The 114694-nt window shown below is 72.3% G+C and carries 104 protein-coding genes and 2 tRNA genes (2 of these 106 only partly in view); 62 read left to right on the top strand and 44 right to left on the bottom strand.

What is annotated here, in order from left to right; genetic code table 11:
- From ACIBFB_RS01970 to ACIBFB_RS01925, 10 genes are all read left to right on the top strand, one after another.
- Positions 1-569 carry the 3' portion of an ABC transporter permease gene (locus ACIBFB_RS01970; protein ID WP_397225436.1) on the top strand. Its footprint begins 280 nt before the window's first position, so 569 of the gene's 849 nt are visible here — the last part of the coding sequence; its start codon lies off the left edge, out of view; it ends in the stop codon at positions 567-569.
- A complete protein-coding gene (locus ACIBFB_RS01965; protein ID WP_397225122.1) occupies positions 569-1447 on the top strand; it encodes an ABC transporter ATP-binding protein in 879 nt (292 codons plus the stop codon). The genes ACIBFB_RS01970 and ACIBFB_RS01965 overlap by 1 nt, the downstream gene beginning before the upstream one ends.
- A 207-nt stretch (positions 1448-1654) precedes the next feature.
- Positions 1655-2626 carry a hypothetical protein gene (locus ACIBFB_RS01960; protein ID WP_397225120.1) on the top strand — a complete coding sequence of 324 codons (972 nt, stop codon included), beginning with the start codon at positions 1655-1657 and terminating at the stop codon, positions 2624-2626.
- A 44-nt stretch (positions 2627-2670) separates the two neighbouring features.
- Positions 2671-3366 (top strand): DUF5941 domain-containing protein, encoded by a 696-nt coding sequence (locus ACIBFB_RS01955; protein WP_397225434.1) that lies wholly within the window; start codon positions 2671-2673, stop codon positions 3364-3366.
- A 34-nt stretch (positions 3367-3400) separates the two neighbouring features.
- On the top strand, positions 3401-4132 hold the full coding sequence (locus ACIBFB_RS01950; RefSeq protein ID WP_397225118.1) for a sugar phosphate nucleotidyltransferase: 732 nt from the start codon (positions 3401-3403) through the stop codon (positions 4130-4132).
- 5 nt (positions 4133-4137) lie between these two features.
- Positions 4138-5187 (top strand): iron-containing alcohol dehydrogenase family protein, encoded by a 1050-nt coding sequence (locus ACIBFB_RS01945; protein WP_397225116.1) that lies wholly within the window; start codon positions 4138-4140, stop codon positions 5185-5187.
- Positions 5165-5935 carry a CDP-alcohol phosphatidyltransferase family protein gene (locus tag ACIBFB_RS01940; protein WP_397225114.1) on the top strand — a complete coding sequence of 257 codons (771 nt, stop codon included), beginning with the start codon at positions 5165-5167 and terminating at the stop codon, positions 5933-5935. The genes ACIBFB_RS01945 and ACIBFB_RS01940 overlap by 23 nt, the downstream gene beginning before the upstream one ends.
- Positions 5936-6228: 293 nt before the next feature.
- Positions 6229-7059 (top strand): glycosyltransferase family 2 protein, encoded by an 831-nt coding sequence (locus ACIBFB_RS01935; protein ID WP_397225432.1) that lies wholly within the window; start codon positions 6229-6231, stop codon positions 7057-7059.
- Positions 7060-7154: 95 nt separating this feature from the next.
- Complete coding sequence (locus tag ACIBFB_RS01930) at positions 7155-7439, top strand: hypothetical protein (protein WP_397225112.1); 285 nt, start codon at positions 7155-7157, stop codon at positions 7437-7439.
- Positions 7421-7627 (top strand): hypothetical protein, encoded by a 207-nt coding sequence (locus tag ACIBFB_RS01925; protein WP_397225110.1) that lies wholly within the window; start codon positions 7421-7423, stop codon positions 7625-7627. The genes ACIBFB_RS01930 and ACIBFB_RS01925 overlap by 19 nt, the downstream gene beginning before the upstream one ends.
- A gap of 54 nt (positions 7628-7681) precedes the next feature.
- Here ACIBFB_RS01925 and ACIBFB_RS01920 read toward each other — a convergent pair whose 3' ends face one another.
- The 5 genes from ACIBFB_RS01920 to ACIBFB_RS01900 all read right to left on the bottom strand — a co-directional run bounded on the left by ACIBFB_RS01920 (position 7682) and on the right by ACIBFB_RS01900 (position 13759).
- A complete protein-coding gene (locus ACIBFB_RS01920) occupies positions 7682-8029 on the bottom strand; it encodes a hypothetical protein (protein ID WP_397225108.1) in 348 nt (115 codons plus the stop codon).
- A 395-nt stretch (positions 8030-8424) separates the two neighbouring features.
- The gene (locus ACIBFB_RS01915; RefSeq protein ID WP_397225106.1) at positions 8425-9027 is read right to left on the bottom strand and encodes a malonic semialdehyde reductase; all 603 of its coding nucleotides are present in this window, start codon (positions 9025-9027) and stop codon (positions 8425-8427) included.
- A gap of 118 nt (positions 9028-9145) precedes the next feature.
- Positions 9146-10297 carry a glycosyltransferase gene (locus ACIBFB_RS01910; protein ID WP_397225104.1) on the bottom strand — a complete coding sequence of 384 codons (1152 nt, stop codon included), beginning with the start codon at positions 10295-10297 and terminating at the stop codon, positions 9146-9148.
- Positions 10298-10541: 244 nt separating this feature from the next.
- Positions 10542-11906, bottom strand: a complete 1365-nt coding sequence (locus tag ACIBFB_RS01905; RefSeq protein ID WP_397225102.1) for a nucleotide sugar dehydrogenase — start codon at positions 11904-11906, stop codon at positions 10542-10544.
- A 104-nt stretch (positions 11907-12010) separates the two neighbouring features.
- Positions 12011-13759, bottom strand: a complete 1749-nt coding sequence (locus ACIBFB_RS01900) for a glycosyltransferase family 4 protein (protein ID WP_397225100.1) — start codon at positions 13757-13759, stop codon at positions 12011-12013.
- A 253-nt stretch (positions 13760-14012) separates the two neighbouring features.
- On the opposite strand from ACIBFB_RS01900, the gene wecB reads away from it, so the two are divergent.
- The 3 genes from wecB (at position 14013) to ACIBFB_RS01885 (ending at position 19350) form a co-directional block, all read left to right on the top strand.
- A complete protein-coding gene (wecB, locus tag ACIBFB_RS01895) occupies positions 14013-15125 on the top strand; it encodes a non-hydrolyzing UDP-N-acetylglucosamine 2-epimerase (protein ID WP_397225098.1) in 1113 nt (370 codons plus the stop codon).
- 186 nt (positions 15126-15311) lie between these two features.
- Positions 15312-17084, top strand: coding sequence for a hypothetical protein (locus ACIBFB_RS01890; protein ID WP_397225096.1), 1773 nt, complete (start codon positions 15312-15314; stop codon positions 17082-17084).
- Positions 17085-17142: 58 nt separating this feature from the next.
- Complete coding sequence (locus ACIBFB_RS01885; protein WP_397225094.1) at positions 17143-19350, top strand: glycosyltransferase; 2208 nt, start codon at positions 17143-17145, stop codon at positions 19348-19350.
- A gap of 183 nt (positions 19351-19533) precedes the next feature.
- Here the strand turns inward: ACIBFB_RS01885 and ACIBFB_RS01880 are convergent, their stop codons facing one another.
- Both ACIBFB_RS01880 and ACIBFB_RS01875 read right to left on the bottom strand, forming a co-directional pair.
- The gene (locus ACIBFB_RS01880; RefSeq protein ID WP_397225092.1) at positions 19534-20820 is read right to left on the bottom strand and encodes a sensor histidine kinase; all 1287 of its coding nucleotides are present in this window, start codon (positions 20818-20820) and stop codon (positions 19534-19536) included.
- Between the two features lie 56 nt (positions 20821-20876).
- Positions 20877-21545, bottom strand: coding sequence for a response regulator transcription factor (locus ACIBFB_RS01875; RefSeq protein ID WP_013154850.1), 669 nt, complete (start codon positions 21543-21545; stop codon positions 20877-20879).
- Positions 21546-21909: 364 nt separating this feature from the next.
- On the opposite strand from ACIBFB_RS01875, the gene ACIBFB_RS01870 reads away from it, so the two are divergent.
- Positions 21910-22806 (top strand): hypothetical protein, encoded by an 897-nt coding sequence (locus ACIBFB_RS01870; protein ID WP_397225089.1) that lies wholly within the window; start codon positions 21910-21912, stop codon positions 22804-22806.
- A 244-nt stretch (positions 22807-23050) separates the two neighbouring features.
- Positions 23051-23461, top strand: a complete 411-nt coding sequence (locus ACIBFB_RS01865) for a hypothetical protein (RefSeq protein WP_397225087.1) — start codon at positions 23051-23053, stop codon at positions 23459-23461.
- 96 nt (positions 23462-23557) lie between these two features.
- Here ACIBFB_RS01865 and ACIBFB_RS01860 read toward each other — a convergent pair whose 3' ends face one another.
- Positions 23558-25708: a bifunctional metallophosphatase/5'-nucleotidase gene (locus ACIBFB_RS01860; protein WP_397225085.1), complete on the bottom strand. Its 2151-nt coding sequence runs from the start codon at positions 25706-25708 to the stop codon at positions 23558-23560.
- A 240-nt stretch (positions 25709-25948) separates the two neighbouring features.
- On the opposite strand from ACIBFB_RS01860, the gene ACIBFB_RS01855 reads away from it, so the two are divergent.
- Entirely contained in the window at positions 25949-26512 is a 564-nt protein-coding gene (locus tag ACIBFB_RS01855) for a hypothetical protein (RefSeq protein WP_397225083.1), read from the top strand.
- 25 nt (positions 26513-26537) lie between these two features.
- Here the strand turns inward: ACIBFB_RS01855 and ACIBFB_RS01850 are convergent, their stop codons facing one another.
- On the bottom strand, positions 26538-27626 hold the full coding sequence (locus tag ACIBFB_RS01850) for a serine/threonine-protein kinase (RefSeq protein ID WP_397225081.1): 1089 nt from the start codon (positions 27624-27626) through the stop codon (positions 26538-26540).
- 213 nt (positions 27627-27839) lie between these two features.
- Here ACIBFB_RS01850 and ACIBFB_RS01845 point away from each other — a divergent pair, with 213 nt between their 5' ends.
- The 8 genes from ACIBFB_RS01845 (at position 27840) to ACIBFB_RS01810 (ending at position 36970) form a co-directional block, all read left to right on the top strand.
- The gene (locus ACIBFB_RS01845; protein WP_397225079.1) at positions 27840-29063 is read left to right on the top strand and encodes a hypothetical protein; all 1224 of its coding nucleotides are present in this window, start codon (positions 27840-27842) and stop codon (positions 29061-29063) included.
- 79 nt (positions 29064-29142) lie between these two features.
- A complete protein-coding gene (locus ACIBFB_RS01840) occupies positions 29143-29547 on the top strand; it encodes an MmcQ/YjbR family DNA-binding protein (RefSeq protein ID WP_397225077.1) in 405 nt (134 codons plus the stop codon).
- Between the two features lie 35 nt (positions 29548-29582).
- Complete coding sequence (locus ACIBFB_RS01835; RefSeq protein WP_397225075.1) at positions 29583-31799, top strand: ATP-dependent RecD-like DNA helicase; 2217 nt, start codon at positions 29583-29585, stop codon at positions 31797-31799.
- Between the two features lie 79 nt (positions 31800-31878).
- Complete coding sequence (locus ACIBFB_RS01830) at positions 31879-32298, top strand: (deoxy)nucleoside triphosphate pyrophosphohydrolase (protein WP_397225073.1); 420 nt, start codon at positions 31879-31881, stop codon at positions 32296-32298.
- A gap of 109 nt (positions 32299-32407) precedes the next feature.
- A complete protein-coding gene (gene typA, locus ACIBFB_RS01825; protein WP_397225071.1) occupies positions 32408-34300 on the top strand; it encodes a translational GTPase TypA in 1893 nt (630 codons plus the stop codon).
- Positions 34301-34387: 87 nt separating this feature from the next.
- Positions 34388-35044 (top strand): DUF6758 family protein, encoded by a 657-nt coding sequence (locus tag ACIBFB_RS01820; protein WP_397225069.1) that lies wholly within the window; start codon positions 34388-34390, stop codon positions 35042-35044.
- Positions 35045-35077: 33 nt separating this feature from the next.
- Positions 35078-35953, top strand: coding sequence for a PHP domain-containing protein (locus ACIBFB_RS01815; RefSeq protein ID WP_397225067.1), 876 nt, complete (start codon positions 35078-35080; stop codon positions 35951-35953).
- A gap of 108 nt (positions 35954-36061) precedes the next feature.
- Positions 36062-36970 (top strand): MBL fold metallo-hydrolase, encoded by a 909-nt coding sequence (locus ACIBFB_RS01810; RefSeq protein WP_397225065.1) that lies wholly within the window; start codon positions 36062-36064, stop codon positions 36968-36970.
- Between the two features lie 64 nt (positions 36971-37034).
- Here ACIBFB_RS01810 and ACIBFB_RS01805 read toward each other — a convergent pair whose 3' ends face one another.
- Entirely contained in the window at positions 37035-37943 is a 909-nt protein-coding gene (locus ACIBFB_RS01805) for an alpha/beta fold hydrolase (protein ID WP_397225063.1), read from the bottom strand.
- 68 nt (positions 37944-38011) lie between these two features.
- Positions 38012-39541 (bottom strand): DEAD/DEAH box helicase, encoded by a 1530-nt coding sequence (locus ACIBFB_RS01800; RefSeq protein ID WP_397225430.1) that lies wholly within the window; start codon positions 39539-39541, stop codon positions 38012-38014.
- A 589-nt stretch (positions 39542-40130) separates the two neighbouring features.
- On the opposite strand from ACIBFB_RS01800, the gene ACIBFB_RS01795 reads away from it, so the two are divergent.
- The 3 genes from ACIBFB_RS01795 (at position 40131) to ACIBFB_RS01785 (ending at position 41807) form a co-directional block, all read left to right on the top strand.
- A complete protein-coding gene (locus tag ACIBFB_RS01795) occupies positions 40131-40826 on the top strand; it encodes a ferritin-like fold-containing protein (RefSeq protein WP_397225061.1) in 696 nt (231 codons plus the stop codon).
- Between the two features lie 173 nt (positions 40827-40999).
- Complete coding sequence (locus ACIBFB_RS01790; protein ID WP_397225059.1) at positions 41000-41311, top strand: DUF6401 family natural product biosynthesis protein; 312 nt, start codon at positions 41000-41002, stop codon at positions 41309-41311.
- Between the two features lie 253 nt (positions 41312-41564).
- A complete protein-coding gene (locus ACIBFB_RS01785) occupies positions 41565-41807 on the top strand; it encodes a hypothetical protein (RefSeq protein ID WP_397225057.1) in 243 nt (80 codons plus the stop codon).
- A gap of 120 nt (positions 41808-41927) precedes the next feature.
- Here ACIBFB_RS01785 and ACIBFB_RS01780 read toward each other — a convergent pair whose 3' ends face one another.
- The 3 genes from ACIBFB_RS01780 to ACIBFB_RS01770 all read right to left on the bottom strand — a co-directional run bounded on the left by ACIBFB_RS01780 (position 41928) and on the right by ACIBFB_RS01770 (position 44052).
- Positions 41928-42713 (bottom strand): hypothetical protein, encoded by a 786-nt coding sequence (locus tag ACIBFB_RS01780; protein WP_397225055.1) that lies wholly within the window; start codon positions 42711-42713, stop codon positions 41928-41930.
- Positions 42714-43021: 308 nt separating this feature from the next.
- Positions 43022-43669 (bottom strand): TetR/AcrR family transcriptional regulator, encoded by a 648-nt coding sequence (locus ACIBFB_RS01775; protein WP_397225053.1) that lies wholly within the window; start codon positions 43667-43669, stop codon positions 43022-43024.
- A 155-nt stretch (positions 43670-43824) separates the two neighbouring features.
- The gene (locus ACIBFB_RS01770) at positions 43825-44052 is read right to left on the bottom strand and encodes a hypothetical protein (protein ID WP_397225051.1); all 228 of its coding nucleotides are present in this window, start codon (positions 44050-44052) and stop codon (positions 43825-43827) included.
- 284 nt (positions 44053-44336) lie between these two features.
- Between ACIBFB_RS01770 and moeZ the strand changes: the two genes are divergently transcribed.
- From moeZ to ACIBFB_RS01745, 5 genes are all read left to right on the top strand, one after another.
- A complete protein-coding gene (moeZ, locus tag ACIBFB_RS01765; RefSeq protein ID WP_397225049.1) occupies positions 44337-45497 on the top strand; it encodes an adenylyltransferase/sulfurtransferase MoeZ in 1161 nt (386 codons plus the stop codon).
- A 169-nt stretch (positions 45498-45666) separates the two neighbouring features.
- A complete protein-coding gene (locus tag ACIBFB_RS01760) occupies positions 45667-46077 on the top strand; it encodes an SPW repeat protein (protein WP_397225047.1) in 411 nt (136 codons plus the stop codon).
- A gap of 100 nt (positions 46078-46177) precedes the next feature.
- On the top strand, positions 46178-46504 hold the full coding sequence (locus ACIBFB_RS01755) for an MGMT family protein (RefSeq protein ID WP_397225045.1): 327 nt from the start codon (positions 46178-46180) through the stop codon (positions 46502-46504).
- Positions 46505-46597: 93 nt separating this feature from the next.
- Positions 46598-49765 (top strand): ATP-dependent helicase, encoded by a 3168-nt coding sequence (locus ACIBFB_RS01750; RefSeq protein ID WP_397225428.1) that lies wholly within the window; start codon positions 46598-46600, stop codon positions 49763-49765.
- Complete coding sequence (locus ACIBFB_RS01745) at positions 49758-53255, top strand: ATP-dependent helicase (protein ID WP_397225043.1); 3498 nt, start codon at positions 49758-49760, stop codon at positions 53253-53255. The genes ACIBFB_RS01750 and ACIBFB_RS01745 overlap by 8 nt, the downstream gene beginning before the upstream one ends.
- A 48-nt stretch (positions 53256-53303) precedes the next feature.
- Here the strand turns inward: ACIBFB_RS01745 and ACIBFB_RS01740 are convergent, their stop codons facing one another.
- Positions 53304-53849, bottom strand: a complete 546-nt coding sequence (locus ACIBFB_RS01740) for an EF-hand domain-containing protein (RefSeq protein WP_397225041.1) — start codon at positions 53847-53849, stop codon at positions 53304-53306.
- A gap of 190 nt (positions 53850-54039) precedes the next feature.
- Here ACIBFB_RS01740 and ACIBFB_RS01735 point away from each other — a divergent pair, with 190 nt between their 5' ends.
- The 3 genes from ACIBFB_RS01735 (at position 54040) to ACIBFB_RS01725 (ending at position 57184) form a co-directional block, all read left to right on the top strand.
- Entirely contained in the window at positions 54040-55422 is a 1383-nt protein-coding gene (locus ACIBFB_RS01735; protein WP_397225039.1) for a dipeptidase, read from the top strand.
- A gap of 101 nt (positions 55423-55523) precedes the next feature.
- Complete coding sequence (nudC, locus tag ACIBFB_RS01730) at positions 55524-56474, top strand: NAD(+) diphosphatase (protein ID WP_397225037.1); 951 nt, start codon at positions 55524-55526, stop codon at positions 56472-56474.
- A 98-nt stretch (positions 56475-56572) separates the two neighbouring features.
- The gene (locus tag ACIBFB_RS01725; protein WP_397225035.1) at positions 56573-57184 is read left to right on the top strand and encodes a hypothetical protein; all 612 of its coding nucleotides are present in this window, start codon (positions 56573-56575) and stop codon (positions 57182-57184) included.
- Between the two features lie 152 nt (positions 57185-57336).
- Here ACIBFB_RS01725 and ACIBFB_RS01720 read toward each other — a convergent pair whose 3' ends face one another.
- Positions 57337-57792 carry an ANTAR domain-containing protein gene (locus ACIBFB_RS01720; RefSeq protein ID WP_397225033.1) on the bottom strand — a complete coding sequence of 152 codons (456 nt, stop codon included), beginning with the start codon at positions 57790-57792 and terminating at the stop codon, positions 57337-57339.
- Between the two features lie 156 nt (positions 57793-57948).
- Positions 57949-58209, bottom strand: a complete 261-nt coding sequence (locus ACIBFB_RS01715; RefSeq protein ID WP_397225426.1) for a mycoredoxin — start codon at positions 58207-58209, stop codon at positions 57949-57951.
- A 255-nt stretch (positions 58210-58464) separates the two neighbouring features.
- Here ACIBFB_RS01715 and ACIBFB_RS01710 point away from each other — a divergent pair, with 255 nt between their 5' ends.
- Together ACIBFB_RS01710 and tesB are read left to right on the top strand one after the other, a co-directional pair.
- The gene (locus ACIBFB_RS01710; protein WP_397225031.1) at positions 58465-60600 is read left to right on the top strand and encodes an ATP-dependent DNA helicase UvrD2; all 2136 of its coding nucleotides are present in this window, start codon (positions 58465-58467) and stop codon (positions 60598-60600) included.
- Between the two features lie 26 nt (positions 60601-60626).
- Entirely contained in the window at positions 60627-61517 is an 891-nt protein-coding gene (tesB, locus tag ACIBFB_RS01705; protein ID WP_397225029.1) for an acyl-CoA thioesterase II, read from the top strand.
- A gap of 30 nt (positions 61518-61547) precedes the next feature.
- On the opposite strand, the gene ACIBFB_RS01700 is transcribed toward tesB, so the two are convergent.
- Positions 61548-61883 carry a hypothetical protein gene (locus ACIBFB_RS01700; RefSeq protein ID WP_397225027.1) on the bottom strand — a complete coding sequence of 112 codons (336 nt, stop codon included), beginning with the start codon at positions 61881-61883 and terminating at the stop codon, positions 61548-61550.
- 88 nt (positions 61884-61971) lie between these two features.
- Positions 61972-62346: a hypothetical protein gene (locus ACIBFB_RS01695; protein ID WP_397225025.1), complete on the bottom strand. Its 375-nt coding sequence runs from the start codon at positions 62344-62346 to the stop codon at positions 61972-61974.
- Positions 62347-62647: 301 nt separating this feature from the next.
- Between ACIBFB_RS01695 and ACIBFB_RS01690 the strand changes: the two genes are divergently transcribed.
- From ACIBFB_RS01690 to ACIBFB_RS01675, 4 genes are all read left to right on the top strand, one after another.
- Positions 62648-63025, top strand: coding sequence for a hypothetical protein (locus ACIBFB_RS01690; RefSeq protein ID WP_397225023.1), 378 nt, complete (start codon positions 62648-62650; stop codon positions 63023-63025).
- A 208-nt stretch (positions 63026-63233) separates the two neighbouring features.
- A complete protein-coding gene (locus tag ACIBFB_RS01685) occupies positions 63234-63512 on the top strand; it encodes a WhiB family transcriptional regulator (protein WP_397225021.1) in 279 nt (92 codons plus the stop codon).
- A 47-nt stretch (positions 63513-63559) separates the two neighbouring features.
- Positions 63560-63724 (top strand): hypothetical protein, encoded by a 165-nt coding sequence (locus ACIBFB_RS01680; RefSeq protein WP_397225454.1) that lies wholly within the window; start codon positions 63560-63562, stop codon positions 63722-63724.
- Positions 63725-64042: 318 nt separating this feature from the next.
- A complete protein-coding gene (locus ACIBFB_RS01675; protein ID WP_397225019.1) occupies positions 64043-64615 on the top strand; it encodes a M48 family metallopeptidase in 573 nt (190 codons plus the stop codon).
- 15 nt (positions 64616-64630) lie between these two features.
- Here ACIBFB_RS01675 and ACIBFB_RS01670 read toward each other — a convergent pair whose 3' ends face one another.
- From ACIBFB_RS01670 to ACIBFB_RS01660, 3 genes are all read right to left on the bottom strand, one after another.
- Positions 64631-65068, bottom strand: a complete 438-nt coding sequence (locus tag ACIBFB_RS01670; RefSeq protein ID WP_397225017.1) for a hypothetical protein — start codon at positions 65066-65068, stop codon at positions 64631-64633.
- A gap of 164 nt (positions 65069-65232) precedes the next feature.
- On the bottom strand, positions 65233-65403 hold the full coding sequence (locus ACIBFB_RS01665) for a DUF397 domain-containing protein (protein WP_397225015.1): 171 nt from the start codon (positions 65401-65403) through the stop codon (positions 65233-65235).
- Positions 65400-66170 carry a Scr1 family TA system antitoxin-like transcriptional regulator gene (locus ACIBFB_RS01660; protein ID WP_397225013.1) on the bottom strand — a complete coding sequence of 257 codons (771 nt, stop codon included), beginning with the start codon at positions 66168-66170 and terminating at the stop codon, positions 65400-65402. The genes ACIBFB_RS01665 and ACIBFB_RS01660 overlap by 4 nt, the downstream gene beginning before the upstream one ends.
- A gap of 168 nt (positions 66171-66338) precedes the next feature.
- Here ACIBFB_RS01660 and ACIBFB_RS01655 point away from each other — a divergent pair, with 168 nt between their 5' ends.
- The 3 genes from ACIBFB_RS01655 to ACIBFB_RS01645 all read left to right on the top strand — a co-directional run bounded on the left by ACIBFB_RS01655 (position 66339) and on the right by ACIBFB_RS01645 (position 68251).
- Positions 66339-66638, top strand: coding sequence for a hypothetical protein (locus tag ACIBFB_RS01655; RefSeq protein WP_397225011.1), 300 nt, complete (start codon positions 66339-66341; stop codon positions 66636-66638).
- A gap of 201 nt (positions 66639-66839) precedes the next feature.
- Positions 66840-67316: a hypothetical protein gene (locus ACIBFB_RS01650; protein WP_397225009.1), complete on the top strand. Its 477-nt coding sequence runs from the start codon at positions 66840-66842 to the stop codon at positions 67314-67316.
- Positions 67317-67375: 59 nt separating this feature from the next.
- A complete protein-coding gene (locus ACIBFB_RS01645; RefSeq protein WP_397225007.1) occupies positions 67376-68251 on the top strand; it encodes a hypothetical protein in 876 nt (291 codons plus the stop codon).
- A gap of 56 nt (positions 68252-68307) precedes the next feature.
- On the opposite strand, the gene ACIBFB_RS01640 is transcribed toward ACIBFB_RS01645, so the two are convergent.
- Together ACIBFB_RS01640 and ACIBFB_RS01635 are read right to left on the bottom strand one after the other, a co-directional pair.
- Positions 68308-68952: a LysE family translocator gene (locus ACIBFB_RS01640; RefSeq protein ID WP_397225005.1), complete on the bottom strand. Its 645-nt coding sequence runs from the start codon at positions 68950-68952 to the stop codon at positions 68308-68310.
- A gap of 189 nt (positions 68953-69141) precedes the next feature.
- Positions 69142-70089, bottom strand: coding sequence for a helix-turn-helix transcriptional regulator (locus tag ACIBFB_RS01635; protein WP_397225003.1), 948 nt, complete (start codon positions 70087-70089; stop codon positions 69142-69144).
- A 189-nt stretch (positions 70090-70278) separates the two neighbouring features.
- Here ACIBFB_RS01635 and ACIBFB_RS01630 point away from each other — a divergent pair, with 189 nt between their 5' ends.
- Positions 70279-71229: an alpha/beta fold hydrolase gene (locus ACIBFB_RS01630; protein ID WP_397225001.1), complete on the top strand. Its 951-nt coding sequence runs from the start codon at positions 70279-70281 to the stop codon at positions 71227-71229.
- Between the two features lie 206 nt (positions 71230-71435).
- Here the strand turns inward: ACIBFB_RS01630 and ACIBFB_RS01625 are convergent, their stop codons facing one another.
- The 3 genes from ACIBFB_RS01625 to ACIBFB_RS01615 form a co-directional block, all read right to left on the bottom strand.
- Positions 71436-71780, bottom strand: coding sequence for a hypothetical protein (locus tag ACIBFB_RS01625; protein WP_397224999.1), 345 nt, complete (start codon positions 71778-71780; stop codon positions 71436-71438).
- 518 nt (positions 71781-72298) lie between these two features.
- A complete protein-coding gene (locus ACIBFB_RS01620; RefSeq protein ID WP_397224997.1) occupies positions 72299-72871 on the bottom strand; it encodes an NUDIX domain-containing protein in 573 nt (190 codons plus the stop codon).
- 3 nt (positions 72872-72874) lie between these two features.
- Entirely contained in the window at positions 72875-74290 is a 1416-nt protein-coding gene (locus tag ACIBFB_RS01615) for a zinc-dependent metalloprotease (RefSeq protein ID WP_397224995.1), read from the bottom strand.
- Between the two features lie 123 nt (positions 74291-74413).
- Here ACIBFB_RS01615 and ACIBFB_RS01610 point away from each other — a divergent pair, with 123 nt between their 5' ends.
- From ACIBFB_RS01610 to ACIBFB_RS01600, 3 genes are all read left to right on the top strand, one after another.
- Positions 74414-75481 carry an NAD-dependent epimerase/dehydratase family protein gene (locus ACIBFB_RS01610; protein ID WP_397224993.1) on the top strand — a complete coding sequence of 356 codons (1068 nt, stop codon included), beginning with the start codon at positions 74414-74416 and terminating at the stop codon, positions 75479-75481.
- Positions 75482-75597: 116 nt separating this feature from the next.
- A complete protein-coding gene (locus ACIBFB_RS01605) occupies positions 75598-76035 on the top strand; it encodes a molybdenum cofactor biosynthesis protein MoaE (protein WP_397224991.1) in 438 nt (145 codons plus the stop codon).
- A 55-nt stretch (positions 76036-76090) separates the two neighbouring features.
- Positions 76091-77179, top strand: coding sequence for a PDZ domain-containing protein (locus ACIBFB_RS01600; RefSeq protein ID WP_397224989.1), 1089 nt, complete (start codon positions 76091-76093; stop codon positions 77177-77179).
- A gap of 136 nt (positions 77180-77315) precedes the next feature.
- Here the strand turns inward: ACIBFB_RS01600 and ACIBFB_RS01595 are convergent, their stop codons facing one another.
- Positions 77316-77852: a PPA1309 family protein gene (locus ACIBFB_RS01595; RefSeq protein WP_397224987.1), complete on the bottom strand. Its 537-nt coding sequence runs from the start codon at positions 77850-77852 to the stop codon at positions 77316-77318.
- A 293-nt stretch (positions 77853-78145) separates the two neighbouring features.
- Here ACIBFB_RS01595 and ACIBFB_RS01590 point away from each other — a divergent pair, with 293 nt between their 5' ends.
- From ACIBFB_RS01590 to ACIBFB_RS01580, 3 genes are all read left to right on the top strand, one after another.
- Positions 78146-81127, top strand: a complete 2982-nt coding sequence (locus tag ACIBFB_RS01590) for a UPF0182 family protein (RefSeq protein ID WP_397225424.1) — start codon at positions 78146-78148, stop codon at positions 81125-81127.
- A gap of 203 nt (positions 81128-81330) precedes the next feature.
- Positions 81331-81407 (top strand) — tRNA-Met (locus ACIBFB_RS01585).
- A gap of 333 nt (positions 81408-81740) precedes the next feature.
- Positions 81741-81817 (top strand) — tRNA-Met (locus ACIBFB_RS01580).
- Positions 81818-82058: 241 nt separating this feature from the next.
- Here the strand turns inward: ACIBFB_RS01580 and ACIBFB_RS01575 are convergent.
- From ACIBFB_RS01575 to hisN, 5 genes are all read right to left on the bottom strand, one after another.
- Positions 82059-82778: an ABC transporter ATP-binding protein gene (locus ACIBFB_RS01575; RefSeq protein ID WP_397224985.1), complete on the bottom strand. Its 720-nt coding sequence runs from the start codon at positions 82776-82778 to the stop codon at positions 82059-82061.
- On the bottom strand, positions 82779-83822 hold the full coding sequence (locus tag ACIBFB_RS01570; protein WP_397224983.1) for a peptidase M23: 1044 nt from the start codon (positions 83820-83822) through the stop codon (positions 82779-82781).
- A gap of 10 nt (positions 83823-83832) precedes the next feature.
- Positions 83833-85077: an ABC transporter permease gene (locus ACIBFB_RS01565; RefSeq protein ID WP_397224981.1), complete on the bottom strand. Its 1245-nt coding sequence runs from the start codon at positions 85075-85077 to the stop codon at positions 83833-83835.
- 135 nt (positions 85078-85212) lie between these two features.
- Positions 85213-85737, bottom strand: a complete 525-nt coding sequence (locus tag ACIBFB_RS01560; protein WP_397224979.1) for a hypothetical protein — start codon at positions 85735-85737, stop codon at positions 85213-85215.
- Between the two features lie 65 nt (positions 85738-85802).
- Entirely contained in the window at positions 85803-86603 is an 801-nt protein-coding gene (hisN, locus tag ACIBFB_RS01555; protein ID WP_397224977.1) for a histidinol-phosphatase, read from the bottom strand.
- A gap of 102 nt (positions 86604-86705) precedes the next feature.
- Here hisN and ACIBFB_RS01550 point away from each other — a divergent pair, with 102 nt between their 5' ends.
- Both ACIBFB_RS01550 and ACIBFB_RS01545 read left to right on the top strand, forming a co-directional pair.
- On the top strand, positions 86706-87272 hold the full coding sequence (locus ACIBFB_RS01550) for a TetR family transcriptional regulator (protein WP_397224975.1): 567 nt from the start codon (positions 86706-86708) through the stop codon (positions 87270-87272).
- Positions 87273-87341: 69 nt separating this feature from the next.
- Positions 87342-87584: a DUF2087 domain-containing protein gene (locus ACIBFB_RS01545; protein WP_397225422.1), complete on the top strand. Its 243-nt coding sequence runs from the start codon at positions 87342-87344 to the stop codon at positions 87582-87584.
- 1085 nt (positions 87585-88669) lie between these two features.
- Here the strand turns inward: ACIBFB_RS01545 and ACIBFB_RS01540 are convergent.
- The 3 genes from ACIBFB_RS01540 to aroA form a co-directional block, all read right to left on the bottom strand.
- Positions 88670-89593 carry a hypothetical protein gene (locus tag ACIBFB_RS01540; protein WP_397224973.1) on the bottom strand — a complete coding sequence of 308 codons (924 nt, stop codon included), beginning with the start codon at positions 89591-89593 and terminating at the stop codon, positions 88670-88672.
- A gap of 1143 nt (positions 89594-90736) precedes the next feature.
- Positions 90737-91741 (bottom strand): ribosome small subunit-dependent GTPase A, encoded by a 1005-nt coding sequence (gene rsgA, locus ACIBFB_RS01535; RefSeq protein WP_397224971.1) that lies wholly within the window; start codon positions 91739-91741, stop codon positions 90737-90739.
- Positions 91738-93024, bottom strand: coding sequence for a 3-phosphoshikimate 1-carboxyvinyltransferase (gene aroA / locus ACIBFB_RS01530; RefSeq protein WP_397224969.1), 1287 nt, complete (start codon positions 93022-93024; stop codon positions 91738-91740). Before aroA ends, rsgA begins: the two co-directional genes overlap by 4 nt.
- A gap of 85 nt (positions 93025-93109) precedes the next feature.
- On the opposite strand from aroA, the gene ACIBFB_RS01525 reads away from it, so the two are divergent.
- Entirely contained in the window at positions 93110-94282 is a 1173-nt protein-coding gene (locus ACIBFB_RS01525) for a cysteine desulfurase family protein (RefSeq protein ID WP_397224967.1), read from the top strand.
- A gap of 4 nt (positions 94283-94286) precedes the next feature.
- Here ACIBFB_RS01525 and ACIBFB_RS01520 read toward each other — a convergent pair whose 3' ends face one another.
- Positions 94287-94982 (bottom strand): peptidylprolyl isomerase, encoded by a 696-nt coding sequence (locus ACIBFB_RS01520; protein WP_397224965.1) that lies wholly within the window; start codon positions 94980-94982, stop codon positions 94287-94289.
- Positions 94983-95261: 279 nt separating this feature from the next.
- On the opposite strand from ACIBFB_RS01520, the gene ACIBFB_RS01515 reads away from it, so the two are divergent.
- The gene (locus tag ACIBFB_RS01515) at positions 95262-96074 is read left to right on the top strand and encodes a Scr1 family TA system antitoxin-like transcriptional regulator (RefSeq protein ID WP_397224963.1); all 813 of its coding nucleotides are present in this window, start codon (positions 95262-95264) and stop codon (positions 96072-96074) included.
- A gap of 58 nt (positions 96075-96132) precedes the next feature.
- On the top strand, positions 96133-97347 hold the full coding sequence (locus ACIBFB_RS01510) for an amidohydrolase (RefSeq protein ID WP_397224961.1): 1215 nt from the start codon (positions 96133-96135) through the stop codon (positions 97345-97347).
- 489 nt (positions 97348-97836) lie between these two features.
- Here ACIBFB_RS01510 and ACIBFB_RS01505 read toward each other — a convergent pair whose 3' ends face one another.
- Positions 97837-98643 (bottom strand): TIGR03089 family protein, encoded by an 807-nt coding sequence (locus tag ACIBFB_RS01505; protein WP_397224959.1) that lies wholly within the window; start codon positions 98641-98643, stop codon positions 97837-97839.
- Positions 98644-98859: 216 nt separating this feature from the next.
- Between ACIBFB_RS01505 and ACIBFB_RS01500 the strand changes: the two genes are divergently transcribed.
- Genes ACIBFB_RS01500 through ACIBFB_RS01490 form a run of 3 tightly spaced genes read left to right on the top strand, consistent with a single transcriptional unit; the run spans position 98860 to position 102978 of the window.
- Positions 98860-100899 (top strand): hypothetical protein, encoded by a 2040-nt coding sequence (locus ACIBFB_RS01500; protein WP_397224957.1) that lies wholly within the window; start codon positions 98860-98862, stop codon positions 100897-100899.
- A 31-nt stretch (positions 100900-100930) separates the two neighbouring features.
- Entirely contained in the window at positions 100931-101866 is a 936-nt protein-coding gene (locus tag ACIBFB_RS01495; protein WP_397224955.1) for a glycosyltransferase family 2 protein, read from the top strand.
- Positions 101863-102978 (top strand): glycosyltransferase family 4 protein, encoded by a 1116-nt coding sequence (locus tag ACIBFB_RS01490; RefSeq protein WP_397224953.1) that lies wholly within the window; start codon positions 101863-101865, stop codon positions 102976-102978. The genes ACIBFB_RS01495 and ACIBFB_RS01490 overlap by 4 nt, the downstream gene beginning before the upstream one ends.
- Positions 102979-103020: 42 nt before the next feature.
- Here the strand turns inward: ACIBFB_RS01490 and ACIBFB_RS01485 are convergent, their stop codons facing one another.
- The 3 genes from ACIBFB_RS01485 to ACIBFB_RS01475 all read right to left on the bottom strand — a co-directional run bounded on the left by ACIBFB_RS01485 (position 103021) and on the right by ACIBFB_RS01475 (position 105887).
- Complete coding sequence (locus ACIBFB_RS01485) at positions 103021-104166, bottom strand: CU044_5270 family protein (protein WP_397224951.1); 1146 nt, start codon at positions 104164-104166, stop codon at positions 103021-103023.
- Positions 104163-104762 (bottom strand): RNA polymerase sigma factor, encoded by a 600-nt coding sequence (locus ACIBFB_RS01480; RefSeq protein WP_397225421.1) that lies wholly within the window; start codon positions 104760-104762, stop codon positions 104163-104165. The genes ACIBFB_RS01485 and ACIBFB_RS01480 overlap by 4 nt, the downstream gene beginning before the upstream one ends.
- 123 nt (positions 104763-104885) lie before the next feature.
- Positions 104886-105887 carry a lysylphosphatidylglycerol synthase domain-containing protein gene (locus ACIBFB_RS01475; RefSeq protein WP_397224949.1) on the bottom strand — a complete coding sequence of 334 codons (1002 nt, stop codon included), beginning with the start codon at positions 105885-105887 and terminating at the stop codon, positions 104886-104888.
- 140 nt (positions 105888-106027) lie between these two features.
- On the opposite strand from ACIBFB_RS01475, the gene ACIBFB_RS01470 reads away from it, so the two are divergent.
- Genes ACIBFB_RS01470 through ACIBFB_RS01460 form a run of 3 tightly spaced genes read left to right on the top strand, consistent with a single transcriptional unit; the run spans position 106028 to position 109375 of the window.
- Complete coding sequence (locus ACIBFB_RS01470) at positions 106028-108655, top strand: bifunctional FO biosynthesis protein CofGH (RefSeq protein WP_397224947.1); 2628 nt, start codon at positions 106028-106030, stop codon at positions 108653-108655.
- A gap of 53 nt (positions 108656-108708) precedes the next feature.
- Positions 108709-108987, top strand: a complete 279-nt coding sequence (locus tag ACIBFB_RS01465; RefSeq protein ID WP_397224945.1) for a hypothetical protein — start codon at positions 108709-108711, stop codon at positions 108985-108987.
- 10 nt (positions 108988-108997) lie between these two features.
- Positions 108998-109375, top strand: coding sequence for a PIN domain-containing protein (locus ACIBFB_RS01460; protein WP_397224943.1), 378 nt, complete (start codon positions 108998-109000; stop codon positions 109373-109375).
- A 144-nt stretch (positions 109376-109519) separates the two neighbouring features.
- Here ACIBFB_RS01460 and ACIBFB_RS01455 read toward each other — a convergent pair whose 3' ends face one another.
- The 3 genes from ACIBFB_RS01455 to ACIBFB_RS01445 form a co-directional block, all read right to left on the bottom strand.
- Positions 109520-111892: a chitinase C-terminal domain-containing protein gene (locus ACIBFB_RS01455; protein WP_397224941.1), complete on the bottom strand. Its 2373-nt coding sequence runs from the start codon at positions 111890-111892 to the stop codon at positions 109520-109522.
- Between the two features lie 228 nt (positions 111893-112120).
- A complete protein-coding gene (locus ACIBFB_RS01450) occupies positions 112121-113386 on the bottom strand; it encodes a glycosyl hydrolase family 18 protein (protein ID WP_397224939.1) in 1266 nt (421 codons plus the stop codon).
- Between the two features lie 260 nt (positions 113387-113646).
- A protein-coding gene (locus ACIBFB_RS01445; protein ID WP_397224937.1) for a coenzyme F420-0:L-glutamate ligase crosses the window boundary here: on the bottom strand, positions 113647-114694 show its 3' portion. 248 nt of this gene lie beyond the right edge of the window; the window shows 1048 of its 1296 coding nt (coding positions 249-1296); the start codon falls outside the window, past its right edge; the stop codon is at positions 113647-113649.

Below are 114694 nucleotides of genomic sequence, written 5' to 3'. Positions count from 1 at the left end.
TCGGCGAGGCGCCCCGGGCGATGATCACGCACTCCAAGCTGATCACGACGATGAAGGTGCCCAGGGAGATCTTCCCCCTGGCGACCGTGGGCACGAAGTTCGTCGAGTACCTGCTGACCTGGCCGGTCCTGCTCGTCTTCGTGTTCGCGCTCGGCGGTCGCCCCTCCGTCGCGGGCCTGCTCCTGTGGCTGCCGCTGGCGGTCGTGCTGACCTTCATGTTCGGCCTGGGCGTCACCCTGTTCCTGTCCTCGGTCAACGTCCTGCTGCGCGACGTGGAGCGCCTGACGCGCATCGTCACGCGTGTGCTGTTCTACGGTTCGGCGATCCTGTTCCCGGCCTCGATGGTCCTGGACGCGGACGCGGTCCCGGGCTGGGCGGCGACGCTCTTCCAGCTCAACCCCCTGATGGGGATCTTCCAGATGCACCGTACGGTGTGGTTCGCTGGGTTCGGGGAACTAACGCCGACGACCTTGGCGTTGTCCGCTTCGGTGGTGGGTTCCGTCCTGATGCTGGTCATCGGATACTGGACGTTCCGCCGCCTGGAGATGTCCGTCCTGAAGGAGTTGTGATGGCGCAGACCACCTACGGCGCCGAGGGCACCGGCGGGCCGGTCATCGAGGCCAAGGGGCTCGGCGTCAAGTTCGCCGTGAACCGCCGCCGCAAGCGCAGCCTGCGCGAGATGTTCATCCACGGGTCCAAGCGCGACCCCAACGCCGAGGGCGACGAGTTCTGGCCCCTGCGCGACGTCTCCTTCGAGATCGCCCGCGGCGACTGCGTGGGCATCGTCGGCAAGAACGGCACCGGTAAGTCGACGCTGCTCAAGCTCATCGCGGGCGTGCTCATGCCCGACGAGGGCGAGGTCCACGTGCGCGGCAAGGTCGCCCCGCTGCTGGAGCTGCGGGCGGGCTTCAACGACAACCTCACCGGCCGCGAGAACGTGTACCTGGTCGGCTCGCTGCACGGCATGTCCGAGAAACAGATCGACGAGCGCTTCGAGGAGATCGTGGACTTCGCCGAGATCGAGTCGAAGTTCATCGACTCCCCGGTGCGCCACTACTCCAGCGGCATGAAGGTCCGGCTCGGCTTCGCGCTGATCTCCCAGCTGGAGCACCCGATCATGCTGGTCGACGAGGTCCTCGCGGTCGGGGACAAGGCGTTCAAGCGCAAGTGCTACGACGCGATCGACCGGATGCTGGCCAACCAGCGCACGATGGTCCTGGTCTCCCACAGCGAGAGGGACCTGCGCCGGTTCTGCAACCGGGGTCTGTACGTCAAGGGCGGCGGACTCGCCCTGGACACCGACATCGAGGCGGCTCTGGACGCCTACAACGAGGACACCCAGGCCAAGATCGCCGAACGCAAGAAGCGCGAGGAGGAGAAGAAGCGCAAGGCCGAGGCCGAGCGCGAGAACGGCGGGGGTCCCACGGGCGGCGGCAAGGCGGCCTGACGGGCTCCGGTCCGGTCCCTCCCCTGGACGGCTGACGGCGAGCGCACCTCCGACCCCGGAGGTGCGCTCGCGTCTGTCCGGGCATGCCCGAAACGCGGTCGCTCGGCCCTCACCACGTCTTACCAGGCGCTATGTGCGTGTCAGTGGTTGAATGGTCACTCAGTGTAGGTAACGGTGGCTCCCAGCACGGCTGGAGGAGGCACGACCATGGCCAAGGACTCGGTGGCACGGGCCACCGCGCGCATGTTGGAACGCAGGTGCGTCACCCGCTCGGGGGTGACACGGATCAGCGTCGTGGCGGCGATCGCGGCGGCGGTCTGGTTCTCCCAGGCCGACACGGTCGGCTGCCTCGTCGGCTCGGCCCTCCTCGGGGTCGTGCTGTTCTGCGACTCCGTGCGGGCGCGCATCCGCACCGACCGCCGCGACGCGCTCACCATGTGGCTCGCGGCCATGCTCGGCCAACTGCGCGAGTACGCCGTCTACGTCGGGCTCGCCCTCGGGGCGGTCGCGGCGGGCATCCAGGGCGCGTGGGGTTGGGCGGCGGGAGCGCTCATCGCGCTGGCCCTGCGGGACACGTTCCTGGTCGTGCGCTCCGCGCCGTCCGGGGCGGGCACGGGCGGCGGAGCCGCCTCTGGGGGCGGGGCCGCCGCGCGCCGCGACGGCGGTGTCCAGGGCGGGCCCAGGAGGCAGGGGGAGCGCGGCGCTCACGCCGACGCCCATGGCGACGGAGGGCCCCACGGCCCCACGGCCCCCCACGGCCGCCGCGGCCCCAACCGGCTCCTGACCGGGCTCGTGCCACCGCCCCCCAGGGGAACCCAGGAGAACGACCCCAGGCTCACCGACCGCCTCCTCGGCGGCCCCGACGGGCGCCCAGCCGCCTCGCGCAACGGCGTCGCCCCCGGTTCCTCCACGGGAACCGCCGTCCGCGACGCCGCGGAGACCACCGCCGAAGCGGCCGACGCCGGCACCCACGGCGAGCCCGACCGGGCCGGGGGAGCGCCCCTGCCCGCCGCGATCCGGCGCGTCATGGTCTTCAGCCAGCCCACGCGCTTCCTGACCATCGCGGTCACCACGACGGTCTGGGACGCGCGGGTCGCCTTCCTCACCCTCGTCGTCGGGTGCGCGCTCGCCGTGACCGGGGAACTCGTCGACCCCACCGCCAGGGAGACGCGTCGGTGACCGGACACGATCCCGACGGCAGCGCCCGGCCGCCGCGTGAGCGTCTGTGCGCCACCGTCCCCGACCTGCGGACTCTGCGTGACGACAGTCACGTCTGCGCGCTGCTCGGCCGGGTCGCCCCGGGGGCCGTGGCGCCCCTGCTGCCGGCGCTCACCGGCCTGCTGGTGGTCGGGACGCTCCTCGTGGCGGTTCGGGGACAGCTGGCAGGCATTACCCTGTTCGCACCGGTCGCTGCCCTGCTACTGTCCGGTCTGGCCTCGGGGCACCCGCACGACGGGCGCCTCGACCGGATCGTGCCACCCGTCCTGCGCTTCACCGAGTACGGGTACCTGGCGGTCCTGGGGTCGGCGTCCGGTGTACCCGGTCCCTTGGTGTTCGTACTCTTGATGGTGGTCGTCAGCCACCACCGCGACGACGTCGCGCGTCCCTCGGTCGGTGTCGCCCGCCCCGCCTGGGTGCGCAGGGCGGCGCTCGGATGGGACGGGCGCATGCTCGTCATCGCGGTCGGCGGTGCGTTCGACGTACTCGCGCCCGTCTACGGGGCACTCGCCGGATACCTGGCGGTGCTCCTGGTCCGCGAGGCGGTGCGCTCCTGGTGCGCGACGCCCGTGACCGAGGTGTGCACGACCGTCACCGCGTCCCCCCGCGGAGGCGGCACGGACCGGGGAGGTCCCCGGACGACCCCACCTGGACACGAGGACGGGGGCCGACCGGCCGCCGGAACGAACGGGGAGGCGTGAGGCGTCTCCCCGACCTAAGGAGGAACACGCCCTCATGCTCGGAATGGTTCTCGCCGCAGGCGCGGGACGGCGTCTGCGCCCCTACACCGACACCCTGCCCAAGGCCCTGGTGCCCGTCGACGGCGAGACGACCATCATGGACATCTCGCTGCGCAACCTCGCCGCCGCCGGGCTCACCGACGTGGTCGTGGTGGTCGGTTACCGCGCGGAGGCCGTCGAGGCCCGCAAGGAGGCGCTCGAGGAGCGTCACGGCGTCAAGATCACCCTCAGCTACAACGACAAGGCCGAGGAGTGGAACAACGCCTACTCCCTGTGGACCGCACGCGAGTTCTTCTCCGAGGGCGTCCTCCTCGTCAACGGTGACACGGTTCACCCCGTGAGCGTCGAGGAAACGCTACTCGCCGCGCGGGGTCCGGAACTCCTCCTCGCGGTGGACGACGTGAAAAATCTGGCCGACGAGGAGATGAAGGTGACCCTCGACGAGGGCGGCCACCTCAGGACCATCACCAAGCTGATGGACCCGGCCACCGCCGCGGGAGAGTACATCGGCGCCACCCTCCTGGAGGGCTCGCTCGACGCCCGCCTGGCCGACGCGCTCAAGGCCACCTGGGAGCGCGACCCGCAGCTGTACTACGAGGACGGCTACCAGGAGCTGGTCAACCGCGGCGAGAAGGTCTCCGTGGCCCCGATCGGCGACGTCCAGTGGGTCGAGGTCGACAACCACGACGACCTGGCCAAGGCGAGGGAGATCGCGTGCCGCTACTAGCGCGAATGCTCCCCTCCCCCCTGGCGATCGACGTGCGCCGGGGGGCCATCGCCTCCCTCGGGACCGTGCTCGCCGACCGCCGGATCGCCACCGAGGGCCGCATCGCGGTCGCGGTCGGCCCCGGCCAGGGCGCGCAGATCGCCGCTGACCTGGACCTGCCCCAGTGCGAGGTCTTCCAGGTCGACGAGGGCACCGTGGACGCCGCCACCGACCTGGGCAAAAAGCTCCGGTCGGGCGCCTACGAGGCGGTCGCCGGCATCGGCGGCGGCAAGACCATCGACGTGACCAAGTTCGCCGCGACCATGGCGGGCATCCCCATGGTCGCCGTCGCGACCAACCTGGCGCACGACGGCATCGCCTCGCCGGTCAGCTCCCTGGAGCACGAGGGCGGCAAGCCGTCGATCGGCGTCACCATGCCCATCGCCGTGGTCATCGACGTCGACTACGTCCAGGCCGCCCCCTCGCATCTGGTCCGCTCCGGGATCGGCGACGTCGTCAGCAACATCTCGGCCATCGAGGACTGGGAGCTGGCGGGCCGGATCGACGGCGAGCCGGTCGACGGCATGGCGGTCACCTTCGCCCGGGTCGCGGCGGAGGCGGTGCTGCACCGTCCCGACTCCATCGAGTCCGACGCCTTCCTCGCCGTGCTCGCCGAGGGCCTGGTGCTCTCCGGCATGGCGATGTCGGTGGCCGGGTCCAGCCGCCCCGCCAGCGGTGCGTGCCACGAGATCCTGCACGCGATCACGCAGCTCTACCCGGGGACCAGCAACCACGGCGAGCTCGCCGGGCTGGGGGCGCTGTACGCGTCCTTCCTGCGGGTGCGCCACCTGGGCTGGTCGCAGCGGCGCCTGGAGGAGATTCGCTCCTGCCTGATCCGCCACCGGCTGCCGGTCCTCCCCTCCGACGTGGGACTGGGCGACGACGACTTCGTGCGCGCGGTCGTCCACGCTCCGGGCACGCGCCCCGGACGCTTCACCATCCTTGAACACCTGAACCTCTCCGAGGACGAGATCAAGCGGAGCGTCGCGGACTATGTCGAAGCCGTCGGTCGCTGAGGTCCGCGCGGGCGGCCAGCCCGCGGGGATCAAGGAGCGTGTGAACGAGGAGCACTGGGCGGGCCGCTACTACATGCGGGACGTCTCCCCGTACCTGAGCACGCTGTTCGTCCGGCTCGGCGTCCCGCCGAACCCCATCACCTACCTGATGATGGTGTTCGGCGTCCTGGCCGGGGTGGTCGTGGCCTTCGGCGGTCTGTGGCCGGCGGTCCTGGCGGCCCTGCTGGTGCAGGTCTACCTGCTGCTGGACTGCTCCGACGGCGAGGTGGCCCGGTACACGGGACGCACGAGCGTGGCGGGGATCTACCTGGACCGGATCGGCCACTACGTGTCGGAGATCGCCCTGCTCATCGGTCTGGGCGTGCGTGCCCAGGGCGGGTTCGAGCCGGGCGGCTGGGTCGTCCTCGGGATGGCCGCGGCGATCGGCGTCGCGCTGATCAAGGCCGAGACGGACAACGTCGTGGTGGCCCGCGCCAAGGCGGGGCTGCCGGAGGCGGTCACGGCCGAGGCGATGCGGCCGCGTTCGTCCGGGCTGAGCCTGGCCCGGCGGCTGGCTTCCGCGCTGAAGGTGCACCGCGTGATCCAGGCGGTCGAACTGTCGCTCCTGGTCGTGGTGGCGGCGGTCGTGGACGCCTTCCTGGGCGACCTGACCGCGACCCGGGTGCTCGTGGCCGCGTGCGCGGCCGTGGGCGTGGTCATGAGTCTCGCCCACTTCGTGAGCGTGGTCGCGTCGCGCCGCCTGGAATAACGCGTCAGTGACGGTACCGTCACATACGAGGCCGTGTGTGTTGCCCGCCTCACGGCCTCGTACACCTTTCTCTTATTCTCTCGTTAGTCTGTTCGTGCGAATGTTGACGAGAGTCAACCATCTCGATGTCCGTCGTCCACTGAACGGTCGCAAGCATGGCCACATCCGTGATCCCGTCCTCACCGGTCTCCGGCGCGTCCGCGGAGGAGGACTCCCGAGCGCCGAGAGCCGAACGGAGCCGTCCCGAGGTGTCCGGTCCCATCCAGCCCACACTGTCCTGCGTCCTGCTCACCATGGGCAACCGCCCCGCCGAGCTGCGCCGGGCGATCACCAGTGTGTTCGAGCAGGAGGGTGCGGACGTCGAGGTGGTCGTGGTCGGCAACGGCGCGGACCTGCCCGAGCTCCCCGAGGGCGTCACGACCGTGCGGCTGCCGGAGAACGTGGGCATCCCCGAGGGGCGCAACCACGGGGTGCGGGCGAGCAAGGGCGACGTCGTGCTGTTCCTGGACGACGACGGGTGGTACCGCTCCACCGACCTGGCCCGGCACGTGCGGGAGCGGTTCGCCGCCGAGTCCGCGCTGGGCGCGCTGTCCTTCCGGATCGCCGACCCGGACGGGGGCCCCGACCAGCGCCGCCACGTGCCGCGGCTGCGGGTGGGCGACTCCCGCAAGTCGAGTGTGGTGACCACCTTCCTGGGCGGGGCGTGCGCGATCCGGCGCAACGCGTTCGAGGAGGGCGGCGGTCTGCCGGGCGAGTTCTTCTACGCGCACGAGGAGACCGATCTGGCCTGGCGGATCCTGGACGCGGGCTACACGATCGAGTACGACGCCGACGCGGTGATGTACCACCCGGCGGTCGCGCCGACCCGGCACGAGAACTTCTACCGGCTCAACGCCCGCAACCGGGTGTGGCTGGCCCGCCGCAACCTGCCCTGGCCGCTGGCCTTCGCCTACCTGGGAACCTGGGTCGCGTTGACGGTGCTGCGCGAGCGGGACCGGGCGGCGCTGCGGTCGTGGTTCGGCGGGTTCCGCGAGGGCTGGCGCGCGGACGCGGGTCCGCGCACGCCGATCCGGTGGTCGACCGCCTGGCGGATGACGCGCGCGGGACGCCCGCCGGTCATCTGAGGTCCGGGAGCCGAAGAGCGCTTCCGCCTGCCGTGCGACCATGGGGTCACGGTGCCGCGCGGGGCGCCGACACCCGGGAACGGGGGGTGGTTCCGATGGTCCTGATCGCGGCGATCCGCTTCGTGACGCTGGTCGTCACCGCGTTCGTGGCACTGGTGAGCTTCTTCGTGCTGCTCGGTCTCCGGTTCACCCTGCCCAGGGATCAGGTCGAACCCCGCCGTCCGGACGGGTTCCGATACGGTCCACCTCCCGAGGAGGAAACGGACCGGGACCACGGACCGGATGCCCGTCGTGTCGTCGGCGCGTGCCATCATGGGCGCTCGGCTCCGCGAAGCGCGGCGCGTGACCTTGGAGGAGACGCATGGCGGCAACGGGCCTGATCGTCATCGTTCTGGTGCTGGGACTGGTGGTCCTGGCGGCGGTCGTCGGGCTGGTCGTCTTCCTGGCCGTGCGGTCGGGGAGGAAGAGCGCTCCGCCGCGGCAGCGGTACGGGCAGCCGCCCCACCCCCAGCAGGGGCGGTACCCGCAGCAGGGCGGCCCGTACGGCCCGCCTCCCGGTCAGAGGTAGGAACAGACTCCCCATCGGACGCGCCTGAGGCACCTCGCCTGGCGGGGGCGCCGGTCAGCTGGCGGAGGCGTCCATGTGCCTGACCTGGGGCACCTTGTCCGTCGGTACGAAGCGCGGCCAGGTCGGGGTCTCGCACTCGGCCGCGTGGAGCGCGGCGCGGATGTTGGCCGAAAAGAGCCGGGAGGCGTCTTCCAGGTTGCCAGCCTCGACGCCCATGGTGATCGACACGGTGCGGTTCGTCAGACTGCCGACCACGTCGGGGTCGACGATCCCCGGGTCGCACTCCTGAAGGTTGTCGAGCTCCTCGACGAGCCGGTCGACGAAGGCGTCGAACTCCTCGTCGCTGTCGGCCCCGTTCCGAGCGTTGAACGACAGGTCGGCAACAAGGTGGTGTATGGTCACGGGTTCGGCTCCTCCCAGCATGTGGCTCGCCGCAACTGCCCGAGAAGGTCCTTGAGGTAGTTTGCCCCCGAAGGCGTGAGCTTAACGGTCTTGAAGTGCTTGTCGTCGCATGAGCAGTACATCTTGTAGTACTTCTTCCTGCGTTCGACCCGCCATCCTCTGGCTTCGGCCGCCCGTAGCACGGATTCCAGGTCCTTGTTCGGGTGACGAGGTCGAGCCATGCGAAGCCTCAGCTGATCGTATCGGCGGAGATCTGGTGGCGCTCGAGCTGGTGCAGCCAAGCGTAGGTCAAAACTACGGGGGTTGGCGCCGTCATGCCGGTGGTTCGGCCGATTCGTCGTGGACATACGGAACAGGGCTGGGCGCGATCGCGCCCAGCCCCGTTCGAGCGTGGATCAGACCTCGGTGACGACGTCCTCGTAGCCCAGGCGCGGCAGGCGGTCGAACCAGGCGTCCGGGCCGGGCCTGCCGACGTTCATCACGACGACCGGACGCAGCGGCGAGTCCTCGCCGAAGAACTCCCTGCGCACGCCCTCGGCGTCGAAGCCGGTCATCGGACCGGCGGCCAGGCCGGCGGCGCGTACGCCGATGATCAGGTAGGCGATCTGGAGGAACGCGGTCTGCTCGGCCATCCTCTCGCGCGCCTCGGGCGCCTCGGCGAGGTTGTCGCGCGCTCCGGGGAAGACCGGGAAGACCGTGGGCAGCTGCTCGTGGAAGTCGGTGTCCGCGGACAGGATGAGGGACAGCGGCGCGGTCGAGGTCTTCGGGGCGTTGTTGCCCGACATGTGCTTGACCAGGCGTTCGCGAGCCTGGGGGGAGCGCACGGCCGTCACGCGCAGCGCCTGGTTGTTCATCGCGGTCGGGCCGAACCTGACCAGGTCGTGGATGGCGCGGACCTGATCGTCGGTCACGGGCTCGTCGGTGAAGGTGTTCGCGGTACGGGCGGAGCGGAACAGCAGGTCCTGGGCGGCCTTGTCGAGAACCAGTGCCTCGTGCATGTCATAACCTCTGGGGTGCTCTGCGGGCGCCACCAGCGCGAACGCCGTGGCGGGCTGACAGAGGCACCAACATGCTTGCCTAGGAAGATATTTCCTAGGATCCTTTATGTGGTCCGGATCACTCGCTCGTCGCGTACCGGCGCCGCGTCCTCGGCCGCGGAATCTCCGGAACGGCGGGCGAACTCCGGTCGGCCCACTCCTCCAGCCGCTTGACGAACAGCCGGGCCTGCACCGGCCAGTGGTACGACGCCCGTGCGATCCCGTGTCCGGTACGCGCCAGCGAACGCCGGAGGTCGGCGTCCCGCCGCAGCCGCAGCACCGCGTCCTCGGCCGCGTCCACGTCCCCGAACGGGACCACCAGGCCCGCGTCGCCCTCGGGACGTCCCGTGACCAGGTCCCTGGCCATCGGATTGGCGGTCGTCACCACCGGGAGGCCGTGCGCCATGTACTCCACGACCTTGGTCGGCATCGAGTGCCGGTAGTTCGGCGTGTCGTGCAGCAGGCTCAGCCCCGCCATCGCCCCCGCGCAGATGCGCAGCGCCCGGTCGTTGGGCACGAACCCGTACCAGTTCAGGTCGCCGTCCTGCTGTGCCTGGCGGAGCAGCGGCCGCACGTTGGCGTCCGCGCCGCCGATCACCTCCAGCCGCACCCCGTGCGGGCGCAGTCTTCGGCCCAACTCGACCAGCTCGTGCGCCCCGCGCGCCACGGACACGTGGCCCAGGTACACGACCCGGTCGTCGCCCGGCTCCCGGGAGGGCTCCACCGGCACGTCGGTCGTGTTGGGCACCACCGGGTGGTGGAACCTGAACCGCGACCGGTACCCCTCCTCGGCCAGCAGCAACCGCATCCGGCGCTCGGCCCCGCGCTCGAAGGCGCGCACCACCGCGCCGAGCGGCCGCCGCAGAGGTCGGGGCACCCACGGCTTGGTCAGGATGGCCGCGGCGGTGTCCTCGTGGACGTCCCACACGGTGACCGGGCGCTGGGCGGGCAGGGCCAGCATGAGTTCGGGGTCGTGGAAGAGCAGCAGGTCGGCGCGGGGGGCGTGCTCGGCGAGCACCGCGCGCGCCGCACGCAGGGCCTTGAGCCGCTCACGGCCGACGGCCCGGGGCACGTCGACGGAGTCCAGCTCACCCCACGGGGTGACACCGCACTCCCTGAACGGGGCGACGTAGGTCACGTCGTGCCCCGCTTCGAGGAGCGCGCGGATCTGACGGTGCAGGATCCGGGCGTCCTCGGGATGGTGGACCACCGTGGCCACGAGCGCGTGCATTGAACATCACCTAAGTCACCGGTCGGGTCCGTCTACAGCGATGATCCGCCTCACCTGCGCGGTACCAGCTGTCCGACACGGTAATCACCTGCGGAAACGGTGCGAATAAACCAGGGTGGACACATGGGGTTGATCGGGTGAACCTTCGGTTGGGCGAAGGTGAACGAAACGGGGCACGCCGATGAACCGCGATGGGTTCGCGATCGGCGTGCCCCGGTCACCGCAGTTCGCGGACGGTGGGCGCCTAGAGCACCTGGAGACCCTCGCGCCGCGCGATCGCGCGTGACTGGGAGGGCACCTCCGCGTCGGCCGCGGGCGCCGAGCGGCGCAGCACGCCGCGGGTGTCCAGCAGCAGCCGCGCGTACTCCGCGAGCCGCTTGGGCCGGTACTCGGCGTGGTCGGTGAGCAGGATGGTCAGGTCGGCCTCGGCCAGCGCCCGGTCCAGGTCGGTGGCCCGGGGGACCTCCTGGCCGTCGACCTCCCACGCGTCCACGTGCGGGTCGTGGTAGGTGAGCGCGGCGCCCTTGGCCGCGAGCTTACGGGCCACCGGGCGTGCCGGGGACTCGCGCTGGTCGGCGATGTCGGCCTTGTAGGTCACGCCCAGCAGCAGCACCTTGGAGCGCGACAGCGCCAATCCGGACTCGTTGAGCAGCTCCTGCGCCCGCTGCGTCACGTAGGCGGGCATCCGGCCGTTGATCTCCTGCGCCAGCTCCACGAAGCGGAACGGGTAGCCCAGCGTCTTGACCTTGTACGACAGGTAGTTCGGGTCGATCGGGATGCAGTGCCCGCCCACGCCCGGCCCCGGGTAGAAGGCCTGGAACCCGAACGGCTTGGTCTTGGCCGCCGCGATGGCGTCCCACAGGTCCACGCCCAGCTCCTGGCAGAAGATGGCCATCTCGTTCACCAGGGCGATGTTGACGTGCCGGTAGGTGTTCTCCAGCAGCTTGGCCATCTCCGCCTCGCGCGTCCCGCGCGCCCGGACGACGGTCTCCACGAAACGGCCGTAGAACTCCGCCGCGGCCGTCCCGCAGTCCTCGGTCAGACCGCCGACCACCTTGGGGGTGTTGGCGACGCCGAAGGTCGGGTTGCCCGGGTCGATCCGCTCGGGGGAGAACGCCAGGTGGAAGTCGGCGCCCGCGACCAGGCCGGACTCCTCCAGGATCGGCCGGACCACCTCCTCGGTGGTGCCCGGGTAGGTGGTGGACTCCAGGATGACCAGGGTGCCCGGGGTGAGGTGGGCCGCGATGGCCTTGGCGGCGGAGGTCACCGCGCCCAGGTCCGGGCCGCCCTCGGGGGAGAGGGGGGTGGGCACGCAGATGACGATCGTGCGCGTTCGGGCCAGGCACGCGGCGTCCGTGGTCGCGATGAACCCGCCGTCGCGCATCGCGCGGACGTCCTCGTCGGCGAGGTCGTCCACGTGCGACGTCCCGCGGTTGAGTCCGTCGACGACGTGCTCGTTCACGTCGAGACCGACCACGCGCAGCCCCGCGGACACGGCCTCGGCCGCCAGGGGCAGGCCGACGTAGCCGAGCCCGATGATGACGAGGTCGCTGGTCTCACCGGCGGGCTGTTCGGGAACGGACACTGGGTTGGAGGCTGCGGCATCCACTTCGCGGTCACACTCACATTCGTTGGGTGAACGGGCGCACTGATTTCGGGGACAGCCTGGGGAGGAAGGTGGGACACCCGAGTGTAGGCAGATGTCGTCCCCGGTTATGGGATCTGGCCTGGTTCGGACAATTTCCGAATAAGAGCCCGGTACGCCTGGTTGTAGCGGTATGCGGCTTCCGCCCAGGTCCGATCGGTGCCGACACGGTTCCGGCCAGCGAGGCCGTACGAAATCCGCTTTTCATGACTGTAAGCGAGCTTTGTCAGCACTTCAGCGAGAGCCGCCGATTCGCCAGCCGGAATTAACTCACCAGTCACCCCCGGTTCCACAATCTCTCGCAACGCCGGCAACTCACTGGCCACAACGGGAAGGCCTCCCGCCATAGCCTCCACGGGCTTGAGAGGCGTCACCAGCCGACACACCCGATCGTCCCGACGCGGCACGGCGAACACGTCCAGGGCGCCGTGGTACGAGCGCACCTCGCCGGCGGGGACCCGCCCGGGGAAGTGCGCCGCCCCCGCCAGGCCGAGCGCCTCCGCGCGGGCCCGCAGCGCCGGCAGTTCGGGGCCGTCGCCGACGATCAGCGCGTGCACCCGCTCCCCCCGGTCGCGCAGCAGCGCCACCGCGTCCAGCAGCACGTCCAGACCCTCGTAGGAGAAGCAGCTGGTGGTCGTGCCCACCACGAACTCCTCAGCGCCGATCCCCAGCTCCGCGCGCACACCGTCGCCCGGCGGCAGCGGTTCGAGGAAGGAGGCGTCCACCGCGTTGGGCGCCACCAGCAGCCGTTCCCGCGGCACGCCCCGGGCCTCGATGTCCGCGCGCATCGCCTCGCCCAACGTCACCACCAGGTCGGCGGCCAGCATGCACTCCGTCTCGTTCGCGCGTTCCGCCTGGTAGAAGGCGTCCTCCACGCCGCGCGAGGGGTCCCGCGAGAGCCAGGACTCCTCCAGGAAGCCCCGCACCTCGTACACCACCGGCAGCCCGTACCGCCGGCCCAGCTCCAACGCCAGCCGGGCGTTGTGGTGGTTGCTCGCCGCGTGCAGCACGTGGGGGCGCAACGCCTCCACCAGGGGGCCCGCCAGTCCCAGCCCGGCCGCCAACTCCGCGCGCGCGTCCGCGGGCGCCGTCCACGGCAGCAGCCGGTGGTAGGGGATCCCGTCGACCCGCACCAGCGTCCGCGGGTCCGCGACCCCCTTCGTGAGCGGGTAGCCGGCGCGGGTCGCCACGTGCACGTCCATCCCCGCCTCCCGCTGCGCGGTGGCGATGCGGTGCGTGCGCTGCGTGTACCCCGCGTTGGTGTGCGGTAGCGCGTTGGTGACCAGATGCAGCACCCGCAGTCCCGCCCCCGGCGCGGCCGGATCCTCGGCCACACGCCACCGTTCACCGGCGGGGCGTGCCGGTCGCCGAGCGTTCACCGTGTCGTCGGGCCGCGTTCGGTGACCACGGGTTAACGTGATCCCGTGATGGTCAGGCGACGTGGACGGGGACGCGGGAACAGCGCGTCCTGTCGCCAGAGCCGTCCGATACTCCGCCGCGTCTCGGCGCGGACCCTCCGGGAGCTGTTCGACCAGCTCACGCGCGGTGTCCGCGTCGCCCGCGGCCAGGCTGGCGGACACCAGCCGGTCGACGCGGCGGGGGGAGGCTCCCGTCGCGGCGGCGAGCACCGCCGAGCGTGCCTCCTCGCGCTGGCCCCGGTCCCAGAGCGCGTAGGCCCGTGCCAGGCCGCCCATCCGGGTGGCCGCGGCCCGGACCGCGCGCCGCACAGGGCCGGGCGCCAACCGCAGCGCCAGCAGCGGCAACCGCGCGGGATCGGACCGCAGGTGTCGCCAGGCCAACGTGACGGTGAACGTCACCGCTCGCACCCAGCGGGTACGCGGACGCGGGACGTGGGATTCGGAAGTCTGGGTGTCATGCACGGTCAGTCACACAACCACGTGGACGTGACCAGGTGGTGACACCACGGCGACACGGACGGGACGGCTCGGGCAAGGAACCGGGCGGACCGTCCCGGGTCCGGACCGGGCCCACCCCCCGCGACCAGGTCGGACCCGCCCCACCCATCCCCTCGGTGGGCACAGCACCCCAACAGAAGGAAACGTGAGAGACGTGGCATCGAGCGCTCCCCTCGGGAGTCAGGACACCGGGATCGTGCACGTCGTCGGAGCACGGCCCAACTTCGTCAAGGCCGCGCCCGTCGTCTCGGCACTGCGCGAACGCGGCGCGCACCAGGCGGTCGTCCACACCGGGCAGCACTACGACGACCGCATGTCCGCCGTCTTCTTCCGCGACCTGGGCCTGCCCACCCCCGACGTCGACCTCGGCGTGGGCTCGGGCTCGCACGCGGCCCAGACCGCCGCCCTCATGGTCGGGCTGGAGAAGGAGTTCACCGAGCGCCGCCCCGGCATGGTCGTCGTCTACGGCGACGTCAACTCCACCGTGGCCGCCGCCCTGGTCGCCGCCAAGCTGCACATCCCCGTGGCGCACGTGGAGGCCGGGCTGCGCTCCTTCGACGACACGATGCCCGAGGAGATCAACCGCCGCGTCACCGACCAGCTCAGCGACCTCTGCTTCGCCACGAGCCCGGAGGCGATCGGCCACCTGGCCGCGGAGGGCGTCCCCACCAGCCGCGTCCACCTGGTCGGCAACCCCATGATCGACACGCTCCTCGGCAACCTCGACCGCTTCGACGCCGACGCGCTGCGCGCCCGCCTCGACCTGCCGGAGCGCTACGTCGCCGCCACCCTGCACCGGCCCGCCAACGTCGACGACCCCGAGACCGTGGCCCGCCTCGTCGCCCGACTGCACGAGATCGCCGACGCCGTCGACGTGGTCATGCCCGTGCACCCGCGCGGCAAGGCCGCCTTCGACCGCGCCGGGCTCGGCGACCACCCGCGCGTGCGCCTCCTCGAACCCCTCGGCTACCTCGACTTCGTCGCGCTGACCCGCGGCGCCTCCGCCGTGGTCACCGACTCCGGCGGCGTCCAGGAGGAGACCACCATCCTCGGCGTTCCCTGCCTGACCCTGCGCCCCAACACCGAACGGCCCGTCACCATCACCCACGGGACCAACCAGCTCGTCACCGAGGCCGACCTCCTCCAGGCCCTCACCAAGGTCCTGGACGGGCACGGCCCCGAGCGGCTCGGCGACGACGTCCCGCCGCTGTGGGACGGGCGCGCCGGTGAGCGCATCGCGGCCATCCTCACGCAGTGGTCGAGGTGAGCTCCGTGGCACACTTCCACCAGACCATCCCCGCACGGCACGGACCACGCACGGGACCCGCCTCCCGCCCGACCACGGGTGTTCGCGCGCGCTCCCGCGCACACACCCGGCACCGTCCGACCGATCCCGCACCCAGGCCCGACGCGGTGGAGACGCCGACCCGACCAGAACGCGAGGTGGCAGACCGTGAAACGGCGTGAACAGAGCCAGACCGAGCAGCTCAAGCAGGCCCTGGCCGAACGCGAGGCCCAGCTCCAGGAGGCGCGCGCACGCCTGGCCGCCGTGGAGGGCTCGACCTCCCTCCAGGTCGGGCGCGCGCTCACCGCCGCCGCCAAGCGGCCCGGCCGCTCCCTGGTCCGGCTCCCGCGGGACCTCTACCGCCTCTGGCGCCGCAGCGGCCAGACCAACCACAGCGAGCGCCGGCGTCCGGCCAGCGAGCCGGTCCGCTCCTTCGACGCCGAACGCCAGGAGGCGCGCCTCCTCACCGGTGTCGCGGGCGGTCGCGAGGACCTGCTCATCGCGGCCACCGTCGTCGGCCCCGCCATCCAGACCGCCGTCGACCCCTACGTCCGCACGGTCCCGCTGCGTCCCCACGACGCGCAGATCGTCATGGACGGAGTCGACGTCGACCTCGTCCTGGTCTCCTCGTCCGCCGCCGCCCCCGGCTCCCCGTGGGCCCACGTGGGCGACCCCGCCGCCGCCGACCGCACCCGTGCCCTGCACTGGGTCCTGGAGTCGGCGGCCGCCCGGGGCATCCCCGCCGTCCTCCTCGACGACGCGCCCGCCCCGCCCGCCCTCCGCGAGCTCGGATTCGACCGCGTCCACCAGGGCGACGCCGGTGTCCCCCTCCACCTGTTCAACCCGGTCGCCGCGGACCTCGCGCCCGGCCCGGCCGCCGTCTACGTCCGCGCCACGCCCGACCAGCCCGTCCCCGACGTCCTGGCCGACCTCGGCGTGCGCGTGGTCGACGCCGACGCCGCCGACCTGCCCGACGCCCTGCGCGCGGCCAACGTCGCCGTCGTCCCCGGCGCCTCGCCGGAGACCGACCGCCTGCGCCGCCGCGCCTGGGCCTGCGGCGCCCGCGTGGTCACCCACTCCCCGGCGCCCCAGCCCGCCGGCGAGGACCTCGCGGTGTCCGTTCCGCGCCTGCGCGCCGAGGAGCCCACCGAGACCGAGCAGCGCGAACTGCTGCGCCGGGTGTTCCTCGACGAGGCCACCCCGGTCCGTCTGGCCTCGGTCCTGGACGGGCTCGACCTCGCCTCCGGCACGTCCGGCACCGACCTGCCCCTGCGCGGGCGCTCGGTCGCCGTCCTCGCCGACCCCGCGGGGGAGGCCGACGCCGACCAGCTCGCCGCCGACCTCCTGGCCGCCCGGCTGCGCCCTGCCGAGGTCGTGGTCCCGGGCACGGCCGCCAAGCTGCCCGGCGTCAAGCGGCTGCGCGCCGAGGGCGTCACCGTGCGCACCGTGCGCTTCAGCGCCCCCGACACCCCCGAGGAGCTCACGCGGGACACCGCCCGCGACGGCGAGGACGGCCACGGCGGGCTCACCGCCCAGCGGTGGGCCGCCCTGGCCGAGCGCGCCACCGCGCCCTGGGCCCACCCGTGGACCCGCCCGCTCGGCGACCACCGGCTCGTCGACCTCGTCTGCGCCGCGGAGTGCTCCGGGGCCGACGCTGTCGGCACGGCCGACACCGGAGCGGACCCCGACGACCCCCTCGCGAACCCGGGGGAACGCGGCTACTTCGACCGCCCGACCACCGGCGGCCAGCAGTACGAGTTCGTCAGCGCCATCACCCCGGAGCTGGCCCGCACCGCACTCCTCAGGCGCGGCTGGCGCCCCAGGGAGTGGAACCGGCGCGGCAGCCGCCTCCTGGCCCTGGGCCCGGACCACGGCACCGGTGCCGACCCCGGCGGCGACGGGTCCTCCCACACCGCCGCCCAGACCGGCGCCGTCGGTTGACCCCCGACCGCGCCGACCGCCCCGCACGGGCAACCCGAAAGCATCCGAAGGGAAGAACGTGAGTACACCTCCTCCGCGCGCACTCCTGTACGGGGACGTGGACCTCAACATCATCGACGGTTCCGCGATCTGGGCACAGTCGATGGCGCAGGCCCTGGCCGCCGCCGGATGCGAGGTCACCCTCCTGCTCAAGGCGCCCGTGCGCACCGACCGGCTGACCGCGCCGCTGACGGAGGTGCCCGGCGTCCGGCTGCTGCGGCCCTACGAGGACAAGCTCCTTCCCGACCTCGGGCCGCGCGGGCTCACGCCCGAGCAGGCCGTCGCCCTGATCACCAGACAGGACGAGCGCAGGCGGTTCGACCTGGTGGTGGTGCGGGGCAGGCGGCTGGCAGGGCTGGCCGCCCAGGAGGAGTCCCTGGCCGGGCGGCTGTGGACCTACCTCACCGACTTCCCGCACGGCGTCGCGGAGTTCACGGCCACCGCCACGGCCGAGCTCACCGAGATCGCGCTGGCCTCCCGCTTCCTGCTCTGCCAGACCGAGGAGCTGCGCGCCTTCCTGGAGTCGTCGGTCCCCGCCGCGTGCGGGCGCTCGGTCCTGTTCCCGCCCGTGGTGGTCGTCCCCGAGGACGTGCGCGCCCAGGGGGAGGTGCACGCCCGCGCCCGGCTGGCCTACACCGGCAAGTTCGCGCCCCGGTGGAACACCCTGGAGATGACCGAGCTCCCGGCGGAGCTGGCCCGGCTCGGGGTGGACGCCGAGGTGGTGATGATCGGCGACAAGATCCATTCCGACCCGCCCGACTGGGCCAAGCGCATGCGCAAGGGGCTGGAGGGCACCGAGAACGTCGACTGGCGCGGCGGCATGTCGCGCGCCGACGCGCTCCGCCAGGCCGCCGAGTGCGACTTCGGGCTGTCCTGGCGCGACCCGTCCATGGACGCCAGCCTCGAACTGTCCACCAAGGTCCTGGAGTTGGGCGCGCTCGGCCTGCCCGTGGTCCTCAACCGCACCCCCATGCACGAGGCCATGCTCGGCGAGGACTACCCGCTCTTCGCGGGCACGGGGGTCGACTCGGTCGCCTCCGTCGTCGCCCGCGCGCACGGAGACCGCGCCGTCTACGCGGACGCGGCCGAGCGGTGCCGTCGCGCCGCCGACGACCACACGCTGGAGCGGGCCGCGCGGCGGCTGCGCGCCTGCCTGGCCGAGGCGCTCCCGCCCGCCCCCGCCGGAACCGACCCCGAGCGCCCGCTCAAGGTGGTCGTGGCCGGGCACGACCTCAAGTTCTTCACCCGTCTGGCCGACTACCTCGACTCCCTGCCCGGGCTCGACGTGCGCATCGACCAGTGGGAGGGCCTGAGCACCCACGACCAGTACCGGTCCCGGGAGCTCGCCGGATGGGCGGACGTGGTGATCTGCGAGTGGTGCGGCCCCAACGCGCTGTTCTACGCCAAGTGGAAACGCCCCGACCAGCGGCTCGTGGTGCGCCTGCACCGGTTCGAGCTCTACGCCGAGTGGCCCCGCAGGCTGGACGTCGACAAGGTGGACGCGGTGGTGTGCGTCAGCCCCCACTACGCCGACCTGACCCGCGAGATCACCGGTTGGCCCGCCGACAAGGTGATCGTCGTGCCCAACTGGGTGGACGACGAACAGCTGAGCCGTCCCAAGCTCGCCGGGGCGGAGTACGCCCTGGGCATGATCGGGATCGCGCCCTCGCGCAAGCGGCTGGACCGCGGCCTGGACGTGCTCGCCGAACTGCGGCGGATGGATCCCCGGTACACGCTCTCGGTCAAGACCAAGCAGCCGTGGGACTACTGGTGGATCTGGAACCGGCCCGAGGAGCGCGCCTATTTCGAGCGGGTCTACCGGAGGATCCAGCGCGACGAGCGGCTCGCCCCGGCCGTGGTCTTCGACCCGTTCGGCCCCGACGTGGCGACCTGGCTGCGGCGGGTCGGCTTCATGCTCTCGACCAGCGACGACGAGTCCTTCCACCTGGCGCCCGCCGAGTGCGCCGCCTCGGGAGGGGTGCCCGCCCTGCTGCCGTGGCCGGGAGCCGACACCATCTACGACCCGCACTGGATCCACGCGGACGCGGTGGAGATGGCCGAGGCCGTCCACGCGATCGTGTCCGAGGGGCGCTTCGCCGAGGAGGCCGAGCGCGCCCGAGCCGAGGTGACGGGCGCCTACGGGCTGGCCCGGGTGCGCGCCCTGTGGAGCGATCTGGTGGTCAGCGGGAAGGTGCCCCAGGCGGCGGCGTCCCCGACGGTCGCCTAGGCCCGGGCCGAAGCGGAGCGGAGGCCTCAGGGGGGTGCCGTTCGGGCGCTGGCAGGGTGCTGCAAGACGAGGCAAGCCGTGGAGCGAGGAACGAGCGATAGGCGCCGCCGAGGATGAAGCATCCCTGCCTTTTTGAGCGTCCGAACACGGGCCGAAGCGGAGCGGAGGCCCAAAGAAGCACGGTCAGACCGGGCCGGTCATCTTCGTCAGACCGCCCGCTCCCGCGGGCAGGAACAGGGCGAAGGTGGTCGGCCGGGTCTGCACCAGCTCGATCCTGGCCCCCTCGGACTCGGCGATGTGCCGGGCCAGGGCCAGCCCGAGCCCGGTGCCGCCGTCGCCGCTGACCTCGCGGTCGAAGATGCGGCCCGACAGGTGCTCGGGGACGCCGTCACCCTCGTCGCTGACCTCGACGCGTACCGACTGCCCGGTGTCGACGCGGCGGATGGTGACGGTGCCCGCGCCGTGCTTGTAGGCGTTCTCGACCAGCGTGGCGAGGATCTGCGCGAGGTCGCTCGGCACGGTCATGGCGGTCAGCCCGGGGTCGCCCGTGACGATCAGGTCGCGCTGTTCCTGCTGGAAGACGGGGGACCACTCGGCCTGGAGGTGGTTGAGCACCGGGTCGAGCTCCACGCGTTCGACCTCGGGGTTCTGGCTCTTGCGGGCGCGGCCCAGCAGGCTCTCGACGGTCTCCACGAGGCGTTCGGTCTGGGCGAGGGCGGCCTCCCCCTCCTCCCGGACCACCTCGGAGTTGCCGGCCTCGGCGATGATCTCCTCCAGGCGCATGGTCAGCGCGGTGAGCGGGGTGCGCAGCTGGTGGGAGGCGTCGGTGGCGAAGTGGCGTTCGGTGGCGATCAGTCCGGCGATGCGTTCGGCGCTGCGGTCGAGCACCTCGGCCACCCGGTCCGCCTCGGGGATGCCGTAGCGGTGGCCCCAGGGCGTGGTGACCCCCGACCCCAGGCGTTCGGCGGTGGCGGCGAGGTCGACGAGGGGGAGGGTCAGCCTGCGGGCCTGGAACATCGACAGTCCCACGGCCACGCCGATGGCCAGCAGGGAGAGGGAGGCGATCCCCAGCCAGGCGCGGACCACGCTGCGCTGGACCTCGTCGGCGCTGGCCCAGACCTCGACCACCGTGCCGCGGCTGGTGGTGTCCGTGGCCCGGAGCAGACTCGGCGCGTCCGGGGCCGCGGGGTTGAGCGTCGGGTCTCCGGCCGTGGACGAGGGCGCGTCCCCGGGCGGAGTGACGCGCGTGAACCGGCCCGGGTGCTCGGCGCTCAACTCGGCGGGGTCGAGCTCGCCCTGGAGTTCGAGCATGTTGTCGCTCTCCGCGCCGATGAGCTCCGCCTCGCTGTGGAGCTGGCGGCTGGCCTCGTCGTGCACCAGTTTGTACGTGAGCGCGCCCAGAGGCAGGCCGAGCAGCATGACGGCGATGACGGTCACCACGAGGGTGGAGAAAACCATCCGCCTACGCATGTCACCTCATCCGTGCGGCCCGGGTGGCCGATCCGCGTGCGTCGGCCGGGGCCGGGTCAGTCCCGTTCGAAGCGGAAGCCCACGCCGCGAACGGTGGTGATGTACGACGGCTGGTTGGCGTCGTCGCCGAGTTTGCGACGCAGCCAGGAGATGTGCATGTCCAGGGTCTTGGTCGAGCCCCACCAGTTGGTGTCCCAGACCTCGCGCATGATCTGCTCACGCGTCACGACCTTGCCCGCGTCGCGCACCAGGACGCGCAGGAGGTCGAACTCCTTGGTGGTGAGCTGCAGTTCGCGCTCGCCGAGCCAGGCGCGGCGGGAGTCGTTGTCGATGCGTACGCCGTGCACGACCGGTACCTCGGCCCCTCCGCGCCGCAGGAGCGCGCGGACGCGGGCGAGCAGCTCGGCGAGGCGGAACGGCTTGGTGACGTAGTCGTCCGCCCCCGCGTCGAGGCCGACCACGGTGTCGACCTCGTCGGCGCGGGCCGTGAGGATGAGGATCGGCGTGCCGTGACCCTCGGCGCGCAGCCGACGTGCCACCTCGAGGCCGTCCATTTCGGGCAGCCCGAGGTCCAGGACCATCAGGTCGATGTCTCCCGCACGGGCACGGTCGAGTGTCTCAACGCCGTTGACGGTCACGTCCACCGTGTAGCCTTCGCGGCGGAGTGCACGCGCGAGGGGCTCGGAGATCGAGACATCGTCTTCGGCCAGCAAAACGCAGGTCATGATCCCGATCGTAGGTCCGAGGTCGCGCATTTCCCTATTATGCGCGCCGGATGGCCCAAGGTTGGCCGAAAATACGCTATTCGCATACCGGTCATATGGTTCGAGCGCCTATATTCTATGTGTTCTTTGCCTTTTCTTGGTGAAACTGGGATGCTTGTTCACCCGGGTTCGTGCTTGCCCGCTCTGTCTGCGCTGCGCGTCGGCCCCGCTCCGCGTCACCGTGGGGAAGTGGGACACTTCACCACGCGACGGGTCATGGGGACGGTCCGGGCGGGGCATCGACGCGGAGTCGGGACCGCCTTCCGCCGCCGGCCCCCGTCCGGGCGCGACCGACCCCCGTACCCAGACATCGAGGAGCCCCCGAGTGAACCACCACACCCCCGACCCCGGAGGCGGTTTCGGTCCGCCGCCCCAGGGCCCGTACGGTCCGCAGGGCCAGGACCGCCCACAACCTCAGGGCCAGCCGGACGCACACGGGTACCAGCAGCCGCAGCAGGGCCACCCGCAGCCGCAGCAGCCCTATGACCCCCAGACAACACAGCAGCCTCAGGCGGCCCAGGCATTCCTGGACTCCCACGCCCCCCAGGGATCCCAGGGCGGGTGGGGAGGGCAGCCGCCCCAGGGGCCCGCCGGTCCCACGCCGCCCCCTCCGCCTGCGCGCCCCGGCCGGTACGGGACCGGGATCCTGGCCGTTCTCACCGTGATCGCCGTTCTGGCGGGCGCGTCCTTCCTCGGCGGCGGCATCGTCCTCGGCCAGACCGTGCTGAGCGGCTTCGCGGAGGACGCGCCGCCCGAGCCGTCCGACACGCCCACGGAGGAGCCCACCGAGGAGCCGTCCCCGACCCCGGACCCCTACGAGCCGACCGGGGAACCCACGGAGGAGCCCACCGGGGCGCCGACCTCCGAGCCCGAGGAGCTGCTCACCTCCGAGGAGCTCGTGGACGCGCTGGCGGACGGCTTCGACATCGCCGGTCGCCTCGACACCACCGACGACGTGTGCGCCCCCGAGAGCGGCGGGGAGGAGACGCCCTTCCGGTGCACCTCGGCGATGGACACCAACCTCGTGCGCGTGATCGCGTTCGAGAACGTCGGCATCGCCTCGATCGTGGCCGTCGGGCTGGCCGCGGACGAGGAGTCCGAGGCCGTGGACGTCCAGAGCGCCTGCCACTTCGTGTTCATCTGGTTCGAGGTCAACGGCACGGACCAGGGCCAGCGCGACGACATGGTCTCCACCGCCGAGGAGATCACCGGCTGCGTCTGAGCCGTGGTCCAGAGCGTCCTCCCGTCCAGGACGCCCCACGTGTCGTTACGCGCGCTGTCGATCACTCTGGGTGACAATGGCCTCGTTGGTGCGGTCCGCCGGGCTTGTGTGCCCTGCGTCCGTTCCACTGAGTTCATCCATCCCGGTGCCAGCCCCGGCCGCCACCCACGGCCGACAGCCCGACCGGAGCGCCGACACCGGCAACATTCCCGTCCCGCGGTCCGGGGCGGGGCGAGGAGCGGCGATGGCCGACAGACGAATCCTGAGAGTGACGGCGGCGGCCCTGGGGCTCGCGACGCCCCTGGCCCTGGCGGCGCCGACCGCCGTGGCGGAGAGCGCCGAGGTGCCCACCGCGCCCGGCGGCCGGTCGACGGCGGAGTCCTTCTCCCCGCGGCTGTACTACACGACCTGGCGCGAGGCCAGCACCTACTGGTCCGCGGACACCCGCTACGGCACCGGTGGCTGGCTGTGGCCCGGAAGGCACTACGTCTTCTGCCAGGCCGAGGGCCAGCCGCACACCGACGACCAGGGCAACCGCACGATGTGGTGGGTGCTCACCGACGACGACACCGGCAACAAGGACGTCTTCGTCAGCGCGACCGCCTTCGAGGCGTCCGAGCCCTGGAAACCGATCGAGGGCCTGCCGCTCTGCTGAGCGCCCGGCGCGGGCCCGACGACGGGCCCGCGCCCGCAGGCGGCACCGGCGCCGTCCGACTCCGCGAGGGAAGCGGGGCGGACGGCGCCGTTCGCGTCAGCGCCCTTCGATCTCGAAGGTCAGCGGACCGGCCAGGACGCCGCCGTCGCGGTCGAGCAGGTAGGCCGTGAACGTGCCCGTTCCCAGGCCGCGCGTGCTGACGGGGACCCGCCCCCGCTCGCGGTGGGCCCGCCGCTCGGCCAGCGGCTCGTCCGCACCGGGGACGCCGTCCTCCGCGAACACGGCCACGCGGTTGCCGCGGCCCGGCGCGTCGGTCGTGTACCGGAAGACCGCCGTCGTGCGCTCGCGGACCGGCGTGCGGGCGAGCTCCAGCGTCCCGGACGGTTCCCCGCCCGGGTCGGTGGCCTCCTCCCCGACCACGATCCGGCCCGAACCGCCCTCCGGGTACCGCTCGGCGGTCACCCGGCCCTCCAGGGTCCCGCGGAGGTACCGCTCCAGGGCGCCCTGGTAGGTCGCGCCCACCACGGTGAAGTCCGCGCCGCGGAACGGGTACATGTCGCCGCCGCGCGCGGAGAAGTCGATGGTGGCGATCGTGATCGGGTCGCCCCCGACCACCTCCCCGTCCTCGACGACGACCGTCCCGTCGTGCAGGATCACCTCGCGGACCCGCTCGCCCGGCGTGACCACGCGGCCCTCCGCGTCGACCTCCTGGGCGGTGCGCTTCGGGTCGTAGGCGAAGTTCACTCCGCCCACCTGCATGAACCCGCCGTTGGCCGCCGGGGCGGCGTGCACGCCGTGTTCGAGGAGCTCCTTGACCTGCGCGCGCGGGACGTCGGGGACCACCACGACCTGGTTGGCGAACGGCGCGATCCCGTAGGTGTCGAGGGCGGTCAGCGGTCCCGGCGGGATCACCGACGAGTTGCGGATGCCGCCGCCGTTCTGGATGCCGATCTGCGGTTCGGGAACCCCGTACTCGGCCGCGTTGCGGCGACCGGTGTCCAGCAGCGCGTCCGCCATCAGGCCGCCCAGGTTGGTCTCCTGGGTGCGCACCCCGGGGTCGCGCATGCCGTCCAGGGCGACCTCGCTCTCCGCGACCACGGTCTCGTCGAGGGCGGCGACGTGGTCGGAGACCGGCTCGGTCACCTCGCTCAGGACCTCGGCGTGCGGTTCGACGGCGTCGTCGCCGACGCCCGACACCCGGACGCTCCCGGAACGGTCCGAGACCGAGGACACGCGGCCCCCGGCGTCGAAGTTCACCACCAGGCGGCCGACGTACTCGTAGTCGCCGCCGGTGGTGACGATCGGCAGGTCGGCGCCCTCGCCGTCGCTCACCCACAACGGGTAGGCCAGGGGTTCGCCGGTGGAGGGGTGCGCGGTCACCTCGTCACCGGGGACCAGCGCGTCGTCGGGGTTGGCCATGACCTCGTGGCCGCCGCCGGAGACGATCGCGTCGACGCCGGTCAGCTGCCGGCCCACGCTCTCCTCGAAGCCGATGTTCTGGAGGTGGGAGATCATGACGATCTTGTCGACGCCCTCGGCCGTGAGCCGGTCGACCTCGGCCTGCACCGGGCCGACGACCTCGTCGATCACCAGGTCGCGCGGGCTGCTGATGCTGTGCAGCGCGGGGTACAGGGCGCCGACGACGCCCACGGGCTCGCCCGCCACGTCGACCACGGTGCTGGGCGCGATGCGGCCCGCGTCCGCGAGCGCGGCCAGGCGGGGCTCCCCGGACACGTCCACGTTGGCCGCCACGACGGTGGCGCCGCCGGTGAGCTGTCCGAGGAAGTCGGCGTACACGTCCGGGCCGAAGTCGAACTCGTGGTTGCCCATCGACACGGCGTCGTAGCCCACGTGGTCGGTGGCGATCGCGTCGTAGAAGGGCGCGCCCTCCTCCATGGAGGCGGAGAACTCCGGACCGGGCAGGTAGAGGTCGCCGGAGTTGACCGAGAGCACGCCGCGCTCCGCGGCCTCGTCGGCGCCCGCGTCGGCACCGGCGCCCTCGGCGTCGCGCAGCTGGTGGAAGAGGGCGGTGTACCGTGCCGCGCCGCCGAAGTCCGGCTGGCCGGAGGTGTGCAGCAGGTGGGATTCGGGGTCGTTCCCGTGCAGGATCGTCAGGGTGAAGTCGGCCGCGGCCTGGGTGCCGGGGGTGTCCCGGGGGGCCACGCCCGCCGCGGAGACGGACACGGACGCGGCGACCAGGCCGCCCGCCAGTGCCAGCGCGCCGGAGACGCGCATGAGTCTGGACATGCTCGGTGACTCCTGTTTCTCGGGGGTCGGGGGGAACAGGCGATGGGGATACCGAAGGGATCACCTTAGAGGACGGAGGCGCCCCTGGCACGGGCACGGGGTGACGGGGCGGAGAACCCGCGGCGCCGCCGCGGGGAGGCGGACGCGACGCGGGAGAAAAGGGTGTGCGCACTACCGCCCCCGCGGTCGCCGCGCGACTACGATGGACGCACACGCCCATCGACTCCTCGGAGGACCCCCGTGTCTCCCTCTGGCCAGGACCCGCACGACTTCGACGGGGAGCGGAGCGCGGGCGGCGTCCCACCGCAGCGGGGGCTGTTCGGCTTCGGCCCGCACCTGGACGCCCTGCGCCCGGACGCTCCGCCGCCCCGCAAGGTGGCCGTGGTCAGGACGCTCATGTTCATCGGCGGGTCCTGCGGTCTGGCGCTGGCGGCACTGTTCCTCATGGGGCTGGCCATGCCCGCGGAGACGCTGAACGAGGCCCTCCAGGACCAGGTGGACATGGCCGCCGAACAGGGCGTCGAACTCGTGGTCACCGCCGACGTCATGCGCTCGCTCATGGGGGTGCTGGCCCTCGTGACCGGGGCGTACGGGCTGCTGTCCACCCTTCTGGCGGCCCGGATCCCGCGGCGCACGGTCGGCGTCTTCTGGGGCGTGGTGCTCTTCCAGGTCGCCGCCGGGCTGCTACTCCTGTGGAACCTGCTCGGCGGGGAGGGGTTCTCCCTCGTTCCGCTGGGCTTCACGGCCACCATGGTGGCGTTCATGTTCTCCCGCGAGGGCCGCGCCTACTACGGGCTGCTCTGAGACGCGTCCGACCGGTCCGCTCCGGTCAGTCCGCGTCCCCGCCCGCGCCGCGCCCGAACGGCCACGGCCCCTCGCGCGGGGGCCGCGGGGGCCGGACCGCGACCTCCGTCCACTGACGGCCGAGCAGCGCGCGCACCGCGCCCGCCCCCGGACCCGGATCCGCCGCGCCCTCCGGCGCCCGCACGCCGCCCTCCGCGTTCTCCAGCGCCAGGCAGGCGCGCAGCAGCTCCCCCGCGTCGGGGCGGTCGTCCGGATCCTTGGCCATCGCGGCCGCCACCAGCCGCTCCAACCCGGGCGGAAGGTGGTCCACGTCCGGTTCCTCGAACATGACCCGGCGCGCCATCTCCTTGGGGTGCGCGTGCCCGAACGGGTCGTGCCCGACGGCCGCGAACGCGACCGTCGCACCCCACAGGAACACGTCCGCCCTCTGGGTGGTGGGCTGGCGTCCGTACTGCTCGGGGCTCATCCACCCCGGCGTGCCCAGCTTGTCCAGACGCCGCGCCGACCGCTCGTCGGCGAGCGTCTCCGGTGAGGGCAGCCGCAGGTCGCGGTAGGCGCGGCGCATCCGGCGCAGCCTGATCCACTTGGTCGGGTCCGGGTCCTCCACCGGGTGGGCGATCCCGAAGTCCAGCAGCTTGGGACCGCGGCCCGAGAGCACGACGTTGCTCGGCTTGAGGTCGCGGTGCACCACCCCGGCGTCGTGGATGGCGCGCAGGGCCTCGGCCGTGCCGACGGCCAGCCCGAGCAGCATGCCCCGGCGCAACCGGCCGAAGCGCTCCACGTGGCGGCGGAGGGTGGGGCCGGGCACGTACTCGGTGATCATCCACGGGAGCCCGGCCTCCACGTCCGCGCGCACGAACCGCGCCACCGACGGGCTGTTCACCCGGGCCAGCAGCCGTGCCTCGTGGGCGAACCGCTCACGGAAGCGGGGATCGGCCGCCTGCTCGGGGTGGACGACCTTGACCGCCAGGTAGCCGTGCACGCCGGGGGAGTCGGCGGCGTAGACCGTGCCCATCCCGCCGGAGCCCACCCGGCCCCTGATCCGGTGGCCGCCCACGGTCCGCGGGTCTCCGGGTTCGAGCGGGGCGAGTCTGCGGATGCCGCGCGCCTTCATCGTGCTCCCGTTCGCTGGGGGACGCGTGTGCCGGGATCCTATCCCCGGCGCGGCTCCGGTACAGGTCACGAATGCGCGGCGGTCGGCGCGGTCACCGCGCGGGCGCGCATCCCCTGGCGCACGGGGGATCGGGCGCAACTTCGCACCCGGTTCGGACGTCGAATCCGGTGAGGGGTAGGCCCGCCCCCCGGGTCGCACGCCGGAAGGAACACGTTGAAGTTCAACCTCGCCGACGGCACGACCGTGCGGATCACCGCCGTCACCTCCCGCGCCGTGCGGGCGGCGGTGCCCGTGCCCGGACGCCCCGGCGTGCTGCGGCTGCGCGGCCGCACCCCCGGCGAGGCCGTCCGGGACCTGGCCGAACAGCGGTTGGCCGTGCGCGACCGGCATCTGGGCGTCTGGGTGCTCACCCAACGCGGCGCGGGGGTGCGGGAGCTCCTGGACACCGCGCCCGGCGTCGCGGTCGGCGACGCGGACGACGGCGGCTGGGGCGGCCAGGAACCCACGCGCCTCACCGTCCACCCCGAGGTCGACGACGCGACCGCCGCGCACCTCGACGCGGCCGCGCTCCGCCGGCACCAGCCACCGCCCCGACCTCCCCGCCCGGCCCGGCCCCCGGCCTCCCCGCCCCGCGTGAACGACCACTGGATCTACCCGGTCGGCGGGGCCGCCCTCGTCGCGGCGGGCCTGGTCCTGGTGGCGGCCGTCGGCGGGTTGGTCCTGCTGCCGATCCTCTTCGTCGCCGTGTTCGTGGCGGGCGCCGTGGCGGTCGCCAAGGCGATATCGACGTCGGTCTCGAAGTCGGTCTCGACCCCCGCGCCGCGGCAGGTCCAGGAGGCGGCCGACCGCGAGTGGGAGCGGCGGCTCCTGCTCCAGTGGCGGGACTGGTACGTCGGCCCGGACGCGCTCGACACCGAGGCGCGGGCGCTCCTCGCCCGCACCCAGTCCGCCGTCGACGCGGTCCTGGCGTCCTCCCTGCACGACCAGGGCCTCCTGCTCGACGCGGTGCGCAACCGGGTGGTCCTGGCCGACGTCGAGTGGGCCGTGGCCGACCGCCTGCGCGGGCACACCCGCACCCGCCGCACCATGGCGAGCACGCCCACTCCTGGAGAACACAGCCTGCGGGCCGCCGCACGTGCCCGGGAGGTGCTCGACCAGGACGTGGCCCGGGTCGAGGCGCGCGTCCGGGTGCTGGAGGACTACGCGGCCAAGGTCCGCGCGGCGGAGATGGAGCGCTTCGACCGCCAGGCCGCCGAGCGGCTGGACGCCCTGGCCGTCGAGGCGGGAGTCGACCACGAACAGCAGGACGAGGCCCTCTCCTCGCTGGTGCAGGCCCAGGAACTGGCACTGCGGGTGGCCTCCCTCACCGACGAGCTCCTCGGTTCCGGCCCGCCCGGCGGCCCGGAACCGCCGGGTTCCCCGGAGGAGGGCCGCTGAGCCGCGTCGTCCACCGATCCGCGGCGGCGCCTCCCGTTCGTCGGTCCCGTCTGGCACCCTCGACGTGAGAGGAGGGACGATGACTCCCGAGCAGTTCGTCGACGCCGCCCTGTGGTTTCCCGAGGCGTCCGAGTCCGAGCCCTTCGGTCCCGGGCCGCTGGTCTACAAGGTCGCCGGGCAGAAGGTGTACGCCCTGCTCATGGAGCGCGACCAGGGGCCGTTCGCCAACCTCAAGTGCGACCCGGAGCTGGCCCTGGAGCTGCGCGCCCAGTTCCCCGGGATCACCCCCGGCTACCACATGAACAAGCGGCACTGGAACTCGGTGCCGCTGGACGGTTCGGTTCCCGACGAGGAGATCCTGGAGATGCTGAGACACTCCTACGTACTCGTCGCCCGGAGCCTGCGCCGGGCCGACGGGGACCGCGTGCTCGCCGTCCTGGGCGACGACGCCCCCGCACCGGGGGAACCGCGCGACGCCGTGTGACCGCACCGTCCGACCGACCGGGAAGGGACGCTCCCGTGTCCGACAAGACCTTCCGGCCCGCCGTCGTCCAGGGCGTCCTGGAGCGGATCACCTATGCCAACGAGGACAACGGGTACACCGTCGCCAAGGTCGACACCGGACACGGTCCGCACGACCTCCTCACCGTCGTGGGCGCGCTCGCGGGCGTCCAGCCCGGCGAGGCGCTGCGGATGCGGGGCCGCTGGGGCTCCCACCCCCAGTACGGCCGCCAGTTCCAGGTGGAGGACTACACCACCGTCCTTCCCGCCACCGTGCAGGGCATCCGCCGCTACCTCGGCTCCGGGCTGATCAAGGGGATCGGCCCGAGGATGGCCGAGCGCATCGTCGACCACTTCGGCACCGACGCCCTGGACGTCATCGAGGACGCCCCCGAGCGGCTCATCGAGGTCCCGGGCCTGGGCCCCAAGCGCACGCGGCTCATCGCGGACGCCTGGGAGGAGCAGAAGGCGATCAAGGAGGTCATGGTCTTCCTCCAGGGGGTGGAGGTGACCACCTCGCTGGCCGTGCGCATCTACAAGAAGTACGGGGACGCGTCCGTCAACGTCGTCCAGAAGGAGCCCTACCGGCTGGCGTCGGACGTGTGGGGGATCGGGTTCAAGACCGCGGACACCATCGCCCAGGCGGTCGGCATCCCGCACGACAGTCCGCAGCGCGTCATGGCGGGCATCCAGTTCACCCTGTCCGAGTCGACCGGGGACGGCCACTGCTACCTGCCGGAGGAGCGGCTGATCTCGGCCGCCGTGAAGATCCTCGGCGTGGAGGCCGGGCTCGTGATCGAGTGCCTCCAGCAGTTGGTCGCCGACGAGGGCGTGGCCCGCGAGACCGTCCCCGGCCCCGGGGACGAGCCGGTGCGCGCGGTCTACCTCCTGCCGATGCACCGGGCCGAGATGGGACTCGCCTCGGGCCTGCGCACCCTCCTGGAACACCCCGTGGACCGGCTCGCCGCCTTCTCCGACGTGGACTGGGACGTGGCCCTGGGCTGGCTGCGCGAGCGCACCCGCGTCGACCTCGCCGACGCCCAGCGCGAGGCCGTGCGCACGGCGCTCACCCGCAAGGTGTGCGTGCTCACCGGCGGACCCGGGTGCGGCAAGTCGTTCACCGTGTCCTCCGTGGTCGCGCTGGCCGCGGCCAAGCGCGCCAGGATCGTCCTCGCCGCGCCCACCGGTCGCGCGGCCAAGCGGCTGACCGAGCTCACCGGCGTGGACGCCTCCACCGTCCACCGCCTGCTCGAACTGCGCCCCGGCGGCGACGCCGCCTACGACCGCGACCACCCCCTCGACTGCGACCTGCTCGTGGTCGACGAGGCCTCCATGCTGGACCTCGTCCTGGCCAACAAGCTGGTCAAGGCGGTGCCGCCCGGTGCGCACGTGCTCTTCGTCGGCGACGTCGACCAGCTGCCGTCGGTCGGCGCCGGACAGGTGCTCCGCGACCTGCTCTCCGAGGGATCACCCATCCCCAGCGTCCGCCTGACCCACGTGTTCCGTCAGGCCCAGCAGTCCGGCGTGGTCACCAACGCCCACCGCGTCAACACCGGTGAACAGCCCGAGTTCCAGGAGATGACCGACTTCTTCCTCTTCGCCTGCGACGACGCCGAGCAGGCGGCCGAGCTCACCGTCGACGTCGTCGCCCGCCGCATCCCCCGCAGGTTCGGCCTCGACCCCCGCCGCGACGTCCAGGTCCTCACCCCGATGAAGGGCGGACCGGCCGGGTCCGCGCAGCTCAACACCGCCCTCCAGGCCGCGGTGACGCCGCCGGGGGAGGGCGTGCCCGAACGCCGGTTCGGCGGACGCGTCTTCCGCGTCGGCGACAAGGTCACGCAGATCCGCAACAACTACGACAAGGGCGCGAACGGCGTCTTCAACGGGACGCTCGGCGTGGTCACCGGCATCGACTCCGTCGCCCAGGAGGTGGCCGTGCGCACCGACGAGGACGAGGAGATCGCCTACGACTTCGCCGAACTCGACGAGCTCGCGCACGCCTACGCCATCACCGTGCACCGCTCCCAGGGCAGCGAGTACCCGTGCGTTGTGGTTCCGGTCACCACCAGCGCGTGGATGATGCTCCAGCGCAACCTGCTCTACACGGCCATCACCCGGGCCAAGAAGCTGGTGGTCCTGGTGGGCTCCCGCCGTGCCCTCGCCCAGGCCGTGCGCAACGCCTCCTCCGGACACCGGTACACCGCCCTGGCCCACCGGCTGGGCCGTGTCGGTTAGGGCCTCCGCTTCGCTTCGGCCCGTGTCCGGGCGCCGCCAGGGGCGCCGGTCCCGGGAAGAGGCCCTAGGCTGGTTGACCGTGCGAGAGACCCTGATCGTCGTCGGCGCCGCCATCATCCGTGACGGCCGCGTCCTGGCCGCCCAGCGCGCCGAGCCCGCCGCCCTGCGCGGTCGGTGGGAGTTCCCCGGGGGCAAGGTCGACGACGGGGAGTCCCCGGCCGACGCGCTCACCCGCGAGTGCCGGGAGGAACTCGGCGTCACCGTCCGGCCCCTGCACCCGATCGGTTCCGACGCCCCCTTCCCCGCCCCCTCCGCGGCCCGCACGCGCGACGCCGTGCTGCGCCTGTGGCGGGTCGAGTTGGTCGAGGGCGAACCCGAACCGCTGGAACACCTGTCCCTGCGCTGGCTCTCCGCCGCCGACCTGCGCGCCGTCGACTGGCTGCCCGCGGACGTCCCTTTCCTGGAGCCGCTCGCACCGCTGCTGGCCGACCCATCGTGACCGGGCTGACCTGCACGTTTCCCCACCAGACACCTCTTACCGCATAAACTGGCGTCGGGCCGTGGCACTCTGCGGTCTCTACCCAGTACCAGGAGATCGAGACTTTCCCATGTCCAGCGCCATGCCCGTCGAGGGCTCCGCACGCCGCAGCGACATCCGCAACGTCGCCATCGTCGCCCACGTGGACCACGGCAAGACGACCCTCGTCGACGCCATGCTCTGGCAGTCCGGAGTGTTCCGTGAGAACCAGGACGTCGACGACCGCGTGATGGACTCCAACGACCTGGAGCGCGAGAAGGGCATCACCATTCTCGCGAAGAACACGGCCGTCCACTACACCACGCCCGAGGGCGAGGACGTGGTCATCAACATCATCGACACCCCCGGCCACGCCGACTTCGGCGGCGAGGTCGAGCGCGGCCTGTCGATGGTCGACGGCGTCGTCCTGCTCGTGGACGCCAGCGAGGGCCCGCTGCCGCAGACCCGCTTCGTGCTCCGCAAGGCCCTGGCCGCCAAGCTGCCCGTCATCCTCGTCATCAACAAGGTCGACCGGCCCGACAGCCGGATCGCCGAGGTCGTGGACGACACCTACGAGCTGTTCATGGACCTGGACGCGGACGAGTCGCAGATCGAGTTCCCGATCATCTACACCTGCGCCCGCGATGGAAAGGCCTCCCTGGAGCGCCCCGAGAACGGCCAGATGCCCGAGAACGACAACCTCGTCCCGCTGTTCACCACCATCCTGGACACCATCCCGGCGCCCGAGTACACCCCCGGCGCGCCCCTCCAGGCCCACGTCACCAACCTGGACGCCTCCCCGTTCCTGGGCCGCCTGGCGCTGGTGCGCGTCCAGCAGGGCGAGCTGCGCAAGGGCCAGCAGGTCGCGTGGATCCGCGCCGACGGCACCACCCAGCAGGTCAAGGTCACCGAGCTGCTCATGACCGACGGCCTGGAGCGCCAGCCCGCCGAGAAGGCCGGGCCGGGCGACATCGCCGCCATCGCCGGCATCCCCGACATCATGATCGGTGAGACCCTCGCCGACCCCGAGGACCCGCGCCCGCTGCCGCTGATCACGGTGGACGAGCCCGCCATCTCCATGACCATCGGCACCAACACCTCGCCCCTGGTCGGCAAGGTCAAGGGCGCCAAGGTCACCGCCCGCCTGGTCAAGGACCGCCTCGACCGCGAGCTCGTCGGCAACGTGTCCCTGCGCGTGCTGCCCACCGAGCGGCCCGACGCCTGGGAGGTGCAGGGCCGCGGCGAGCTGGCGCTGGCCATCCTGGTCGAGCAGATGCGGCGCGAGGGCTACGAGCTCACCGTCGGCAAGCCGCAGGTGGTCACCCGCGTGATCGACGGCAAGACGCACGAGCCGGTCGAGCGCCTCACGGTGGACGCGCCCGAGGAGTTCATGGGCGCGATCACCCAGCTGCTCAGCGTCCGCAAGGGCCGCATGGAGAACATGGTCAACCACGGCACCGGCTGGGTCCGCATGGACTGGCTGGTCCCCTCCCGCGGCCTCATCGGCTTCCGCACCGAGTTCCTCACCGAGACCCGGGGCACCGGCATCGCCCACCACGTCTTCGAGAAGTTCGAACCGTGGTTCGGTGAGCTGCGCACCCGGCCCAACGGCTCCCTGGTCGCCGACCGCGCCGGGGTCGCCGTGGCGTTCGCGATGTTCAACCTCCAGGAGCGCGGCACGCTGTTCGTCGAGCCGACCACCGAGGTGTACGAGGGCATGGTCGTCGGCGAGAACTCGCGCTCCGACGACATGGACGTGAACATCACCAAGGAGAAGAAGCTCACCAACATGCGCTCGGCCACGGGCGACGAGCTCGTGCGCCTGGTCCCGCCGCGCAAGCTGTCCCTGGAGCAGGCCCTGGAGTTCTGCCGCGAGGACGAGTGCGTGGAGGTCACCCCGGAGAACGTGCGCATCCGCAAGGTCGTCCTCGACCAGAAGGAGCGCGCCCGGATGACCGCGCACAAGAAGCGCCAGCAGCAGTAGGCTCTGGAACCACCCGAGGGCGGCCGGTGACTCCGGCCGCCCTCGGTGCGTTTCTCGGCAGGTCAGGAGGGTAGACCGCATAGAGCGATGAAGTCGGAGCCCTCGTGTCCTCGATGCGGGCGCTCGGTCCAGCCTCCGGGGCTGTGGACCAGCGCCTGGCAGTGTGACGTCCACGGCCCGGTGGCGCCCCTCCAGGGCATCAGAGCCCCCGGGGTGAGCAGCCTCGACGCCCTCCTTCCCCAGGCGCGGGTACCGATCTGGGTACCGTGGCCCCTGCCCACCGGGTGGGTGGTCACCGGGTTCGCGGAGGCCGGCGACGAGCGCAGCGGCGTGGTGGGGGCGGCGGTCGCCCTCTCCGGGCCCAACCCGCTCGGCGGGATCGGCGAGATCGTGATCGTGGCCGAGGACCCGGGCGTGGGCCTCGGCGCGCGCATGTCCGGGCTGGAGGGGCCCGACCCCGGGGACGGGTTCGACTCCTCGGCCGCCGACGCCAAGGTCCGCTTCGACGGCCACGAGATCGCCCTGTGGAACCTCGACGTCGGCCGCGACCGGGCCGTCTACGCGGGCGAGGCGCTCGCCCACTGGCTGTGGTTCGTGTTCGCCTCAGCGGACACCGCGATCCTCATGTGCGAGATCAACGCCCTCCGGGACCTGCGCGACATCAAGGACGGCGGCGTCGCCTTCGAGCCCCCGTTCGGCGCGCTCAGCCCCTTCCTCACCCGGGGCCTGGCCCCCCAGGCCTGACCTCCGGCGACCGGGTCTGACTACAATCGGCCGGTGACCCGAATCGACCTGCACTCCCACAGCTCCGTCTCCGACGGGACCGACACACCCGCCGAGGTCCTCGGGTACGCGGCGGCCGCCGGCCTCGACGTCCTCGCCCTGACCGACCACGACACGGTCGGCGGGATCGCTGAGGCGGCCGAGCACGTGCCGCCGGGCTTCACCCTGGTCCCCGGGATGGAGCTGTCCTGCGCCCACGCCGGATCCAGCGTCCACCTGGTCTCCTACCTGTTCGACCCCGAGGAGCCCGGGCTGGCCGCCGAGCTGCGCCGGGTCCGCTCCGACCGCGCCTCGCGCGCCCAGGAGATGGTGGCCAAGCTGCGCGCGCTCGGCGTCGACGTCTCCTGGGAACGGGTCCTGCGCATCGCCGGGGCGGGCCACGACGAGTACGCCGACGCCAACACGATCGGCCGCCCCCACCTGGCCCGCGCGATCGTGGAGGCGGGCGCGGCCCGCGACGTCCAGGACGCCTTCGACCGCTGGATCGGGTCGGGCGGCCCGGCCTACGCGGCGCGCTACGCCCTCGACCCGGTCCGGGCCGTGCGGCTGGTGCGCGCGGCGGGCGGCGTCTGTTCCCTGGCCCACCCGGCGCGGGCCGAGGGCGCGCTCAACGGGGCGGTCCCCGTCGACCTCGTCGAACGCATGGTGGCCGCCGGACTGGGCGGGATCGAGGCCGACCATCCCTCGCACAACCGGGCGCAGACCAAGCAGTGGCGGGGCGTGGCGGCCGACCTGGGCGTGGTGGTCACCGGGTCCAGCGACGACCACGGGAGCCTGACCGGACACCGTCTGGGCTGCCGCACCACCGCGCCGGAGGCCTTCGAGGAACTCGTGGCCCCCGCGACCGGCGCCGCACTGATCCGAGGATGACCCGCGTGCCCGGCCTGCGCGTTCGATACGGTACGGACCACTGCCACAGGGCGCGACAATGGTCGCGGAGAACTACCCGAACCTGGACGATTCGAAAGGTCTGACGCCGTGTTCTGGAAGCGGAAGCCGAAGAAGCAGGACGGCCAGGAGGCCACCGACTCCGCTGCGGAGGTGGCGGTGGAGGTCGAGGACGAGGCCGAGGAGGCCGAGGACACGGCGACGGCCTCGGACGACAAGGACGAGCGGGACTCCGCCGCGGAGCCGGACAAGGGCGACGGGGAGGCCGAGGACTCCGACGAGGAGGCCGGGGAGGCCGGGGAGGACTCCGACGAGGACGGGGCTCCGGCCGACATCTTCGCCGACGACGCCGAGGAGGCCGGTGTGACCGGCCCCGACGCCGACGGCATCACGCGCGTGCGCACCAAGGGGACGTTCGAGTTCGACGACGAGACCTTCGAGGTCGTCAGCAACACCTGGATCGTGGACGCCGACGACGAGGGCGTCGTCGTCATCGACCCCGGGCACGACCCCGAGGCGATCCTCAAGGCCGTCGGCGAGCGCGAGATCTACCTCGTGGCCTGCACCAACGGCTACACCCCGCACATCGAGGGCGCGCTCCGGGTCGCCGAGGAGGCGGAGGCGGACATCGCCCTGCACCCGCGCGAGATGCGCGCCTGGCGCCGCCTCCACGGCGCCGAGCACCGCCCCGAGGTCGAGGTCGAGGGCCAGGGCGCCTTCGACATCGGCGACCTGCACATCGACGTCCTGGCGCTGCCCGGGACCTCGCCCGGCACCGTCGGCTACTACATCAGCCAGCTCGGCGTGGTCTTCAGCGGCGACACCGTGCGCAAGGGCGAGCCCGGCATGGTCGGCAACACCTACATCGACTACACGACGCAGCTCGCCTCCATCGGAGAGGGCCTGCTGTCGCTGCCGCCGACCACCCGCATCCTGCCCGACCGCGGACCGGCCACCACGTCGGGCGCGGAGAGCGCCAACTTCGACGCCTGGGTCTGACCCGGGCCGCTTCCCGTCCGCCGCGCCGCTCCGTCGGCGCGGCGGACGCCCAAGGCCGACACGGCTAGCGGCGGCCCACGGACTCCGTCTCGTTCCAGAACGAGGTGAGCGCGCTCGACGTGGTCTCCGGGGCCTCCACGTTGGGGGAGTGTCCGGCGCCGGGCACGACCAGGCGCTCGGCGTCGAGCCGCTGCGCCATCTCCGCCTGCTCGTCCGTCGACCAGGTGTCGTCGTTCTCGCCGTACAGCACCAGCGTGGGCAGGTCCAGGGCGGTCAGCTCCTCCACCCGGTCGACCGTGCCCAGCAGGTCCTCGGCGGTGCGCATGAGGCCCGTCGCGCTGCTCGACAGGAACCGCCGGCGCAGGAAGTCGTGGATGCGCGGATCGGCGGTGCGCTGCCACGCCTCGGAGTCGAACTGCTCGTCCCACAGCTCCCGCAGGCGCTCGGCCGAGGGATCCATGGACAGGGCGGCGATCAGGTTGCGGGCGCCGGTCGCCCGGTCGCCCTCCAGCGCGCCGGGGCCGCTGCACATGAGCGTGAGCGAGGCCAGGGGCGCGCGTTCGGACAGGGCGGTCTCCCGGACCACCAGCCCGCCGAAGGAGTGTCCGACGAGGTGGACGGGAGACCCTTGGCCCACCTCGCGGACGACCTCGGCGACGACGGCGCCGAGGGAGGAGAGCCGGTAGTCGGGGAGTTGGACGTCCGGAGGCGCGGTGAGCGTCTCCGGACCGGGCGACTCATAGGTTCCGGGCAGGTCGATCGCGACGACCTCCCGGCCGACCTGCGCAAGGCTCTGGAGGAGGGCGATGAAGTCCTCCTTGCTGCCGGTGAAGCCGTGCACCAGCACGGCGGGCGCCAGTTCGGCGCCGCCGGAGGTCGGCAGCGCGCGCAGGGCCGCCACCGGGCCGTGGGACAGGTGCAGGTCCACCCGCCGCACACCGGGCGGCGGGTCGAGGAACGTCGGTGTACTCACGTCGGGCAACCCTAGGGCATCCCCGCCCACCCGTCCGCCACCTGGGCGGACGGCAGACGGTCACGGGATCAGGTGTTCTCCGGGTCCCGGCGGGCGGCGCTGGCGCCACCGCGCGTACGGCGGCGACGGCGGACCCGCTTGGCGCCCTCCTCGCCGGAGGACTGCGGGGTGGAGCGGGCGGGCGCGCTGGCCGCCTTCTCCGCGGTGGCGTTCTCGGCGGGCGTCACGCTCTGGCCGCCGCGGGTACGGCGGCGCGGACGCCGCCTGCTCCGGCCCTCGTCGCGCGGGCCCTCGCCCCGCGTCCCCTCACCACGGCTCCCCTCGCCGCGGCCACGGCGTCCGCCGCGCTCGGCACGGGGACCGCCGGTGTCGCCGATGTCCTCGACCTCCTCGGCCTCCAGGCCGGCGTGCGTGCGCTTCTCGGCCGCGAGCTTGCCCTTGGTCCCCGCGGGGATGTTGAGCGCGCCGAAGAAGTGCTCGGAGGTGGAGTAGGTCTCCTCCGGGTCCGGGAAGGGCAGGTCCAGTGCGGCGTTGATGAGCTTCCACCGCGGCATCTCCTGCCAGTCCACGAAGGTGACGGCGGTGCCGCTGCGCCCGGCCCGGCCGGTGCGGCCGATCCGGTGGGTGTAGGTCTTCTCGTCCTCGGGCGTCTCGTAGTTGACGACGTGCGTGACGTCGTCGACGTCCAGGCCCCGGGCGGCCACGTCGGTGGCGACCAGGATGTTGATCTTGCCGTTGCGGAACGCCCGCAGGGCGCGCTCGCGCTGGCTCTGGCCCAGGTCGCCGTGGACGGCCGCGGCGGCGAAGCCGCGCGACTTCAGGTCGGTGGCGACGCGGTCGCAGGTCCGCTTGGTCTGGCAGAAGACCATGCTCTGACCGTGGTCCTCGGCCTGGAGCAGGCGGGCCAGCATCTCGATCTTGTCCATCTGGTGCGTGCGGAACGCGTGCTGGGCGATCCGCCCGGTGATGGACGAGCCGTCGATCTCGTCGTCGTCGCTGGCGCGCACGTGGGTGGGCCGGGTCAGGTACTTGCGGGAGAGGGCGACGATCTCGCTCGGCATGGTGGCCGAGAAGAGCATGGTCTGGCGCCCGGACGGGGTTCTGGTGAGGATGCGCTCGATGTCGGGGAGGAACCCGAGGTCGAGCATCTTGTCGGCCTCGTCCAGGACGACCGCGGAGACCTGGTCCAGCCGCAGGTGCTTCTGGTTCTCCAGGTCCAGCAGGCGGCCGGGGGTGCCGACGACGACGTCCGCGCCCTCCTTGAGGCCGTTGATCTGCGGTTCGTAGGAGCGGCCGCCGTAGACGGTGAGGATGCGCAGGCCGTTGCGCTTGCTGGCGGTGGTCAGGTCCGCGGCCACCTGGATGGCCAGTTCACGGGTGGGGACCACGACGAGGGCGCGGGGACGCTTGGCCGAACCGGGCGCCGCCTGGGCCCGCTGGAGCAGCGGGAGCCCGAAGGCGAGGGTCTTGCCGGTGCCGGTGCGGGCCTGGCCGATGATGTCGTTGCCGCTCAGGGCGATCGGGAGGGCCAGTTCCTGGATGAGGAAGGGTTCGACGATCCCCTCCGCCTCCAGCGCGTCGACGATCTCGGCGCTCAGGCCGAGATCGCGGAAGGTCGTTCGGGACTGTGTGGTCTGTTGTGTGCTGCTCAGGGCTCAAGCCTCCATTGTGGCGGGCCGAGGCGTTGGCGTGGCCGCGGCGCGGTGCGGTCGCGGGCGGCTTCTGGCCGCCGCGTGGGGCGCGGCTCACCGCTGCTCCACCTTCCGGTGAGGGGCGCGGTGGCGCTGCCGTCTGGATCGGCGCGGTGCGGGCCATACCCGTCCGCGTACCGGCTCCATCCGCAGTTCTGTCGTGTACGAGGGGTCTGTCCCCGCGTGTGAGGGGCGCTTCGAGGGCCGCTGTGTTCCAGACCGGCACCGATCGCCGCGCCATGGTGGCCGGGTGACCGTCCCCGAAGGGGCGAGGGCTGGTCTGGTCGTCTGCACACGCCGGTCATCACGCAGAGTCTAGCTGGTGCCTCACCCGGTGGATATAGCAGTTCGCCGGGCTTGTGGACGGCCGGGGACCTACCCGTTCCCAGCCGGTGCAACCGTGGTCGCGGCGTGTTTAGTCCCGGGGGCGGCCGTCGGGAGGGCGCGGGAGGTCCCCGGTTCGGTCCGCCGGCGACCGGGCGCTACGCTGACGGGCATGACGCAAGGCCCTTCTGCCGACCCCGGTGTGATCGACCTCCTCGGGCTGCTCGCCTACGCCGAGCTCGGCTCCTTCTTCCGGCTCGCCGACGACGCCGGGCTCGCTCCGACCCTGCGCGCGAAGGGCCAGCTGGCCGCCCTCGCCGCCACGGAACAGGCGCACTACCAGGCGCTCTGCGACCGTCTGGAGGAGCTCGGCGCCGATCCCGAGGAGGCCATGGCGCCGTTCGTCGCGCCGCTGGACGCCTGGACGGAGCGCACCGAGCCCCAGAGCTGGCTGGAGAGCTTGGTCAAGACCTACATCGGCGACGGCATCGCCGGTGACTTCTACGCCCGCGTCGCCGGGCTGGCCGACGACGAGACACGGGTCCTGATCGAGGGCGTGCTCGCCGAGACCGGCCGCGCCGAGTTCGTCGCCGAGACCGTGCGCGGCGCTCTGGAGGAGGACCCCAAGCTCGCGGGCCGCCTGGCCCTGTGGGCGCGGCGCCTGGTCGGCGAGGCCCTGAGCCAGGCGCAGGCCGCGGCCGTGCGGCGTCCCGAACTGGCCACGTTGCTGGCCGGGGGCGCCGAGGGCGGGGACCGGCGTTCGGCGCCGACGTCCGGCGCGGGCGACCTGGCGGCCGTCAGCAGGATGTTCGCCTCACTGACCGAGGGGCACGCCAGGCGTCTGCGTGCCATGGGGCTCGCGGACTAGTCCCGCCGTCCACCGGGTCCGGACACCGCCGCGGATTCCCGGCGCCGCCGCGGGTGCGGCGTTCCGGATGGTCCGACCAGGGTCGTCTCCGACACTTTCATGACGATTCCTTGGTCAATGCACGTATAGTCGATGACATTGCCCGTCTCCTGACCACGCGAGTAGGTACTTCCATGCCCCGTGGGACCTCCGTGCGCCACCCGCTGGCCGGACTCACCCGTGACTTCCACAAGATCGGTCCGCTCAACGCCGCCATCGAGCCCGGCATGGCCGCTGAGCTGGACCAGCACGCCGCGGAGGTGTCCGCGGCGATCACCTCGTCCGGCCGGAGCGTCACCGCGCGCAGCCTCGGCACGTACCTGCACGGATTCCTCGACGGGTGCCTGGAGCGCGGATGGGACTCCGAGGCCGTCGAGTACGACTGGGAGACCCTCCGCGTCCTCGCGATCTGCCGCCTGGCCAAGGAACGGGGCTTCGTCCGCTAGGTTGGTGGCATCCGCGGGCGGTCGCCGACGCGAGGATGCTCGCTGTGACCGGGCCCACCCGTTCTCCAGCGAAAACCCTGGCCTGGGCGTACGCTGAAGGTAGCCGGCGACGATCAGAGGCTGATTGCGGCTCCGTTGCCGAGGCTGGTCCAGGGCCCTGCGGAATGCAACGTGGGATGCGCGGTACCGGTCCGCAGGGACCGGGCGCCGCGACTGGCGGAGCGGCCCGCAGAGCCGCGAGAAAGGAATCCGAATGAGGAGCGGTCGGCATGGGGCGGCGCGTCCACCGGTCGGCGTCCTGATCCAACAGGACCGCGTCGACTTCGCGCTGTTCGCACTGATCATCGTCGTCGCGCTGGTGTCGATGGTCCTCACCGGACCGGGCAGCGCGGTCTTCTGGCTGGCGTTCGTCCCGATCATCGCCACGGGCGTCCTCGCGTTCCGGAGGATCGAGCACCTGTCGCGCCTGGAACTGCGCGACTCCGAGCTGCTCTGACGTCCGTACGCCGGCCCTCCGGCGTCCGGGCACGACGCGAGGGCGGGGTCTGACGGCCCCGCCCCCTACCTGCATCCCTTTCCTCCGGCCCGCGGACGCGGCCGAAGGTCTCGCGCGCGGCTACCGGGTGGCCTCACCGCCGCCGCGCTGTCCGGGGGTCGCCTTCGCCTCCTCGGCGCCCTTCTCCTTCTCGGCGGGTCGCCTCATCGCGGCCTCGCGGCCGGCCTCGTAGCTGGCGCCCTCGCCCATCCGGCCCGTCTCGCGCTCGACCGTGTCCAGCCACCGCGACCACCGCGACTGCATCGGCCGGATCATGCCGCCGCCGACTCCGACGACGAGGATGCCGCCGACCGTGGCCAGCACGGCGATGAGGACCGGCATGGTGACGGTCAGCGCCACGCCCATCTGGTTCAGCGCGGCGATCACACCGAGCGCCAGGATGGCCACCGCGGCCACGTTGGCGAGGAGACGGCCGTACGACAGGCCCCCGAGCGCCCCGCTGACGAGGTCGCGGGCGGCCTTGGCCAGCATTCCCGCCACGACGAGGATCACCAGGGCCACGATGCCGTGCGGGATCCAGGCGATGACGTCGTTGAGCAGGAGACTGATCGGGTTCGGTCCGAAGACGTTGAACGCCAGCGTGAGGACGAACAGGACGCCGACGTAGTAGACGATCTTCCCGCACAGCTCACTGGCGCTCCAGCGGCTGCGGTCGAAGTACTGGCCCACGCCGCCGCGGTGCAGCGCGCGGTCGAGGCCCACGCTGTGCAGACCCCGCGCGACGCCCTTGCCCAGGACCCAGGCGACGAACCAGCCCACCACGAGGATCACGAGGAACCCGACCAGCAACGGCACGAAGGTCGCCACCGCCTCCCAGGCCGCGGTCATGCCCTGACCAATGTCCATAACGCCTTCACCCCCCAATCGCGTCGACCGCCGGGGCACGGACATCGCCCGGACGGGTACGCCGACAAAAGTGCCGTACGTCTCATGTCCGCGATACCCGACCTTCGGGAATTGAACCTTTTGCCCGCCTTGTCAGAACGGGCTTGGCCTTTTCTTGGAATTCCTTGACGAAAAAGTGGGCGACGCGTCGGAGCGGGGCGAGGACAATCCGTTGCCCCGCCATCCGGAATTCCTCCCGGCACACGGGGAACGCCCCCGGGCGCGCGCTCGGCGCACCCGGGGGCGCGGTCGTCCCGGTCCGTCCGGTGTCAGTCCTCGGGGCGCTCGCCCCGCTCCTGGCGGTGCAGGTCCCAACCGCTGATGCCGCGCCAGGCGAGGCGGGCGACGAGCAGTTCGGCGGCGTCCTTGGGGACCTCGCCGTAGTTGTTGAGCCAGTACCGCGCGCTGGTCTCGGCCATGCCGACCAGGCCGATGCTCAGCAGCCGGGCCTCCTCGTCGGAGATGCTGGTGTCCTGGCGGATCACCTCTCCGATCAGCTCGGCGCAGCGCTGGAAGGTCTGCTCGCTCTTCTCGCGCACGGCGGGCAGGTTGCGCAGGTCGGACTCGAAGACCAGCCGGAACGCCTCGCCGTCGCCCGCGACGAAGTCGAAGTAGGCCCGGAAGCTCGCGATCACGCGCTGGCGGTTGTCGTCGGTGCTCTCCAGCGCCTCGCGCTGCTTCTCGACCAGGGCCTCGGAGTGCTCCTCCAACAGGGCCAGGTAGAGCTCCAGCTTGCCTGGGAAGTGCTGGTACAGGACCGGCTTGCTGACACCTGCGCGCTCGGCGATCTCGTCCATGGCCGCGGCGTGGTAGCCGCGGGCGACGAAGACCTCCTGAGCGGCGGCCAGGAGCTGGCGTCGGCGCCTGACCCGGGGCAAGCGGGTACCCCGGGCGCGGGCGTCTGAAGGAGCTGTCACACCCACACCCTCCGAAATCGGCATGGCAGATGCACGCCCATACCGAACATCTGCGTGGCTAGTTCTGCCCGACGCGACACCGTGGCGCGCCCCGCGGGCTTCCCCTCATCTTACTCCGGCGTAGGTTCGCTGTGGGCGGTCGGCCGCGTGCCCGGTCACCGGTGCTCCTCCTCCTCGTCGGTGCCCAGCTCACGCAGCTGTTCGACCACGTCCCCCTCGCTGGCCTGGTCCAGGGTCCGGCCGGCGGGCCCCTCCAGCCAGTGGTCGTTCGCCTCCTCGACGGTCACCGCGCTCTGCTCCGCCGCGTCGGCCTCGGGCACCTCGGCCGGCGGGTCCTCCTCGATCTCGGGGCGTCGCTTCCCGGAACGCTTCTGTGCTCCCACGGGATCCTCCCGGCGTCGTCGCTGCGCGTACTGACGACACTACCCGGCCCGGGGCCGCCGAGGAGGGAGGCCGGGGCGGCGAACCCGCAGGCAGCAGGGGGTGGCGGAGGTACGTTGGAGCGTGGGCCGACGGGGTGTGGCCCAGGCCTCCCCGGGGTGGGAATGGGAAACCCCACCCGTTAGGTTGGGTATAAGTGCAAGCATGCTCCGCGCCCCGCCCCCTCGGCCGGACGCCCTCCGGTCCGGGCGGCGCGGAGCCACCTGAACAGACATGAGGAGTCACCGTGTCGCTGCCGCCGCTGGTGGAACCAGCTGACGAGCTGACCGTGGACGAGGTGCGCCGCTACTCGCGTCACCTGATCATCCCCGACGTGGGCATGGACGGGCAGAAGCGCCTGAAGAACGCGAAGGTCCTGGTCGTCGGCGCCGGCGGTCTGGGTTCCCCGGCGCTGCTCTACCTCGCCGCGGCGGGCGTGGGCACGCTCGGCATCATCGACTTCGACGTCGTGGACGAGTCCAACCTCCAGCGCCAGATCATCCACGGCCAGAGCGACGTCGGCCGCCCCAAGGCCGAGTCCGCCCGGGACAGCATCAAGGAGGTGAACCCGGGCGTCGAGGTCGTCCTGCACCGGGAGCGCCTGGAGTCCGACAACGCGTTGGACATCTTCGCCGGGTACGACCTGATCCTGGACGGCACGGACAACTTCGCCACCCGCTACCTGGTCAACGACGCCTGCGTGCTGCTGGACAAGCCGTACGTGTGGGGTTCGATCTACCGTTTCGACGGCCAGGTCAGCGTCTTCTGGAACGAGTACGGGCCGCAGTACCGCGACCTCTACCCTGAGCCGCCGCCGCCCGGGATGGTCCCGTCCTGCGCCGAGGGCGGCGTGCTGGGCGTCCTGTGCGCGTCCATCGGCTCCGTCATGGTGAACGAGGCGATCAAGCTGATCACCGGCATCGGTGAGCCGCTGGTCGGCCGTCTGCTCATCTTCGACGCCCTGGAGATGACCTGGCGCGAGGTGAAGGTCCGCAAGGACCCCGACACCGAGCCGGTCACCGAGCTCATCGACTACGAGGCGTTCTGCGGCGTGGTGTCGGACGAGGCCGCCGAGGCCGCCGCCGGTTCCACCATCACCGCGGGCGAGCTCAAGGACCTGCTGGACAAGGACGAGGACATCTTCCTCGTCGACGTCCGCGAGCAGAACGAGTACGAGATCGTCAGCATCCCGGGCGCGGTCCTCATCCCCAAGGGCGAGTTCCTCAACGGGAAGGCCTTCGAGCGGCTGCCGCAGGACCGGCGGATCGTCCTGCACTGCAAGTCGGGCGCGCGGTCGGCCGAGGCGCTGGCGGCGGTCAAGTCCGCCGGCTTCACCGACGCCGTGCACGTCGGCGGCGGTGTCCTCGCCTGGATCAACCAGGTCGACCCGAGCCTGCCCGTCTACTGACCGGCGGCTCCGAGCCCGGGGGGCGGCGGAACCGGGTCCCTCCCGGCTCCGCCGCCCCTTCGCCGTCCACAACCTCGGTCCGGCGCCGTCGCTCCCCGCTCCGAGTGGGTAGAACCCCCACGAGGGCCGCCGAATCCACCAGGGCGGCCCGCCGCTGGGAGGTGGCGTGATGCGAGAGAAGGGACGCTGGGCCGACTGGGCGGCCGTCGCCGTCGGTCTGGCCCTCGGGGTGAGCTGGATGTGGCACGGCATGCTCGGCTGGTCCGGCGGGCTGATGTTCGTGTTCGGGCTGGTCGTGGTCATGGCCTCGGTGATCTCCCTGACCCGGCCGGGGGCGGTGTCCGGTGAGATCGCGGCGCTGGTCGTGGGCCTGCTGACGTTCGCCCTGCCGTGGCTCCTGGAGTTCACCGACCAGCCCCTCGCCGCGTGGAGCGCGTGGGTGCTGGGGGCGGCGATCGCGCTGCTGGGCGTCTACGGGCTGGTGATGGCCACCCGGACCCGCAGGCGCGACCCCGAGCTCGCCTGGACCGTGCACCGCAACGAGATCCCCGGGAGACCGGCGGGCCGCACCGGAGGCTGAGCGGCGTCGGACGGCCGTCCCGTCCTCGGTCCTCCGTCGGCGGGGCGGGTCGGCGCGGTCACTCCGTCCTCGGTTCCCCCGCCGCAGTAGGCTCTGCCGTGTGCTCGACGACGCCCCCCACGCAGCAGGACCCGACGACTACGCCGAGGACGTCCTCGCCGTGGTCGAACGCATTCCGCCCGGCATGGTGATGTCGTACGGCGACATCGCCGAGTACGTCGGCCGCGGCGGCCCCCGCCAGGTCGGCGCCGTCATGTCCGCCTGGGGCGGCGGCGTTCCCTGGTGGCGCGTCGTGCGCTCGGACGGCCGCCCGGCCTCCGGGCTCGAGGTGCGCGCCCTGTCCCACTACGCCGCCGAGGCGACCCCCATGCGCCCCGGCAGCGCCCGCGTGGACATGCGCCGGGCCCGGTGGGACGGGCACGGCTGAGCCCCGTGGGGAGCACGGCGGCCCCCGGTGCGTCCGAGAAGGTCCCCGACCTCTGGTGAACTGGTGCTCGTGGACCATGCCCGATACCGACTCGTGCGGCGCGCCAACCAGGCGCAGCCGCCGCCGGTGCTGGACGAGAACCAGCGGCGCGTGGTCGAGCACGCGGGCGGTCCGCTGCTCGTGCTGGCCGGTCCCGGCACCGGGAAGACCACCACCATCGTCGAGGCCGTCGTCGACCGCATCGACAACCGCGGCGTCGACCCCTCCCGCGTCCTCGTCCTCACGTTCAGCCGCAAGGCCGCCCAGGAACTGCGTGAACGGATCACCGCCCGGCTGCGCCGCACCACCCGCGAACCCCTCGCGCTCACCTTCCACAGCTACGCCTACGCCCTGATCCGCCGCGAGTTCCAGCGGATGGGCGACCTGCCGCCCCGCCTGCTGTCCGGTCCCGAGCAGCTGATGGAGGTACGCGAACTGCTCACCGGGGAGTCCCAGGACGGCGGCGGGGCCTGGCCCGAGCGACTCCGCCCCGCCCTGGAGACCCGCGGTTTCGCCGAGGAGCTGCGCGACTTCCTCATGCGCGCCCAGGAGCGCGGACTGGGACCGGCCGAGCTGGACCGGCTCGGCCGCGAGCGCGGCAGGGACGACTGGGTGGCCGCCGCCGGGTTCCTGGAGCGCTACACCGGCCGGTTCGACATCGCGCCCGTGCCCACCCTCAACTACGCCGAACTCGTCCGCGTCGCCGCCGACATGCTCGCCGACCCCGCCGTCCAGGAGCGCGAGCGCGCCGCCCGCGAAGTCGTGTTCGTCGACGAGTACCAGGACACCGACCCCGCCCAGGAGGAACTCCTGCGCGCGCTGGCGGGGGACGGCCGCGACCTGGTCGCCGTCGGCGACCCCGACCAGTCCATCTACGCGTTCCGCGGCGCCGAGGTCGACAACATCCTGGACTTCCCGAGCCGTTTCCGCGCCGCGGACCGCTCCGAGGCGCCCGTCGTCGCGCTGCGCACCTGCCGCCGCAGCGGCTCCGCGCTGCTGGCCGCCTCCCGGGGAGTGACCCGGCGCCTGCCCGCCGTCGCGTCGGCCGGCGGACACGTCAACGAGCACCGCGACCTGACCCCGGCGGAGCACGTCCCCGAAGGCGCGGTCCAGGTCCTCCTGGCCGACAGCGGCGCCCAGGAGGCGGCGGTCATCGCCGACACCCTGCGCCGGGCGCACCTGGTCGACGGCGTGCCCTGGTCGGACATGGCCGTCCTCGTGCGCTCCTCCACCCGCCAACTGCCGGTCCTGCGCCGTGCCCTGACCGCCGCGTCGGTCCCGGTGGTCGTGGGCGCGGACGACCTGCCGGTGGCCGCCGAACCGATCGTCCGGCCGCTGCTCGCGCTCATCCGCTACGGGCTCTCCCCGGACGAGCTCGACGACGACACCGCCCGAGAGCTGCTGACCAGCCCGTTCGGCGAGGCCGACGCCATCCGGCTGCGGCGGCTCGTGCGGGCCCTGCGCCGCCTCGACCTGGACCGGGTGGCCGCCGCCGGGACCGACCGCGACGCGGACGCCCCCGACACCGCGGGCGGGCCCGACGACGGCTACCGCCCGGCCTCCCGACTGCTCGTGGACGCCCTGCGCGACCCCCGCGAACTGGCCCTGGTCGACCCCGGCGTCGCCGCTCCCGCCCTGCGCATCGCCGAGGCCCTGGCCACGGTCCGGACCCTGACCGCCCGGGGCGCCGACGCCGAGCAGGTCCTGTGGCGGCTGTGGCGCGACAGCGGCCTGGCCGACCGCCTCCTGCGCGCCAGCCAGGCGGGCGGCCGCCGGGGCGCCGCCGCCGACCGCGACCTGGACGCCGTCGTGGCCCTCTTCGAGAGCGCCGCCCGCTACTGCGACCGCCTGCCCCCCGGCGCCCCGGCCGGGTTCCTGGAGGACCTCGCCGCCCAGGAGATCCCCGGGGACAGCCTCGCCGAGCGCGCGCCCGAGGGAGAGGCGGTGCGCATCCTCACCGCCCACCGCTCCAAGGGCCTGGAGTGGGGGCTGGTCGTGGTGGCCGGGGCGCAGGAGGGCGAGTGGCCCGACCTCCGGCTGCGCGGGTCGCTGCTCGGGGTCGAGGAACTCGTCGACGCCGACGTCCACTCCGCCGACACCTCCGGCGCCGCCCTGGCCTCCAAGCTCCTGGACGAGGAGCGCCGCCTGTTCTACGTCGCGCTCACCCGTGCCCGGCACACCCTGGTCGTCACCGCCGTGGGCGGCGAGGACACCGACGAGCGCCCCTCGCGCTTCCTCAACGAGATGGGCGTCGGCGACCCCGAGCCGGTCAGCACCGGCCGCCGCTGGCTGTCCCTGCCCGCACTCGTCGCGGACCTGCGCTCGGCGGTCACCGACCCCTCCGCCCCCGAGCCGCTGCGCGAGGCCGCCGCCGCGCACCTGGCCCGCCTGGCCGAGGAGGGGGTACGCGGCGCCGACCCGGCCGAGTGGTACGCGCTCACCCCCTTCACCGACGACGGCCCGCTGGCGGGGGAGGAGGACACCATCCGCGTCTCCCCGTCCCAGGTGGAGAGCTTCACCAACTGCCAGCTGCGGTGGCTGCTCGAACGGGCCGCCGGGGCCTCCTCCGGCGACTCCGCCTCCACGCTGGGCACGGTCGTGCACGCCGTCGCGGTGCTGGTCGCCCAGGGCAGCTCGCCGGACGAGATCCGCGATCGCATGGACGAGATCTGGTCCGACCTCGACTTCGGCGGCCCCTGGCAGGCGGCCAAGCAGCGCGAGCGCGCCGACGGGATGGTCGGCAAGCTTCTGGACTGGGACGCCGCCAACGACCGCGAGCTGGTCGTCACCGAGGAGGGCTTCCGCGTGGACGTCGGCGGCATCGAGATCACCGGTCGCGTCGACCGCCTCGAACGCGACGACCAGGGGCGGGCCGTCGTCGTCGACATCAAGACCGGCCGGAACAAGGCCGAGGACCTGGCCCGCCACCCCCAGCTCGGCGTCTACCAGATGGCCGTGCTCAAGGGCGCCTTCGCCAAGCTCGGCCTCACCGAACCCGGTGGCGCCTCCCTCGTCCAGGTCGGCGAGAAGACCAGGACGTGGCGCGAACAGCCCCAGCCCCCGCTGGGCGGGGACCCCGACCCCGAGTGGGCCGGGACGCTGGTGCGCGAGGTCGCCGCCGGGATGGGCGGCGCCCGCTTCACCGCCACACGCAACAAGGGCTGCAACGCGTGCGCGGTGCGCGCGTGCTGCCCCGTCCAGGACGAGGGACGCCATGTCTAGACCCCGCGCAGAGCACTCCGACGCCCCGCCGGCGTTCCCCCGCCTGACCCCCGCCGAACTGGCCCGCCTGCTCGGCCAGCCCGAACCCACCGCCGAGCAGTCCGAGGTCGTCTCCGCGCCCCTGGAACCGGGCGTGGTCATCGCGGGCGCCGGGTCGGGCAAGAGCGAGACCATGGCCTCCCGCGTCGTGTGGCTGGTCGCCAACGGGCACGTGCGCCCGGAACAGGTGCTCGGCCTGACCTTCACCCGCAAGGCCACCGCCGAGCTGGCCGAACGCGTCCGCAAACGCCTCGACCAGTTGCGCGCCACCGAGCAGCTGCCCCCGGAGGTGCTCGACGGCGAGCCGACCGTGTCCACCTACAACGCCTACGCCGGGCGGATCGTCTCCGACCACGCCCTGCGCGAAGCGGTCGAGCCGACCGCCCGCCTGCTCAGCGAGGGGCAGTCCTGGCAGCTGGCCGCGCGGATCGTGGGGGAGTACGACGGGCCGATGGACCGCATCACCGTCGGGGCCGACACCGTCACCCAGCGGGTCCTGCACCTGTCCGGGGAGATCGCCGACCACCTGACCACCACCGACCGCGTGCGCGGGATCGGCCGGTGGATCCAGGCCGAGGTCGACGCGATGACCCGGAAGGCCACCAAGGAGACCCGCGACCTGGTCGACGCCCAGCGCCGCCGCGAACAGCTGCTGCCGCTCGTGGACCGGTACAACCACGCCAAGCACGTCCGCGAGGCGATGGACTTCGGCGACCAGATGGCCCTGGCCGCGCGGATCGCGGAGAACCACCCCGAGGTCGGACTCATCGAACGCGGCCGGTTCCGCGTCGTCCTCCTCGACGAGTACCAGGACACCAGCCACGCCCAGCTCGTCCTGCTGCGGTCCCTGTTCGGGGAGGGGCACCCGGTCACCGCCGTCGGCGACCCCTGCCAGTCCATCTACGGCTGGCGGGGCGCGATCGCCGCCAACCTCACCCGCTTCCCCACCGACTTCCCCGTCGCCCCCGGGCGGCCCGCGCCCGTCCGGCGCCTGTCCACCAGCTTCCGCAACGGCGAACGCGTGCTGGGCGTGGCCGAGCGGATCTCCGAACCGCTGCGCGCCGAGGCCGCCGAGGTCCCCGTCCTCCACCCGGGGCCGGCCCGCCGGGGGCGCGGCGCCGCCCTGGCCGCGCTCTTCCCCACGGAGACCGAGGAGGCCGCGTGGATCGCCGAACAGGTGCACAGCCTCGTCCACGCCCGACCGGGTGAGCCGGGCGACGCGCACACCGCCCCCGACTTCCTGCCCTGGCCGGACGGCGAGTCGGGCGGCGGCGGGGACGGCGGGATCAGCCCGGGCGACGTCGCCGTGCTGTGCCGCAAGCGCGCCCAGTTCCCGCCGTTGCGCGAGGCCCTGGAGGCGCGCGGGATCCCCGTCGAGGTGGTCGGGCTCGGCGGGCTCATGCTCGTCCCCGAGGTGCGCGACATCATCGCCACCCTGCGCGTGGTGCACGACGCGTCGGCGGGCAACGAGCTGGCCCGCCTGCTCACCGGGCCGCGGTGGCGGCTGGGCCCGCGCGACCTCGCCGCTTTGGGCGCCCGCGCCGCCGAGCTCGCGCGGCACTCCAGACGCGACCTGACCGTCCCCGAACCGGAGCAGGGACAGGTGGGAGACGCCGCGCCGGAGGCGTCCGTTGAGGGTGGCAGCCCGTCCTCGCACGCAGCGCTCCCGACGGGCGATGGCGGGCGACCGGCGGACGACATCCTGCGGCGCACGGTCCTGGACCTGACCGCCGAGAGCGGCAGCCTCGTGGACGCCGTCGACGACCCCGGCCCCGCCGAGCACTACTCCGAGGCCGCCTACGCACGCCTGGGCCGCCTCGCCGAGGAGCTGCGGTCGCTGCGCAAACTGGTCGGCCAGCCCCTGCCGGACCTGGTCACCGAGGTCGAGCGGATGCTCGGCCTGGACATCGAGGTGGGCGCCCGCACCGGCCGCGATCCGCTGTCGGCCCGCGCCGACCTGGACGCCTTCGTCGACCACGCGGTCCGTTTCGTCGGCAACAGCGAGGACCCCACCCTCGGCAGCTTCCTCAGCTACCTCCACGCGGCCGAGGAGAACGAGAGCGGTCTGGCGCCCGGCGAGCGGGTCGGGGGCTCGGACAGCGTCAAGCTCATGACCGTGCACGGGGCCAAGGGGCTCCAGTGGCCGGTGGTGGTCGTGCCCGGGTTGAGCGCGGGGAGCAAGGCCCCGTTGTTCCCGGCCAGGGCGCGGGACGCGCTGGCCTGGGTCAAGGGCGACCACCTGCTCCCGTACCCGCTGCGCGGCGACCGCGCGAGCCTGCCCGTTCTCGCGGGCGCGGCCAAGGAGGACATCGCCGACTTCAAGGCGGCCGAGGAGGCGCGCCACCTCATGGAGGAACGCCGCCTGGCGTACGTGGCGGTGACCCGCGCGTCCTTCGCGCTGCTGTGCACCGGCCACTGGTGGGGGCGTACCGGCAGCACGCCGCGCGGCCCGTCGGTGTTCCTGGAGGAGGTCCGCGCGGCGTGCGAGGGAGGCGCGGGGTCGGTCGTGGCCTGGGCGCCGCCGCCGGACCCGGAGGAGACCAACCCGCACGACGACGAGGAGCACGCCGCCGTGTGGCCGCCAGTGCACGCCGACGGCTCCGGCGTCCCCGAGGGGGCCGCCGGGTCGACGCGCGAGGCGGCCGGGGCCCGGCGCGCGGAAGTGCTGGCGGGCGCGGCGCTGGTCGAGCGCGCCCGGGCCCGGCTGCGCGCGGGGGAGACCGCCGCCGAACCGGCCCCGGCCGGGCTGCGCCGACGGCTCCAGGGGTGGGAACGCGACGCCGAACTCCTGCTGGCCCACCGCCGGACCGCGGCGTCCGGGCCGGGGGACGGTCCGGTCGAGGTCGAGCTGCCCGCCCACCTGTCGGTGTCCTCCATGGTGTGGCTGGCCCGCGACCCCTCCGCGCTGGCCCGGCAGATCCGCCGTCCCCTGCCCCGGCCGCCCGCACCGCACACCCGGCGCGGCACCGCCTTCCACACGTGGCTGGAGCGGCGGTTCGGCCGCGACATCGCGCTCCTGGACGAGCTGCCGGGGGCCGCCGACGAGACCGCGGGCGAGGACGAGGACCTGGCCGAGCTCCAGCGCCGCTTCGAGGAGAGCGAGTGGGGCTCGCGGGTCCCGGTCGAGGTCGAGGTGCCGTTCGAGACGGTCATCGGCGACCGCCTCATCCGGGGGCGCATGGACGCGGTCTTCCACGACCCCGAGACCGGCCGCCACGACGTCGTCGACTGGAAGACCGGCCGCCCGCCCGGCACGGAGGCCGAGCGCCGTGCCGTGGGCGTCCAGCTGGCCGCCTACCGGCTGGCCTGGGCCGACCTGGCGGGCGCCGAACTCGGCGAGGTCCGCGCGGCCTTCCACTACGTCCGCGCCGGGGAGACGGTCCGCCCCGCCGACCTGCTCGACGCCGAGGGCCTGGCCGCGCTCATCGCCTCGGTCCCCGAACCGGGGTGAGCCGGCAGCGGGGGCGGCGCGGACCCGCTCCGGGCCGCCCCCGCCACGTCAGATGACGCCGAAGACGAACCCGCCCGCGGATTCGGTGTCGTCGCCGAACAGGTACTGGCGGGCCGAGAGGACGAACTCCTCGCGGCTGATGAACCCGTCGCCGTCGGTGTCCAGGGCCTTGAACCGGTCCCACGCGACGTCGACCGCCGCGCCCAGGACCTCCGCGTACTCGACGTACTCGCCTTCGCTGACGGTGCCGTCGTCGTCGGCGTCGAGGAGGTCGAAGGCCGCCTCGGCCACGCCCTCCGTCACGTTGGAGCTGCTCCGGTCCTCCGAGGCGGCGTGCATCGCGGCGACGAACGCGTCCCGGTCCAGGCGGTCGCCGTCGCCCGCGTGCCCGACCAGACCCCGCCACAGCCCCAGGTAGGCGGCGCGGATCTCCTGGACCCGCGCGTCGTCCGCGTCCAGGGAGTACCCCTTGGTGTACCGGTCGACCAGGCGTTGGTAGTCGTCCCAGGTGAGGGTCCTGTCGTTGTCGGTGTCCAGCGTGTCGAAGAGCGTGCCGAAGCGCTCGGCGATCGCGGCGGAGGGAGCGGAGTCCACGGGCGGTCCTCTCGTCGTGGGGCGGGGCTGTCCCGCCCGCTGCACCCTTCGAGTCTCCCGTGTCCCGAACGGTTCCCGGGACGGACGCGGCGTCCCGGCCACGGGTTTCGCCCCGACCGCGTCCCCACGTGGTCGGCGCGCGTCCTAGGCTCGGATCGGACGAGGACGTCGAGGAAGGAACGGCACGGACATGGACGTACGCGGGTACATCGAGGCGCATCGGGACGAGTTCCTCTCCTCCCTCAAGGAGTGGCTGGCCATCCCGTCGATCTCCGCCGACCCCGCCCGCGCCGACGACGTGCGCGCCTCCGCCCGCTGGCTCGCCGGCCACCTCACCGCGACAGGCTTCCCGACCGTCCAGGTGTGGGAGACCCCCGGCCTGCCCGCCGTCTTCGCCGAGTGGCCCGCCGCCGATCCCGACGCCCCCACCGTGCTCGTCTACGGACACCACGACGTCCAGCCCGTCGACCCCGTCGAGGAGTGGGACACCGACCCCTTCACCCCCACCGAGCGCGGCGGCTCCCTCGTCGCGCGCGGCGCCTCCGACGACAAGGGCCAGGTCCTGTTCCACGCCCTGGGCGTGCGCGCGGCCCTGGCCGCCTCCGGCGCGGACGCCCCGCCCGTCACCCTCAAGCTGCTGGTGGAGGGCGAGGAGGAGTCCGGCTCGGTGCACTTCGCCGAGCTGCTGCGCGCCAACCGCGAGCGCCTGGCGTGCGACGTCGCCGTCATCTCCGACACCACCATGTGGGCGGCCGACACCCCCTCCATGTGCGTGGGGATGCGCGGCGTCACCGACGTCGAGATCGCCCTGTACGGCCCCTCCCGCGACCTGCACAGCGGGTCCTTCGGCGGCGCCGTGCCCAACCCGCTCAAGGCCATGAGCGACCTGTTGTCCGGCCTGCACGACGACGACGGCCGGGTCGCCGTCCCCGGCTTCCACGACGGCGTCGTCGAGGCCGCCGACGAGGAGCGCGCCCTCATCGCCCAGCTGCCCTTCGACGAGAAGGAGTGGCTGGAGACCGCCGCCTCCACCGCCACCTGGGGCGAGGCCGGGTACAGCACCCTGGAGCGGATCTGGCTGCGCCCGACCGCCGAGATCAACGGCATGTGGGGCGGGCACACCGGTGCGGGCGGCAAGACCGTCGTCCCCCGCTCCGCGCACGCCAAGGTCAGCTTCCGCCTCGTTCCCGGACAGGAGCCCGCCCACGTCCAGGAGTGCGTCCGGGCGTTCGTCGGGGCCCGCGTCCCCGAGGGGCTGCGCGCCGAGCTGGAGTTCGGCGGCCCCGGCGTACGCGCGTGCGCCTCGGACCTGGCCTCGCCCGAGCTGCGCGCCGCCCGGACCGCCATGGAGCGCGCCTTCGGCACCCGGGTGCTCTACACCCGCGAGGGCGGCAGCGGCCCGGAGGCCGACATCGCCGACATCCTGGGCGCGCCCCTGGTGTTCGTCGCCGTCGGCCTCGACGAGGACCGCATCCACGCGCCCAACGAGAAGGTCGAGGTCCCGCTCCTGCTCAAGGGCGCCGAGAGCGCCGCCTACCTGTGGGAGGAGCTCGCCGCCGCCCGCCGTTCCTGACCGGGACCGCCGCCGCGGGGCATGGGGCGCCGCCCCGACGTGTTACCTGTAGAGCGAGGGCCGTGCCCCCACGGCCGCCCAAGCCGTCACCGGAAGGACCCATGGACGCCGACACCACCCCCTCACTGTCCCGATCCACCGTCGACCCCGCGGGCCACCGGCGCGCGGACGCCGCGTGGCTGGAGAGCGCGTGGGCGGCCTCCGACACACGGGTGCTCGTCCTGGAGGGCGGAGACCCCGGCAGCTACGGGTGGCAGGCGATCATGAACAAGCAGTCGCGCGCGCTCGTCACCACCGGCCGGGCGCCCGGACTCGTGCTCACCGGTCCGGACAAGGCGCCCGAGGGCGAGCGGTACCTGCTGGGCGTCCAGGACGGCACGGCCTACTTCGCGGTCCGCTCCCTCCAGGACCTCGCCGCCACGCCGACCGCCGAACCGGCGTCGCTGCGCGAGGTCGGCGCCCTGCTCGACGACCGCGACGCCGGTCTGCTGACCCGGGCGGTCGCGCTGGCCAACTGGAACGCCTCGCACGGTTTCTGTCCGCGCTGCGGGTCGCGCACGACCATGGCCGCCGCCGGACACGTGCGCGTCTGCGAGGAGGAGGGCACCGAGCAGTTCCCCCGGATGGACCCGGCCGTGATCATGCTGGTGCACCGCGAGCGCGACGGTCGCGAGGAGGCACTGCTGGGCAACAACCCCAAGTGGGGTCCTCAGCGGTTCTCCGTCCTGGCGGGCTTCGTCGACGCGGGCGAGTCCCTCGAACAGGCGGTGGTGCGCGAGGTGGCGGAGGAGGCCGGGATCGTCGTGGAGGCCCCGCGCTACCTGTCGTCCCAGCCGTGGCCGTTCCCGCGCAGCCTCATGGTGGGGTACACGGCGCGGGCGGTCGGGGAGACGCAGCGCACCGACGACGAGATCGCCGAGACCCGCTGGTTCACGCGCGAGCGGCTCTTCGCGGAGGTGGACTCCGGGGCGGTGACACTGCCCGGACACGCCTCGATCGCGCGCACCCTCATCGAGCACTGGTACGGAGGCGTCCTGCCCGGCGAGTGGTGACTTTCCGTCCGCGGCGGCGCGGCACTAGCATCCTTGCGCCGGGTCCAGCACGTCCCGCACAAGGGTGCGGGCGCTGACCGTCGTCGATGGAGGTGCGCATGGGGGAGAGCGAGGACGAGCGGAGGCTCGCCAGAGCGCTTGAGGAGGCGGCCCGGCAGCCGACACGGGAGGCGCGGGAGGCGGCGCGTGAGCGTGCGGTGCGCAACCACGCGCGCAGGGGCGTCGTCCAGATCGGCGCCTTCATGGGGCTGTTCGGCATCCCGTTCGTGCTGGTCGCCATGGAGGGCGCGGGGCTGGTGCCGCAGGCCCTCACGGTCCAGCCGATGGCGGCCGTCGGCGGGATCGCCGCCGTCCTCGGAGGCGTCTTCGCGTGGATCTACGGAGCCAGGCAGTTCTTCCGGGTCAGCGACCGGATCATCGACCGCCGCCGGAACCGCCGCGGGCCGAGCGGGTCCACGGCCCCCCGCACGGCCCCGCCCGCTCCTGGGCCCCGCAGGAGTGCCGACAGCGCCGAGACCGTCGCGAAGGCCGGTCCCGCGCACGCCGAGACCGCGGCCAACTCCGGTCTGGAGGCGCTCAGGTCCGCGCCGGACACTCCGCGGGCGGGCGTGCCCGGGAACGCTCCGGGGCGGGACGAGGCCAGTACCCCCGTACACCCGCGAGCCCGCAGGGTCGACCTCACCAAACGGCCCGCCCGGCGCGGCGCCTGACGCGACCCGAGGACGGCCGCCAGCGGATCCGCCGGACCGACCGCGCGTTCGCACGAGAGAGTGAGGCCCCGCACGACCGCCCCCCGGGATCGGTCGTGCGGGGCCCGTCCGTCGAAGTCCGGCCTCGCGTTCCCTCGCCGCCGCCGGCGGCCTCAGTTCGCGCTGGTCGAGGTGTTCAGCTCGTCCGGAAGCGCGGTCAGCGGGCTCGTGCTGCTCTCCACCACGTCCCGCGCCAGGTCGGCGACCTTGCGTCCCCGCGACCGCGCCGACGACCGTAGCCGCTCGAACGCCTCTCTGGGCAGCAGCGTGTGCCGTTCCGCCAGAACCCCTATCGCCTGCTCGACCGTGACACGCGAGTGCAGGGCGTGCTCCAGCTGCGCGACCGTGTGGCGCAGCCGTTCCACCTCGCTCGCGTCGTCGGGCGCACGCCCCGGCGACTGCGCGCGCGGCTTCGGCACACCGGCCTCGTCCGACAGCAGGTCCGCCAGCACCATGGCGCTCACCAGGTCGGGCATCTCCTGTGTGCCCTCGACCCGCCACCCCGTCGGGGTACGGCGCACCACGCCGACGTCCAACGTGTCGGCGACCGCGATGTCATGAGGCCTCATGTCGTCCCCCAACTCAACACTCCCCGTCTTCGTCCAACCAGTGGTTGGCCGTGCCGGTCGCCGGACGGTGTGCGGGCACTCCGGGGCCGGGCCCCGAGGGAGGAGTCGCCGCGGTGCGGACCGCGTCCCCGAAGGGCGCGCGGCCCGCGCACCGACCTACGCCAACTCGGTCAGCTTCCTCTTCACCTGAGCGAGCGACGGGTTGGTCATCGCCGCACCGTCGCTGAAGACCAACGTGGGAACGGTCTGGTTCCCGCCGTTGACCCGCATCACGATCTGCGCGGACTCCGGGTGCTCCTCGATGTTCACCTCACGCCCGGTGATCCCCTCGCGGGCGAGCTGGCTCTTCAACCGCTTGCAGTACCCGCACCACGGGGTGGTGTACATCGTGAACAGTTCGGTGCCCGTCTTCGTCATGTCGCTCACGTCTGCTACTTCCTGTCAGGCGCTCGGTGGGATCGGTCGATCCTCCAGATCTCAACACCGCGGGGCGCGAGCCGCTTCCCCCGACCGCCGGACACACGGTGGGACGCCTCACAGGCCGGACTGGTTCCGGATTGTGTCGCGACGCTCCGGACGTGCTCGGTGCCGATCCGCTCCCGATGACGGCCGATACTTGAGACACTGTGCCCCGAGCACCGCTCAGCCTCCCCAACCACACGCAGGAGCACCATGGATCCCGACCGCGTCCTGGAGGGACTGGACCCGGAGCAGACCCAGGCGGCACGTGCCCTGCGCGGGCCCGTGTGCATCCTGGCGGGAGCCGGGACGGGCAAGACCCGCGCCATCACCCATCGGATCGCGCACGCGGTCGCCAGCGGGGTCGTCGACGAGCAGCAGGTCCTCGCCGTCACCTTCACCGTGCGCGCCGCCGGGGAGATGCGCGGCCGCCTGCGCGGCCTGGGCGCCCCCCGCGTGCAGGCCCGCACCTTCCACGCGGCGGCCATGCGCCAGCTGTCGTACTTCTGGCCCCAGGTGATCGGCGGCTCGCTGCCCACCCTCGTCGAGAGCAAGATCAAGGCGGTCGCGCGCGCGGCCCACTCGGTCGGCCTCCAGACGGAGGGCGCCACCGGTCTGCGGGACCTGGCCAGCGAGATCGAGTGGGCCAAGGTCACGCAGGTCCGCCCCACCGACTACGCCAAGGCGGTCGCCAAGGCGGGCCGCCAGCCCCCGGTCCCCGCGGGCGAGGTCGCGCGGGTCTTCGAGGCCTACGAGGAGCTGCGCCGCGAGCACAACCTCCTCGACTTCGAGTCCATGCTCGAACTCACCGCGGGCATGATCACCGAGTACCCCGCGATCGCCCAGCGGGTCCGCGACCAGTACCGGTATTTCGTCGTCGACGAGTTCCAGGACGTCAACCCGCTCCAGAAACTGCTGCTCGACGCCTGGCTCGGCGACCGCGACGACCTCTGCGTGGTCGGCGACCCCAGCCAGACCATCTACTCCTTCGCGGGAGCCACCCCCGCCTACCTCACCGGGTTCGGCACGCGCTACCCGCACGCCACGGTCGTCGAACTCGTCCGCGACTACCGCTCCACCCCCCAGGTCGTGCGCGTGGCCAACCACGTCATCGGGCAGGCCCGCGGGGCCACCGGCCACCTCACCCTCCAGGCGCAGCGGCCCGACGGCCCCGACCCGATCTACCAGGAGTACGACGACGAGCCCGCCGAGGCCACCGGCGTCGCGCGCAAGATCGGCCTCCTCGTCGAGCAGGGCACCCCGGCCAGCGAGATCGCCGTCCTGGTGCGCACCAACTCCCAGTCGGCGGCCTACGAGCAGGCGCTGACCGACGAGGGCGTGCCGTTCACCGTGCGCGGCACCACACGGTTCTTCGAGCGCCCCGAGATCAAACAGGCCGTGCACACCCTGCGCGGCGCCCGCCACGGCGCCGCCGGGGAGGACGACGAGCCGCTCGTGCACACCGTCCGCCAGCTGCTCGGGCCGCTCGGCCTGACCGACCGGGCCCCCGAGGGCCGCCAGGCCCGCGAACGGTGGGAGTCGCTGACGGCGCTGGCCCAGCTCGCCGAGGACATGGCCGCCACGCCCGGCCCGGGCGGACGGGCCGTCACCATGGCGCACTTCGTCGAGGAGCTCGACGCGCGCATGGCCACCGAGCACGCCCCCGGCTTCGAGGGGGTGACCATCGCCTCCCTGCACTCGGCCAAGGGTCTGGAGTGGGACGCGGTGTTCCTGGTCGGACTCACCGAGGGCATGATGCCGATCATCTACGCCGAGACCGACGAGCAGGTCGAGGAGGAGCGCCGCCTGTTCTACGTCGGGGTGACCCGCGCGCGCAGCGATCTGTCGATGTCGTGGGCGCTGGCCCGCTCTCCCGGCGGCCGGCGCACCCGCAAGCCCTCCCGGTTCCTCGACGGCCTGCGTCCCGCCTCCGCGTCCACCTCCACCCGCCGGAGCGAGCGCCGCAAGGGCGGTCCGGTGCGGTGCCGGGTGTGCGGCGTGACCCTCGCCGACGCGGCCGAACGCAAGCTCGGCCGCTGTCTGGGCTGCCCTTCCAGCTACGATGAGGCGCTGTTGGAGCGGCTGCGCGAGTGGCGTCGGGCCACCGCGCGGGAGCAGAAGGTGCCCGCGTACGTCGTCTTCACGGACGCCACCCTCCAGGCCGTCGCCGAACAGGAGCCGTCGAGCGTGACGCAGCTGTCCGCCGTGTCCGGCGTCGGCCAGGTCAAACTCGACCGCTACGGTGAGGCCGTACTCGCGCTGGTCGCCGGAGCCGACCCCGCTGACCTGCTGGAGGAGTCCGTCCCGGACGCCGCGGAGGCGGACGGCGCCGACGGCGCGGACGCATAGGGCGAAGGACGGGGAGGAACCGACCGATGGGTGAGGGCGCGGACGCCGACCGCAGAGAGCAGTCGCTGGCGGATCTGCTGCAGGTGCTCGACCTGGAGCGGATCGAGGACGACATCTTCCGGGGGAGCAGCCCGGAGGAGGGGCCGCAGCGCGTCTTCGGCGGTCTGGTCGCGGGCCAGGCTCTGGTGGCGGCCGGGCGGACCGTGCCCGACGAGCGCCACGTGCATTCCCTGCACGCGTACTTCATCCGTCCGGGCGACCCCCGGGTCCCGATCGTCTACGAGGTCGACCGGGTCCGCGACGGGCGGTCGTTCACCACCCGCCGGGTGGTCGCGGTCCAGCACGGGAAGGCGATCTTCACGCTGTCGGCGTCCTTCCACAAGGACGAGCCGGGACTCGACCACCAGATCCCGATGCCGGACGTCCCGCCGCCCGAGGACCTGCCGACGACGCGTGAGCGGCTCCAGGAGGCGTTCGGGAAGGTGCCCGGATTCGTGCGGTGGCACCCGATCGAGCTGCGCCCGGTGGGGCCGCTGTCGTTCGAGGCCGAGCGGAACCCGCAGCTGCGCACGGCGTCCAACCCGGTCTGGCTCAAGGTCGACGGCAAACTGCCCGACGACCGCCTGAGCCAGGTGTGCCTGATGACGTACGCGTCGGACATGACGCTGCTGGACACCGTGCTGCTGCGGCACGGGCGCTCGTTCGCGGGGATCTCGATGGCCAGCCTCGACCACGCGATGTGGTTCCACCGGCCGTTCCGGGCCGACGAGTGGCTGCTCTACGCCCAGGAGGCGCCGACCGCGCAGGGCGCGCGGGGGCTGGCGCGCGGTCTGGTCTACACGCGCGACGGCCAGCTGGTGTGCTCAGTGGTCCAGGAGGGCCTGATCCGCGTCGTCGACGCGGAGGGCTGGGTCTGACCCGTCCCGGTCCGGTCGGGCGCGCCGCGGCTAGGACTTCGGGATGCGCACGCTCACGGTGAAGGGCCGCTCCACCCGGAGCCCCGCGCCGGGCGGAAGGGTCGAGCTGAGACCGAGCTCGGCGGCGAAGGCGCACCCGGCGCTGTTGAGCAGGACGAAGGCGTCGGTTCCGTTGAACACCGCCCTGGTGCTCTCGGGCAGGTCGACGCACCGCTCGACGTCGCCGTCGTGGAGGTGGAGGACGAGGCTCGCCTCGTCCGTGATGAGGATCAGGCGCCCCGTCGCGGCGTCGGCGGGGGCCGCGGTGGCCAGGGTGAGCGCTGCCGCGGCGGCGAGGCTGCCGAGGGCGGTGGCGGGTCGACGCATGTCTGCTCCTCGCGGAAGGTGTTCGGGTGTCGGCGGAACCGGCCTCCGGCTCCGCCCCCAGGCCTCAACGGCGGGGGCGGAGCGGCGGCTACCAGACGATGAGGCTCTTCGCGTCCCTGGACAGGTCCTCCTCCTCGCCGGGGCGCACGACGTCGATGATGTGCGGGTGGAAGGCGCAGGGCTTGCTGGACACGAGGACGCGCCGGTCCGTCTCGTTCTCGACCTCTTTGGAGTTCTCGGGGAGGAGGATGCAGCCGACCGGGTCCTTGTACTCGATCTCGGCCTCGGCCTTGCCCTCGCCGTTGTTCTCGACCTCGGCCAGGACCTCGACCTCGATCGTTCCGCGGGCCGGCCGCGGGTGGGACGACCTCTCCGGGTCGTAGGCGGCGGCGGGTACGGCCGCGGCCAGGCTGAGCGCGGCCGTGGCGGTGAGCGTTCCGAGGACTGCGGCGGTGCGGCGCACGTCGACTCCCTGTGGTGTTCGAGTGGCGACTCTCAGTAATTACCCTGTGTGGAACACCTATCACCCGTCGTGGTGACGCGCACGCACCGGCACGAGGTCGGCGGCCCGGAGGCGTGCGCCCCAACACTCCCGCGGGCGCGGGCATTCCCTCGAACCCGTGGCCGGATGCGGACGTTTTCGCAGGTCAAAAATGGGTTGCTGTTTTTCGTGGCCACCCCATAGTCTGTACATCGTCGTCATGACCGCCACTGGCGCAGGTGAAAGACCCTGCCGCCCGATCGTGAGGGAGGTGCCCCATCTCATGAGCAACACCACGGTAAACACCGGCTTCGTCGCTGTCTTCGCCATGTCTTCGCGTCAGCGTCCGATCGTTGCCCAGGGCACCGCCTTGGCTGGTCACAACGACGTCGACGCCGTGATCGGCGAGTGCACCACCACCGGTAGCGCTGTCCCCGGCGGTCGCGAGAGCGGCCTCGGCGGCTTCCTCGGCATGGCTGGTCTCCAGGGGTCCCGTCCCCGCGGGATCCAGGCGGCCAAGGGCGATGCCCGTACCGGCAGCGGTGTCCTCGCTGAGCGTGAGCTGGCCCTGCCCTGGGGCGAGCCGCTGGCGAACCACGCCGAAACCACCCGGCGCCGCTATGGCGCAGTGGGTAAGTGTCCACGGAGGATTCCGGCCTAGAGCAGGACAGGCCGAGAGTTTCGACCGTGGCCGCGGACCCCACACAGGGGCCGCGGCCTTCTTTGTATCTCCGTAACCGGACTCCGTCCCCCAGGGGCGGTGGACGGGGACGGCCGCATCGCAAGTCCAGGTCCCTCACCGGACCCGTCCGGTGACAGCAAGCACCGACCGCGTTGTACGAAACGAACAAAGATCTTGGAGGGCACCGATGCTTGCGTCGGTCCTGCACACGCCCTGGATGGGTGAGACCGAAGTCCCCTGCCGCCTCCAGCCCGACCTGTTCTTCGCCGAGGCTCCCGCCGACGTCGAGGCGGCCAAGGCCGTGTGCGGCGCCTGCCCCGTCATGGCGCAGTGCCTGGCGGACGCGCTGGAGCGCAAGGAGCCGTGGGGAGTCTGGGGCGGGCAGCTGCTCGTCGCCGGTCAGGTCGTGGCGCGCAAGCGCCCGCGTGGCCGCCCCCGGAAGAACCCCGCTCCGGTCGCCGCCTGATCCGCACCCCCCGCAATCCCGAACACACACTTCGAAGGAACGAAACGATGATGCTGCTCCAGGAACTCATGCGCGTGGTCGAGGGCACGGACGTCGAACCCCGTGACCGCGAGAACCTCCGGCTCGGGGCGCGCCAGCTGCGCGCGCGCCAGCGCCAGGAGCGCCGTCTGGAAGAGGCGCTCATGGAAATCGCGTGGTCGAGGCTGTGTTGACGCACGCTTGACCGGTGGGAGGGCGACGGACGCCGAACCCTCCACCTGATCTCACACGCGCGGTGCGGGACCGGGCGGTGACCTCCGGACGGGGTCACTGCCCGGTCTCTTTTGTGTTGCGAAAAGATCATGGAAGCGTCGCGTCACGTGTCCGTGTGCTGCTTCCGGCAGCCGGAGCGCAGCCCTGGTCAGAGTGGAATCCGCCACACCATAGGGCTTTTCGTGCGCATCAGGTGACCCGGTCATCACGGATCCGGCAGACAAATCTCCGCAAGACACACCTGTGCTACGGGCCCGGCCTCGGCTACCGTAAAGTTCGTGCCCTCGAACACCAAAGTCGAGGTACGCCGCAGTCCTCGCCGCCGACGCACGGTGTCGGCCTACCGGGACGGGGACACCACGGTCGTCCTCGTGCCCGCGACGTTCTCCCGCGCTGAGGAAAAGCGCTGGGTGGGACGGATGCTGCAACGGCTGGAGGCCCGTGAGGGCCGACGGCACTCCAAAGACGCGGAGTTGCACGAACGCGCGCTGGAGTTGGCGCGCCAGTATCTCGGCGGGACCGAGCTGCCCGAGTCCGTGCGCTGGGTGGACAACCAGAACGCGCGCTGGGGTTCGTGCACCCCCGAGACCCGCACGATCAGGATTTCCCGGCGTCTGGTCGGCATGCCCTCGTGGGTCGTGGACTACGTGCTCATCCACGAACTCGCCCACCTGTTCCACGCGCACCACGGCCCCGAGTTCTGGGAGCTGGTCCGGCGTTATCCGAAGGCCGACCGCGCCCGGGGGTACCTGGAGGGGTTCAGCGCGGCGTCCCGCCTGGAACCGTGCGACCAGGGTGACGATGTCGAGGACGCCGACGAGGACCTCACCGAGGTCGCGGCCGAGGACTGACCGCGGCTCCGGCTCTCAGTCGGCCAGCCCTTTCTCCAGCTCGGCTCGGGCCTCGGCGAACGCGGAGACGACCTGTGCCTCGTTGCTCCGGTATTCGCTGAGTATCTCGTTCATGTGCCGGTTGAAGTTCGCTCTCGTCGCTTCCTGGAACTCCCGTGCGTACTGCTCGGAGCAAACGGTATCCGCGGTCGGAGCGCCGACGTCGGCGATCGTGTTCCGCACGACGGCTTCCGTGTGGGTCGGCAGGGACGGAAGCAGGATGATCTCCATGATCCGATTGAGTTCGAGGAGCTCGGCGTCGCTGACCTGGCCTGGGCTGTCGCACTCGCGTTCGTAGATGGAGTGGAGCGCCGAGATCTCCCGTTCGAGCTTGGGCGGCAGGTCGGCCCGGCATCCGCTGACGGACAGGGCGCAGGCCACGGCGACGGCCGGGGCGAGCAGTCGGATCCTCACGCGTTTCTCCCTCCGGGTGTGGCGGCTTCACACCCCGAAGTATCGCAGAAAGTAGTCACATGATCGCGTAAAGTGCTTGATCTGTTGCAGGAGTGGCGATCGGGTGGGCGGTCGCGCCGGAGCGGTCCGGCACGGCCTCGGATCCGTGGCGGCGGGCGTGGGGGTCAGGCGCGCCCGGCGAGGGTGACGAGGGCCCGCCACTCGTCCCTGGGGAAGGACAGGTGGCCCGCCTCGCGGTTCTGGGTGTCGCGAACGTCAGCGCCGGTCGGGCGCTCGCGCACCTCGACGCACTGCGCCCCCGAATGGCTGTAGCTGGACTTGTGCCAGTCGTTCACAGTAGGTCTCCTAGTGTCCGCGATGACTGCCGAGCGGGGAGGGCGCATTCCAGGGCGCGCTTCACCAAACCGTGCAGGCGGTCATACCCAGTGGAATCATCATGGAGCACGTTACCGGCAACGTGGTCGGACGAAGCAACCTTTTCGCCGTCGGCCAGATGGAACACGATGAAGGGACTCGTCACCCCCGTGAGCAGAGTCCCTTCCGGTACCAGGTTGACGCGTACCTTCCCGGTGGCGGTGAGCGACAGCAGGTGTGCCGCCTGTTCCCGTTTGACGGCGGCCGGAGTCCAACTCAGCGCGGTGACCGGAAAGATCGCGGTGATGGTGGGATTGTTCTTCGCCCGCAGATACTCGTAGCGCCCGCAGCGGTGCGCCACCAGCCGCTCGATCTCGCGGTCCGTCCCGGCCAAGCCCTCCTCGAAGACCATGCGCGCGTACTGCGGTGACTGCAATGGCCCTGGAACCATCAGCGCTGAGACCAACTCGATGGACTCGGCTCGTTCCTCCAGGCGTTCGATATCCCGCATCCACGGCGCGAGCGCCGTCCCACTGGTATCCAGCTCCCACACACGCATCAGGCGCCCCCGAAGCTGGAGCACGTCGTCCAGGCGTTGCACGGTGTCCCGACGCGGGGTGGACTTTCCGGATTCCCAACGGCAGATGCTGCTGGCCGCCGCTCCAACGCGCGACGCCAGTTGCCGCTGCGTCAGACCAGCGATTTCGCGTCCCTTTGTCAGGTTCGAGGGGAAGGCGTGTTCCGTCATGCTCCAACTTCTATCAATCCTGTTCCATCGCGCGCTATGTCGTTGGGGATAGATGACGCTTCCTCGCGCAACGAGAAATCGGAGTCGCAGCATGGGACTATGGACGATGTTATCCGGACCCTGAGTGAACTTCAGGGCGCATTCACGCGACGTGGGCTGAGTACCACCATGTCCGACAAATCACACTGGATCTCTGCCGAACCCATCCCCACCCTCACGTGCTGCCCCTACCTGGGGAACTGTGAGATCACCATGAGCGGGTTCGGCTGCTACACGTGGCTCGACGGTCGCGGTGTCCGCATGTACATGGACACCGAGTTCCCCGAGGCCGTGGTGAGCGAGGTGGTCACCACGCGGGCGGGCCTGCCGGGCGGCCCCGGCTGCCTCCCCACGCCCCCGTCGCGGCCGGTCCCGCCCGTTCCCCGGCCCAGGTTGCCCCCGCTTCCGCGTCGGACCCGAAAGCGCTGAATGCCGTTATTTCCGGCATATGCCATGGGGTGTCGTCGATATTTCGGGCATTCAGCGCTTATGCCTCGGCAATAGGTGCGGGATCCGAGAAAAAGCCGTACTCTCTTCGCGCACCACCAACGTCAAAGGCCCCGCGACGGTTAGACACCGCCCGGGGTCGTGGCCAGCAAGCAAGAATCTTTCAAGGAAAGGACTGCCAGCGTGCGCAAGTTTACCGCTGCCCTCATCGCCGTCGCCAGGGCCTACCTGTACGCCCTGTTCACCCCCGCTCGCGGACGCCACTCCGCCGCCGCGCGACGCCGCCGTTCCAGCCGGGTCCGTCCCTACGCACCGGTCCCCGAACAGGCCGTCGCCGCCCCCCGACCACGGGCGCGACCGAGCCGCCTCGCCGCTCCTGTTCCGCGCCCCGCTCCGGTCACGGAACAGGTCGTGGCCGACGACACCGCCCTGGTGCGTCCCTACTACGTGGCCCACGAGCGCGAACTCGCCCGCGTCCAGGCCCGCGCGACCGAACGCCTGCGCACCTGGAGCGCGCCGCACGCCCCCGCGAACCCGAAGGCCCCGGTCCCTCCGTCCGCGCCGCTGGTCGTCCCGGCCCCGCGCGTCCCCGCCGGTGATCTCCTGGGCACCCCCCAAGAGGACCGCGCGGACACGGCTGTCCCCACCCTCACCAGCTGATGCGACCACCCCGGCCGTGGGGTCCCCGACCCATGACCGCTCCCCCCTCAAGGAGCCCGGTGCCCAGCCGAGAACACGAGATCCCGCTGCGGATCATCCAGAACCTGCCCGAGATGGTGCCGGTCCTCCTCAAGGAGTCCCTGGGGATCGACCCGCCTCCGCATACGGAAACGGTGCTCACGTCATCCGTTCTGACCAACTGCGACCCGAAGGAGTGGAACAGCGACGGTGCCGTCGTGCTCCGCAACGGGACCGAACACGTCCTCGCCGTGGTGGTCGAGCGCCAGCACCGGGTGGACACCCGCAAGAAGTCGAGTTGGCCCGCCTACCTGGTCACCCTCTACGCGCGCTTGGGGTGCCCGGCAATCCTGCTCGTCCTGTGTCCCACGGACGGCATGGCGTGCACGTGCGCGGAGGCCATCCACATCGGTCACCCGGGCTTCGTGCTGTCGCCCCTGGTGATCGGTCCGTCCGCAACACCTGTCGTCGTCGACGCACGACGGGCGCGTGCGTTCCCGGAGCTCGCGGTTCTCTCCGCCAGGGCGCACGGCGACGCCAACCCCGCGACCCTCGACGCGCTGATGGAGGCCCTGGACTCGATCGACCCTGATCGCCGCGCGTTTTACTATGACTACGTTGTGGCCGGTCTCGGCGAGGCCGCCCAGAAGCACATGGAGGATCTGATGGCCGTGGACACCTGGGAATGGCAGAGCGACTTCGCCCGCACGTACGTCGGGATCGGTAGGGAGGAGGGCCGTGAGGAGGGCCGTGCGAAAGAAGCCGCGCGGAACGTGATCCTCATTCTCCAGGACCGTGGACTCACCCCCTCCGAACAGGAACGGCAGCGGATCGAGTCCTGCACCGACCTGGACACACTGGAGAAGTGGGTGCTCAGGGCCGTGCGGGTCGAGCGTTCCGGGGATCTCTTCGACTGATCGGCTCCGATTGTTCGGGTTCTCGCTCCGGACATCGGAACGGGAACCCGCGACCGTCAGCGGGCCTCGGCGGCCACCCGAACGCCCAACCCGACCAGGACGGTTCCGGAGACGGCCTCCATGCCGCGCCGCACCGCCGGACGCGCCAGCAGATCCCGGACCAGGCCGACCACGCCGACGAGCAGCCCGAACCAGACGAGGTCGACCAGCGCCCACAGAACCGCGAGGCCCAGCAGCCACGGGAGTACCGCGGCGTCGGAGGGCACGAACTGCGGCAGGAACGACACCGCGAACACGGCGGCCTTGGGGTTGGCCACGTTGGTCAGCAGCCCGAGGCGGTACGAGGTCCACACCCGGCGTCGGGGCCGCGCGTCCGCGGGCCGCTTCGCCTCCTCGGAGGCCGCCCCGCCGCGACCGCGCCAGGCGGCGACCAGCGACTGGGCGCCGAGCCAGAGCAGCACCGCCGCACCGCCCCACCGCAGCACCTCGTAGGCGACGGCCGACGCCGTCACCAGCGCGGTCAGGCCCAGGGCCGCGGCCACGCCCCAGAACACCACCCCGGTCTCGTTGCCCAGGACGGCGGCCAGCGCGGACCGGCGGCCGTCGCGCACGGCCTGGCGCAGGATGACGGCGGTGCTCGGGCCCGGCACCATCGCGATGACGAACGCCGCACCGGTGAACGCGATCAGGGTGGTCAGCATCCGCACATCCTGGCACCGGGCGGGCGGGGCCGACAAGGGCGGCGAGGGATCCGTGTCCGGTCCGGGCGGGCAACTCAGCCCGTCCGGGGCGGCGCCGCGCGACCGCGTCGCCGAGACGGGGCGGGAGCGCGGAGGACGTGTCCCGCCCGCCGGTCCCCGGCCGGCCGGGCGGACGACCCGGGGAGGGTCTCAGCCGTATCGCTCGACGAGCGCGTCGCCGATCCAGGCCAGGTGGTCGCGCACACCCGCGGGGCCGGTCACCTCGAGCCATTCGACCAGTCCGGCGAGCTCGCCGGCGAGCGCGTACTCGTTGTGGCCGCGGATCACGACGTCGATGCGGCCGTCGGCCGTGGAGCCGCCCACCTGGAGCCGATCGCCGAGCACCATCCGGAGCAGACCCATCCCGTGGGGCGCGCATACCGCCTGGATCTCCAGGGGCGTTCGCCTGCGGTCGACCTCGTCGGCGATCTCGCGCCAGCTCTCGGCGAGGTCGAAGTCCGCGGGCCGGTGCACGGGGTCACCGGTCGGGTCGGCGGACGAGACGCGGTCGATCCGGAAGGTCCGCCGTCCGGCCCCGGTGTCGCAGACGAGGTACCACGACGGACCCTTGGCGACGATGCCCAGCGGGTGGACGGTTCTGTCGGTCTCGGTGCCCTGGCTGTCGACGTAGCCGAGCCGCACCTGGACGCCGCGGATCACCGCGTCCTGGAGTTGGTCCAGGAAGCGGGGCGGTCGGTGCTCGACCCGACGCGACCCCCATCGTCGCGGGTCCGTGACCAACGACGACGCCGCCGCCTCAGCCTGTACCCGGAAGGGCTCGGGCAGGGCCTGGACGAGCTTGCGCAGAGCCGCTTTGACGGCCGGCGTCGTAGCCGAGGCCGGGCCGGCGACCAGGAACAGGGCGCGGGCCTCACGCGCGGTCAACCCGGACAGGTCGGTGCGGGCGCCGCCCACGAGGCGCCAGCCGCCGCCCCGGCCCTGCGTGGAGTACACGGGCACTCCGGCCATGGCCAGGGCGTCCAGGTCGCGGCGGGCGGTGCGCTCGGAGACCTCCAGTTCTCGGGCGACCTCCGCCGCTGTCACCTGCTCGCGCCGCTGCAGCAAGAGGAGGACGGCCACCAGTCGGTCGGTTCGCATGCCGACAACATTTTCACACCAAACCGGTCATGAGGTGACCGGTTTCGCTCGGCACGATGGAGACATGACGCCACCGGCGGGTCCCACCACCCGCGACCGCGTCGACCCCGGGCCTCCCAGGGGTGCGCCGACGCTCTCTCCGCGCACCCTCACCGCCTGACCACCACGCAGAGACGAAGAGGAAACGCGATGTTCGACCCCACCGATTTTCCCGAGCCCACCCTCATCCCGGTCAACGGTGTGGAACTCGAAGTCTTCGAGGCGGGGCGGGAGAACGCCGGGAAACCCATGGTGCTCTGCCACGGCTGGCCGGAGCATGCCTTTTCCTGGCGCCATCAGGTGCCCGCCCTCGTCGCGGCGGGCTACCACGTCATCGTCCCCAACCAGCGGGGTTACGGCAACTCGTCCCGGCCGACCGAGGTCACGGCCTACGACATCGAACACTTGTCAGGTGACCTCGTCGCGCTTCTCGATCACTACGAATACGAAGACGCCGTCTTCGTCGGCCATGACTGGGGGGCGTTCGTCGTCTGGGGGCTGACCTTGCTGCACCCGAACCGCGTGGCCGCAGTGATCAACCTGAGCCTGCCCTACCTGGAGCGCGGAGAGAAGCCCTGGATCGAGTTCATGGAAGACGCGTTCGGCGGTGACTTCTATTTCGTCCACTTCAACCGGCGGCCGGGCGTCGCGGACGCCGTGCTCGACGAGAACACATTCCAGTTCCTCCGCAACATGTACCGGAAGAACGAACCCCCGAGGGAGCCTCAGCCGGGAATGGTGATGATCGATCTCGCCAGGGCGGAGACACCGCTCGGTGAGCCGCTGATGAGCGACGGCGAACTGGCCGTCTTCGTCTCCTCCTTCGAAGCGACGGGGTTCACGGCCAGTATCAACTGGTACAGGAACCTCGATCGCAACTGGCATCTGCTGGCGGACGTGGACCCGGTCATCCGGCAGCCCGCGCTCATGGTCTACGGCGACCGGGACGCGGTCGCGAGGTCCGAGAAACTGGCGGAGTTCGTGCCCGAGGTGGAAGTGGTCAATCTGGACTGCGGCCACTGGATCCAGCAGGAAAAGCCGGAAGAGACCAACCGGGTGATTCTGGGCTGGCTGGAGAAGCAGGGCGCCGTCCGGACCTGAGGGCGTTTCGGGGGTGAGCGTGCCCTCCGGTTCGAACGGTGACCGACCGGATCGGCGACTGGACCGCCGGAAGGCGGGCGCGGGGAGGAAACCGTCGTGGACGTGACATCTCGCCGCTCCCGTCGACTGCCCGCGGTAAGAGAAGGAGGCCCAACCTCGCGGTTGGAACCTCCGCGGACGCGTGCGTGCTGTCTCCGGCGTCCGTCTCAGTGGTGGCCTCCGCCCCCGTGGTTTCCGCCGTTGTCGTCGTGCTGGTGTCCGCCGCCGTGACCGCCGTCGCTGTGGTGCCCCCACCCGTGTCCGTGGCAGTGGTAGTGCCGGTGCGACTTGCCGTGCCCGCCGTGCTGGTGGCGGTGCTTGTGGCAGCGCTTGTGCTCGGGGACCGCGGTCGGCGTGGTGGCCGACGTGGTCTCCTGCTGGACGACGGCCGGGCTCGCGTTGGCCTGGGTGGCCGCCGGGCCGCCGGTCTGGGCGGCCGCCGGAGCGCCGAATGCCAGGGCGGGAACCGCGAGTCCCGACAACACGGCGCCGGCAATCCTCTTCCTGTTCATGGAAACCCCCATCGCGTCAGAACGATGCGGGGCGTGCTCGCCTTCGGCTGTCGCAGTGCCCATTCGGTCGACGGGAGCCCTTCGTGCCCAGGGCCCCAACGGAGGTTTTGGGCGGTGCGGCCGGGCGCGCCGCCCAGTGGCAGCGCTCCCACGTGAGCACGCTCACTGCTGTCACTTATGTGACCCGTCCTCCGTGTGTTCGCTTGCATTCCTACTTGACATTCTTGCTCACCCATGCGCGAAAGGGAAGGGTATGGCACAAATGTCGCATGTGTGACAATGTCCTGCATGCGACATTGTCGCACATGTGAAATTTTTCATTTTTGCCATGGGGGCCGTCATGTCGGCTTTTTGCCTGAAGATGAGATGAGACCAATTCTGGAGCGCCGGGCGAGGGCGGTCAGCACTGCGTTCGCCCTCACCGCAGTCCTCCGAGGCCGCCAGCACGACACGGGTCCCCGTTCCAGCGGTGGAACGGGGACCCGCACGTTCCTTCCGACGGCGCGGGGCGCCGAGGCCTACACGCCGGTCGCCCGACCGGAGGCCAGATGCTCCGCCACCGCCGACGCGGCGGCCCGCACCAGCGCGCGGCACGGTTCGTCGGACGGGTCCGGCACCGCGTCGACCGGGAACCAGCCGAGGTCGTGCGACTCCTCCGGATCCCGCACCAGCACGGCGTCCGGTGGCGCGATGGCCGCGTACTGGACGTCCAGGTGGTGGCTCCCGCCTCCGCACGGCACCGCGTGGCGGTCGAGCCGGACGGGCTCGGGCAGCAGGGCCAACCCCCGGATCCCCGACTCCTCGGCCGCCTCCCGCAGCGCGGCAGCGGCGAGCGTGGCGTCCTCGGGCTCGCAGTGCCCCCCGGTCTGCAGCCACAGGTTGTGGACACCGTGCAGCACCAGCGCCACCTGGGAACCGTCCGCCGAGATGATCGCCGAACTCGCCGTGACGTGGCCGGGCAGGCACCCGCGCCACATCGCGTCCTCGTGCGCGCCCAGATGCTCCAGGTACGACCGGCGCAGCTCCTCCTGCCGGGCGTCGGGCGCGCTCCACGCACCCAGTACCGCCCGGGCGTCCGCGTGCAACGACACGGTCTAGGCGTCCTCTCCGCGGTCGTTCCGGTCGTCCCGTGTCCCGTCCGCCTCGCCGGTCAGCTTCGAGATGTCGAAGTCGGCGTCGCCGAACTCCCCGCCGCCGCTGACGAACGCGTCCGGGTCGTCCAGGTCGGCTCCCGTGGGCATGAGGTCCGGGTGCTGCCACACCGCGTCGCGCCCCTCGATGCCGCGCGCGTCCTCCAGCGCGGTCCAGAGGGCCGACGCCTCGCGCAGACGGCGCGGTCGCAGCTCCAGCCCGACCAGTGCGGCGAACGTGTGCTCGGCGGGGCCGCCGGTCGCCCGGCGCCGCCGGGTCGCCTCGGCCAGGGCGCCCGACTGCGGCAGCCGGTCGGACACCGCGTCCGACACCACCGTGGCCACCCAGCCCTCGATCAGCGCGAGCGTGGTCTCCAGCCGCGCCAGGGCCGCCTTCTGCTGCGGGGTGTCCTCGGGCTGGAACAGGCCCTCACCGCCGATACCGCCGGACAGCGCCTCCTGGAGGGCCTCCGGGTTGGTGATGTCGATCCCTCCGAGCTTGTCCTCCAGGCCGCTGACGTCGAAGGACATCCCGGACGCGTACTCCTCGACCAAGCTGGACACGTGCGAGCGCAGCCACGGCACGTGCGAGTAGAGCCGGTGCACGGCGGCCTCGCGCGCGGCCAGGTACAGCCGAACCTCGTCCTCGGGGATCTCCAGCCCCTCACCGAAGGCCGCCACACCGGGCGGCAGCAGGGCGGCGTTGCCCTCACCCGCCAGCGGCACGCCGATGTCCGCGGTGCCGATCACCTCGCGCGCCAGTTCACCGATGGCCTGGCCCGCCTGCTGGCTGACCATCATGCCGCCCATCTGCTGGACCATGCCCAGCAGCGGACCCGCGACCGATCGCATCTCCTCCGGCAGGTTCTGGCCCATGGCCTGCACGGTCTTGGAGGTCAGGGGGTCGCACAGCTGCGCCCACGCGTCCATCGTCTTCTCGATCCACTCCGACCGGCTCCAGGCCTGGGCGGTGTGGAGGCCCGACGGCAGGTCGGTAGCCTGGTCGAGCCACAGGTCGGCGAGGCGGAGAGCCTCCTCGACCTTGGCGTAGTCGTGCGGGGGGATGCTCGGGTCGCCGTGCTGGGACACCGTGTGCCGCGCGATGTTCTTGGCCATGTCCCAGTTGATCCCCGACCCCGACGTCTTCTCGCCGGAGCCGCCGGAGCCGCCGGGGCTCGGCTGGGCGGACATCATGTCGGCGAACTGCCGGAGCATGTTGGCCATCTGCTGTGGGTCGCCGAACGGGAAGTCGCTCGGCGTTCCGGAGTCTCCCCCGCCCGGGCGGCCGCTGCCGGCACCCGAGCCGGAGTCGCCTGAACGGCGTCCGGACTCGTCATCGGGATCGTTCGGCATGCTGAAACCGAATGGCAGGTCGCTCACAATCAGACCTCAGGCAGGATTAGGTTTGGTCTCCACTGTCACGTTAGCTGGGAGTCGCCCGGAGTGAATACCGATAGCAGCCAGGTTCGCCCAGAGCACAGCCCGTCCGAAGGCGCGGGCCCGGTGGTCGCGGTCACCGGCGCCGCCTCCGGCGTGGGTCGGCTCCTCGTGCAACGCCTGACCGAGCCGAATGGTTCCGTGGCTGCTCGGGAGGTCGTCGCGATCGACGACGAGTTCTCCGACCTGCGCGGCGTCACGTGGCGCATCGCCGACGTGTGCGATCCGGCGCTCGTCTCCCGGCTCGACGGGATCGACGTCCTCGTGCACACCGCGGACGACCGCTCCCTGGACACCAAGCCCGCCAAGCGGCGCCAGCACAACATCCGGGCCGCGCAGACCGTGCTGACCGCCGCCGCGGCGTCGGGCGTTCCGCGCGTCGTCCTGGTCACGGGCACGATGGTCTACGGAGCCGCCCCCGACAACCCCGTGCCCCTGCCCGAGGACGCCCCGCGGGTGTCCGACAACAGCGCCGCGCTGACCGGCGACCTCGCCGAGATCGAGGCGCTGGCCGAACGCGCCCGCCGCGCCCACCCCAGCCTGTCCGTGACCGTCGTCCGACCGGCGCCGCTGGTCGGCCCCGGGCTGGACACCCTGCTCAGCCGCCACTTCTCGGCCCCGCGCCTGCTCACGGTCAAGGGGCACGAGCAGCGGTGGCAGTTCTGCCACGTCGACGACCTGGCGAGCGCGCTGGCGTTCTGCGCCCTGCACGGCGTCGAGGGCGTCGGCGGGGTCGTCACGGTGGCGTGCGAGGGCTCCCTCACCCAGGAGGAGGTGGAGGAGATCGCCGGCATGAAGTCGTTCGAGGTCACCGCCAACCTGGCCTTCGGCGCCATCCGCCGCCTCCACCAGGCGAGGATCACCCCGGCGGCGGAGGGCGAGCTCAAGCACCTCGTCTACCCCTGCGTCGTGGACTGCGCCGCCCTGCGCGAGGCCGGGTGGAAGCCCCACCACGACAACCGCGACGTGCTCACCGCGCTGCTGGAGTACCGGAGCGGCAAGCCCGCGCTGGTCGGCCGCGAACTGGGGGCCAAGGAGGTCACCATCACCGCGGCGGGCGCGGCCGGTGCGGCGGCGGCGGCGATCGGCACCGCCGCCGCCATCCGCCACCTGAGGAGGCGGGGGCGGAGCTGACCGGCGGGCGCGGCCTTCGTGCCGGACGACGAGGCGGGCCCGCGCCGTCCTGGAGGACCGCACAGGGGTTGCGTCGAATCCGGGACCGGGCAGGTCAGGGTTGGTACCGTCGAGTCGTGCAAGAAATCACTCTCGCCGCCGTGCGCGCCACGCCCCTGTCCGTCGACGAGGTCCTCGCCGCCGTCGCGGACCCCCACGCCGGGGGGACCGCGGTCTTCATCGGCACGGTCCGGGACCACGACCACGGGCGCGACGTCGCCAGACTGGCCTACTCAGCGCACCCCTCGGTCGAGGAGCGGTTGCGGGCCGTCATGGAGAAGGTCCTCTCCGACACCAGCGTCCCCGGCCGGCCGGTCGTGCGGATGGCCGCCGTCCACCGCGTCGGCGACCTGGAGATCGGCGACGCGGCGGTGGTCGTGGCGGCCGCGGCGGCCCACCGCCAGGAGGCGTTCGACGCCTGCCGCCGTCTGATCGACGACCTCAAGGCGGAGGTGCCGATCTGGAAGCACCAGTCCTTCGAGGACGGCCGGGACGAGTGGGTCGGCACCCCCTAACGGCCCGGGTCCGGTCGGCGGCCGCCCGGGTCGCGCGCGGCCGTAGGGTATGGGCATGGTTCGTCGCGTCCTGACCCTCGTTGTCGCGCTCGTCCTGCTCGTGGGACTGGCCGTCGGCAGCCTCTACCTCCCCATGCCCTACATCGTGGCCACCCCCGGCGTCACGGTGAACACCGTGGGCGAGTTCGAGGACGGTCCGGTGATCCGGATCGAGGGAGCGCGGACCTACGAGCACGACGGCGCGCTCTCCATGGTCACCATCCAGTACGCGGGCGGCCCCCAGCGGCGGCTCAGCACGCTGGAGGTCATCACCGGGTGGCTCTCGCCGAGCAACGCGGTCATGCCCGAGGAACTGCTCTTCCCGGCCGACCGGTCGCCCGAGGAGGTCAGCGAGCGGCAGACCGTCCAGATGAACGACTCCCAGACCGACGCCACGGCCGCCGCTCTCAACCAGCTCGGCATCGGCTACGAGGCCGTGCCGGTCGTCGCGGACACCGTCGAGGACATGCCCGCCGAGGGTCTGGTCCAGCCCGGTGACGTCATCGTGGAGATCGACGGCGAGCCCGTTCCCACCGACACCGGTGCGGTCGGCGGCGAACAGGCCGTGGGCAGCGCCGCCGTCGTGGAAACGGTGAGCGCGCGCGAGCCCGGCGACGTCGTGGAGATGGCGGTCGACCGCGACGGCGAGACCGTCGAGGTCGAGATCGCCACCGCGGAGGGCGAGGACGGCACCGCCGCCGTGGGCATCCTCATCGCCGACGAGACCGACTTCCCGATCGACGTCGAGATCTCCGTCGGCGACATCGGCGGACCCAGCGCCGGGATGATGTTCGCCCTCGGGATCATGGACCGGCTCAGCGAAGAGGGCCTGACCGGCGGCACCCGGGTGGCGGGGTCGGGCACCATCAGCGCGGACGGCCAGGTCGGCGGGATCAGCGGCATCCCGCAGAAGATGGTCAGCGCCCAGCGCGACGGCGCCGAGTACTTCCTCGTGGCGGCCGACAGCTGCTCCCAGGTCGCCGAGTCGGCCGCCTACGGGGAGCTGGAGGTGGTCCGGGTGGAGACGCTCGACGACGCGGTCGACGCCCTGGAGACCATCCGGACCGGAGAGGGCGACCTGCCCCGCTGCGAGGGCCTGGAGTAGGTCCCGTTCCCCGGTCCGGTCACCCCGGGGGGTTTCCGTTCGGGCGTCCGGACAGAGCGGGTACCGCGCCGCGGGCGTCCGCCGAGGGCGGGCGACGGGCGGACGAGGCGGAGCGCAGGCCCGAGGAAGACACGGCTCAGCCGTTCCCGGACCGCCCGCCGCCCTCGCCCTCGTCGAGGTCCAGCGTCAGCGCCAGCGCCGAGGTCAGCGCCGGGATGAGGTCGGCGCCGTTGAGGACCTTGTCGTCGCTGTCGTGGCTGCGCATCCGCATCGCGCAGTGGCGCGAGCCGTCGCGCATGACCCCGGCGACCATCCGGATCTCCTCGGTCTCCCGGCCCGACGTGACCGGGTCCTCGCCCACGGCCAGGGTCTCGTCCGAGCCCTTGACCACCAGGCGCTCCATCACCAGCGCGCACCCGGCCACGTCCTCCGGCCACAGGATGCGCCCCAGCGCCTCCTCCAGGGGGACGTCGTCGGGCAGCGGCTCCTGCTCGACCGGGGTCAGTTCGTCGGGGTCGACGGGGGAGTCGATCCCCAGGAGGTCGGCCAGCGCCGGTTCCGCCTTCAACAGGTCGGCGGTCGGCACCAGGGCGTACAGGCCCAGCGGCCGGTCCCAACCCTGCTCGGCGGCGTGGCGTTCCAGGTCCATGACGGCTTCGCGAATGTTCGACACGCTTCCATGGTGACCGATGCGGGACCCTCGCCGGTCCGTTCCCGGACAGTAGGGTCGCCATGGGCGTGGGGGTTGCGGCTCCGATACCCCACCGATGCCGGCTCGTCACCCGGTCGGGGGGATTTCGGGAACCTCGCGGTCTCCGCATAAGTTCTCAGTAACAAGGCGCCACACGCGCACCGAACGCATCTAGCAAGCCAGAACGAGGGGGAGGCGTGAGCTTCCGATCGCCCGGCGCACCACCTGCGCGTATGCCTCGCCGATCAAGGTTGCTCGCGCCTGTCGCGGCGACCGTGGTCGTCATCATCGCGGGCCTGGCGCTCGCCGCGAACTTCTGGACCGACTACAAGTGGTTCAGCTCCGTCGGGTTCACGACGGTCTTCCTGACCGAGCTGTGGACGCGCGTGCTCCTGTTCGCCGTCTCCGCGTTGGTCATGGCCGTCATCGTCGGCGCCAGCATCTTCTTCGCCTACCGGTCCCGGCCCGGCGTGCGGCCCATGAGCCTGGAACAGCAGGGACTCGACCGCTACCGGCAGTCGATCGACCCGCACCGCAAGCTGTTCTTCTGGATCGCGGTGGGCGCCCTCGCCCTGCTGGCCGGAGCCGCGGCCAGCGGTGACTGGCGCGCCTACCTCCAGTTCGTGCACGCGACCGACTTCGGCACGCCCGACCCCGAGTTCGGCATGGACATCGGGTTCTTCGCGTTCGTCTACCCGTTCCTGCGGACACTGCTCGGGTACGTCTACGCGGCGGTCATCCTGGCGTTCATCGCCGCGGTCATCGTCCACTACCTGTACGGGGGCGTGCGCCTCCAGAACGACAGCGGCCAGCGCGCCACCCCCGCCGCCCGCGTGCACCTGTCGGTGCTGCTGGGCGTCTTCGTGCTGCTGCGCGCCGGGTCGTACTGGCTGGACCGCTACGGCCTGGTCTTCTCCGACCGCGGTTACACCTTCGGCGCCTCCTACACCGACGTGAACGCGGTCAAGACGGCGCTGACGATCCTCACGGTCATCTCCGTCATCTGCGCCGTGCTGTTCTTCGCCAACATCTACTTCAAGAACACCATGGTCCCCATGGCCAGCCTCGGTCTGCTGGTCCTGTCCGCGGTGCTGGTCGGTGTCGCCTACCCCGAGATCGTCCAGCGCTTCCAGGTCCGGCCCAACGAGCTGCGCCTGGAGCAGCCCTACATCGAGCGCAACATCGAGTACACACGGGACGCCTACGGCATCGCCGACGCCGAGGTGACCGACTACGACGCCACCACGGAGCTGACGCCGCAGGAGCTGGCCTCCGAGGCCGACACCATCCCCAGCGTCCGCCTGGCCGACCCGTCCGTCATCTCGCAGACCTTCCAGCAGATGCAGCAGGTCCGCGGCTTCTACCAGTTCCCGGACGTGCTGGAGGTCGACCGCTACCCCGACACCGACGGCAACCTGATCGACACGATCGTGGCCGTCCGCGAACTCGACGGTCCCCCCTCCGACCAGGACAACTGGCTCAACCGCCACCTGATCTACACCCACGGCTACGGCATGGTCGCCGCCGCGGGCAACCTGATCGACCCCGAGGGACGCCCGGTCTTCACCGAGTACAACATCCCGCCCCGGGGCGAGCTGAGCGAGGTCACCGGCGAGTACGAGCCGCGGATCTACTACGGCCGCGAGGGCGCCGAGTACGTCATCGTCCAGGCCGAGAACGAGTACGACTACCCGCTCGACCCCGAGGAGGAGACCGAGGAGGTCCCCACCCTGGAGGACGCGCAGGAGCCGACGCCCAGCCCGACGCCGGACGAGGCCCGTGCCCCGTCCGACTCCGGGACCGACGCGGAGGCGGACTCCGCCACGGAGGAAGGCGCCCAGGACGAGGCCACCCAGGAGGGGGCCGACAGCGAGGCCACCGAGAACGGGTCCGGTGAGGACGGCGAGGACGGCCAGTCCCAGGCCTACAACCGCTACGAGGGCAGCGGCGGCGTCCAGCTGAGCAGCTTCTTCGACCGGGTCCTGTACGCGATCAAGTACCAGGAACCCAACATCCTGCTCAACAGCGCCATCACCGGCGACTCGCGCATCATCTACGAGCGCGACCCGCTGGAGCGCGTGGAGCGCGTCGCCCCGTTCCTGACGGTCGACAGCAGCCCCTACCCCGCGGTGGTCGACGGCCGGATCCAGTGGATCGTGGACGCCTACACCACGTCCAACGGCTACCCGTACGCCAACCCGATCGACTTCAACCAGGCGGTCACGGACACGTTCACGGACGGGACGGCGCAGCAGGTCGGCACGCTGCCCGGCAACGAGGTCAACTACATCCGCAACTCGGTCAAGGCGACCGTCGACGCCTACGACGGCACCGTCACCCTGTACGCGTGGGACGAGGAGGACCCGGTCCTCCAGACCTGGATGAGCGCGTTCCCGGGCATCGTGACCCCTCGGTCGGAGATGAGCGAGGAGCTGCTCCAGCACGTCCGCTACCCGGACGACCTGTTCAAGGTCCAGCGCGAGATCATGCGCCAGTACCACGTGACCAACGCGGAGGCGTTCTACGGGGGCCAGGACTTCTGGACGGTGCCGACGGACCCGACCCGGGACACCGACGACCCGATGCCGCCGTACCGGCAGACGATCAACTACCCGGGCGGGGACACGGCCAGCTTCTCGCTGACCACCACGTTCGTGCCGCGCGGGCGCGAGAACCTCGCGGCGTTCATGGCGGTCAACAGTGACGCGGAGTCGGAGGACTACGGCCAGCTGCAGCTGCTGGAACTGCCGCGCAGCACGGTCAACTTCGGTCCCGGCCAGGTGCAGAACGCCTTCGACTCCGACGCGGCGGTCCGCGAGGTCCTGCTGCCCCTGGAGCAGTCGAACGCGGAGGTGACGCGGGGCAATCTGCTGACCCTGCCGTTCGGCGGCGGTCTGCTCTACGTCGAGCCGCTGTACGTGCAGGCGGGCGGCGGAGGCGCGGCCTCGTTCCCGCTGCTCCAGCAGGTGATGGTCGGGTTCGGTGAGGACGTCGCCATCGGCAACAACCTCCAGGACGCGCTGAACAACCTCTTCGGCGAGGGCGAGGCGCCGCTGCCCGACCCCGAGGAGCCCGCCGAGGGCGAGGAGCCCGCTGAGGGCGACGCCGAGGCGGAGGAGCCGTCCGGCGACCAGGAGCTCACCGACGCGCTCAACGAGGCCGTCGAGGCCTGGGAGGAAGCGCAGGAGAACCAGGACCAGGCCAACGAGGACCTCCGCGAGGCCCTGGAGGCCATCGAGGAGGCGCTCAACGAGTAGCCGCCGGAGTCCGCCGGGGGAAAGCCCGGCGGCACGGCGGTGGGCGGGGCGGGGCCTTCGGGCGCCGCCCCGCCCGTGTGCCGGGGGCGGTGCGCGGTCCGCGGACAGCCGGGGTGGAGCCGGAGCGGGACCGGGGTGGGCCACGTCTCGTGGTTTCGATTTGGGTTCACGGCCCGGACACGCTACTGTTGAGAACACAACGACGCGGGGTGGAGCAGTTCGGTAGCTCGCTGGGCTCATAACCCAGAGGTCGCAGGTTCAAATCCTGTCCCCGCTACCAACCGGGAGGCCGGTGGGATCGGAAGCGGAGCTTCCTTACCCACCGGCCTCCCGCATTTTCGCGGGGCGGCCCCGAAGCCGCCGGGGGGAATCCGGGTCCGGGAGAAATCCCGGGTCCGGTGCTTTTCGCCCGGTGCGTCGTTCCGGCCGCGGAGCGGAGGCAATTCGGCCGGGCGGGGGCGGTGACGGCCGCTCGCGGTGGTCGTTCCGGGCCTGGCGTCCTGGTAGGATCGGCGAAGGCCGGGTCGGAGGATCAGGCCGGGGTGGATCCCGATCGGTTCGAGAAAACCGATTTGCCACCCGGGGGGAAACCCCCTAAAGTAGGGATCAACGACGCGGGGTGGAGCAGTTCGGTAGCTCGCTGGGCTCATAACCCAGAGGTCGCAGGTTCAAATCCTGTCCCCGCTACCAACCGGGAGGCCGGTGGGATCGGAAGCGAAGCTTCCTTACCCACCGGCCTCCCGCATTTTCGCGGGATCGATCTACCCCTGAGCGAACGCGGACCGGTTTCGGAGGTTTCGACTTCCCCGGATCTTCGCATTTCCCGGACACTTCCGACGGCGCGGCGAAACAGCCCCGGACTCCGGACCATTTCCTTCCGCGGAACGGAACCGGGCCGCGGCGTCGCCGCCACGGCCCGGACACGGAGAGGTCAGCGGGTGCGGCCCTCGACGAGTTCGACCACGCGGTCGGCCCGCTCCGCGACCTTGGGGTCGTGCGTCACCACGACCACCGCCGCGCCGCGCCGTTCGGCCTGCCCCAGGAGCTCGTCCATGATCATCGCGCTGCTGGCGGCGTCCAGGGCGCCCGTGGGCTCGTCGGCGAGGATGAGCGCGGGTTCCCGGCTCAGCGCTCGGGCCAGCGCCACACGCTGCTGCTCACCGCCGGACAGCTGGTGCGGGTGAGAGTTGAGGCGGTGGCCCAGCCCGACCGACTCCAGCAGTTCGCGGGCCCGGGACCGGCGTCGCAGCAGCGGGACCCCGCCCAGCACCAACGGCACGCCGACGTTGGCCAGGGCGCTGCGCCGCTCCAGCAGGTGGAACTGCTGGAAGACGAAGCCGATGCCCTCGCCGCGCAGCCGCGACCGGCGTCCCTCGCCCAGACGGGTGGTCTCCACGTCGCCGAACGTGTACGTGCCGCTGCTGGGCTTGTCGAGCAGGCCGAGGATGTTGAGAAGGGTGGACTTGCCCGAGCCGGACTGTCCCACGATCGCCACGACCTCGCCGCGGGCCACCTCGAACGTGCAGTCGTGCAGCACGTCGATGCGGGTGCCCGACACCGTGAAATGCCTGGTCAGATGGTCCACACGGAGGAGTGCTGAGGTGCCGGCGGGGGGACGCGCGGCCTCCGGCGCTGGTACGTCGACCGACATCTACTCCGCCTCCAGGAAGAACTCGTCCTCGGAGAACTCCTCCTCGTCCGGCCCCCCGGGAACGTCGAAGCGGGGGTCGAGCGGAACCGGGTCCAGGATCTGCTCGCCCACGCTCAGGCCCTCGACGACCTCGACCATCGATCCGTCGGACACGCCCAGGGTGACCGGACGCGTCTCCTGGGAGCCGTCCTCGGCCACGACCACGACCTCGCCCTCGTCGGCGCTTCCCCGCAGGGCGGTCACGGGGACGGCGAGGACGTTGGAGACGTCGTCCACGGCCACCGACAGTTCGCCCTGGACGCCCTCGTAGGCCTCCACGTCCGCCGGGACGCGGCAGACCAGCTCGGTGCCGCCGCCCCCTCCACCGCCGCCCGCGCCGTCCTCGGCACCCTCGCCGCCCTCGGCGCCGCCGGACGGGCTCTGGTCGGCCGGGCCGAGGGAGACGAACTCGCACGGAGCGGGCGCGGGGCCCTGGTCGATGCTCAGTTCTATGTCCCGGGGCTCGTCCCCGAACCGGTACAGGTCGTTCGACGGGATGGACGCGACGGCCCGGAACTCGTCCGGGGCGACCGTGGCCACGACCGCCCCCGGTTCGAGGATGTCCCCGTTGCGCAGGTCGCCGAGCCCGGAGACGTCACCCGCGCGCGGAGCGTGCAGCGTGACCTCGCGCGCGGCGGGGGCTTCCGCGCCGTCCCCGCCCTCGGAGCCCCCGCCCGCACCCGGCACGGACAGGGTCACGATCGGGGCGCCGTTCTCGACCGGCGTGCCGTCGCCCACCCAGACGCGGGTGACCGTGCCGCCGTTGCGTGCCGCGACGTCCTCGCCGGGGGCGGCCCGGACGGTGGCGTCCAGCACCATCACCGAACTGATCGAGCCCAGCTCCACCGTGAACGGCACGCTCGACTCCAGGGCGGCCTGCTCCATGGGGATCTCCGGGCCGCCGCCACCGCCGAGCACCCGCGGCAGCACCACGTAGGCGCCGCCGCCGATCCCAGCGAGGAGCACGAGCCCGGTACCGGCGATGATCCACTTCTTCTTGCTCATCTTGAGTCTCCTACTCGCGCAGTCCCGCGACGACGGACGCTCGCAGCGCCCGGGCCGCGGGGATGATCCCGGCCAACAGTCCGACGCCGGCGGCGCTGCCCAGCCCGAGGAGCACCCCGTCGGCGGGGACGCGCACGTCGACGCCGGGCGGCACCAGATCGAGTTCGGTGACGACCGTGGAGCCCAGGGCGGCCAGCGCCCAGCACCCGGCGAGCGCGAGGACGCCCGCCACGACCGACACGACCACGGCCTCCATCACCACGGCGACGAAGAGCGTGAACCGGCTGGCGCCCAGGGCGCGGTAGGTGGCCAGCTCGCGGCGGCGCTCGCGCACGGTGACCAGCCCGACGTTGAGCACGCCGAGCAGGCCGGTGCCGAGGGTGATGAAGGCGATGCCGAGGAGCCCCCAGGTCATGTACCGGAGGGGTTCCTCCAGCAGGTCGGCGCTGTCCACGCGGTAGCTGTAGACGGACTCGGGGTCGTCGACCCCCCAGCGCCAACCGGCGGAGGCCAGCGTCCGCGCGAAGCCCTCGCCGAACTCCCCGACACCAGGGTGCTCCGGGTCCAGGCGCACGACGTAGGTGTTCTCGCCGCCGAAGGCCATGAAGCCGTCCGAGGGGGCCTCGGACTCCGCCGGGGCGAAGAGCATCTCCTCGGTGGCGGGGGAACGCAGCAGGTAGGCGGTCTGCCAGGCGAAGTCCAGGTTGGTGTCGGCGATGACGCCGACGACACGCGCGTCCACCCACTGGTCCTGGCCGATCTGCACCTGCGTGACGTCGGACAGTTGGCTGGCGAGGGACTCGTTGACCACCAGGACGGGGGCCAGGGACCCGGTGTCCTCCTCGGCGAACCAGCGTCCCCGGGCCATGTTGAGGCGGCGGATGTCGCCGAGTTCGACGTCGACGCCGCGGAACTCCACGTCGGGTACGGTCGCGTCGCCGGACCGGATCTGGATGGGGTTCCCCGGCATCTGGTAGAGGGAGACCTGCTCTCCGCCGGAGCGGAGGATGTCCTCCTCCAGGGCCCCGCGGTCGGTGATGTCACCGCTGACGTTGACCTCGAGGGTCGCGGGGAGCCCGCCCTGGATCTCGCTGTAGGCCACGGCGTAGCGCTGACCGAAGTCGCTGGCCATGACCACGACGATCAGGGCGCCGACGCCGATGACGACGCCCGCGCAGGACAGGATGGTCCGGGCGATGTTGGCCCGGGAACCGGCGAAGGCGAGCACGATCCCGGCTGTGAGGGAACGTAGCATTCGGCCCCTTCCCGTGTGTGGGGCCCGGCGCCGTCGGTGCGGCGGCCGGGCCCGCGTGAATCGGGTGGTTTCACGACACCCAACGTGGGGAACACGGGTTTCGGTTCACCGTGGGGAGGGGTTTGCGGCCGGGCGTCACTCCACGGTGAAGCCGTCGCAGGTCAGAGCGGCTCCGGAAGCGCTGTCGGACCAGATAACGGTATGGACACCCTGGGTGGGGGCGTCGGGGGAGCCGCCGTCGGCGAGGGAGAAGTCCTGGGGATAGTCCACGTGGGACCAGGACTCCCGGACGAGGTCCGCGTCGGCGGACGAGGAGGTCCCGTCGGCGGCGCGGACGGTCACGGTCACGCCGGAGACGTCGGTGTCCGCGTCGGCCAGTACCCCCAGGCGCACCGGTTCGCCCGGCGTGACGCCGGAACGGGGCGCCTCCGTGCGCCAGGTGTCCGACGCGGGTGAGTCCACGGCGGGGGAGCACATGAAGGCGTCAGGGTCGAACACGGCGTCCGGCAGCGCGGAGGGGTCCGCCGCTGCGGAGGCACGCACGGTGTCGGCGATCATCGCGTCGAGCTCTTCGGGGGAGTGCCCGTGCCCGCCGCCGCAGCCGACGAGCAGGAGAGCCGAACCGCACAGCGCGGCCAGGAGGGGTGTGGAGGTCTGCACACCCGGCAGGTTACTACGTTGCGTATCAGTGGAAGCGTGGAACGTCGCAGAAACGATGCGGAACGTCACCGAACGGGTATGGGTCCGCCGTTGAGCCAGGTCAGGGCGGAATCGTGGAGGACGCCGTTGCTGCATACCAGCGGGCCGCCGTCCTCGAAGTCCTCGCCCCGCAGGTTCGTGGCCCGTCCGCCGGCCTCCTCCAGGATGATCGGCAGCGGGGCGGCGTCCCACAGGGAGAGCTCCGGCTCGGCGGACACGTCCACGACGCCCTCGGCGACCATCACGTGGGACCAGAAGTCACCGTAGGCGCGGGTGCGCCAGACCGAACGGGTCAGGCCGAGGAACGAGTCGAGCAGGCCGCGTTCCTCCCAGCCGGTCAGCGACGAGTAGCTGAACGAGGCGTCGGCGAGCTCCGACACCTTGGAGACCTGGCAGCGCGACGCCTTCGACAGACTGCGCCCCGACCACGTGCCGCCGCCCTTGGAGGCCCACCAGCGCCGGTGCAGCGCTGGGGCGGACACCACGCCGACGACCGGCCGGTCGCCCTCCAGCAGAGCGATGAGGGTCGCCCAGACGGGGACGCCGCGGACGTAGTTCTTCGTCCCGTCGATGGGGTCGATGACCCACACGCGGTTGCTGTTGCCCGTCTTGCCGTACTCCTCGCCCACGACCGCGTCGCGGGGGCGCGCACGCGAGAGCACACCGCGCAGAGTCTCCTCGACCAAGCGGTCGGCCTCGGTCACCGGGGTGAGGTCTGGCTTGGTGTCGACCACCAGATCGAGCGCGCGGAACCGCTTGAGCGCGATGTCGTCGGCAGCGTCGGCGAGCACGTGGGCCAGCCGCAGATCATCGTCAAAGGACGCCATGGCCGGTAACGCTACCTCGCCGGGGGTGTCCGTGGCGATGCGGGCACTCCCGCGTGACCAGAGTGTTAGTCACACGGGCGGCGGGACGGGAAGAATGGGGGCATGGAGACCGAGAGGGGGACGTCAGCGCGGGAGCGGTTGATGGACGCCGCCTACGCCGAGGTCGTGGGCGGGTCGTGGCCCGGGCAGCGGATGGCGGACATCGCCGCGGCGGCCAGGGTGTCCCGGCAGACCCTGTACAACGTGTTCGGCAGCAAGGAGGGGCTGCTCCAGGCGGTCGTGGTCCGCGAGGTCGACGGTCTGTTGGACACCGTGGTGCGGTCGTTGGAGGCGGAGGAACAGGACCCGGCGCACGCGGTGAGCCGGGCAACGCGGCTGGTGCTGCTCGCCGCGCGGGACAACCCGCTGATGCGGGCGGTGGTCACGGGGGACCGGGACCTGCTGCCGGTGCTCACGACGCGGTCGGCGCCGCTCCTCGAGGTGATGGGGGAGCGGATCGCGTGGCGGCTGGGTGAGCGCTGTCCGGGGGCGGACGCGGCCCTGGCCGAGGTGGTGGCCGACGTGGCGGTGCGGCTGACGGTCTCCTACGCCCTGCAGCCGATCGACCCGGAACAGGCAGCGGAGCGGGTGGAACGCGTGGTGCACGGGATGCTGTTGGTGAGCCGCTGAGAGAGGGTGCCGATCGTGTGGGAGGAGTCGCTGTCGGAACGGGACCGGCGGAAGGTGCTGCGGGAGTACATGTCCGACGGGCGGATCACGGCGCTTCCGGTGCGCCGGTCCGAGCGGCTGGTGCTGTTGGACCAGGTGGCGCGCGCCTTCGAGCCCGGCGTCCGGTACACGGAGGACCAGGTCAACGCGGTGCTGCTGGGGTTCAGCGCGGACCTGTCGGTTCTGCGGCACTGCCTGGTCGACGAGGGCTTCATGGAGAGGGACCGCTCGCGGTACTGGCGCTGCGGAGGGACCGTCGACCTGGAGGACTGAGCCCCCTTCGCCCACCCACCCGGTGACCGCGAAGGGTGGCCGCCGACTCTCGCTCCCTGCTCGCCCCGGGGGGTTGCGGTAGGCACGCCCGCTCCGGGTCGCCGGTGGGCCCGCCCGGGGCCGTGTGCCGCGGGGGGTGGCCGTTCCTGGTCGGCTGACCGCAGGGGGTGGCCGCCAACTCTCCCGCCTCGTTCGCCCCAGGGGGGTGGCTGTAAACTCTCGCTCCCTGCTCGCCCCAGGGGGTTGGCCGCAGATTCTCCCACCTCGTTCGCCCTGGGGGGTTGGGGTAGGCGCGACCGCTCCGGGTCGCCGGTGGGGGGTTGGCAAGTGCGTGCCCGCCCCGAGTCACCGAAGGGGGGTTGCGTCGACCTGTTCTCGGGTCCATAGGGGGTTGGGTGTGGTGTTTTCCTGCCCCGGTCACCGGTGGGGGTGTGGCTCGTCCGGAGGGCGTGTTCGCGCAGCGAATTCGTTCCGGAGGGCGAGGTCCCTCACCTATGGTCACCGCTGGCGGTCCACAGATATGCAGGCGGCGGTCACCACGTGGGAACGTGATTCCGAAGTGATGACACCCCCGGCCCCAGGAGCGGGGGGTGGACGGTTCAGCAGACATCGGCCCCAAGCCCCACACCGGTCCGCACGTCCGTCACCGGAAAGGGGGTCTACACGCTCCCTGCCCGTCCAGCCTCAGGGGGGTTGGGGAGGCCCGACTGGTACAGCACCACAGGGGGTTGGGCAAAGCATTCCTGTCCCGTCCAGCCACAGGGGGGTTGGGGAGGCCTGACCGGTACAGCACCACAGGGGGTGTTGCGCAAAGCATCCCTGCCCTGCTCAGCTACAGGGGGGTTAGGGAGGCCCGACCGGTACAGCACCACAGGGGGTTGAGCAGAGCGTCCCCCGCGCGCCTGGCCACAGGGGGGTTCGAGGGCCACCGTCCCTGCCCGCCCAACCACAAGGGGGTTGGGCACACCCTCCCCGCCCCGCCCAGCCATGCGGGAGTTCGGGAACACCCGACCCCCAGCCACAGGGCTCGGCAGCGCGCGGACAGCAGCCCCCGATCCGATGGCGTGTCGGTCAAGCGCACACGATCAGTCGAAGAGTTGGTCGACGTCGGTGACCGTGACCGCCCGGTCGATCCAGATCTCCAGGTGAGCGAGGTTCACGCACTGGTTGATGCGGTCGCGGGCGGTGTCCGAGACCGGGAGGCGGCGCACATGAAGAATGCGCAGCAGGGCGGCCCGTTCGCCCTCGATCAAGCCCGCCACCTGGCCCTGAAGCCGGCCCTCCTCGCGGCCTTCCTCACGGCCTTCCGCGAGGCCCTCCTCGCGTCCTTGGCTGACGTACTTGCGTGCGAAGTCGCTCTGCCACTCGTAGGTTCCGGTCGCCATGAGTTCCTCCCACTTCTGTCGAGCCGCCGCGCTGAGCTTGGCCTCGATGAAGTCATAGTAAATGAGCCTGGTGTGTTCGGGCAGGGCGTCCAGGGCCGATTCGGTTGCTTTGAGGACTGCGGGATTGTCGCCGTGCGCGGCGGCGGACAGCACTGACAGCTCCGGTAGGCGCCGGGCCTGGTCGATGTCGTCGATGACCGGGGTGTTGGTCGGTCCCAGTACAGCGGGAGTGAAGACCGCCCCACCCGCCTCGAACTCGATGGGAGTTCGCGCCCACTCTTCGGTGCCGCTGTCCGGGCAGACGACCATCAGTCTGACCGGACACCGCAGGATCTCCCGCACGGTGGCCACGTACAACGGCCAGGTGTACGGCTTGTCGTGGTCCTTCTTCTGCTGGACCTCGGCGATGATGGCCATCACCTTGATCCCCTTGCGGTCGTAGAGGACGACTACGTCATCCGACTTGAACGGCACGGGCTTGAGCTTGGTGTGATCGGTACAGCCGAGCTCGGCGTGCGCGTAGTCGGGTACCGGGAAACCGATCGTGTCCCGCAGCATGGCGGGGGCCAACTCGGGACGGTTGTGGAACAGGCGCACCTGAAGCTCGTGGTCGAATCCTGGCATGGCAGGACACTACCGAGGGTGACCGCCTGAATCTGGGGATTCGGGAAATGTCGTAGTGACCGTGTGGCCCGAAACCCCCATGTGGCACTGAAGCGGTCGGGTGTTGGCGGACCCCTTGTGGTTGGGCGGGGCGGGGAGGGTGTGCTCAACCCCCTTGTGGTTGGGCGGGCAGGGAGGGTGGCCCTTGACCCCCCTGTGGTTGGGGGCAGGGAGGGTGGCCCTCGAACCCCCTGTAGCGAGGCGCGCGGGGGACGCTCTGCGCAACCCCCCTGAGGCTGGACGGGACAGGAATGCTTTGCCCAACCCCCTGTGGTGCTGTGCCGGTCGGGCCTCCCCAACCCCCCTGTAGCCGAGCAGGGCAGGAATGCTTTGCGCAACACCCCCTGTGGTGCTGTACCGGTCAGGCCTCCCCAACCCCCCTGTGGCTGAGCGGGCAGTGAGCGTGTAGACCCCCTTTCCGGTGACGGACGTGCGGACCTGTGTGGGGCTTGGGGCGGGTGTTTGCTGGACCGTCCACCCCCCGCTCCTGGGGCCGGGGGTGTCATCACTTCGGAATCACGTTCCCACGTGGTGACCGCCGCCTGCATATCTGTGGACCGCCAGCGGTGACCATAGGTGAGGGACCTCGCCCTCCGGAACGAATTCGCTGCGCGAACACGCCCTCCGGACGAGCCACACCCCCACCGGTGACCGGGGCAGGAAAACACCACACCCAACCCCCTATGGACCCGAGAACCGGACCACCCAACCCCCCAGTAGTAACTGGGGCGGTCGCGCCTACCCCAACCCCCCACCGGCGACCCGGGGCGGTCGCGCCTACCCCAACCCCCCACCGGCGACCCGGGGCGGTCGCGCCTACCCCAACCCCCCACCGGCGACCCGGGGCGGTCGCGCCTACCCCAACCCCCCAGGGCGAACGAGGTGGGAGAATCTGCGGCCAACCCCCCGGGGCGAGCAAGGCGGGAGAGCTTTCGGCCACCCCCCTGGGGCGAGCGAGGTGGGAGAGTTGGCGGCCACCCCCTGCGGTCAGCCGACCAGGGACGGCCACCCCCCTGCGGCACACGGCCCCGGGCGGGCCCACCGGGGACCCGGGGCGGTCACGCGCTCCCCTACGGCTGAGCGACCGGGGACCGTGGCCGTCGGTCAGGGTTCCTCGTCGAGGGTTCCCTCGCGGCTGGCGAGGAGGCGGCGCAGCGACCCCACGCGATCGGCGTCCAGGCGGCCCGCGCCCAGGGCGGCGGCGACCGCGCAGTCCTCCTCCTCGGGCTGGTGGGTGCAGCCCGGCGGGCATCCGTGTGCGACCTCGTCGATGTCGGCGAAGCCCGCCACGATGTCGTCCGGTTCGATGTGCGCCAGGCCGAAGCTGCGCACCCCGGGGGTGTCGATGAGCCAGCCGCCCTCGAAGGGCAGCGCCACGGCGGAGGTCGACGTGTGGCGCCCACGGCCGGTCACGGCGTTCACGTGACCCACAGCGCGGTCGGTTCCGGGGATCAGGCGGTTGACGAGCGTCGACTTCCCGACGCCGGACGAGCCGACGAACACGCTGGTTCTGTTGGCCAGACGGGATCTGAGCCGTGTGAGGTCCCCCTCGGGGCTGAGCACCTCGTAGGGCAGCCCGAGGGGCTCGTAGACCCGGACCAGGTCGTCCGGTTCGGCGAGGTCGGCCTTGGTCAGGCACAGCAGCGGTTCGAGACCGGCGTCGTAGGCCGCCACCAGGCAGCGGTCGACGAAGCGGGGCTGAGGCGCCGGGTCGGCCAGGGCGCACACGATCGCGAGCTGGTCGGCGTTGGCGACGATCACCCGCTCGACGGGGTCGGTGTCGTCGGCCGTGCGCCGGAGGACGCTCTCCCTCTGGCGGACCCGGACGACGCGGGCGAGCGTGTCGGGTCGGCCGGACAGGTCACCGACGACGTCGACGCGGTCCCCCACGACGATGGAGCCGCGGCCCAGTTCGCGGGCCTTCATCGCGACGACCGGCACGTCGTAGACCAGGCACCGGTAGCGACCCCGGTCGACGGCGGTGACCAGGCCCTCCGCGGCGTCCTCGTGCTTGGGCCGCTTCCTGGTGCGGGGTCGGGAACCGCCCCGGGCGCGCACGCGGATGTCGTCCTCGTCCAGGTGGCGCCCCCCGCCCCGCGTGCGGCTCATGCGAGGGCCTCCGCCCACAGGCCGGGGAAGTCGGGCAGCGTCTTGCGTGTGGTGGCGATGTTCTCCACCTCCACCCCGGGCACCGACAGCCCGATCACGGCACCGGACGTGGCCATCCGGTGGTCGTCGTAGGAGTGGAACACACCTCCGTGGAGGGGTCGCGGCCGGATGACCAGACCGTCCGGCAGCTCCTCGACGTCCCCGCCCAGGTGGTTGATCTCGGCGGCGAGCGCGGCGATGCGGTCGGTCTCGTGGCGGCGCAGGTGCGCGATGCCGGTGAGCCGGGAGGGCGAGTCCGCCAGGGCCGCCACCGCGGCGATGGTCGGCGTGAGCTCACCGACGTCACGGAGGTCGGCGGTGATGCCGTTGACCTGCCCGGTCCCGCGCAGGGTGAGGTCGTCGCCGGACCGCGACACCTCGCCGCCCATCCGGGTGAAGAGGGACCGCAGCTCGTCCCCGGGCTGGGTGGTGTGCTCGGGCCACCCCTCGATGGTGACCTCGCCGCCCGTGATCAACGCGGCGGCCAGGAAAGGCGCCGCGTTGGACAGGTCGGGTTCCACGGTGATCTCCGTGGCCTTGATCGGCCCCGGCGCCACCCTCCAGGAGTTCTCCCCGGTGGTGACGGACACGCCGACGGCCCGGAGCATCTCCACCGTCATGTCCAGGTGCGGCTGGGAGGGCACCGGCGGACCCTCGTGCCGGACGTGCACGCCCTCAGTGAACCGGGCTCCGCTGAGGAGGAGGGCCGACACGAACTGGGACGAACCGGAGGCGTCCAGGGTGACCTCACCGCCGGGAACGGCTCCGGCGCCGTGGATGGTCATGGGCAGGGCGCCGCGTCCGCCGTCGTCGAGGTCCGCGCCGAGGGCGCGCAGGGCGTTGAGCAGCTCGTCGACGGGCCGCTCCCGGGCACGCGGGTCCCCGTCGAAGTGGACGTCGCCGGCGGCGAGGGCGGCCAGCGGCGGCACGAAGCGCATGACGGTTCCGGCGTTGCCGACGTCGACGGACGCCGGACCGCGCAGCACGGCGGGGGAGACCGCGAGGTCCTCGCCCTCGGCGGTGATCCCCACGCCCAGCGCGCGCAGTGCGCCGATCATCAGCTCGCTGTCCCGGCTGGCGAGCGGACGGCGCACGAGGCACGGCGTCTCCGAGAGCGCGGCCAGGACGAGCGCCCGGTTGGTGACCGACTTGGAGCCGGGCAGGGACAGTCGCGCGCTCACGGGACGCTGGACGGTCGGGGCGGGCCAGTGGGCGGCGGGCTGCGGGGACGCGGTGTCAGGCATGACTCAAGGTTATCGGGGTCGGGGGAGGAGGGGAGGGGGAGGAGCGCGGCTGTGGACAACGGTGGCCGCGTATTCTGGGACGGCCATGGTGTATCTGGATCACGCAGCCACGACCGAGGTCCGTGCCGAGGTCGTCGCCGACCTCACGGACGAGCTCGGCGCCCTCGGGAACCCGTCCTCCCTGCACGGCCACGGACGGGCCGCGCGCCGCACGGTCGAGGAGTCGCGCGAACGCCTCGCCCTGGCTCTGGGGTGCACCCCGCACGAGGTGGTCTTCACCGGTGGCGGCACCGAGTCGGACAACATCGCGGTCAAGGGCCTGTACTGGGCCCGCAACACGGAGGCGCCCGCGCGCCGGCGGATCCTCGTGAGCGCCGTCGAGCACCACGCGGCGCTGGACCCCGCGCACTGGATGGCCGACCACCAGGGAGCCGTCTTCGAGACGCTGGCCGTGGACGGGCTCGGTCGCGTCGATCCGGGGACCCTGCGCGAGGCGATCGAGCGCGATCCCGAGACCGTCGCCCTCGTCTCGGTCATGTGGGCCAACAACGAGGTCGGCACCGTGCAGCCGGTGGCCGAGCTCGCCTCGGTCGCCGCCGAGTACGGCGTCCCCCTGCACACGGACGCCGTCCAGGCGGTGGGCGCCGAGCCGGTCGACTTCGCCGCCAGCGGCGTCAGCGCCCTCACGGTCAGCGGCCACAAGCTCGGCGGCCCGGTCGGTACGGGCGCGCTGGTCGTCGCCCGGGGCCTGGCCCCGGAGCCGGTCCTCCACGGTGGCGGGCAGGAGCGCGACATCCGCTCCGGCACCCTGTCCACTCCGCTCGTGCGCGGTCTGGCCACCGCGGTCGACCTCGCCGTGGCCGAACGCGAGGAGCACGTCAAGCACCTGACCGCGCTCCGGGACGAGTTGGAGGAGCGCGTGCGCGCGGCGGTCCCGGACGTCGTGGTCAACGGCGACCCGGACGGGCGCCTGCCGGGTATCTCGCACCTGTCGTTCCCCGGCTGCGAGGGCGACGCCCTGCTCATGCTGCTCGACGCGAAGGGCATCTCCTGCTCGACCGGGTCCGCCTGCTCGGCGGGGGTCGCCCAGCCCAGCCACGTCATGCTGGCGATGGGGGCCGACCCGGACACCGCGCTGAGCAGTCTGCGGCTGTCGTTGGGGAGGACCTCCGCACCGGGGGACGTCGCGGCGCTGGCCGAGGCGATCGGGCCCGCGGTGGAACGGGCCCGAGCCGCCAGGGCCAAGCGCCGGCGCTGACCCCTCAGTCCCCGGCGCGCTGGATCGTGACGGACTCCAGCGTCACGTCCTCCGCCGGACGGTCGCCCTGGTCGGTGGCGACCTGGGAGATCGCCTCCACGACCGCGTACGACTCCTCGTCCGCGACCTGGCCGAAGATCGTGTGGCGGTCGTCGAGGTGCCCGGTCGGCGCCACCGTGATGAAGAACTGCGAGCCGTTGGTGTCCGGGCCCGAGTTGGCCATGGCGAGCACGCCCGGTTCGGCGAACGTCCGACCGGACCCGAACTCGTCCTCGAACGTGTACCCGGGGCCGCCGCGACCGCTCCCCTCGGGGTCGCCGCCCTGGATCATGAACCCCTCGATCACCCGGTGGAAGACCGTCCCGTCGTAGTACGCGGCCTCGCCCGTCACCGGGTTGGGCACTCCCTGTCCCTCGGCGAGCCCGACGAAGTTGGCCACGGTCAGCGGGGCGTCCTCCGGGAAGAGGTCCACCTCGATGTCTCCCTCGCTGGTGCTCAGGACGGCGCCCTCCACGTCCGAGACGTCGACGTCGGCGGGGCCGCCGGACGCCTCGGGGCTGGAGGTCGAGTCGGCGCCGGCGGCGGCCTCCCGGTCCGTCTCCTGCGCCGACGCCAGGTCGGTGTCGCTCTGACACGCGGTCGTGGCGAGCAGGACGGTGGAGGCCAGCAGGGCGGTCGCCGACAGGGTAGAGCGCTTCATCGGTTCACTTCCGAGGTGAGGTTCGCGGCTTGGCGGCACACAGAGTACTGGGGTCGGACGGGTGACCCCACCTTGGGGCACGCCGAAGGTGCCCCTGGTCAGACGGGTGTCGGGTCATGGGACGGCATTGTCAGTCCTTGTACGGACTTATCACCGATCGCCGCACCCGCCCGGTCGCTTGACCAGCCGCACCGCCACGGGAGAGGGTCAGATGGAGGGGGCGGGGAGCCGACCCGAGTGAGCGGCCCGCCCCGACCGGCGACGGGAGAGGAATCGGGAGTGAACACTGCGTTGCCGTCTGCGATGTGGCTCCCCTTCGGCGCGCGGGTGCTGCGCGCCAGGTCCGACAAGGGGCTCTCACGCGCCGAACTGGCCAGGACCGTCGGGGTGACCGACGACAAGCTTCGCGAGGTGGAGTTCGCGCACTGCCGACCGGCCCGGACACTGGTCGAGCGGGTGGACACCGCGCTGGGAGCAGGGCACCAGTTGGTCGACGCGTGGGCGATCACCCTTCAGGCCGAGGCCTTCCCCAACGAGTTCGGGGACATGCGGGAACTCGGCGCGCACGCGGCCCGGCTCTGGGAGCACCAACCCATGGCCGTGCCCACGTACCTGCGCACCCGGGAGTACTCCAGGGCCATCCTGGGGCCCGCCCACCCCGACCTCGACGTGGACCAGGTCGAGGCGATGGTCGACGAGGAGATGGCGCACCGGGCGGCGATGACCGGCCCGGACGGCCCGGGTCTGCGGGTGGTGCTCAACGAACCCGCGCTGACGCGTCCCCAGGGGGGCGCGGCCGTGATCAACGCCCAGCGCGGCTTCCTGGCCGACCTCATCGAGGCGGGCATCGTCACCATGGGCGTGATCCCCGAGCAGACGCCGCGCCATCCCGGCCTGGGCGGCGCGTTCCGGCTCATGGAGTTCGAGGACCGGCCGAGCATGGTGTACGCGTTCGCGACCCAGGGCGGGGAACTCACGGCCGATCCGGCGCAGGTCGGGCGGTGCACGATGGTGCGCGACGCCATCGAGCACGCGGCCGTCGAGCTGACCCCGGACTCGCAGATCCTGACCTCGCGGTGGCCGGGGCGTTGACCTGAGGCGCGGCACCGGCCCCTTGGGGAACGCCGGACGATGGGCTAGGTTGCCCGCCATGGATATCGCGATCACTTCCGGATACGTCGTTCCCGTCGACGGCGACCCCATCGACGGCGGCACGGTCCTCATCTCCGACGGCGCCATCACGGCGGTCGGCCCGGACGCGGACGTCGCCGTCCCCGACGGAGCCACGGTCGTCGACGCGTCCGGCAGGTGGGTGCTCCCCGGATTCGTCGAGGCGCACGGCCACATCGGCATCGACGAGGAGGGCGTCGGCTGGGCGGGTGACGACACCAACGAGATGACCGACCCCAACGGCGCGCGTCTGCGTGCCCTGGACGCCATCAACCCCGCCGACCGGGGGTTCGTCGACGCCCTGTCCGGCGGTGTGACCACCTCCGTGGTCAAGCCCGGCTCGGGCAACCCGATCGGCGGTCAGACCGTCGCCGTCAAGTGCTGGGGACGCAGCATGGAGGACCGGCTGATCAAACAGCCGACCAGCGTCAAGAGCGCGTTGGGGGAGAACCCCAAGCGCGTGTACGGGGAGAAGAAGCAGCTGCCCTCGACCCGGCAGGGCGTGGCGGCGGTGATCCGCGACGCGTTCACCAAGGCGCAGGACTACAAGGCCAAGCGCGAGCACGCCGCGTCCGAGGGCACGCCCTTCGACCGGGACAACACCCTGGAGGTCCTGGTCAGGGTCCTGGACGGAGAGCTGCCCTGGTGCCAGCACGTCCACCGCGCCGACGACATGCACACGGCGATGCGGCTGGCCGACGAGTTCGGGTACCGACTGATCATCAACCACTGCACCGAGGGCCACCTGCTGGCCGACGAGATCGCGGAGCGCGGCATCCCGGTGATCACGGGCCCGCTGATGGTCGGCCGGTCCAAGGTCGAGGTCAAGAACAAGACACTGGCCAACCCGGGCATCCTCGACCGCGCGGGCGTGAAGGTCGCGCTCACCACCGACCACCCGGTCGTGCCCATCGAGTTCCTGGTCCACCAGGCAACCCTGTGCGTGAAGGAGGGGCTGGACCGGGACAGCGCGATCCGCGCGATCACGCTCAACCCGGCCCAGATCATGGGGATCGACGACCGGGTGGGGGCGCTGCGCCCCGGCCTGGACGGCGACGTGGTGGTGTGGTCGGGCGACCCGCTGGACGTGATGAGCCGCGCGCTGCGCGTGTTCGTCGGCGGGCGTGAGGTGTACACCTACGACGAGGAGCGGCGTGAGGGCGTGGTCGCGGACGCCTACTACCGCGAGTCCTAGGGCGTCTTCCGTGGATGCTGCCCGTCGCGAGCGGCGTCTCCGGTGCGGCTGTCGCAAGGCCGAAGAGGGAGTCAGGGTGGGGTCCTGTCGACTGATGAGAACGCAGCGAGAGTTGTGCTGGGGCGTCGCGCAGCAGGGTACGCGTCCGCGGAACACGCCCTAGGCGGACGCGCGCCTCCGGCGTGTCCCTAGGGAGGTCCTTAGCGGGGTCTTAGCCGCATCGCCCTGGTCCTCGGCGCGTGCCGAGGCCCGGAAATACGGCGGATCTCCCATGGTGGCGGCCCCCTCCTTAGCGCGAGTCTGGTGGCGGTCGGGACGCACGGTCCCGCCCCACCGGACTCACTGGAGGACGCCATGCACCCCGATCTGCACGCCCAGGCCGCCGACCTCTACCGCGCCGAGCGGGAGCGGGAGGCACGTGAGGCCAGGTCGGCGCGCGAGGCCCGGAAGGCCGCCAAGGAGCGTGCGGCTCCCGACGCCGACGCCCGGTCAGGCCAGCGCGCGCGGTCCCTCGTCCGCCGCCGCCACTCCGCTCCCAGCCGGGTCGAGGACGGCGGTGGCGCCTTCCATCTTCAGGCGTGAGACCAACTCCGGCACGTCGTCGGGGCCGCCCTCGGCGAGGATGACCGGAGCGCCCGCGGCCACCGGCGCCAGGAGGGCCGAGGCGTCGTCGCCGAGCGCGGCGAGCGGGGTGGCGGGGCCCAACACGATCGCCACGCGGTCCCGCGCGGTCAGCGCCCACTCCTCGGCGCGTCGGCGGGCGGCCGCCGCCAGTTCCGCGCCGGTCCACTCGCGGGTCGTCGCGTACGCGGCGGCGTCGGCGTCGAGCGCGTAGGGGGAGAAGCGATCACCGTGGGCCCGTGCCTCGGTGGTGTAGTCGAGGGCCATCGGGGGCAGATCCCGCAGGGGCAGCCCGAGCGGGTGCAGCGAGGCGCCCACGACCTCCTCCGCGCCGCTGCCGAGCGCGGCCTCCAGCCGGCCGGCGTCGGCCACCGCGACCTGCGCGCCCTCGGGGAACGCGTCGCCGTCGACGGGCACGGCCACCGCTCCGACCGACCAGGCCGACAGCAGCCAGACGAGCGACTGCCAGTGGAGCGGGAGCGCGATCGCGACCCGGTCGTCCGGCTGCGTGCCGAACCCGTCCACCATCAGGTTCGCGGTCTTGGACACCCAGTTGTCGAGGGTGGCAGGGGAGAGCTCGACCCGTCCTCCCGACGCGTCGTAGGAGGTCACGAACGGACGGGCGGGGGCGGTGGCGACCAGGTCGCGCCACAGCTGTGCTGGAGTCTGGGACATGCCGCCACTCTACGGGCGGTCCCCCCGTCCCCGACCTGGCCGGTCGGCGCCCGTCCGCGCCCGCGAGTCGCAGGGGCGAACCCGTGCGGCGCCTCGTCCTCACCGGCACCCCCGGCTCGGGCCGTTCCGCCCACCCACCTGGGCGATCCCGTCCGATCCGGGCCCCGCGCGCACCCGAGATGTGCGTCACGTGGCTCAAGCTGCCACAGTGTCCCCATGCGCTTGCCTCCCGGACGGCTCCTCGCCCGCGTCACCGCGCTCCCCGCCATCGCCGTCTCGGCCTGGCTCCTGGTGGCCTTCCCCCTTCTGGTGTTCGGTGTCCTCACGCCCGTGACGGGGCTCGTCGCCGGTGTCCCGGCGGTGTTCGCGGCCTGTGTCCTGGTGACGCGGCTCGTCCCGGACCCGGAGGAGGACGTGCCCTGGTGGCCGGTCGTCCTGGTGCTGCTGATCGTCGTGGCGTTCGCCGCGGTGCAGATCGCCTACCACGCGGAGGCGCTGGTCATCCGGCGCGACCCGGCCTCCTACGCGATGTACACGGTCTGGATCGCGGAGAACGGGTCCCTGCCGATCCCCCTGCGCACCGACCTCATCGCCGGGGACGACCCCTCCCTCAGCTACCAGAGCCTCGCCCAGTACCAGCGCGGCGACGTCATCTGGCCGCAGTTCATGGCCGGAGCGCCCCTGCTCACATCGATCGGCTACTGGGCGGGCGGCCTCACCGGCATGCTCGTGACCACCCCGGTCCTGGGCGCGTTGGGCGTGCTGACCCTCGCCGGGCTCACCGCACGCCTGGTCGGCGCCCGCTGGGCCCCGCTGGCGGCCCTGGTGCTGGCCGTGTGCCTGCCCCAGCAGTGGGTCAGCCGGTTCACCTACAGCGAACCCGTCACCCAGATCCTCCTGCTCGGCGGTCTCGTCCTGGCCTACGACGCGCTCTCGCGGCGTTCCTTCCTGCGTGACCGCTGGTCCGCCCAGCACACCCTCGCGGCCGCCGCGGGTCTGTCGTTCGGGCTGGGGCTGGTGGTCCGGATCGACGTCCTGCGCGATCTGCTTCCGGTCGTCGGCTTCGTCGGGCTCCTGCTCCTGGCCCGCCGCGGCCAGGCCCTCCCGCTGCTGGGCGGTCTGGCCGTCGGCGGCGGGCTCGGCCTGTACGCCGGATACGGACTCTCCGAGCCCTACCTGGACTACCTGTCGGACTCGCTGGACCCGCTGCTGATGATCAGCGCCGCGGTGATCGCGCTCACCGCCGTCGCCACGGCCGCACTGTGGCGGCACGGCGTCCCCCGTGTGGAGCGGGTCCGCTGGCTGCCCGGCGCGGTGGCCGCGCTGGCGCTGGTCGCGATGGTCGGCTTCGCGATCCGACCCCTGCTGTGGCCCGACTACGGCCACGGCAGCGACTTCACCGACCAGTGGGTGGCGGCCGTCCAGGAGCGCGAGGGGCTCCCGGTCGAGGGCAGCCGCACCTACTACGACCTCAGCCTCTACTGGGTGGGGTGGTACGTGGGCCTGGGCACCGTCCTGTTCGCCGGGCTCGGTCTCGCCCTGATCCTGCGCCGGATCGTCCAACGCCGTGAACCCCAGTGGGTCCTGCCCGCCATGCTGCTGGTCTGGACGGTGGGAACCACGCTCCTGCGGCCCGCCATCACCCCCGACCACCCCTGGGCCAGCAGGCGGCTGATCGCCCTGGTGATCCCCGCGTTCATCCTCCTCGCCGTCTGGTTCGCGGCCTGGTTGACCCGCTACTGCGACACCGCCGTCCGCGCGAACGGCCACGCCGGCCTCGCGCGCTCCCTCCCGGCCGCGGTGGCCGCGGGCGCCGCCGTGGCGATGACGGTGCCGACGGCCACCACGGCGGCCAACGGCGTCATGGGCTACCGGCAGGACGTGGGCACGGTCGCGGCCACGGAGAACCTGTGCGCGCACCTCCCGGAGGACGGGTCGGTGATCGTGGTCGACAGCGGGATGGCCGGGAACTACATGCCGCTGTTCCGGAACGTCTGCGGGCTGCCCACCGCGGCGATGGACGAGCCCACGCCGCAGGACGTGGAACGGGTGGTCGGCGAGATCCACGAGCGCGGCCGCGACGCCGTCCTCGCCGCGCCGGACTGGGTCCCGCTCGACGAGTTGACCGGTGGCGACGTCGAGCCCGTCCGGCCCTTCCAGGTCGTCGCCGACATGGATCCCAGTACGCTCATGGAACCGCCCACCGGCCACTGGACCTTCCGCGGGAGCGTCTGGGTGGCCGTCATCCCGGCCTGACCGACCAGCCCCCTACCACACAGACGGACGCATGAGCCAGACACCCGATCACACCCAGGACCGCGGCGCCGACGACTCGCCGGTGCGGGTCACCATCGTGCTTCCCTGCTACAACGAGCAGGACCACGTCCTCGACGAGGTCAAACGGATCAGCTCGGCCATGGACGCCTCCGGGTACGGCTACGAACTGCTGGCCGTGGACGACGCCTCCACCGACGACACCCTCGCCCGGCTGCGCGACGCGGAGGCCCTCTACCCCCACCTGCGGGTGATCGCGTTCGGCCACAACGGCGGCTCCGGCACGGTGCGCCGGGTCGGCAGCCAGCGGGCACGCGGCGAGTTCGTCGTGTGGACCGACGCGGACATGAGCTACCCGAACGAGCGCATCCCCGAGCTGGTCGCCATGCTCGACCAGGACCCCGAGACCGACCAGGTCGTGGGGGCGCGCACCCAGGAGATGGGGTCGCACAAGGCGCTGCGGGTCCCCGCCAAGTGGGTGATCCGCAAGATCGCCGAAGGGCTCACCGGCACCCGCATCCCCGACCTCAACTCCGGACTGCGCGTGTTCCGCCGCGATGTGGCCCGCCCCTACCTGCGTCTCCTGCCGCCCGGGTTCTCCTGCGTCACGACGATCACGCTGGCCTTCCTGTCCAACCACCACCCGGTCCGGTACGTGCCGATCGAGTACGCCACACGGGCGGGCACCTCGAAGTTCCACTTCGTCAAGGACGCCTACCGCTACATCCTCCAGGTACTGCGGATGGTCATGTACTTCAACCCGCTCAAGGTGCTCATGCCGCCCGCGCTGACCCTGCTGGGGATCGGCGCCGCCAAGTTCGTCTTCGACCAGGTGCGCAACCCGCTGTACATCCCCAACAACACGGTCATGATCCTCATGACCGGGCTGATCATCGCGGCCATCGCCCTCCTGGCCGACCTCATCGTCCGCTCGCGGGAGGGTGCGTGAGCGGCGGACCGGCCCGGGTCGCCCTGGTGGGGCCCGCCCACCCCTACAAGGGCGGCGGCGCCCGGCACACCACCGAACTGGCGCACCGGCTGCGCGCGCTCGGCCATCCGACGGTGATCGAGTCGTGGCGGGCGCAGTACCCCTCCGCCCTGTACCCGGGGCAGCAGACCATCGCCGACCCGGAGGGAGAGCCCTACCCCGACACCCGCCACGGCCTGGCCTGGTACCGGCCGGACGGCTGGTGGCGCACCGGGCGCCGCCTCGCGGACGAGGCCGACCTGGTGGTGCTCACGCTGTTCTCACCGGTGCAGGTGCCCGCCTACCTCGGGGTCGTCGCGGGCGTGCGGTCACGGCGGGCGGGGACGCGCGTGGTCGCGTTGTGCCACAACGTGCTGCCGCACGAGCGCGGCGCGGTCGACGTGTCCCTGACCCGCGCGCTGCTCCGGCGGGTCGACGGCGTGGTCGCCCACTCGCCCGACCAGGCGCTCCTCGCCGAGGGGCTGCGGGGCCCGGGGAGGTCCCGTCCGGTGGTCGCGCGGATGCCGCCGCACCTGCCGGAGACCGGCGGCGCCCGGCCCCCCGCGCCCGGCGAGCGGCGGCACCTGCTGTTCCTCGGCATCGTCCGCCCGTACAAGGGGGTGGACGTGCTGGTGCGGGCACTGGCGGACGGGGCCCCGCGGGACGTGGCGCTCACCGTGGCCGGGGAGTTCTGGGAAGGCCCCGGCGAGCTGTCGGAGCTGGCGGCCGAGCTGGGGGTCGCCGACCGCGTCCGGTTCCGCGAGGGGTACGTGCCCGCCGCCGATCTGCCCGCGCTGTTCGCGGAGGCCGACGCCGTCGTCCTGCCGTACCGGACGGCCACGGCCAGCCAGAACGTCTGGCTCGCCCACGAGCACGGCGTGCCCGTGGTCGCGACCCGGGCCGGGACGCTGGCGGACCACGTCCGCGACGGCGTCGACGGTCTGCTGTGCGCGCCGGGCGACGTCGGCGACCTGGCGCGGGCGCTGAAGGAGTTCTACGCCCCGGGGGAGCCCGAACGGCTGCGCGCCGGGGTCCGCCCGGTGGACGCCGGACCGTACTGGACGGCCTACACCGGGCGGTTGCTGGAGGCGTGAGAGCGCCGCCCCGTCCTCGGAGCGGCGGCGCTCCACGCGACGTCACCCGCCGTAGGGATCCTGGACGTCGGGCCAGGAGTCGGTCCACTCGGAGGTTTCGTAGAGCCTGTAGTGCACCACGTCGCCGGGCTCGGCCCAGCCGGCCTCCCACTCCGGGGCCTCGACCACGACCCGCTCGACGGACAGGAGCCGACCGGTTCCGGGGTCGAAAAGGATCCGCTCCTCGTATCGTCCGTCCCCCAGCCCGTCGACGTCGTAGGCGACGCCCACGGCGGGCCGTCCGGACAGGTCCTCGGTCACCCCCTCGGCCTCCCGGACGCCGGGCAGGCCCGCCAGGACCTCGTAGACGCCCGCCCTGACCCGCGGAGGAAGGGGGAGGTTCAGGTTGCCGGTGACGGCTGCGATCGACGGTTCGTTCACGGACGGGAAGCCCGCCTGTGCCGTGTCCCCCCCGTGCGACGACTCCTCCCCCTCGTCCTCGGACCGCAGCATCTCCCGCAGCCGATCCGGGTCGGAGGGGAGGTGCTGAACGTCCTGGGGGCTCAGCCACTCGCCGTCGATGGGGTAGTCCACCGTGGTGGAGTACGGCCTCGCGTCGTCCACCGGGGTGGGGATTTCCCGTCGCTCGGTCTCCTCCGGCCAGAACGTGGGGGAGCCGTCGCGCTGCCACGCTTCTCGCACGCGGTCGGCGACCAGCGACCAGTCCGTCGACACCTCCTGGTAGGCGGTCCGCCCGGTCTCGGTGTCCGTCCACCCCCGACGCTCGCGGACGTCGTACACCCCGTACCGGTCGCCCTCGGGGCCCACGCCCCAGGCGTCGGCGGTCGTGAAGCTCTGATGCCAGACCGCGCCGTCGGTCGGCTGGGACCGGGCGGCCTCGATGACGGGGGCCATGACCTCCAACGCGCTTCCGTCGTTCTCGGGTTCCTCCGACGCCGGGGCGACCGGGGTCAGCACGACCGAGTCCGAGGCCAGGAATCCACCCGGCCCCAGCGCCAGGAACGCGAACACGGCCGCGGCCACGAGCACGGCCGCACCGGAGAGGGCCAGGGGGAACCAACCGGTCGTGCGGACGCGGCGGGCGGGCATCGGGCCTCCGGGGCGCCAGCCCGTGCGCACGGCCAGTTCCTCCGCGGTGGGCTCGGGGACGTCCGCGCGCACCCGGCTCAGGCGGTCGATCTCGTTCACTGGGAGGTCCCCTTCACGAAGGCGGCGGGCAGGGCGGCGCGCACGCGTGTGCGGGCGCGGTGGAGCCGGGAACGGACGGTCCCCGTCGGGACGCCGAGCACCTGGGCGGTCTCCCCGTAGGTCAGTCCTCCCCAGGCGATGAGCAGCAGCGTGTCCCGGTCGCCCCGGGACAGGCGCGCCAGGGCCGAGGCCAGGTCACCGGAGAGGGCGGTCGCGTCCACGCGCTCGGCGACCCGTTCGGCGAAGCCCTCCATGACCGGGTCCGAGCCGGTCCGAGCCAGCGCCCTGTAGGCGCGTGTCTCCGACCGGTGGCGGCGGCGCACCAGGTTGGTGGCGATCCGCCACAGCCACGGTCGGGCGTCGGGACGGTCGGTGTCGTACCGGTGGCGCCTGCGGAACGCGGTGTGGAAGGTCTCGGCGACGATGTCGTCGGCGTCGGCCGTGCCCAGACGTCGGGCGACGTACCGGTGCAGCGCGGGCGCGTGGCGGCGGAAGACCTCGCCGAACGCCGCGGGGTCGGTCAGGGAGCGTTGGACGACGACCGCGTCGGACTCCGGTCCGCCGGGTGCGGAGGCCCTGGGGACGGTCTCGGGCATGGGGGATCCGATCAGGTCGATGGACGGTGGTCTCACACTCCTACTAGCCCGATCCCCGGGAAGGAGTTCACGCGGACGCCGATCCGCCCCCCGTCGTCGGCGGGCTGCCGCGCGTACCCCGGGTCACACGTTCCGGTCGGGGGCTTGGGTCCTCGCCGGATCGCCGGGAGCGTCCGACGTTCCCGGCCCCTGCGCCGACTCGGGGCGGGTCATCCGGGACAGCGGGACGGACAACCCCGCCCACGCCACGTCCGCGACCGTCATGACCAGTCGGGAGAGCACCGCGACCACCAGCGCGGCGCCCGCGTCGACGACCGGGGCCAGCGCCACCACCAGCACCGCCTCGCGCACCCCCAGGCCGGCGGGCGCGAACACCACCAGCAGCCCCAGCGTCCACGCCAGGGCGTAGGCCCCCACCGCGGGCCCGATCGAGCGCACGGGGTCGCCGCCCACCGCCCACGTCAACAGCCACACGTGCGCGCCCAACGGCGCCCACGCCAGCAGGGTCCACGCGACCGCCGCGGCCGTCGCGCGCCCCGGCAACCGGAGCGGGCCGGCCTCGGCCACCTCCCGGAACCGGGCGAACGGGCGGGCGGCGATCCGCACGCCCAGCCCCACCACGCGCGGGTGCAGGGCGGCCAGGAACAGGGGCGCCAGGGCCAGCGCCCACCACCAGCGCCGGGCCGCCTCGGCGGACGACAGCGGCAGCGCGACCGCCGCGACGCACAGGCTCACCGCGACCGTCACCCCGACGGCGAGCAGGGTCGCGGCGGCCCCGCGCACGCGCGGCACCCGCCAGTCCCGCGCCAGCTCCACCTGGGCGACGAACGCCCACACCGACCCGGGCAGGTACTTGCCGAGCTGTCCGACGAACATCACGCGTGCCGCGACGGCGCGCGGCAGGGGTGATCCGAGCCCGGTGAGCAGCGCGCGCCAGGCCATCATCTGTCCGGTCAGCCCCGCCATGCCCGCCAGCACCGCCGTCGGCAGGACCCACAGCGGCAGCGCCAGGGCGGCGTCCCGGGCCTGTTCCCAGTGCGCCCGGACCGCCAGGCCCGCGCACGCCAGGAGCGCCAGCAGCACGGCCAGTCGCACCCACGGGTTGTCGCGCAGCCGACCCAGCACGGGGCCCTCCCTCCTCACGGCACGGTCCACCGATGATCGCAGATCGCCTGGACGGACGCCCGCGGCCCGGCACCCCCCGCTCCGCGCTCACGACCGACTCCCCCGACACGGCGCCGACCCGCGCATCGTAGGGTGCGTCCATGAGTGGTGCGAACGACCTGGGAACCAACGCCTCCCCGACCCCCTCCGCGATGCGCCGCGCGCTGGCCCGCGCCCGCGACGGAAAGACCCTCGACGTCACCGAGGCCGAGGTGCTCCTCCACGCCCGCGGCGACGCTCTGGAGACGCTCCTCGACCACGCCGGGCGGGTCCGCGACGCGGGGTTGTCGGCCGCCGGGCGACCCGGGGTGATCACCTACAGCCGCAAGGTCTTCGTCCCCCTGACCCGGCTGTGCCGGGACCGCTGCCACTACTGCACGTTCGCCACCGTGCCCGGACGTCTGGAATCCCCCTTCCTGTCCCCCGACGAGGTCCTGGAGATCGCGCGCCAGGGCGCCGCACTCGGGTGCAAGGAGGCCCTCTTCACCCTCGGGGACCGCCCCGAGGACCGCTGGTCGGCGGCGGCCGAGTGGCTCGACGCGCACGGCTACGACGACACCCTGTCCTACGTGCGCGCCATGGCCGTCATGGTGCTGGAGGAGACCGGTCTCCTGCCGCACCTCAACCCGGGCGTGCTCACCTGGTCGGACCTGCAGCGGCTCAAGCCGGTCGCCCCGTCCATGGGGATGATGCTGGAGACCACCTCGACGCGCCTGTTCACGGAGAAGGGCCAGGCGCACTACGGCAGTCCGGACAAGGACCCCGCGGTGCGGTTGCGGGTCCTGGAGGACGCGGGGCGGTCCAGCGTCCCGTTCACCACCGGCATCCTGCTGGGGATCGGCGAGAACCACCGCGAGCGCGCCGAGTCGATCTTCGCCGTGCGCGCCGCGGCCCGCCGCTACGGCGGCATCCAGGAGGTCATCGTCCAGAACTTCCGCGCCAAACCGGCGACCGCGATGATGCACCGGCCCGACGCCGAGCGCGAGGAGATGGCCGCCGCGATCGCCGTCACCCGCCTCGTCATGGGGCCCAGGGCGCACGTCCAGGCGCCGCCCAACCTCATCGGCGCCGAGAGCGGGGGCGTGGACGAGTACGCGCTCATGGTCCGCGCGGGCATCGACGACTGGGGCGGGGTCTCCCCGCTCACCCCCGACCACGTCAACCCCGAGCGCCCGTGGCCGCAGATCGACGACCTGGCCGCGCGCACCGCCGCCCTGGGCTTCACCCTGCGCGAGCGGCTCACCGTCTACCCGGAGTACGTCCGGATGGGCGAGCCGTGGCTCGACCCGAGGGTGGCCGGACACGTGGCCGCGCTCGCCGACCCTGAGACCGGGTTGGCCCGCGAGGACGCGCCCGTCGTGGGCCGTCCGTGGCAGGAACCCGAGGCCGTGCTGGTCTCCTCGGGCCGCACCGACCTGCACACCGGGATCGACGGGCGGGGCCGGAGCGAGGACCGGCGCGGCGACTTCGACTCGGTCTACGGCGACTGGGACGAGCTGCGCGCGGGCGTCGACCGGGAGGGGGCCGTGCCCCGCCGGTTCGACCCGGAGATCGCCGCCGCCCTGCGCAGCGCCGAGTCGGACCCCGCCGGACTCACCGACGACGAGGCGCTCGCGCTGCTGCACGCCGACGGCCCCGAGCTGGAGGCGCTGGCCGACCTGGCGGACCGGGTCCGGCGCGACACCGTCGGCGACGACGTCACGTTCGTGGTCACCAGGAACATCAACTTCACCAACGTCTGCTACACCGGTTGCCGGTTCTGCGCCTTCGCCCAGCGCCGCACGGACGCCGACGCCTACACGCTCTCCCTCGACCAGGTCGCCGACCGCGCGGAGGAGGCGTGGAACGCGGGGGCCACGGAGGTGTGCATGCAGGGCGGGATCCATCCCGACCTGCCCGGCACCGCCTACTTCGACATCGCCGCGGCCGTCCGCGACCGGGCGCCGGACATGCACGTCCACGCGTTCAGCCCGATGGAGGTGGTCAACGGGGCGTCGCGCACCGACCTGCCGATCCGCGAGTGGCTGACGCGGGCGCGCGAGGCGGGGCTCGGCTCGATCCCCGGGACCGCGGCGGAGATCCTCGACGACGAGGTCCGCTGGATCCTCACCAAGGGCAAGCTGCCCGCGAGCGAGTGGATCGAGGTGATCACGGCCGCGCACGACCTGGGCATCCCCACCACGTCCACGATGATGTACGGGCACGTGGACTCGCCGCGCCACTGGGTCGCCCACCTCAAGCTCCTGCGGTCGCTCCAGGAACGCGCCCAGGAGCGCAACGGCCGCCCGGGCTTCACCGAGTTCGTGCCGCTGCCGTTCGTGCACACCAACGCCCCGATCTACCTGGCGGGGCTGGCCAGGACGGGGCCCACGGTGCGCGAGAACCGGGCGGTGCACGCGCTGGCCCGGCTGCTGCTGCACGGCAGCATCGACAACATCCAGTGCTCGTGGGTCAAACTCGCCGAGGACACGTGCCGCCAGCTGCTGGCGGGCGGGGTCAACGACGTGGGCGGCACGCTCATGGAGGAGACGATCAGCCGGATGGCGGGATCGGGGCAGGGGTCGTACAAGACGATCAGCGACATCCGCGCCCTGGTCGCGCCGACCGGTCGCCCCGTCCGCCAGCGGACGACGCTCTACGGGGAGGTCGCCGAGGACCGGCGCCGGGTGGCGGAGGCCAGCGACGGGGTCGCCCCCAGCGTCCGGCGCCCCACCCTGCCGCTCGTGTAGGGAGGTTCACGTTCCTCCGGGACACGGGAGTATGCGCGGAGTATGATCCGAGTATGACGAACAAGCGCGTCACTATCAGCGTCCCGGAGGAGATCGTGGCCAAAGCCCAGCGTGCGGTGGATTCCGGGCAGGCTGGATCGGTGTCGGCGTACTTCACCGAACTCGCGGAGAACGCGCCGGACTGGGTGGCCGTCAGGGCGACGCTCGATGAACTGAAAGCCGAGGTCGGAGAGGTTTCGGCCGAGGACAGGCAGTGGGCCAGGGAGGCTCTGGGGTTGGACGAGGCGGACGAGTTCTCCGATTTCGAGGACAACTCCCACGCCGCTGCCTAGGGTTCTCAACATGAAACAGGTCGTCCTCGACTCGGGATTCCTCATCGCCCTCGAACGGAGGAACCCCCGGGCCTATCAGGTCCAGGAACTCCTGTATGAGGAGCGTGTCGTCGCGCACGTGTCCGCGGGGGTGCTGGCCCAGGTGTGGCGGGGCGATCCCCGTCAACAGGTCATTGCCAGGCTTGTGAAGTCCAAGGGCGTTCTCGCGCACCCGCTGGACCTTGGGAGCGCGCGCCGGGCCGGAGCCCTTCTGGCCCGCAGCGGTACGAGCGATGTGGTGGATGGCCACGTGGCCCTGTTGGCCGCGGAGTTGAACGCCACGGTCCTCACCTCGGACCCGGACGACATCGGCAAGCTCGATCCGACCCTGCGGATCGTGCGGATCTGAGGAACGGCGTGGGGGCCCACCGCGCCGGAGGCGGATGCGGCGGGGGCCCAGTCTGATCCTACAGACGCCCCCGGCGCGGAGACAGGGCCGCGTCGGGGGCGTCGTCTGGGGAAGGCGGGGCCGCCCCGGCGGCCCCGCACCTGGTCAGCAGGCGCCGAGGGACTCCCAGGCGCCCCACTCGCCGGTGGTGCCGGGTTCCGCCTGCGTCCACCACTTGGCCCGGTACGCCGCACCGTTGTGCGTCACGGTGTCGCCCTGGGTGTAGGTCTCGCCGGAGACCCACGCCGGGGCGGCGCAGTCGTCGGGGGTGCCACCGCCGCCGTCACCGCCGCCGCCCGCGGGCGCGTCGACCAAGGTGCCCTCGCGGGGGTGGTCGTAGGTGACGGCGTACTCGTTCCCGCCCACGTTGACGCGGACGTTGGACGGCTGCGCGATCGGCAGCCGGTAGCTGAGCGTGAAGTCCAGCGACCCCCCGGCCGGGATGCTCTGCCAGCTCGGAACGGTGAGCTCCACCCGGTGGAAGTCGCCGTCCAGGCCGCCGACGTTGTCGCCCCGGTCGTGGCCGTTCTGGATGTGGGTCAGCCCCATGCCGGACTGGTCGCTCATGGTGGCCGGGGCCGAGGTGCCGTAGTCGAACGTGATCGTCGAGCCGCCGGGGATCGCGCCCGCCGAATTGTTCGTGACGGTCACGTCCGGGGTGATCGGGTAGTTGTTGTCGCCCAGGGCGAACCCGTGGAAGTCCACGTCGACGTCGAGGACCTCCGCGGGCGCGGCGGTCTCGGCCTTGGCGGCGCCGTACGGTCCCGCGGTGCTGAACGCCTCGTGGATGCCGGTGACGAGGGTGTCGCCCATCACGTACTGGCCCGCGGCGGCGTCGTAGGCGTAGTCGCCCGCCATCTCCCAGATCATGATGCCGCCGAGGCCGTTGGCGGCGACGTAGTCGGTCTTGGCGGCGATGGTCCGGTCCGCGTCACCGGACAGGAACGTGCCGGTCGTGGAGTTCCACCACCACTCGTTCTTGGTGACGTCGTCCCAGTGGCGGGTGTAGGAGCCCTCGATCCCGTCCGTGATCCCGTAGTCGGCGACGTAGTCCCCGACGACGCCGTTCTCCAGGTTCAGCACGTGCCACATCGGGTTGGCCCCGGCGGCGACGGCGTTCCCGGTGACGGGGTCGCTGTCGTGCCACAGGTTGTCGATGCCGTCCGCGCCGTCGCCGCAGGGCACGGTGACGCCGGTTCCGGGCTGGCACTCGTTCTGGTTCGGCAGCGCCGCGGTGCCCCACAGCCCGTTCTGTCCGCCCTCGACGTCCCTCCATCCGCGCGTGTAGAACGGCACGCCGAGGTTGATCCGCCCCGCCTGCATGGCGCCGCGGAAGTAGTGGTGGGCCCAGTCGGCGTTGAGGTAGCCGATGCCGTCGTAGGCGTTGTAGACGTCGGCCAGCTCGGGGTCCTGGCCGCTGTCGTAGAGCGCGCCGTTGTGCCCGACGAAGTGGTTCCACGTGCCGTGCAGGTCGTAGGTCATCATGTTGACGAAGTCCAGGTACCGCACGACCTGGTGCACCTCCTGCCCGCGCAGCAGCCAGCCGGAGGAGGGCACGGCGGCGGTCAGCTGGTAGTACCTGCCGTCCTCGGCCGAGGCCGCGTCGAGCTTCTCGCGCAGGACGCGCATCAGCTCCTCGTAGCCCTCCCAGAGGTGCCCGCGGCGCGCGTCGGAGATCCAGAAGTCGTCGGGGTTGCCCGCGCCGTTGTTGGAGGTGGCGTACTCGTAGTCGATGTCGACGCCGTCGAACCCGTACTCGCGGACGAACGCGACCGCCGAGTCGGCGAAGGTCTCGATCCCCTGGTGGTTGACGCCGGTGGCGGTCGTGGTCATCGAGTAGAAGCCGCCGGAGTCCACGCGCGTGCCGTCCGGCCCGAAGTAGCCGCCGGTCTCGGCCCAGCCGCCGACGGCGACCAGGGTCCGGACGCCCGGGTTCTCCTTCTTGAACTTGTTGAGCTGGTTGAAGTGGCCGTTGTAGGCGAACTCGGGGTCCGGTTCCAGACCCGGCTCGTCCCAGGTCATGCCGGTGGCCGGGTTGTCGGGCCCGTCCGGTCCCACGGAGAGGCGGTGGTCGCCGTCGACGTGCCCGAAGGCGTAGTTGATGTGGGAGATCCGGTCCCAGGGGATGTCGTCGACGAGATAGGACGGCTGGCCGTTGGAGCCGTTGCGCCAGCTGGTGAAGTAGCCGATCACCCGGCGGTCGAGGTCGTTGGGGAGGATCTCTCGGCCGTCGGCGTCGTAGACGTCGCAGTACGGGACGTCGACCCCGGGCGTCCGGTAGAGCCCGTCGGGCCGGCACCCGGCGTGGTCGGTGGTGGAGGCGGGCGCCGGCGCGGCCTCGGGCGCGGTCGTCGCGGCGTGCGCGGTCGGCGCCGTGACGAGCATGCTCGCTGACACGCACAGCCCCGCGGCGGCCGCGCCGAGGGCTCTGGCCCACCGGACGGGCCGGGCCCGTTCCCTGGGGGGTCGGGAGGTCATGGGGGACCCTTTCTCGTGGTGTTCTCAGGGCACACCGAGCGGGCCCCTCCCCGGCCGGAGGCGGGGGAGGGGTTCACGGTGGTGACAGGAGGCCGAGGACGTCGGCCGGTGAAGGGGGAGACCGGGCGGACCGGAGGGGGAGGTGGGCCGTCACGCGAGGGGAGTGGGGTGACGGCCCACCCAGGGGGGAGGGAGAGGAAGAGGCGGGACCGGGGCGGCCCGCGCGGGTCAGCAGGCGCCGACGGTCTCCCAGACGCCCCACTGGCCGGTGGTGCCCGGCTCCTCGCCCAGCGTCCACCACTTGGCCCGGTACACGGTGCCCTCGTGGGAGACGAGGTCACCGCCGGTGTAGACGGTGCCGGAGGACCAGGCCGGAGCGTCGCAGTCGACCGGAGGGTCGGTCGGGGGGTCCGTGGGCGGGTCGGTCGGCGGGTCCGTCGGTCCGGTGCCGAGCCGCGCCGAGATGTCGTTGGCGAACTGGTAGCCGTTGGTCGCGTCCCAGTTGATCGACCAGGTCATCACGCCGCCGATGGGGCCGTACGGGGTGCTGGGCGAGTACCGGCCGCAGCCGGTCCCGGCCTCCAGGCAGTCGAGGGCGGCGATGACGCTGCTCGTGGGCATGTACCCGCCGCCGGCGGCCGAGGGGACGGCGGGGAGGCCCAGTCCGACCTGGCTCGGGGACAGCCCCATCTCCAGCTGGATGCAGGCCTGGGCGGCGACGAAGTCGACCGTGCCCTGGCCGTAGACCTGGCCGTCGCACCCCAGCATCGTGCCGGAGTTGTAGTACTGCATGTTCACGATGGTGAGGATGTCGCGGATGTTCGACGCGAGCCGGTAGTACTGCTGGCTGGGCGCCTGGAAGTCGATGGTCTGCGGCGCCATCGCGATGACCAGGCCCGACCCGGCGCTCGCGCGCAGGTCGCGCAGCGCGGACTCCATGTACTGGGCGTTGATCCCGTGTTCGAGGTCGATGTCGATGCCGTCGAACCCGTAGTCCCGCATCAGCGCGTACGCCGTGTCGGCGAAGTTCCGCGCCTGGGTGGCGTTGGTGACGCTCACGTGCCCGTTCTGGCCGCCGACCGACAGGATGACCTTGCGGCCCTGGGCCTGGACGGCGGCGATGTCGGACCGGAACTGGGCGTCGGTGTAGCCGTTCAGCTCGCCGCTGGCGAGGTTGAACGTGATGCCGCCGTCGAGCGAGGGGTGGTTGTCGGCGAAGGCGACGGCCACGAGGTTGTACTCGGACGGGATGTCGGCCAGCGTCAGAACGGTGGAACCGTTGTCGAAATTGTGCCAGTAGCCCGTGAGCCACTGTCCGGTCGCCTGGGCGGTGTTGGTCCCGGCGACGGGCTCGGCCTCCTCGGCCGCGAGGGGGAGCGGGGCGGCGCCGGCGACGAGCACGGCGGCCAGGACGGCGAAGGCGCCGGTCAGGGCGGCTCTGGCCCGCGACGGGCCACTCCTTCGCGGGCGGGGGGTTCGGCGGACGTCGAGCATGGGGGGTGCTCCTCTCGTCGGGCGGGGGCGACGAACCGGCTGAGTGCCCTTAATTGTTAAGAAACCTTAGAGTTGCTTGACCGGCGCGTCAACGAAAACCGTAAGGAAACTTTGCGATTTTTCGGAGGCGTGGCGTGAGCCCGTGTCACATGTGACTTCTGTGCTCCACGGGGTCGGTGAGGCCATGGAGGTCACGCACCGCACACACGCGAACGGCCGGCGTCCCGCCCCGGGACGCCGGCCGTCGGTCACCCACCGCGTCATCGCACGGTCACGAAGTCCTCCGGATCGCGTGGCGGTCGCTCCCTCGGCGGCTCGGCCGCGTGGCCGACCGCCACCGCCCCCATCGGCTGCCAGTCCTCCGGCACGTCGAGCACCTCGCGCACGACGTCCGGGCAGAACATGGTCGAGGAGATCCAGGCCGAGCCCAGTCCCTCCATCGCCAGTCCCACCAGCAGGCTCTGCACTCCGGCACCCATGGCGACCAGGAACATCGACCGCTCCGCGTCCGCCCGGCGCCGGTCCGGGTAGGGGTGCGCGCCGTCGGCGACCAGGAACGGGACCACCAGGTACGGCGCGTCGCGCAGCACGTCGCCCCGCCGGGTCCGCCGCGCGACCGCCTCCTCGGAGAAGCCGTCGCCGCGCAGGTCGGCCACCCACGCGTCCACCATGGCGTCCAGCAGCCGCTTGCGCGTGCGTTCCGACTCCACCAGGACGTACCGCCACGGGGTCGTGTGGTGGGGCGCGGGCGCGGTCAGCGCCGTGCCCACCGCACGCCGCACCGCGGCCGGGTCCACCGGGGCGCCGGTGAACGCGCGCACCGTGCGCCGGGCGGGCACGACGTCGCGCGATCCGTAGCGGAACAGGTCGGCGTCGGCCGAGCGGACGAGCGCGGCCGCCCCCGGGCCGTCCTCCTCGGTGACCAGGGCGCCCAGACCGCTGACCACGGCGACCGGCACACCGTCGGCCTTGCCCTTGACCAGCTCGCCCGCGCCCGCGATCTCGTCGGCGACCGCGTTCACGGTCACCTCCATGACGTTGCCGTGGGTGTCCGTGCCGCCCCGCAGATCCTGGAGCACCGACAGACCCGCCGCGCCGATCGCCACGTCCGTCTGCCCCACCCGCCACGGACGGCCGAACGTGTCGGAGACGACCACCGCCACGTCCACACCCAGCAGCCCGCGCAGCCCCGCGCGCAGGGCGCGGGCGGAGGCGTCGGGGTCCTCGGGCAGCAGCAGGACCGTTCCGGGTTCCACGTTGGAGGCGTCCACCCCGCCGGCGGCCATCACGAGTCCGTGCCGCGTCTGC

Source organism: Nocardiopsis sp. NPDC050513 (assembly GCF_044457925.1).
Classification (GTDB): domain Bacteria; phylum Actinomycetota; class Actinomycetes; order Streptosporangiales; family Streptosporangiaceae; genus Nocardiopsis.
Note: the sequence above shows the minus strand (reverse complement) of the source record. Positions and strands in the feature narration are given on the sequence as shown.

Coding starts and splice junctions, on each gene's coding strand:
- aroA (WP_397224969.1), bottom strand. CDS start 93,024: ATGCCTGACACCGCGTCCCCGCAGCCCGCCGCCCACTGGCCCGCCCCG.
- ACIBFB_RS01690 (WP_397225023.1), top strand. CDS start 62,648: ATGAGCAACACCACGGTAAACACCGGCTTCGTCGCTGTCTTCGCCATG.
- ACIBFB_RS01450 (WP_397224939.1), bottom strand. CDS start 113,386: ATGCTCGACGTCCGCCGAACCCCCCGCCCGCGAAGGAGTGGCCCGTCG.
- ACIBFB_RS01915 (WP_397225106.1), bottom strand. CDS start 9,027: ATGCACGAGGCACTGGTTCTCGACAAGGCCGCCCAGGACCTGCTGTTC.
- typA (WP_397225071.1), top strand. CDS start 32,408: ATGTCCAGCGCCATGCCCGTCGAGGGCTCCGCACGCCGCAGCGACATC.
- ACIBFB_RS01480 (WP_397225421.1), bottom strand. CDS start 104,762: ATGCCCGAGACCGTCCCCAGGGCCTCCGCACCCGGCGGACCGGAGTCC.
- ACIBFB_RS01760 (WP_397225047.1), top strand. CDS start 45,667: ATGCGAGAGAAGGGACGCTGGGCCGACTGGGCGGCCGTCGCCGTCGGT.
- ACIBFB_RS01940 (WP_397225114.1), top strand. CDS start 5,165: ATGTCGAAGCCGTCGGTCGCTGAGGTCCGCGCGGGCGGCCAGCCCGCG.
- ACIBFB_RS01700 (WP_397225027.1), bottom strand. CDS start 61,883: ATGCGTCGACCCGCCACCGCCCTCGGCAGCCTCGCCGCCGCGGCAGCG.
- ACIBFB_RS01660 (WP_397225013.1), bottom strand. CDS start 66,170: ATGACGGAACACGCCTTCCCCTCGAACCTGACAAAGGGACGCGAAATC.
- ACIBFB_RS01735 (WP_397225039.1), top strand. CDS start 54,040: ATGGACGTACGCGGGTACATCGAGGCGCATCGGGACGAGTTCCTCTCC.
- ACIBFB_RS01640 (WP_397225005.1), bottom strand. CDS start 68,952: ATGCTGACCACCCTGATCGCGTTCACCGGTGCGGCGTTCGTCATCGCG.
- ACIBFB_RS01820 (WP_397225069.1), top strand. CDS start 34,388: ATGAAGTCGGAGCCCTCGTGTCCTCGATGCGGGCGCTCGGTCCAGCCT.
- ACIBFB_RS01785 (WP_397225057.1), top strand. CDS start 41,565: ATGAGGAGCGGTCGGCATGGGGCGGCGCGTCCACCGGTCGGCGTCCTG.
- ACIBFB_RS01680 (WP_397225454.1), top strand. CDS start 63,560: ATGATGCTGCTCCAGGAACTCATGCGCGTGGTCGAGGGCACGGACGTC.
- ACIBFB_RS01935 (WP_397225432.1), top strand. CDS start 6,229: ATGGGCAACCGCCCCGCCGAGCTGCGCCGGGCGATCACCAGTGTGTTC.
- ACIBFB_RS01625 (WP_397224999.1), bottom strand. CDS start 71,780: ATGAACAGGAAGAGGATTGCCGGCGCCGTGTTGTCGGGACTCGCGGTT.
- ACIBFB_RS01500 (WP_397224957.1), top strand. CDS start 98,860: ATGCGCTTGCCTCCCGGACGGCTCCTCGCCCGCGTCACCGCGCTCCCC.
- ACIBFB_RS01965 (WP_397225122.1), top strand. CDS start 569: ATGGCGCAGACCACCTACGGCGCCGAGGGCACCGGCGGGCCGGTCATC.
- ACIBFB_RS01540 (WP_397224973.1), bottom strand. CDS start 89,593: ATGCCAGGATTCGACCACGAGCTTCAGGTGCGCCTGTTCCACAACCGT.
- ACIBFB_RS01865 (WP_397225087.1), top strand. CDS start 23,051: ATGGCCGACAGACGAATCCTGAGAGTGACGGCGGCGGCCCTGGGGCTC.
- ACIBFB_RS01545 (WP_397225422.1), top strand. CDS start 87,342: ATGTCCGACGGGCGGATCACGGCGCTTCCGGTGCGCCGGTCCGAGCGG.
- ACIBFB_RS01685 (WP_397225021.1), top strand. CDS start 63,234: ATGCTTGCGTCGGTCCTGCACACGCCCTGGATGGGTGAGACCGAAGTC.
- ACIBFB_RS01510 (WP_397224961.1), top strand. CDS start 96,133: ATGGATATCGCGATCACTTCCGGATACGTCGTTCCCGTCGACGGCGAC.
- ACIBFB_RS01575 (WP_397224985.1), bottom strand. CDS start 82,778: ATGTCGGTCGACGTACCAGCGCCGGAGGCCGCGCGTCCCCCCGCCGGC.
- ACIBFB_RS01570 (WP_397224983.1), bottom strand. CDS start 83,822: ATGAGCAAGAAGAAGTGGATCATCGCCGGTACCGGGCTCGTGCTCCTC.
- ACIBFB_RS01880 (WP_397225092.1), bottom strand. CDS start 20,820: ATGCGTAGGCGGATGGTTTTCTCCACCCTCGTGGTGACCGTCATCGCC.
- hisN (WP_397224977.1), bottom strand. CDS start 86,603: ATGGCGTCCTTTGACGATGATCTGCGGCTGGCCCACGTGCTCGCCGAC.
- ACIBFB_RS01725 (WP_397225035.1), top strand. CDS start 56,573: ATGGGGGAGAGCGAGGACGAGCGGAGGCTCGCCAGAGCGCTTGAGGAG.
- tesB (WP_397225029.1), top strand. CDS start 60,627: ATGGGTGAGGGCGCGGACGCCGACCGCAGAGAGCAGTCGCTGGCGGAT.
- ACIBFB_RS01710 (WP_397225031.1), top strand. CDS start 58,465: ATGGATCCCGACCGCGTCCTGGAGGGACTGGACCCGGAGCAGACCCAG.
- nudC (WP_397225037.1), top strand. CDS start 55,524: ATGGACGCCGACACCACCCCCTCACTGTCCCGATCCACCGTCGACCCC.
- ACIBFB_RS01505 (WP_397224959.1), bottom strand. CDS start 98,643: ATGTCCCAGACTCCAGCACAGCTGTGGCGCGACCTGGTCGCCACCGCC.
- ACIBFB_RS01600 (WP_397224989.1), top strand. CDS start 76,091: ATGGTTCGTCGCGTCCTGACCCTCGTTGTCGCGCTCGTCCTGCTCGTG.
- ACIBFB_RS01565 (WP_397224981.1), bottom strand. CDS start 85,077: ATGCTACGTTCCCTCACAGCCGGGATCGTGCTCGCCTTCGCCGGTTCC.
- ACIBFB_RS01460 (WP_397224943.1), top strand. CDS start 108,998: ATGAAACAGGTCGTCCTCGACTCGGGATTCCTCATCGCCCTCGAACGG.
- ACIBFB_RS01860 (WP_397225085.1), bottom strand. CDS start 25,708: ATGTCCAGACTCATGCGCGTCTCCGGCGCGCTGGCACTGGCGGGCGGC.
- ACIBFB_RS01960 (WP_397225120.1), top strand. CDS start 1,655: ATGGCCAAGGACTCGGTGGCACGGGCCACCGCGCGCATGTTGGAACGC.
- ACIBFB_RS01745 (WP_397225043.1), top strand. CDS start 49,758: ATGTCTAGACCCCGCGCAGAGCACTCCGACGCCCCGCCGGCGTTCCCC.
- ACIBFB_RS01930 (WP_397225112.1), top strand. CDS start 7,155: ATGGTCCTGATCGCGGCGATCCGCTTCGTGACGCTGGTCGTCACCGCG.
- rsgA (WP_397224971.1), bottom strand. CDS start 91,741: ATGAGCCGCACGCGGGGCGGGGGGCGCCACCTGGACGAGGACGACATC.
- ACIBFB_RS01550 (WP_397224975.1), top strand. CDS start 86,706: ATGGAGACCGAGAGGGGGACGTCAGCGCGGGAGCGGTTGATGGACGCC.
- ACIBFB_RS01950 (WP_397225118.1), top strand. CDS start 3,401: ATGCTCGGAATGGTTCTCGCCGCAGGCGCGGGACGGCGTCTGCGCCCC.
- ACIBFB_RS01525 (WP_397224967.1), top strand. CDS start 93,110: ATGGTGTATCTGGATCACGCAGCCACGACCGAGGTCCGTGCCGAGGTC.
- ACIBFB_RS01635 (WP_397225003.1), bottom strand. CDS start 70,089: ATGCGAACCGACCGACTGGTGGCCGTCCTCCTCTTGCTGCAGCGGCGC.
- ACIBFB_RS01655 (WP_397225011.1), top strand. CDS start 66,339: ATGTCCGACAAATCACACTGGATCTCTGCCGAACCCATCCCCACCCTC.
- ACIBFB_RS01795 (WP_397225061.1), top strand. CDS start 40,131: ATGACGCAAGGCCCTTCTGCCGACCCCGGTGTGATCGACCTCCTCGGG.
- ACIBFB_RS01945 (WP_397225116.1), top strand. CDS start 4,138: ATGCTCCCCTCCCCCCTGGCGATCGACGTGCGCCGGGGGGCCATCGCC.
- ACIBFB_RS01470 (WP_397224947.1), top strand. CDS start 106,028: ATGAGTGGTGCGAACGACCTGGGAACCAACGCCTCCCCGACCCCCTCC.
- ACIBFB_RS01910 (WP_397225104.1), bottom strand. CDS start 10,297: ATGCACGCGCTCGTGGCCACGGTGGTCCACCATCCCGAGGACGCCCGG.
- ACIBFB_RS01455 (WP_397224941.1), bottom strand. CDS start 111,892: ATGACCTCCCGACCCCCCAGGGAACGGGCCCGGCCCGTCCGGTGGGCC.
- ACIBFB_RS01925 (WP_397225110.1), top strand. CDS start 7,421: ATGGCGGCAACGGGCCTGATCGTCATCGTTCTGGTGCTGGGACTGGTG.
- ACIBFB_RS01850 (WP_397225081.1), bottom strand. CDS start 27,626: ATGAAGGCGCGCGGCATCCGCAGACTCGCCCCGCTCGAACCCGGAGAC.
- ACIBFB_RS01520 (WP_397224965.1), bottom strand. CDS start 94,982: ATGAAGCGCTCTACCCTGTCGGCGACCGCCCTGCTGGCCTCCACCGTC.
- ACIBFB_RS01630 (WP_397225001.1), top strand. CDS start 70,279: ATGTTCGACCCCACCGATTTTCCCGAGCCCACCCTCATCCCGGTCAAC.
- ACIBFB_RS01495 (WP_397224955.1), top strand. CDS start 100,931: ATGAGCCAGACACCCGATCACACCCAGGACCGCGGCGCCGACGACTCG.
- ACIBFB_RS01840 (WP_397225077.1), top strand. CDS start 29,143: ATGACTCCCGAGCAGTTCGTCGACGCCGCCCTGTGGTTTCCCGAGGCG.
- ACIBFB_RS01720 (WP_397225033.1), bottom strand. CDS start 57,792: ATGAGGCCTCATGACATCGCGGTCGCCGACACGTTGGACGTCGGCGTG.
- ACIBFB_RS01790 (WP_397225059.1), top strand. CDS start 41,000: ATGCCCCGTGGGACCTCCGTGCGCCACCCGCTGGCCGGACTCACCCGT.
- ACIBFB_RS01465 (WP_397224945.1), top strand. CDS start 108,709: ATGACGAACAAGCGCGTCACTATCAGCGTCCCGGAGGAGATCGTGGCC.
- ACIBFB_RS01715 (WP_397225426.1), bottom strand. CDS start 58,209: ATGACGAAGACGGGCACCGAACTGTTCACGATGTACACCACCCCGTGG.
- ACIBFB_RS01780 (WP_397225055.1), bottom strand. CDS start 42,713: ATGGACATTGGTCAGGGCATGACCGCGGCCTGGGAGGCGGTGGCGACC.
- ACIBFB_RS01875 (WP_013154850.1), bottom strand. CDS start 21,545: ATGACCTGCGTTTTGCTGGCCGAAGACGATGTCTCGATCTCCGAGCCC.